Origin of the sequence: Gemmobacter sp. 24YEA27, from assembly GCF_030052995.1 — a bacterium.
GTDB lineage: Bacteria > Pseudomonadota > Alphaproteobacteria > Rhodobacterales > Rhodobacteraceae > Pseudogemmobacter.
Window position 1 is genome coordinate 1,113,122 of record NZ_JASJPW010000001.1, and the last position, 112,164, is coordinate 1,225,285.

A 112,164-nucleotide genomic window follows, 5' to 3' on the forward strand; every position below is an offset into this window, starting at 1 on the left:
ATCGCGGGCGGCGGCGCGGGCGAGATCGACAGGCGTCATGTCGGTCTCGAGCCAGTAGCGCATATTGCGGTATTGCGGGCTGATCCTGCAGGTGATTTCCGCGCGGGGCTCGGTCAGCGCGAGGGCCTCGCAGGCGCGGGTCAGCATCTCGCCTTTGGCCTTCAGCCCGTCCAGTTCGAAATCGCGCAGGATGAAATGGATCACCATTTCCGAGGAGCCACCGGTCATCCCGACCGCATGGATGAAGCCCTCGCGGCCTTCGGTCACCTCGGGCTGCATCGTGGCTTGCGGCAGGAAAGCGATCAGTTTCGCGGCAAGGTGGATCGCATTGACCATCTTGCCTTTGGCCCAGCCGGGATGGATCGAGACGCCCTTGATCGTGACTTCGGCGCCATCGGCCGAGAAGCTTTCATATTCGATCTCGCCGGGATTGGCGCCATCGAAGGTGAAGGCGAAATCGGCGCCGATGTCTTTCGGCAGGCGCGGATCGACGCCGCGGCCGATCTCTTCATCCGGGGTGAAGGCGAGGCGGATCTCGGGATGGGCGGGTTTATCTGCAATCAGGCGGCGGGCCGCGGCCATGATGATGGCGATGCCGGCCTTGTCATCGGCGCCAAGCAGCGTGGTGCCCGAGGCGGTGACGATGTCATGACCCTGGCGGAGGCCAAGGCCGGATGAGGTCTCGGGCGAGAGGATCAGCGCCGGATTGTCGGGAAAGGTGATCTCGCCGCCATTATAGTCCCGGATGACGCGCGGTTTTACCCCGGTCGCATTGAATTGGGGGGCGGTGTCCATATGGGCGAGGAAGGCAATCACCGGGCCGGGGGCTGTGGCTGGTATGGTCGCCAGCACGGCGCCGTAATCGGTGACGCGGATGTCGGTTGCGCCGATTTCGGCGAGCTCGGATTTCAGCAGCCGCGCCATATTCAGCTGGATCGCGGTCGAGGGCTGCGAGGGGCTTGCCGGGTCGCTCTGGCTGTCGATGGCGCAGTAGCGGGTCAGGCGGTGTTCGAGCTCGGTGATAAGGCTGGACATGGGCATGCCTGGGATCTGGCCGGGTGGGGGCGCTGCCCCCGTCTGCCTCTGGCAGCCTCCCCCGGGATATTTAGGGACAGATGAAATTTCAGGTTTTTTTGCGGGCGGCGGCGGCGGATTTCATCCGCTCAAGCAGGGCAGCCTTCTTTTCGGCGGCGGCCTTGTCTTTCGGGGCGCCGCGACGGGGCAGGTCGAGGGCGTGCTGGGTGTCTTTGGCGTTTTTGGGATTGCCGGATTTGGAATAGTCCATGGCGGGCTCCTTGTCGTTTTATGTGGCATGACGCAAAGGGGGCGGCGGGGCAAGAGGCGAGGTCTCAGCAGGTCAGGGCGCGCGCGGGATCCTGAGGCCGAGCCAAACCGAAAGGACACGGATGGCGAAGGTGGCGGTCAGGGCCAGGGCGGTGGTGATCAAAGGCGGCCAGCCGAGATGATCGCCGAGAATCACGAGGCCCGCGCCGATAATGGCGGCGACCGCGTAGATATCTTCGCGCAGCACGCGGGGGATCTCGGTCACCAGCAGGTCGCGTATTACGCCGCCTCCGACTGCGGTCAGCACGCCGATCATGCAGGCGCTTGCGGGGGGAGGCCGAAAATCAGGGCTTTCTGTGTGCCCGCTACTGTGAAGGTGCCAAGGCCAAGCGCGTCCAGCAGCATCACCGGTTTCGAGGCGCGTTCGATCAGGCGGTGGAAGAAGAAGGCGGTCAGCCCCGCGATAAGCGTTACCACGAGATAGGACGGGTCGCGCAGCACTGCTGCCGGCTGGTCGCCGATGGCCATATCGCGGATCGCGCCGCCCGCCGTGGCGGCGGCCGTGGCCAGCACGATCACCCCGAAAAGATCAAGCTGGCGGCGTACGGCCAGCATGCCTCCGGACAGGCCGAAGACATAAGTGCCGGTCATATCGAGCCACCACAGGAGCGAGGCGTAATCCGCCGCCATCCAGTTCATCGCTGTCTCCGCCTTTGCCTTGCCGATGATCCTGGCCTGATGCCCGCATAAAGAAAAGCGCGCGCCCCGATGAGGAGACGCGCGCGGGTGGAGTCACTGGTGAAGAACCTCAGTTCAGCGAGGGATCGATGCCCTTGCAGGCGGTCACGAGACCTTTGACCGCGTCGATGGATTTGTCGAGCATCGCCTGCTCATCCGCGTTCAGCTTGATTTCGACCACTTTCTCGATGCCGCCGGCACCGATCACGGTCGGCACGCCGACATAGATCCCGTCGAGACCATAGGCGCCTTTGACAAAGGCCGCGGCCGGCAGGACGCGCTTCTGGTCTTTCAGATAGGCTTCGGCCATTTCGATCGCCGAGGTGGCGGGCGCGTAGAAGGCCGAGCCGGTTTTCAGCAGGCCGACGATTTCGGCGCCGCCGTCACGGGTGCGCTGCACGATGGCGTCGAGCTTTTCCTGCGTGGTCCAGCCCATGGCGACCAGATCCGGCAGCGGGATGCCGGCCACGGTCGAATAGCGGGTCAGCGGCACCATCGTGTCGCCATGGCCGCCCAGCACGAAGGCCGAAACATCGCGCATGGAGACGTTGAATTCGAGCGAGAGGAAGTGGCGGAAGCGTGCCGAATCAAGGACGCCCGCCATGCCGACGACTTTCTCATGCGGCAGGCCCGAGAATTCGCGCAAAGCCCAGACCATCGCGTCAAGCGGATTGGTGATGCAGATCACGAAGGCGTTCGGGGCGTATTTGGCGATGCCTTCGCCGACCGATTTCATGACCTTGAGGTTGATGCCCAGCAGGTCATCGCGCGACATGCCGGGCTTGCGCGGCACGCCTGCGGTGACGATGCAGACATCGGCGCCGGCAATATCTTCGTAGGAATTCGCGCCCTTAAGCGCCACGTCAAAGCCTGCGACCGGGCCGCATTGGGCCAGATCAAGTGCTTTGCCCTGAGGGGTGCCTTCAGCGATGTCGAACAGGATAACGTCGCCGAGTTCCTTGGTGGCGACGAGATGGGCGAGCGTGCCGCCGATCTGGCCTGCACCGATAAGGGCAATCCTGGGTCGTGCCATTGGGATGGTCTCCGTTGCTGGGGTCGCGGGAGGCGTAGTCCCTTAAGGGGCATCTGTCCAGCGGCTCCGATTGGCAGTATGCCATCGTATGCCGAAAAATCTGCGCTTCCGTCTGCCACGTCGCGGGAGTAGCGGTCGGGTTAGCGGTAACGGGGTTTCAGGATGGAAGAACCAGGGTTCTGGCTGCTTGCGGTGATCGCCGCAGCGCTGGTCGGGCTGTCAAAGGGCGGGTTGCCGGCGATCGGGATTCTGGCGGTGCCGGTGATGGCGCTGCAGATCTCGCCGGTGCTGGCGGCGGGGATCCTGCTGCCGGTCTATGTGGTCTCGGACATGTTCGGGCTCTGGGCCTATCGCCATGCCTTTGACCGCAAGGTGCTGCTTTATCTGCTGCCCGGCGCGATTGCGGGGATCGCGGTTGGCGGGCTGACGGCCTCGCTGGTGCCGGAGGCGGCAGTGACAGCGCTGATCGGGGCGATCGGGCTTGTCTTCAGCCTTAATCTGCTGCTGCGCCGTCCGGCCGATGGCCCGCCGCGGGAGCCAAAGCCGGGGCCCGGGCTGTTCTGGGGTCTGATCACCGGCATCACCAGCTTTGTCAGCCATTCCGGCGCGCCGCCCTGGCAGGTCTATACCCTGCCCTTGCGGCTGGAAAAGGCGGTGTTTGCCGGCACCTCGACCATCGGGTTCGCGGTGATCAATGCGGTGAAGCTGATTCCCTACGGGCTGCTGGGCCAGCTGAACCCGGCCAATCTCAGGATTTCTGCGTTGCTGATGGCGCCGGCAGTGGCCTCGGTCTTTGTCGGGGTATGGCTGGTCAGGATATTGCCTGCAAAGGCCTTTTTCCGCATCGTGACCTGGTCGCTGCTGCTGATCTCGCTGAAACTGCTCTGGGACGGCGCGCGCGGGATCTTCTGAGGCGCAGAATGTGATGCCCGCAACGGAAACAGGGCCGCCAGACGGCGACCCTGTGTTTTTGCGCGTATCGGAGCCCGTATCAGATCGGAGCCCGTATCAGTCGGGGCCTGTCCGCCAGGTCAGGCCTTGTCGACCGCCTTCTTCACCGCGTCTTTCGTCTTGCCAAGCGCCTGCTGCGCTTCGCCTTTCAATTCCTGCGCCGCCCCATCGGCCCGCAGCCGGTCATTGCCGGTTGCCTTGCCCACGGCCTGTTTCACATTTCCCACCGCTTCATTGGTGAGACCTTTGATCTTGTCACCGGTGCTGCTCATAATGAACTCCTTTGACTGTGTAACCTGAGCGTATCAGTGCGGGGAAAACACGCGACGCTGCGTCTGGTTCCCCCGGGGCAGGATCACGATATGTCACCGCAGCGTGTTTTCGCCAGGGCATGAGGACAGATGTCGGGGGCAGAAACCGGGGCCGGAGATCTGACGGTGCAGAAATAGTTTCTGCAATGCGGCATTTCATGGCTTGCCGAATGTGCTAATTTTGTGCTTTGACACGCAAGATTATTGCCATGGAGGCCCGCCATGTCCCGCTCGCAGCCGGCTCAGCCCTGCCGTTCGGTTCTCTATATCCCTGCCTCGCGCGAGCGGGCGCTGGAAAAGGCGCGGGATCTGGCCTGTGATGCGATCATCTTCGATCTGGAGGATGCGGTCGCGCCCGAGGAAAAGCCCGCCGCGCGCGCGCTGCTGGCGCGGGTGCTGGCGCAGGCCGACTATGGGAGCCGGCTGAAACTGGTCCGGATCAACGGGTTCGACACGGAATGGGGGCGCGAGGATGCGGCGGCCATGGCGCGCGCGATCGCGGCCGGGGCGAAGATCGACGCGCTGCTGATCCCGAAAGTCAGCGCACCCACTGATCTCGATGCGATGACCGCTGTGGCGCCGGGGGTCAGCCTTTGGGCGATGATGGAGACCTGCGCCGGCATGCTGAACGCAGCGGCGATTGCGGCACATCCCGCGCTGCGCGGCATGGTGATGGGCACCAATGACCTTGCAAAAGAGCTCGGGAGCCGTTTCCGCCCCGACCGTCTGCCGATGCAGGCGGGGCTGGGGCTTTGTCTGCTGGCCGCGCGCGCCTATGGGCTGATCATCGTGGATGGCGTCTACAATGCGTTCAAAGACGAGGCGGGCTTGCGGGCGGAATGCGAGCAGGGCCGCGATATGGGCTTTGACGGCAAAACGCTGATCCATCCGGCACAGCTCGACATCGCCAATGCGGCTTTCGCGCCGTCAGAGGCCGAGCTTGATCTCGCCCGCCGCCAGATCGCGGCCTTTGACGAGGTCGCCTCCTCGGGCGGCGGTGTTGCGGTGGTCGACGGGCGCATCGTCGAGAACCTGCATATCGTGACCGCGCGGGCGCTTCTGGAGAAAGATGCCGCAATCAGGACTGCGGCGATCGGGGCGCTGGCGCCTGCCGGCTGATCGGGCGAAACCTGCCTGACCCTTTATTGCCAGCCGAATCGGAGCCCGCGCCATGACCATCCTTACCCTCGGAGTGCTTTTGTGGAGCCTCGCCCATCTTCTGGGCCGGGTCGCGCCGGGCCTGCGGGACCGGCTTGGCGGAAGGGCGGGGATGGGGCTGGTCTCATTGACCGCAACGGCCCTGATGGTCTTTGGCTACCGCGCGGCGGAGGGTGAGTTTTACTGGGGCCGTGACCCGATGACGACCGGGATCAATAACCTCCTGATGCTCGTCTCGGTCTATCTCTTCGCAGCGGCGGGGATGAAGACGAAGGTCGGGCGGATGATCCGGCATCCGATGCTCTGGGGCGTGGTGATCTGGACGCTTGCGCATATCCTCGTCAATGGTGACACCCCGTCTTTCGTGCTGTTTGGCGGCATCGGGATCTGGGCGCTGTTGCAGATGCTGGCGATCAACCGGATGGGGCCATGGCTGCGGCCGGAACCCCGCCCCGGCAAAAGCCCTGCGCGCATGGAGGTGATTGCCATTTTCGGCACTCTGGTGGTCTATGGCGCGATTGCCGCGGCGCATTACGCGCTCGGCTATGCTGTATTCGGGTGATCTGATGAGACTTTACCGCTTTCTGTCCGGCGATGACACTTCCGCCTTTTGCCACAAGGTTTCGGCCGCGCTGGCGAAAGGGTGGGAGCTTTATGGCGAGCCGAGCTATGCGTTTGACGCCTCGAACGGGGTGATGCGCTGTGGCCAGGCGGTGATCAAAGAGGTGCCGGGGGAATATTCGCCGGATCTGAAGCTCGGCGAGCAATAGAGACCGGGGAAGGGGGCACTGCCTCCGTCTGCCTCGGGCAGACTTCCCCGCAGTATTTTGGTCAGGAAGAAGGGCCTTTGCGCCTTTCCGGCTGCATTGGGGGAAGAGGAATGAAGACCAATCCGGGGCGGTTTTTCGAGGATTACCGTATGGGCGAGGTGATCCGCCATGCGGTGCCGCGCACGGTGTCGGGGGGCGAGCGGGCGCTGTATCATGCGCTGTATCCGGCGCGGGGCGCGCTTTATTCCTCGGATGAATTTGCGCGGGCCTCGGGGCTGGCGGCAAGCCCGATGGATGATCTGATCGCCTTTCATACGGTCTTCGGCAAGACGGTGCCGGATATCTCGCTGAATGCGGTGGCCAATCTGGGCTATGCCGAGGGGCGCTGGCTGGCGCCGGTCTGGCCGGGGGATACGCTGAGGTCGGAGTCCGAGGTGATCGGGCTGAAGGAAAATTCCAACGGCAAATCCGGCGTGGTCTATGTGCGCACGCGCGGGCTGAATCAGCGCGGCGAGGTGGTGCTGGATTATGTCCGTTGGGTGATGGTGAAAAAGGCGCGCGATGTGGCGACGCCGGAGCCGGTGGTGCCGGATTTGCGCAAGGTGGTGCCGGCCGCGGAGCTGGTGGTGCCGGCCGGGCTTGATTTCAGCCGCTACGATTTTGGTCTCGCCGGCGAGCCGCATCGCTGGGGAGATTACGCGGTCGGCGAGAAGATCGACCATGTCGATGGTGTCACCGTCGAGGAGGCCGAGCATATGCTCGCGACGCGGCTCTGGCAGAACACCGCGAAAGTGCATTTCGATGCGACCAATCGTGAAGACGGGCGGCGGCTGATCTATGGCGGGCATGTGATCAGCCTGGCGCGGGCGCTTTCGTTCAACGGGCTCGCCAATGCGCAGATGATCGTGGCGCTGAATGCCGGCGCCCATGCCAATCCTTGTTTCTCGGGCAATACGGTCCGGGCCTGGTCCGAGGTGCTCGACCGGGCGGAAACCTCTGCACCGGGGGTTGGAGCGCTGCGGTTGCGGCTGGTGGCGGTGAAACAGGGGGCCGCGCCTTTCGCGCTGAAAGGCGCGGATGGCAAATATCTGCCCGAGGTGTTGCTCGATCTGGATTACTGGGCGCTGGTGCCACTGTAAGGCGGCGGCCGAACTGCCTGGCGAGACCAGATGATGGGTGAGGGCACTGCGGCCGGGGGCTGTGTGGAGGGGCAGGTTTAGCCTTCAGCTGTGCTTTGTTATACACTCGTTCAATATCTTGTTGTACGTTTGTAAAACAGTGCTTGCGTGATGCGCATCGGTGATTCCAGGCTTGGCGGGCTACCTCAAGCCAGGAGTCATGACGATGTCTGAACACGTTCTTAATGGCCCGAAGAGATGCGCGACGAGATTCGTCACGAGACTCGCGGGGTCTGCTTTTTTCGGTTTGTTTGTTTTTTCTGGTTTGGCGCAAGCCGAGGATCTCAACCTCTACGGCGGCACCGCGCTGCAATATTATACGAAAAATGATGACGGCCCGTCGAAATCCGATCTGAACGGCTATCTCGAGCTTGACTATCGCGGGGCCTATATCGGGGCCTGGGCCGAAATCACCAATTGGGAAGATGCCAATGAGGTTGATCTCTATTTCGGCTATCGCGGCGAGGCGGGCCGGCTGAGCTACGATGTTAACTATTATTACTACGTTTATCCCGAGGTGAAGGGCGGCGATTACGGCGAGCTTGGTCTGGTGCTGGGCTATGGGCTGACCGATCAGTTCACCATCGGAACCGAGCTTTACACCCAGCCAAAAACCGGCAACGGAAGCGCCTATCTTACCGCAGCGATGCTGTTAGGGGACCGGTTTGGCCTTGATGCCACATGGGGGAAATATGACGAGGGCTATGGCAGCCTGTCGGAATGGGAGGTCGGTGGCTACTATATGTTGAGTGACGAGGTGAGCCTTGGCCTGCGCTATTACAATGGCGAGGATTATGACGATTATTTCCGGCTGGAACTGGCCTGGAACACGACTTTCCTGACGCGCTGAGAGGCGAAACTGCGGCGGCGGCCCAGGGAAAGGGCCGCTGTTTGCCTTCGCGAAAGGGTGTGTGATCACAGCCTCTGATATCGTGATCACAAAATTTGCAAAAACTTTGGTGGTTAGCGGGAACAGTTTGCGTTTGCGGCATTGCCCCTCGTGACTCGGGTGATAAAAGCGATATGACGATTGGCATATCGAAGCGCGCTCCATCGCATATCCACCCAGCCGACCCTTTCGGGGCGTGTGCGGGCAGGAGCAAGCCAGCGACGAAGGGACAAGCCATGTCTGCACAAAAGCGGGTCGAGCGACCCCTCTCCCCGTTTATGATCGGCCCCTATTACCGGCCGCAGATGACCTCGATCTCGTCGATCATGGTGCGGATCACCGGCATCGCGACTCTGGGCACGATTTTCCTGATCGTGGCCTGGCTGGTGGCGGCGGTGACCTCACCTGCGGCTTTTGACTGTGTCAACTGGCTGCTGACCTCGGTGATCGGCGATATCATCATGACGCTGGCGGCCTGGGCGATCTGGTATCACGCGCTTGGCCGCCTGCGCCATGTGATCTGGGATCTGGGCTATTTCATTGAAGTGAAGGCCAATGAGATCATGGGATGGGGCATGTTCCTCGGTGCCACGATCCTGACCGTCATCACCGTTCTTGTGGTCTGAGGGAGAGCAAGAGATGCGTTTCATCACCGACCGCAAAGCCGCAGATGGCCTTGGATCTGCCCGCGCCGGCACCCATCACCACTGGCATATGTTGATCAGCTCTGTGCTGCTGGTCGTGCTGGTGCCGCTGTTTGTGTTCACTTTCGGCTATGGTCTTGGCAGGACGCATGAAGGCGTTCTGGCCTGGTTCTCGCGGCCCTGGCCTGCGATCATCACCGGGCTGACGCTGATCGTCGTGACGCTGCATTGCAAGGCCGAGGCCGAAGAGGCGATCATTGACTATGTGCATGGCGCGAAGGCGAAACTGGCGCTGGTCGCAGTGACCGGCCTCGCCTGGGCGCTGATCGTGGTGGGGCTTTTCGCTCTGGTTAAACTGGCGCTGTAAGCGGCTGCCCGGACCGGGCGGCCCTGCAAGAGATGCGGTAAGGAAAGACGGAAATGACGGCTGCATACCAATACGAGACGCATGAATATGACGTCGTGGTTGTCGGTGCCGGTGGCGCGGGCCTGCGCGCAACGCTTGGCATGGCCGAGCAGGGGCTGCACACCGCCTGCGTGACCAAGGTTTTCCCGACGCGGTCTCACACCGTCGCGGCCCAGGGCGGGATCGCGGCGTCTTTGGCCAATATGGGCCCCGATAACTGGCAGTGGCATATGTATGACACCGTCAAGGGCTCTGACTGGCTGGGCGATACCGATGCGATGGAATATCTCGCGCGCGAAGCCCCCAAGGCGGTTTATGAGCTGGAACACTACGGCGTGCCGTTTTCGCGTACCGAAGAGGGCAAGATCTATCAGCGTCCCTTCGGTGGTCACACGACCGAATTCGGCGAAGGGCCGCCCGTGCAGCGCACCTGTGCCGCCGCTGACCGCACCGGCCACGCGATCCTGCACACGCTTTATGGCCGGTCACTGAAGGAACAGGCCGAGTTCTACATCGAATATTTCGCGCTGGATCTGATCATCACCGACGGTCGCTGCACGGGTGTTCTGTGCTGGAAGCTTGATGACGGCACGATGCATGTCTTCAACGCCAAGATGGTTGTGCTGGCCACGGGTGGTTACGGCCGCGCTTACTTTTCGGCCACTTCGGCCCATACCTGCACCGGCGATGGCGGTGGCATGGTGGCCCGCGCCGGCCTCGCCCTTCAGGATATGGAATTCGTACAATTCCACCCGACCGGGATCTATGGCTCGGGCTGTCTGATCACCGAAGGCGCGCGCGGCGAAGGCGGTTACCTGACCAATTCCAACGGCGAGCGGTTCATGGAGCGTTACGCGCCCCATTACAAAGACCTCGCGCCGCGCGACTATGTCTCGCGCTGTATGACGATGGAGATCCGCGAGGGCCGGGGTGTCGGCGCCGACAAGGATCACATCTTCCTCCACCTGAACCATCTGCCACCCGCGACTTTGCATGAGCGTCTGCCGGGGATTTCCGAATCCGCCAAGATCTTCGCCGGCGTCGATCTGAACAAAGAGCCGATCCCGGTTCTGCCGACCGTTCACTACAATATGGGTGGCATCCCGACGAATTACTGGGGCGAGGTGCTGAACCCGACCCCGGAAAACCCCGATGCGATCTTCCCCGGCCTGATGGCCGTGGGCGAGGCGGGCTGTGCAAGCGTTCATGGCGCGAACCGACTTGGCTCGAACTCGCTGATTGACCTTGTGGTCTTCGGGCGTGCCGCCGCGATCCGCGCCGGTCAGGTGGTCGACCCGAAATCGCCGGTGCCGCCCACGAACAAGGCCAGCGTCGACCAGGCGCTGGCGCGGTTCGACGGGCTGCGTCATGCGAATGGCCAGACCCCGACCGCCGATCTGCGTCTCGAGATGCAGAAAACCATGCAGCGTGACGCCGCCGTCTTCCGCACGGAAAAGACGCTGGCCGAGGGCGAGGTCGCGATGACCGAAATCGCCGGCAAGATGGCCGATATCAAGGTCACCGACCGTTCGATGATCTGGAACAGCGATCTGATGGAGACGCTGGAACTGACCAACCTGATGCCGAACGCGCTGGCGACGATCTATGGCGCGCATGCCCGGACCGAGAGCCGCGGCGCCCATGCGCATGAGGACCACCCGACCCGCGACGACGTGAACTGGCGCAAGCACAGCCTCGCCCATGTTGACGGCAACAAAGTTACGCTCTCCTATCGTCCCGTCCACCTGGACCCGCTGACCGCAGAGGCGGAGGGCGGAATCAGTCTCAAGAAGATTGCCCCGGCAGAACGGAAATTCTGATGCACGTCACCAGTGCTTTTTTTGTGTCTTCCGGCCTGTTTTTAGGTCTGGCTGCCTGCGCGCAGCGCGATACCTCTTCGCGCTACGAGGAGGCATGTTTCGCCGAGACAAATGTGCTGGAGCGGGAAAAGCGCGGCGATGCCCTGGCTGTGGGCCGCGATCTGGTTTCTTGTCTCAACCGAAACTATGAAGAAGAGGCCGCAAGGACCGGTCAGCCCGTGCGACAGGTCGTCACATTTAACGGCCAGCCACCGGCAGGGAGCACCCGTGCCCCGGCGGCGCCCGCTTCGAAGACGAAACAGGTCGCTTCGGGGGGAGCCATTCCGACGATTAACACACGCCCGGGAGCTCCGGTGCCTGCCCGCGCTGCTGTTCCGGCGGCTGCGGCACCGGCCCGGGTCGGCGCACACCCGGCCACACCTCTGGTCGGGCCGGATCAGACATGCCGGAAAACCATGACGGGAGGGACTGGCTATGCCTGTATCGCTGACTAAATCTCTGCTCGTTCTTACCTCGCTCGCGCTGACAGGCTGCGTTGCGGGTGAGACGGTGATGCAGGAGACCACCCGTTCGCTGGCGCGTACAGCTGTGAACGGGGCGGCAAACCACTATCTGCCGGGTGTCAATGTTTCGCCCTACACGGATTGCGTGATCAACAACGCGCAGACGGGGGAACTCATGCAGCTGGCGCAATATGCCTCGGCTGGTGCCAATGGCGCGACCCAGGCCTGGCCGGTGGTGCGCAGCATCGCGAGCCGGCCCGAGGCGACACAATGTCTGATGCAGTCGCTGACCGCGACGGATCTGCTAAAAGTCGGGGGGGCTTCGCTGTGATCTTCCGTTTCGCGCTGATCCCGGCCGCGATGCTGGTTGCGGCCTGCGACCCGCAGGCGCTGGCTGACAAGACCACCCGCAATATCGCGCATGGCGTGGTGATGCCGGTGGTGTCGCGGGATCTGCCGGCAGCCCCGGCGGGTCAGGCAACGGAGTGCATTCTCAATGCGGCCTCGATGCCTGAGATCCGGGCACTGGCACGCGATACCGGCGTCGAGGCCGGCTCGCTGACCCGCGAGAATGTCCGCAACATCGCGCTGCGCCCCGCTGCGCAAAGCTGTTTTGCCGCCCATAACATCCCGCAGGTGCGCTGATGCGGCACCTTGCCCCGCTTGTTCTGGTCTTCCTTGCCGCCTGTGGCCCGGTTTCTGTGCACCGTGCCGAAGAAATGTGCCTCAAATCTGCCCGCGAGGCGAAGGGGCCGACCGGGACGGCAGGGATCGGCATCGTCTCCGGCCCTTCGGGCACCAGACCGCGCGGCGATCTCGAACTCAATATCTCGTCAGACTGGCTGATGCGCCGGGATCCGGCGGTGGTCTATGAGACCTGTGTGATGTCCAAATCGGGGCAGGCGCCGAGCCGCCCCTATAATATGCTGGTGCGGGGATAGGCAGGATGCAGGCGCGTCCGGGGCCAGGCCCCGCAACCAGAAAATGCGCCGGCCTGCCCGGTACCTTCATCGCCCGGCGCCCTGTGGCGCCCTGCGGATTTCATTTTGGCGCCAAGCACAAAGCCAGAGCCTGAGGAACAGCCATGGTCCAGTTTTCGCTCCCCAAGAACTCCAAGGTCCGTACCGGCAAGACCTGGCCAAAGCCCGCCGGTGCGAAGAACACCCGCGCCTTCCGCATCTATCGCTGGGACCCTGATACGGGTGAGAACCCGCGGGTCGACACCTATTACCTCGACATGGACAAATGCGGGCCCATGGTTCTGGACGCGCTGATCAAGATCAAGAACGAGATCGATCCGACGCTGACCTTCCGCCGCTCCTGCCGGGAAGGGATCTGCGGATCCTGCGCGATGAATATCGATGGTGGCAACCATCTGGCCTGTATCTATGGGCTTGATGAGATCAGGGGCGATGTAAAGATTTACCCGCTGCCGCATATGTCGGTGATCAAGGATCTCATTCCCGATCTGACGCATTTCTACGCCCAGCATGCCTCGATCATGCCCTGGCTCGAGACGCGTTCGAACACGCCGGCGAAAGAATGGCGCCAGTCGATCGAAGACCGCAAAAAGCTCGACGGGCTTTATGAATGCGTGATGTGCGCCTCCTGCTCTACCTCCTGCCCGAGCTATTGGTGGAATTCCGATAAATATCTTGGCCCGGCGGCGCTGTTGCATGCCTATCGCTGGATCGTAGATTCCCGCGACGAGATCACCGGCGAGCGGCTGGACGGGCTGGAAGATCCGTTCAAACTCTATCGCTGCCATACAATCATGAACTGCGCCAAGACCTGCCCGAAGGGGCTGAACCCGGCGAAAGCGATTGCGGAAATCAAGAACCTGATGGTCGAGCGCGCCGTCTGAATCTGGCCGGGCAGAGGGGGCCAGCCCCCTCGCGCGCGGCGCGCTCACCCCCGGGATATTTAGAGACAGATGAAAGAGACCGTGTTTTTCATCTGTCCTTAAATATCCCCGCCGGAGGCGCAGGCTGGCCAGTGGCGCAGGTGCCGGAGTTGTTTCGCCATGATCCTGTTTCTCCCCATTGGCCTTGCTCTGCTTTTTTTCGGTCTTTGGTATTACAGGCGCGGGTCAACTCTGACCCGCGCCTGTCGATGGCGGCTTGAACGCCATATTGGCCCCGATCATTACCGCTGCGCGGCCTGTGGGGCTGTAACCGATACCGGGCCGGGGCGAACGCCGAATGCCTGTCTTCGGCCCGGGCGCGATCAGCAGTAGCGCTCGACGCCTGCCAGCTGGTGCTCGCCGTAGCGGTCGCCTTCGGCAAAGCCTGCGGGAAGCAACTGGTCTATCCGGGCCTGGTCTTCAGTCGTGAAGCTGATCTCGTCAGCTGCCAGCCAGTGCTGCAGATGCGCGGCGCTGCGGGTGCCAGGGATGGGCAGCATATGGTCGCCTTTTTGCAAGGTCCAGGCGAGGGCGGTGGCGGAGGTGGTCCAGCCTCTCTCGCGGCAAAAGGCGCGGAAGCTTTCAATCGTTGCTGTATTGCGTGAGAACGCAGGTTCAATAAAGCGCGGATTTCGCCCGCGGAATCCGTCGGTCGGCGGCGCCAGCGCCGTTTCGCCCAGCATGCCGCGCGCCAGCGGCGAGAAGGCCACGAAGGTTGTGCCAAGTTCAGCGCAGGCCTGGATCATGCCGAGCTCTGGCTGACGGCTCCAGAGCGAATATTCGTTCTGCACGGCCATGCAGGGATGGATCATATGGGCGCGGCGCAGGGTGGCGGGCGCGATCTCCGACAGGCCGTAGCCGCCGATCTTTCCCTCCTCAATCAGTCGCGAGAGGGTTCCGATCACCTCTTCCAGTGGGTGTTCGGCCTCGCGGCGGTGGATGTAGAAGAGCTCGACATGATCGCGGCGCAGCCGCTTCAGCGAGGCCTCCAGCTCGCTTCGCAGATAGGGTTCGGAATTATCGATCCGGCGCGGGGTGCCGTCGACGATCGCGGCTTTGGTGGCGATCACCGGGGAATGTCCGCGCGCCTGAAGCCATGTGCCGATCACGGATTCCGAGACGCCCATGCCATAGATATTGGCGGTGTCGAAATGGGTAATGCCGGCATCCCAGGCAGCATCCAGCGCCCTGAGGCTGGTCGCCTCATCGGTCGCGCCGAATATACCGCCCAGAGACATTGCACCAAAGCCAATGGTGCCGACATCGTGGCGGCCGAGTTTACGGGTCTTCATGAGGAGGCTCCTGTCACGAGAGGGTGGCCATACAACAGGAGCGAATCGCTTCATGCAAGAGCGGAACCGCGGCGAGCCACGTAAAAGGGGCGCAGCCTTGCAGCCACGCCCCTCGCTTTAAAACATCCGGTCAGGATCAGATGACGCCGAGCGCCCGCATCGCTTCGGCCACTTTCACGAATCCCGCGATATTCGCGCCCATCACGTAATCACCGGGCGCGCCGAATTCCTCGGCCGTGCCGGCGCAGGTGTCGTGGATGTTCTTCATGATGATGGCGAGACGCGCTTCTGTCTGGTCAAAGGTCCAGCTGTCGCGGCTGGCGTTTTGCTGCATCTCGAGCGCCGATGTGGCCACGCCGCCGGCATTTGCCGCCTTGCCGGGGGCGAAGAGGACGCCCGCATCCTGGAAAATCCGCACAGCATCCGGGGTCGAGGGCATATTCGCGCCTTCACCCACCGCCACCACGCCGTTTTTCACCAGGGCTTTCGCATCCTTGCCGGTCAGCTCGTTCTGCGTGGCCGAAGGCATCGCCACGTCGCAGGGCACATCCCAGATCGAGCCTTCGCCCGCCTTGACGAACCAGACGCCTTTGCCCTCGCCCTTGATGCGCAGATATTCTGAGATCCGGGCGCGACGCACCTCTTTGATCTCCTGGATCAGGTCGAGGTCGATGCCGTTCTCGTCAACGATATAGCCCGAGCTGTCGGACATAGCGATGACCTTGCCGCCGAAGGAGGTGACCTTCTCATGGCTGTAGATCGCGACATTCCCGGAGCCAGAGATCACCACTTTCTTGCCGTCGAACGAGGTGCCCTTGGTCCCCAGCATCGATTGCACGAAATAGGTATTGCCATAGCCGGTGGCTTCAGTGCGGGCGCGCGAGCCGCCGTAGAACAGCGCCTTACCGGTGAGTACGCCGGCCTCGTAGCGGTTCGTCAGGCGTTTATATTGGCCGAACATATAGCCGATCTCGCGGCCGCCGACGCCGATATCGCCTGCGGGAACGTCCGTGTATTCGCCGATATGGCGGTGGAGTTCGAGCATGAAGGACTGACAGAAACGCATGATTTCGCGGTCAGACTTGCCCTTCGGGTCGAAATCGGAGCCGCCTTTGCCGCCGCCGATCGGCAGGCCGGTCAGCGCGTTTTTGAAGGTCTGTTCAAAGCCGAGGAATTTGATGATCCCGACATTCACCGAAGGGTGGAACCGGATGCCGCCCTTATAGGGGCCAAGGGCCGAGTTGAACTGGACGCGGAAGGCGCGGTTGATGCGGACCTGGCCCGCGTCATCAATCCACGGCACGCGGAAGATGATCTGGCGTTCGGGTTCGCAAATGCGCTCGATCAGCGCGTCTTCGAGAAGGTCGGGGCGCTTGGCGACCACGCGACCGAGGCTTTCGAGAACCTCGCGTACCGCCTGGTGGAATTCAGGCTCGCCCTGATTGCGCCGCATCACCTCGGCAAGGATGGATTCAAGTCTCTCGTCCAGATGAGGCATTCTTGTTCCGCCGATTCGCCTGAAGATTATTCACATTGGCGCGAAATAAAGCAGTTTGAGGACAGGTATAAGGGCAATACGGCATTTTGCCTGAAAATTTGGCAAAATATCGTCACTCTGACTGACGATTGGTGCATATACCATAAAATATGCCGGATGGGTCGGTCATATTGACTGACCTGCCGGAGTAACCATCAAACCGCAAGGCGGCGCGACTGGGGTGGAAAATCGCTATGCCGCCCATGCAGACCGGGAAAACAGGTCGCGGCCCGGGGTGGCGCCTGCGGAAAACCTGACGCTCACGCGGCCTCCGGCTCCGGGTCCACCAGGGTCACGATATCCATCATGATCCGGTTCAGCTCGAAATCTTTCGGCGTATAGACGGCGGCCACCCCCATGGCGCGCAGCTTCACCGCGTCCTCCTCGGGGATGATGCCACCTACGACAACCGGGACGGTGAGGCCCGCCGCCCGCATCCGCTCCATCATATCGGAGATCAGCGGGATATGGCTGCCCGAAAGGATCGAGAGGCCGACGACATGCACGTCCTGGTCGGCGGCGGCGGCGACGATCTCGGCAGGCGTCAGGCGGATACCCTCGTAATGAATCTCCATGCCGCAATCGCGGGCGCGGGCGGCGATCTGTTCGGCGCCGTTCGAGTGGCCATCGAGGCCGGGTTTGCCCACCAGGAAGGACAATTGCCGGCCCAGCCGGGCCGAGACCGCCGAGACCGCCTCGCGGATCGGCTCCAGCCCTTCGGTGCGGTTCGAGGGGTTCTTTGACACACCTGTCGGCCCGCGATACTGGCCAAAGGCCTTGCGGACGGTTTCGCCCCATTCGCCGGTGGTGGCACCCGCTTTGGCGGCTTTGATCGAGGGCGGCATGATATTGCGGCCCTGGGCGGCTGCCTCGCGCAACTCTTCCAGCGCCTCGCGGACGCGGGCCTCGTCGCGGGCCTCGCGCCAGGCGCGCAGGCGGTCAAGCTGATCGGCCTCGGCCGCTTCATCGATGACCATGATCGCGCCATCACCGGTGGTCAGGGGCGAGGGTTCGGTTTCGCGCCAGCGGTTCACGCCAACGACGATGGTCTCCTGGGTCTCGATCCGGGCGATGCGCTCGGCATTGGCCTCGACCAGCCGCGATTTCATATATTCGATCGAGGCGACCGCGCCGCCCATGGCGTCGATCTGCGCCAGCTCGTCACGCGCGCCCTGCTTCAGCGCCTCGACCTTGCGGTCGATGGCGGGGTTCTCGTCAAAGAGGTCGTCATATTCCAGCAGGTCGGTTTCATAGGCGAGGATCTGCTGCATCCGGAGCGACCATTGCTGATCCCAGGGCCGCGGCAGGCCAAGCGCCTCATTCCAGGCGGGCAGCTGCACGGCGCGGGCGCGGGCGCGTTTCGACAGCGTCACGGCAAGCATCTCGATCAGGATGCGGTAGACATTGTTTTCCGGCTGCGGTTCGGTCAGGCCAAGCGAGTTGACCTGCACACCATAGCGGAAACGCGAGTATTTCTCGTCAGTTATGCCATAGCGGTCGCGACAGATCTCGGTCCAGAGATCGACGAAAGCGCGCATCTTGCACATCTCGGTGACAAACCGGATGCCGGCATTCACGAAGAAGGAAATCCGCCCGACCATCTTGGGGAAGTCCTTTTCCGCGACCTTCCCTTTCAGATCATCAAGCACCGCGCAGGCCGTGGCCAAAGCAAAGGCGAGCTCCTGTTCCGGCGTCGCGCCGGCCTCTTGCAGATGGTAGGAACAGACATTCATCGGGTTCCATTTCGGCAGATGCTGCCCGGTCCAGGCCGCGACATCGGTGATCAGCCGCAGGCTCGGTTTCGGCGGGCAGATATAGGTGCCGCGCGAGAGATATTCCTTGATGATGTCGTTTTGTACGGTGCCCTGAAGCTGGGTGATATCCGCGCCCTGTTCTTCGGCCACGGCAACATACAGCGCCAGCAGCCAGGGCGCCGTCGCATTGATCGTCATCGAGGTGTTCATCTGTTCCAGCGGGATATCTTTGAACAGAGACCGCATATCGCCCAGATGGCAGACCGGCACGCCGACCTTGCCGACCTCGCCGCGCGAAAGCTCATGATCGCTGTCGTAACCGGTTTGCGTCGGCAGATCGAAGGCAACCGAGAGCCCCGTCTGCCCCTTGGCGAGGTTGCCGCGATAGAGCTCGTTCGAGGCGCTGGCGGTCGAATGGCCGGCATAGGTGCGAAACAGCCAGGGCTTATCCTTCACCGGCTTTGCGCCTGCGATGGTCTCCGTGGGAGCTTTTGCTTCGGTCATGGTCGCCTCACCTGTCACGTGCCGTCAATTCTGCATGCGCAATAATCTTTCGCATTGATAGAGGTATCGATTATTTAATGACAATGTCAATCGCTGCAATGCGGCGCTCGCGATGCAGGTGCAAAAGAACTCTGGCGCGCTGGCTTTGGCCCCGGAAAGGGCGTAATTCCCGGGCTGAAACCCTGCCTGAGATCCCAGACGCGCCCGGAGGCCAGATGTTCGTCGCCACTTTGCTGACCAGCCCCGAGACCCCGATTCTGAACCGCGAAACGGTCGAGAGCCTGCGCAATGCCTGGGGGGGCGGTGATGCACGCTGGCTGGATCCTGGCGTGGCGGCCGAATTCCCTTTGGCCAATGTGCCGGACAACGTGGATCAGGTCTGGCGCGACCTCCAGTCGCTTCGGCTGGATCTGGCGATCCAGCCCGAAGCGGGGCGGAAGAAACAGCTGCTGATCGCCGATATGGACAGCACGATGATCCGCCAGGAATGTATCGACGAGCTGGCCGATGAGGCCGGTGTGGGGGCGCATGTCGCGGGGATCACTGCGCGGGCGATGAATGGCGAGCTGGATTTCGAGGCGGCTTTGCGCGAACGCGTGGGTCTGTTGAAAGGCCTGAAGGAAAGCGTGATTGCGGGCGTGATCCGGGACCGGATCACGCTGATGCCCGGCGGCGCGGTGCTGCTGAACACCATGAAAGCGCAGGGCGCCTATACGGCGCTGGTCTCGGGCGGGTTTACCGCCTTTACCGCCGCCATTGCGGCGCGGCTCGGCTTTGACGAGAACCGCGCCAATACGCTGCTGGTTGAGGAGGGGAAGCTGACCGGCAAGGTCGCCGATCCGATCCTCGGGAAAGAGGCCAAGGTGACGGCGCTGGAAGAGATCACAGCCAGGCTCGGGATCGGCGCGGATCCGGTGATCGCGGTGGGCGACGGTGCCAATGATCTGCCGATGTTGCATCGCGCGGGCACCGGGGTTGCGCTTCACGCCAAGCCGAAGGTCCAGGCCGAGGCGAAGATCCGGGTCAATCACGGGGATCTGACGGCGCTGCTTTACCTGCAGGGCTATACGCGCGAGGAGTTCGTGGCATGATTGTCCGCCGCGCTTTGCCAGCAGATGCACCCGCGATGACCGCGCTGCAAAACCTCATCATCCGCGAGGGCGGCACCACTGCCTATGAGGATGAGCGCGAGGAGGCCGATATCCTCGCGCGCTATATCGCGCCGGTCGATGGCATCTGCTGCCATGTTGCCGAGCTCGAGGGCCGGGTGATCGGCTTTCAGGTCGTCTCTCCCAATCCGGCGCTGCCCGCAGGCTGGGCGGAAATCGGGACATTCGTTGCGTCGGATGTCCAGGCACGCGGCATCGGCCAGGCGCTTTTCGCGGCCACAGGCGCTGCCGCCCGCGCGGCAGGTGTGGCAGTTCTGAACGCCACGATCCGCGCCGATAACCGCCCTGGCCTTGCCTATTATGCGCGGCTTGGCTTTGTGGATTACAGCGCCGATCCGGGCTGGGCGCTGAAAAGCGGCGCGGTTGTCGGGCGGGTGAGCCGGCGGCTCGACCTCTGACATGTTTGAAATCGCGACGGATCTGGCGCTTCTTCTGATGCTTGCGGCCTTTGTGGCGGGGATGATCGATTCCATCGCCGGCGGCGGCGGCCTGATCACGGTGCCCGCTTTGCTGCTTGCCGGCGTCTCGCCGATCGAGGCGCTGGCCACCAATAAGCTGCAAGGCAGCTTCGGCTCTGGCACCGCCGCACTGACCTATGCGAAAGCGGGGCATGTGCGCCTGTCCGAGCAACTGCCGATGGCGGTGATTTCGGCCCTGGCGGCAGCGGCGGGCGCGATGGTGGCACATCTGATTTCGGCGGATCTTTTGCGGATCATCATGCCGGTCGTGCTGATCGCGGTGGCGGGCTTTTTTGCCTTTCGCAAAGGGCTGAGCGATCAGGATCGGGTGCAGCGGATGAAGCCCGCGATTTTCGCCTTTACCATCGTGCCCGCCATCGCGGCCTATGACGGCTTTTTCGGCCCCGGGACAGGCAGCTTCTTCATGATGGGTTTCGTGCTGTTGGCCGGATATGGGGTGCTGCGGGCCACCGCCCATACCAAACTCCTGAATTTCGCGTCAAATCTTGGCTCGCTTGCGGTGTTCATACCTTCGGGAAATGTGCTCTGGCTGGTGGGGCTGGGCATGGCGCTGACCCAGACGCTCGGCGCCTGGATCGGGGCGAAGCTGGCCATGCGGATCGGGGCACAGCTGATCCGACCGCTGCTGGTCGTGACCTCGGGCGCTATGGCATTGCGTCTGATATGGCAGATATTCCACGGCTGACCCCCAGGGTCATACTGACGGACGGGGGACCGGGAGGCACCTTATTCTGCACCGGGATCCCTGTGATCGGATCCCCATGTCGCGTCCTGCATCTCGCGCAGCCGGCTCGCGGTGCGTTCAAATTCAAAGGCGCCGGTGCCTTCGAGGTATAACCGCTCCGGCTCATCCGCCGCCGATGCGATCAGCCGCACCTTTGCCTCGTAAAGCGCGTCGACCAGCGTCACAAAACGCTTTGCCTCATTATAGTTCGATGCCGAGAGCTGCGGGATATCTTCCAGAATCAGCACCCGGCAGGCGCTGGCAATCGCAAGAAAATCCGCGGCCCCCAGCGGGCGGGCGCAAAGATCGTAAAAGCCCGCGCGCCCGACGCCGCTGGCAAAGCGCGGCAGCTCGACCTCGCGGCCATTGACCGGCAGCCGCAACGCCGTGCCCGCAGCGCCGCCGGTAAGGTCGTTCCAGATCGCATCGATCCGGCCGTGATTGCTGCCGGCGGGCTGGAACCAGACCTGCGCCCCGGTCAGCCGGTGCTGGCGATAATCATTGGCGCTGACGATCTCATGGATCACCAGCTTTTCGCGCAGGATGTCGATGAACGGCAGGAAGAGCTGCCGGTTCAGCCCGTTCTTGTACAGATCCTCGGGAGGGCGGTTCGAGGTCACTACAACCACCAGGCCCGCCGCAAAGAATTTCTCGAACAGCCGCCCCATGATCATCGCATCGGTGATATCGGTGATCTGCATCTCGTCAAAGGCCAGCAACCGCAGCTCGCGCGTGATCTTTGCCGCCACCGGCGCCAGCGCATCCTCGACGCCGGTCTTGCGCGCCTCATGCATCCCGTGATGGATTTCCTGCATGAAAGCGTGGAAATGCACGCGGCGTTTCGCCTCGATCGCCGTCATTTCGGTGAAAAGATCCATCAGCATCGATTTGCCACGCCCGACGCCGCCCCAGAGATAAAGCCCCTTCGGCGCCGCCGGAGGCGCCTTGCCGAACAGGCCCGACAGAAAGCCGCCTTTGCGCGGCGGATGGCTCTCGAGCCAGTCGCGCAGGCTCTCGAGCAGGGGCATTACATCGCGCTGTGCCGGGTCGGGGCGCAGGCTGCCATCGGCCACCCGGGCCTCGTAAATCTCGGAAAGGGTCTGTCGCATCCGCGCTTTATAGCCGGGCGGCGCCGGGGCGGGAAGCACCAGACGCGGCAGCTGGCGGGGGAAAGTGGCGGGGTGAATGCGGACCGGTGGAGGCTGACGGGGGCATGCCGGTCCGGGAATAATAGCGACAAATCGAATTACCCCCATTTCCACTAACCGAATCTATACCTGCTTGTCCGATTCTGCCGGGGTAACATGTCTGACCCCGGGGGTTTATCTAATGAATCGGCTGCGTTCACTCGGCCTCGTCACCAAGCTGACCGGCCTTTCGCTTGTCATGTTCCTGCTTGTGGGGGGGCTCGGCGTCTGGCTCGCCAGTCACAAAGTTTCGCAGGTGGTTGAGGAAAGACTGCAGACGCTGATCCTGATGGCCACGCGTATGACCGCCGCGATCACGCAGGACACTTTCGCGGGGCTCAGCTATCAGATTGATGCAAGCGGCAACGTGACCGACGCCGTCTGGGACGGGATCCCGACCTTCAGCAACCACACTATGGTGGATGAGGCGAAAAAAACCGCCGGCACGCATTTCTCGATCCTCCGCTGGGATGATGCGCGCGGCGATTTTTTCCGGGTGACCACCAGCATCTTTGACGAGGCTGGGCGCCGCTGGGTGGACTCTCCGCTGGGCCTCGATCACCCGGCCAGGCCCTATATCCTGCGGGGCGAGCGCTATATGGGCCCGGCGGTGCTTTTCGGCGAAACCTATTCGGTCAACCTGATCCCGATCCGTGATCTGAGCGGAACGGTTATCGGGATCCTGTGTAATTTTGTGCCCGAGACCGTCTTGCGCGGAGATCTGCGTTCGGCCGAGATCCAGGGGATCATCGGGGTCGGCATCGCCTCGCTGATCGGTGCCCTTATACTATTCCTGGCCAATCGGGGGCTGCTGCGACCGCTTGGATCGCTTTCGCAGGTGCTGGAGCGGATTCGCAGCGGTGACGCCACGGTCGAGGTGCCCGCGCTGAGCCGTCAGGATGAGATCGGCACCTTTGCCCGCGGCTTTGAAGACTGGCGCCGGTCGGTGGTTGAGACCGAAGCGATGAGCGAAGAATCGACCCGTCGGGAGGCCGAGCAGAGCCGGGTAGTGCGGGACCTGTCGGATTCGCTGGCGCGGCTGTCCGGGCTGGATCTGACGGCGGCGATCTCGAACCCGGCAGAGGATCCTTTCCCGGTCCGTTACGAAGAGTTGCGACAGAATTTCAATGGTGTGGTCGATATGCTGGCGGAAACCATGGTGATGATCCGCCAGATCGCCGGCTCGATCGACAGCGGTGCGGCAGAATTCAATACGATCTCGCAGGATATGTCGAACCGTACAGAAACTCAGGCGGCGACGCTGGAAGAGACCGCCGCCGCGCTGGACGAGCTTACGGCAAGCGTGCAGTCGACTGCTGAGAATGCCGCCAATGCCGATACGCAAATGGCTGAAAACGGGCGTCAGGCCGAGGAAAGCGGCCAGGTTGTTCACCGCGCCATCACCGCAATGGAGCAGATCGAACAAAGCTCGCGCCAGATCACCCGCATCACCGATGTGATTGACGATATCGCGTTCCAGACCAATCTTCTGGCACTCAATGCCGGGGTCGAGGCCGCAAGGGCGGGTGAGGCAGGCAAAGGTTTCGCCGTTGTTGCGTCCGAAGTCAGGTCGCTGGCGCAACGGGCTTCCGAATCGGCGCGCGAGATCAAGCGGCTGATCAGCCAGTCGACCGAGCAGGTTGAGGCGGGTTCTGCCCTCGTGCATGAGACAGGATCTGCGCTGAACCGGATGATTGAACGCATCCATTCGGTGACCACGCTGATCGCGGATATCGCGGCTTCGGCGCGGGAACAGTCGCTTGGGCTTTCGGAAATCAATACCGGGGTGAAACAGCTGGACGAGGTCACGCAGCGCAATGCGGCGGTGGTGGTGCAGAGCACAACCTCTTCCGACGCTTTGCATAATGATGCGCAGAAACTGAGTGAAACGCTGCAGCGCTTTGTGGTGCCTGCAGCCAGAGAGGCAACGAAACGGGCGCCGGAGATCCGTCTGCCCACCCCGGCACGCACGCCCGAAGGGTTCCAGCCGATCCCGATCGCCCGTACCGGCACCCATGACGGCGCGCAGCAATGGGAAGACTTCTGATCAGATGTGGCCCCCGGTCAGTTCCCGGGGGGATGCCACAACATCTGCTCATGGGGATCCCGGGGGGCAGGCGGAGCGGCATCTGCCCTGCGGCGGCTGACTGTCCGTATCCGGGATCAGGTCGTCGGACAGTCTTTGCCCCAAGCGACACCCGTCGCAGAGAGACCCGGTAAAGCGACCTGCCATCGCAGAGGGCTCGCTTGCCGGATCGGGAGGGACAGTCAGCGCGCGGAGCGATCCCAGCCCGGCAGCCATTCTATCGTCGTGCAGCCGGCAAACCGCGCGAGCCGTTCCATTTCGGCCTGAAGTCTTGCCTGCCGCCCGCTTCCGGCCCGGATCCCGGTCTCAGGCCAGAACCCTGCGACCCGCAGGCACCCGCTGGAGCGATGGGCCTTCACATCCATCCGGCCGATGATCCGGTCACCCTCCAGGACCGGAAAGACGTAATAGCCATATTGCCGCTTTTCTTCCGGGACATAGATTTCAATGCGATAGAAGAAGCCAAAGAGGAACTCTGCGCGTTTGCGATCCCGCAGGGCAGGGTCAAAGGGCGACAGGATCCTGATCCGGCCCGGAGGTTCGGGCGGACTTTCGTTCAGGGTGTCTGGCCAGAGAAAGACGTCGCGACTTTGCCCCTGCCAACCCTCGATCTTCGCCCTTGCGACCTCGCCCCGGCGCAGTGCCGCCTCGCACCAGCCCTGTGCCTCTGCCGGGCTGATGGCCTTCCAATAGGCGGCAAGTTCGCCGCTGGTCGCAAAGCCAAGCCTGTCCAGCGCTGAACGGCAGGCCCAGTCCACCGTTTCTTCCCGGTGGGGCCTGTGATGATGGAGCGCGGCAGGTATGACCCGTTCCGCAAGATCATAGACTTTGCGAAAGGCATCGCGACGGGCAATCGCCAATGCGCCGGACTGCCAGAGATATTCGAGGGCCGCCTTGGACGGATGCCAGTCCCACCAGCCGCCCTTTTCGCGCGGCGTGTCTTTGGTGAAATCCGAAGAACTGACGGGCCCGTGGTCCGAGACATGTTGCAAGATGCGGTCGAATTCGGCTTCGAAACCGGGTTTTTGCCAGCCGGTCCAGCGCTTTACCAATGTCCGCCGGTTCTCGTCGAAACGGTGATGCCAATGCGGGAAGATCGAGACCGGCAGGATCGAGGCGTCATGGGTCCAGTGTTCCCACAAAAGCCGGTCACGCTCGATCAGGGGCTTCATCCCGTCCGGCCGGTAATTTTGCCGCCGCGCGTAAAGGATCATGTCATGCGCCCGCCCGACCGTGGCGATGCTGTCGATCTGGACAAAGCCGATGCGGTCGATCAGGGCCGCAAGGGCGGCGCCGGTGGCCGGGCCGGTTGGCGCCTCGGCAAGCGCATGTCGGTCGAGAAAAATCCGGCGGGCGGTCTGATTGGAAATCACGGGCTGCGACATGTGACAGGGGTAGCAGGCCGCAGCCAGAGGTCAAGCGGCGCGCATGGGAGACGGCCGGGCACGGGCCCGGCCTTTAGAAAGAATATATGGCGAAAGGCGCCCGGCCCCGTGGGTTGCACGCCCCGGGGCCGAAACGGTTTCAGCGTGCGGCAAGCAGTTCCGGCACCGAGAGCAGGATGAACTCGTTATCCGCCGCGCGACCGATCTCGCGCCCGCCCGAGAAGGGCAGGTTATTGTCATTGGCGACCAGGATATGGGTCTCATCCACCCGCGCCACATCCTCGATGGTGAAGAAGGGGAAGGTGAAAGGCCCCTCTGCCGGTTTCAGACCCGCCAGCGCCTTGCCATCCGGATCCTGGATATCCATCAGGTCGATATGGCCGATGCGTTTGATAAACCCATCAGCGTCAGTCGCGGCAGTGTCGACCAGCACGATATTCTTCACCCGCGCCGGCTGCGGGTAGCAGCTTACCATATCAGTGGCACCCTCGGCACAGGCCAGCGCGGCGTCGCCCTCGCCATTGTCGCGCTCGATCACCAAAGCGCGGGTCTCGTCGATAAAGTTGAAATCGCCGATCGCCTTCGCGCCTTCTGCCAGGCGGAATTTGAAACTGTCGCCGGTCCAGTCGGCCTTGGCCGTGTCAAAGGTGAAGACGCGCAGGAAATCGCCCTCGATCTCGCCGCCTTCGATCAGCAACGGTTTTTCCAGCATGCCCCACAGCAGATTGCTGCCGGGCTGCAGCCCCATACCTTCATAGCCGCCCGAGCGCTGGACGCGGTAATCGGTGCCGGGAACCGCAGGAACCACGGTGCCGGGCGTGTCGGGGCCGGTCAGCGCCACGCCGTCCATCATGGTCTGATGTACCGATTTCACCACGCCATCGAGGCCGACGCGCAGGATGAAGGGGCCGAATTCCTCACCGATCCAGATCTCGTCATTCAGGTACTGGATCGATTCCGGGTCGAAATCCGCGCCGGTCAGATAGCGGCCTTCAGTGCCCTCATTCGCGATGCGGAAGGGGACGACGTGGCCGGGATCCTTCAGGAACACCGTCTCCAGCCGTTCGACCTTGCCAGAGGTGAAATCGGGCGCCAGGCGGTGGAACATCAGCATCGCGTCGGGGGAATTCAGCTTTGTGCCGAAGCCGTTATCGGTCAGCGTGAACCAGCTGCCATCTTCCGCGCGGTTCATCGCAAAGCCCGACAAGCCCTGCACAGGCTGGCCGATAAAGGGCAGCGAAATGCCGGTCGGATGCGCGCCGTAGGCCTTGCCGACATCCCCCATCACGCTCATCGGCGCCTCATTGCGGGTCTTGCCGGTGAACTTCCCCGAGACCCAGAGGTCACGCGGTGCGTCGGCCGGTGGGGTTACCATGGTAAAGGCCGGCAGGAAGGCATGGCCGGCCAGTCTGACGGGGAATTTCTCTTCCGCGATGGCGGGCAGGGCGATGAGGCCGGTCAGGGCAGTGGTCAAAGCAAGGGTGAGGCCGGGGCGCATGGGCGAACTCCTGTCGTCGCGTTTCATGGCGGGACAGGTAGCGGCGCTTTCTGACAGTCAGGTCTCAGCCCTGCGACATTACGGTTGCAATATCGCAGACAGAGCGGATTTCTCAGGCGCCTGCGGTTTCCGCCGCGATCTGCGCGCGGGATTTGCGCGCGCGTTCGGTCGCGGATTTCAGCTGACCGCAGGCCGCCATGATATCCTCACCACGCGGGGTGCGGATCGGCGAGGCGTAACCGGCCTTATAGATGATATCGGCGAAAGCCTCGATGCGCTCCCAGTCCGAGCGCTCATAGGGCGAGCCGGGCCATTCATTGAACGGGATCAGGTTGATCTTGGCGGGGATGCCCTGGATCAACTTCACCAGCCGGCGCGCATCAGCGTCAGAGTCGTTCACGCCCTTGAGCATCACATATTCAAAGGTGATGCGTTCCGAATTCGACAGGCGCGGATAGTCGCGCAGCGCGCCCAGGAGCGTCGCGAGGTTCCATTTCTTGTTGATCGGCACCAGCTTGTCACGCACCTCATCCGTGGTGGCGTGGAAGCTGATCGCCAGCTGGCAGCCGATTTCCTCGGCGCAGCGCGCAATCTCGGGCACCACGCCCGAGGTTGAAAGCGTGATGCGGCGGCGCCCCAAAGCGATGCCTTCGTCGTCGCGCACGATCAGCATCGCGTCACGGACGGCGTCGAAATTATAGAGCGGCTCGCCCATGCCCATCAGGACGATATTCGACAAAAGGCGCTCGCCGGTCGAGCCCTGGCCCGGTTCCGGCCATTCGCCCAGGTCGTCACGTGCCAGCATGACCTGGCCGACGATCTCGCCCGCCGTCAGGTTGCGCACCAGTTTCTGCGTGCCGGTATGGCAGAAGGAACAGGTCAGCGTGCAGCCGACCTGGCTCGACACGCAAAGCGTGCCGCGGCCTTCCTCGGGGATATAGACCGCCTCGACCTCATGGCCACCGGCGATGCGCAGAAGGTATTTGCGGGTGCCATCGGCCGAGACCTGGCGCGTCACGATCTCGGGCAGTGCGATCTCGAATTTCGCAGACAACAGCGCGCGGTAGTCTTTGGCGAGATTGGTCATCAGTGCGAAATCGCGCACGCCCCAATAGTAAACCCATTGCCAGACCTGGCCGACCCGCATCTTCGCCTGTTTCTCGGGCGTGCCGGCAGCGATCAGCGCGTCTTTCAGCTGGGCGCGGGTCAGGCCGACGAGATTGACCTTGTCCGTCTCCGGCAGTTTGCGCGGAATCGTCATCACATCTTGTGTGATCGGGGCATCAACCGCGCGGGCGGGGGTGAGGTCGTTCATCTGGCAGATCCTTCAGGATAGAGCCTTGCTACAGGCGATCTGGCTATTGTCAGGCTGCGCTATACGCGATTGGCCCCAAATATGAAAGCGGCGAAAATGAAAGCGCCCCGCCGGAGGGCGGAGCGCGGAATATTTGCCGGTGATGCTGCTTATTTGCAGCGCGCCGCCGCGTCATCCATCGCGGCCGAGAAGCCGCGCAGGCTGAATTTGTCGCGGGTCTGGGTGCCACGGCCCGAACGCGCCGAGACCACCGCATCGGCACCGCCACGCAGCGCGCGGATCAGGGTGGCATCGTCTTCGGCTGAACCCGACCAGGCCCATTCGCCATCCGAGAACAGATTAAAGGTCGAACTGCCGACGGCAACCGTCACGGTCGAGCCGCTGGCAAAGGGGTAGCCACCGGTGAATGACACTTGCGGCGCGACGCCCGGACGGTAGGTCACGAAAAGCAGAACGTCACCACGCCGCACTGAAACCGGCTGGCCATCCTTGGTATTGACGGATTCCCGCGGTTTCGAGACGCCCCAGCATTCTTTCGGATTGCCGTCCACAAAGACGTTCCAGTCCGTCATTGATGTGACGAGATTGGTCGATTCCTGAGCCGATGCCGCGAAGGGGGCGGCCAGGATGATTGCGCAGACGCCAATGGCGCGACGAAGGGCGATAGTCATATGTCTGACGCAGCCTCCAAGCTGTCTCTTGCCTCTGTTTACGCCTTGCCTCAGTCTTGCGGCCGTTCTGATAGGGGCCATTCTGATCTGGCAGGCGCTTTCTGAACCCGATATTGCAGAAATACTTAAAAATGGCAGGGGGTAAAAGCCCTCTGCGCAGAAAATCGCACATCTGTGAGGGACGGAATGGCGCGGAAAACAGGAAGTGACGGTCGCAGGGTCGATAGCGGAGCCGCTCCGCTGGCGGAACTCTGGCGCGGTGGCGTGTTGGAAAGCACCCATCTGGGGCATGCGGTGATCTGCGATGCCAAGGGGATCATCGAGGCCTGGGGGAACCCGTCGGCGGTGATTTTTCCCCGCTCGTCGTGCAAGATGATCCAGGCGCTGCCTTTGATCGAGACCGGCGCGGCAGCGGATCGCAGGCTGGGGAGCGAGCATCTGGCACTTGCCTGCGCGAGCCATGAGGGCGCGCATCTGCATGTGTCAAAAACCGGGCGCTGGCTGGCGGATCTGGATCTTACCGAGCCGGATCTGCGCTGTGGCGCACATGAGCCCGCCGACCGCGAGGAGCGCAACCGGCTGATCCGCGAGGGAGAGGCGCCCTGCCAGCTGCACAATAACTGTTCGGGTAAACATTGTGGTTTCCTGACCGTGGTGCAGCATCAGGGCTGGGGGCCCGACTATCACGAGATCGACCATCCTTTGCAGCGTGCGATCCGCGATGCGACCTCTGAGGTTGCGGGCGAGGAGATCTCGGGCTGGGGGATTGATGGCTGCTCGGCACCGAATTTCGCGCTGAGCCTGGAAGGGCTTGGCCGCGCGATGGCCGGTTTTGCCAATGCAAAACCGGGGCAGGGCGCCAGGGCCGAAGCGATGGTTGCACTGCGCGAGGCGATGATGGCGCATCCGGAACTGGTCGCGGGCGAAGGCCGCGCCTGTACCGGGCTGATGCGGGCCGCGCGCGGCCGCGCTGCGGTGAAGACCGGCGCCGAAGGGGTGTTTATCGGCATCCTGCCGGAACGCGGTATCGGCATCGCGATCAAGGCCGTCGACGGCAATCACCGCGCCTCTGAAGCCGCGATTGCGGCGCTTCTGGTGCGGCTGGGCGTGGTCGAGGCAGGCGATCCGCAGGTGTCGCGCTGGCTTAACCCGGTGCAAAAGAACTGGCGTGGGCTGGTGACCGGTGAGGTTCGGGCGCCGCCGGATTGGCCTGACCCCGGCGTGAGGGGGCACGTCCTGAGATGCGGCCTGTGAAAGGGCCGTGACCCGGAGTGTAACGAAGCTGTGTCGCGCAGCGCTTGATTTGTGGCAAAGCGGCGGGCAGACTGGTTGCATGAACATGGAAGCGCCCCTTCCCTTTCCGGCGGGTGGTAAAGAGCCGGAGATCGTCGCGTTCCAGCGGCAGGAGCTCTCTGTAATCCTGCGGCTTTACGGGATGATGGTGGCCGCCGGCGAATGGCGGGATTACGGCATTTCGCATGGGCGGGAGGCGGCGGTTTTCTCGGTCTTCCGTCGCAGCGCCGAGACCCCGCTTTACCGCATCGAAAAGCGCCCGAAGCTGCGGCTGAAGCAGGGGATCTATGCCGTTCTCGGCGAGGGCGGCCAGGTTCTGCGGCGCGGGCATGAGCTGGAACAGGTGCTCAGAGTGCTGGAGCGCAAGCTGATCCGACCGGTTGGCTGAGAGCTGAGGGGAGCAATTTCAGCATAACTGCCGGAGGGATGCCGGCCCTGCAGAACCCCGGCATGTTGTCGCCATGATGAATTGCCGCTGCGCAGTTTTTTGACCGGTGTGCTGTCAGGGACGGCGGCGGGTGATGAGGTCGCCTCCGTAATGGGACCGAATTCTGGCAATGGCGGCCGCGAGGTCTTCATAGGCCACCGACATCGTATAGCCATTGGCGTGGATCAGCCGGGTCGGGCTGGTCATCAGCGCGACATGGCCTTTCCAGAACAACAGGTCTCCGCGGTGCAGGGGGGCGCTGTCGGGGATGGCCTGGCCGATGCTCTGCTGCAGATCGCTGTCGCCTGGGCAGGCGAGGCCGGCGGCATGGAAGGCAAGTTGCACAAGGCCCGAACAATCGACCCCGGCGGCGGAGTTCCCACCCCAGAGATAGGGGGCATCAAGAAGGGATTGTGCGACCGTGACCGGATCCCGCGCCGCCTGGTCCAGCGGCGCAAGATGGGATTTCGGGATAAAGCCATCGGGGGTTTCCGTCCAGGAGCCGGTTTCGCCGGTGACCGTGACGCGGGCGTTCAGCCAAAGGGGCATCAGCGGCGGAGCCTGGACGCGGGGTTCCGGATAAAGATGGGTTGCCGGGCTGTGCACACGATGCGAGGCCGCGCGGGGCGGGGCGAGGCTGGTTGCCGCCACCCAGCCACAATAGCCGTCTTTCGCGGCCATCAAGAAGATATGGCCCTCCCGCCGGTCGATCACCGTGACCTCGTCGCCAAAGATCAGCTGCCGGTCGATCGCCCCTGCCGGTGCGGCCAGCAGCGGCGCCAGTGGGGTTCCAATCTGCGCAGGCTCCCCCTCGGTCAGGGGGACATCCGCGATGCGCCCCCTCAGCGAGATATGGCCGATCCGGCCGGAAAACGGGGTCAGCCGGCGGTCCATGTCAGTGGCCCATCCTTATAGCCCCAGGATTTCGGGCAAGGCGTTCAGGATCGCCCGCGCCCCCTGGCCCGCGCCGCCTTTGGGCCGCGCTGGTGCGTCAGAGGGCGTATGGCCATAGATGTCGAAATGCATGTAGCGCGGGTGATCGGCAAAACGGCGCAGGAAAAGCGCCGCCGTGATCGCCCCGGCAAAGCCGAAGCCGGGCGCATTGTCGAGATCGGCGATACCGGGTTCGATCACCGGCTCATAAGCCTCGTGGAAGGGCAGCCGCCAGACCGGGTCGAAGCCGGATTTTGCCCCGCGTTCCAGAGCTGCGGCCATCGCATCATCCTGCGCCCAATAGGGGGCGAGATCGGGGCCGACCGCGATCCGCGCAGCGCCGGTCAGCGTCGCCATGGTGATCAGCGCATCCGTGTCTTCCTCGGTCGCAAAGGCCAGCGCATCGGCGAGCACGAGGCGGCCTTCGGCATCGGTATCATTGATCTCGACCGTCAGCCCCTTGCGGCTGGTCACGATGTCTTTCGGCTTTTGGGCATTGCCCGCGATCACGTTTTCCACCGCCGGCACCAGCAGCCGCAGCCGGATCGGCAGGTTCAGGGCCATGATCATCTTTGCAAGGCCCATGGTGGTGGCGGCACCCCCCATGTCCTTTTTCATCAGAAGCATGCCGTTTGGCGGTTTGATATCGAGGCCGCCCGTGTCGAAACAGACGCCCTTGCCGACCAGGGTGAGGCGCGGGCCCGTGCTGCCCCAGCGAAGGTCAAGCAGGCGCGGCGCGCGCGGGCTTGCCTGGCCAACCGCATGAATAAGCGGAAAATTCTGCGTGATCAGATCATCGCCCCGGATCACCTGTGTGGTGGCGCCATGTTCGGCCGCGAGCGCGAGGAAGGCGCTTTCCAGCTCGTCTGGGCCCATATCGCGGGCGGGGGTGTTGATCAGATCACGGGTGAGGAATTCGCCCGCCGCCATCGCCTCGATCTGCCGCGCATTGACGCCGGCGGGCACAACGAGTTGCGCAGGCTGCGCCGGGGTTTGCCGGGGCGGTAGCGGTCGAACCGGTAGGAGGCCAGGAGCCAGCCAAGCGCCGCCTCGGAGGCGAGATCGGCGGCGAGTTCGGTCGCGAAATGCCAGGTGGTGCCATCGGGCAGCGCGCTTGCGGCTTTGGCCAGCACAAAGCGCTGCCGGGCCCGGGCGCGGTCTGTGCCCAGCCCCGCCACCGCGCCCTGGATGCCATCGCCCCCGGGAGGAGGCGCAGCTCGCCCGCCGCCGCCTCAAAGCCGCTGGCCCGCAGCCAGGGTGCGAATTCGGCACCTTTTCCGGCCAGAAACTCCGGCAGGCCGGCAGGGGTGACGATATAGAGCGGCAGAGACCCCGCGCCTGGTTCGAGGAAGCGGGGCTCTGTTCTGGTCTGCTCTGCCATGATCGGGTCCGGTTCTATGTTGCCGCCAGGCCGGGGCCTGGTCGCGCGGTCAGTGATTGCGCGAGACTGGCCTGGCGGGCTTCCGGCTGCAAGGGGCGCTCGCGTGAGGGGAACACACAGGTGATCCCGAGAGCTTTCCCGGCCCGCAGCAGTGGCTACAGCGATCCATCGGCGAATTCCGGACCCGGGTTGAGCGAGCGCCGCGCGATCCGTAAAATCCGCGCCCAGACCGCGGCGAAAGCCGTGCCATCGCCCCGCCTCAGGCAAAGGCGTGCATCCGAAGCTGCGCGTTCCAGGCTCTGCATGCCGAGGTTATCCGCCATGGCGCGGAGCTTTTGCAGCTGCCGGTCCGCGCTCTGCAATTCATGATCGCGGATCTGACTGGCCAGACCTGCCAGCACCTGCGCCAGCTCTCCCAAAGCGCGGCTTACGACCTGATCGGCCGCAGCCGTGCCAAGGCTGCGATAGATAGATGCGATTACTTCGCCATCCTGCAAAATCCGCTCCTGCGGATGCAGTATTTGTATGGTCCCCATTGCCTTACCCCGTGGCCCCACCAGGCCAAACCCCCAAAACCACCACCAGAGCGATCGCAGCCCGGCCCGCCTGACGGCATTGAGCGCCGCAGGACGGGCCGGAAACGCGCGCCGCCCTGGCGGAAATTTCCCATTACCCACACAGATCTTTGCAGCGATTTGCTTTCGACTTCGCTAAACCTGCAGGGCTCGCATCGGTTTTGTGGCGATTTTGCCCCTCGCAATTTCTGCAAATGCGAAGTACTCAGAGCAACCAAGGAGCAAGCCCATGATCCAGGCCCGCATTCTTCCGCAATACCTTGTCCAGCGCTTTCACGGCTGGCGTGCAACCAGCTATCAGAACAACCGGGCGTGGTATCGCCGCCTTGCGGAAAGCGGTCAGCACCCGCGCGCCATGGTGATTTCCTGCTGCGACTCACGCGTGCATGTCACCTCGATTTTCGGCGCGGATGAGGGTGAGTTCTTCATTCACCGCAATATCGCGGGCCTCGTGCCGCCCTATACGCCGGACGGCAAGAATCACGGCACTTCGGCGGCGGTGGAATATGCGGTGACCGCGCTGAAGGTCGCGCATATCCTGGTGGTCGGGCATTCGAATTGCGGTGGCGTCAAGGGCTGCCATGACATGTGCACCGGCCATGCGCCTGAGCTGGAAGAAAAGACCAGTTTCGTCGGCCGCTGGATGGATATTCTGCGCCCCGGCTTCGAGAAAGTCGCCCATCTGCCCGAGGACGTGATCCTGCCCGCGCTTGAGAAAGAGGCGGTGCTGGTCAGCCTTGAAAACCTGATGACCTTCCCCTTCGTGAAAAACGCGGTCGAGAATGACATGCTGACGCTGCACGGCATGTGGAACAATACCGGCGAGGGCGAACTGGAACAGTTTGATCCCGAGAAAGGCGTTTTCGTTCCCGTCTGAGCCGCTTCAGACGGGCCGTTCAAAAGCGCTGTTCAGACGGGTCGGCCTGTCAGCAGTTTCGGAAGCTCGCCGCTCAACCCCGCCGCCTGGCGGATGAAACGGCGTCTGAGGCCAGGCGCTGCATTGACCGCGCCGAGGCCCAGATCGCGGCCCAGCCGCAGGATCGGATTGTCGTTCGAGAACAGCCGCGTCACCGCATCCATGCCAAGCGCCAGCAGCGTCGAATCAAACCGGCGCCAGCGCTGGTATTCCTCCAGCGCGACACCGCCGCCGATGTCTTCGCCACGGCGCTGCGCCATGATCAGCACCTCGGCCAGGGCTGCCACATCGCGCAGGCCAAGGTTCAGCCCCTGGCCCGCCACGGGATGAACGCCATGCGCGGCGTCGCCAACCAGGGCCACGCGGTCCGCCACGAAATGCTCGGCCAGCGACAGTGACAGCGGATAGGTGAACCGTGCCCCTGCCAGGCTGATCGCGCCAAGGAAATCGCCGAAACGGGGCTTCAGCGCAGTCAGGAAATCCACGTCATCCAGCGCGGCGATCCGGGCGGCAAGCCTGCTCTCCTCACTCCAGACAATCGAGGAATGATGACCGCCCACAAGCGGCAGGATCGCCAGCGGCCCGCCCGGCATGAAGAATTGCTGCGCGCAGCCCTGGTGATGCATCTCATGGCGCACCGCCGTTACCAGCGCGGTCTGACCGTAACCCGCGCCCAGACGTCGGATGCCCGCGCGCGCCGCCACGCCTGATCCGCGCCCGTCACAGCCCACGAGCAGCCGCGCCGCCAGCGCCTCGCCCGATGCGAGCGTCACTCCGACCCCGGCCGCGCCCGGCGCCTGACCGCTGACCGTCTCGCCCGAGATCAGCGTGACCCCCGGCGTCTCGCGCATCGCGTCAAGAAATGCGCCATAGAGGAAGCGGTCCTCAAGCATAAAGCCCATCGGGCCTTCTTCGATCTCATCCGCGTCGAAATTCAGGAAAAACGGCGCGGGGCCTTCGCCTTGTCGCCCGTCGCTGGCTTTGATGCGGTGGATTGGCTGCGATTTATCAGCCACCTGATCCCAGATCCCGATGGCACTCAGGAGCCGTTTCGAGGCGATGGAGAGCGCATAGGCGCGACCGTCAAACCCGACCTCGGCGCGCGCAGGCGCCGGGCGCTGATCGACCACCGTGACCGACAGCCCGCCTTGCGCCAAAGCCAGCGCCAGCGCCGGCCCGTTCAGCCCGCCGCCCGCAATCAGCACATCGCTGTGTTGGTTCCGCTTTGTCATAGGGCATCGCTAGACCCGGCGCGGCGGTTTGTCCATGCGCGGGATTGTCGCCCGCGCGACATGTCGCTAGCGTCGGCGCGAATGGTGGCGAGACTGGCGGAGAGACGGGCGACATGAGCGGCATCTGGTTCAATATGACGGCGGCGGATCTCGGGCGCAGCATCGGCGATGGCCGCATCCACCCGGTCGAACTGGCCGAGGCGTTCCTCGATCAGATCGCGAACCACCCGCTGTCTAAGCGCATCTATGCCCGCGCGACCGAGGCGCGGGCCCGGTCCGAGGCCACAGGTGCCGCCGACCGCGCGCGGACCGGATTTCGCAAGGGACCGCTTGACGGGGTGCCGGTCAGCTGGAAGGACAATTTCGACAGCGCCGGCACAGCGACCGAAGCCGGATCGGCGCTGCTGCGTGGCCGTGTGCCGGAGCGTGATGCGGAAACCCTTGAAATGGCAACGCTTTCCGGGCTGGTCTGTCTGGGCAAGACCCATATGTCGGAACTGGCTTTTTCCGGGCTGGGGCTGAACCCGGTCACCGCGACACCGCCCTGCCTGAATGACGAACGCGCCGTGCCGGGGGGCTCTTCTTCGGGGGCGGCGGCCTCGGTGGCTTTCGGGCTGGCGCCGGCGGCGATCGGTTCGGATACCGGCGGATCGGTGCGGATCCCGGCGGCCTGGAATGATCTGACGGGGCTGAAAACCAGCCCGGGGCGGCTCTCGGGTCGGGGCGTGGTGCCTTTATGCGAGCGGTTCGACACGGTCGGCCCGCTGGCCCATTCGGTCGAGGATTGCGCGCTGCTGCTTGCCGCGCTGGAAGGGCGGCGCGCCCCGGATCTGACCGGCAGCGCGGTCGCTGGTATGCGCTTTGCGGTGCTGGAGACGGTGGCGCTGGACGATCTGCGCGAGGCGCCCGCCAAAGGCTTCCAGGATGCCTGCGCGTCGCTGACCCGGGCGCGGGCCCGGGTCGAGCGGGTGGACCTGCCCGAGCTGAAAGAGGCGATGGCGCTTTCGGGGATATTGTTCACCGGCGAGGCCTGGGGGATCTGGCGCGAGACCATCGAGGCCGCCCCCGGCAAGATGTATGCGCCGATCCTGGAACGTTTCCGGTCGGGTGCGGCCATCACGGCGGCAGAATATGTCGCGGCCTGGCGGCGGCTGGAAGAGATCCGCGCGCTCTGGCGCGACCGGATGGCGGGCTATGACGCGATCCTGACGCCCACCGCGCCGATCCTGCCGCCCGATGCGGAACGGCTGCAATCTGACCGCGCTTATTACATCGGCGAGAACCTGCTTGCGCTGCGCAACACAAGGATCGGCAATCTGATGGGGCTTGCCGCGCTGACGCTGCCGACTTCGCAACCCTCTTGCGGCATTCAGTTTCTTGGCACCGCCATGGGCGAGGACCGGCTTCTCAGGGTAGGGTCGGCGGCAGAGCGCGCATTGGGCTGAACCGACCCGGCAGTTTCAGGGGCATAAAAGCCACAATCTATGCCCTTAACCCCCTGGGGATGGTTGATAAATTCTGGACCGCCGCAGGATAGGGCGTTATGCTGACCGTCAAACGGGGCGATCAACGACCCTGGGCAGAGGCAGTCTATGGCATTCCCTGAGCGGTTTTCGAACCTGCCGGATTACGCGTTTCCGCGCCTGCGGAAACTTCTCGATGCGCACGCTCCGGGCGGCGAACCGATTGCCATGTCCATCGGCGAGCCGAAGCATCCGATGCCCGATTTCGTCGCCGGGATCCTCGCAGCGAATGTCGGGGGATTTGCGGTCTATCCGCCGAATGACGGAACGCCTGGGCTGCTCGATGCGATTTCCGGCTGGATCCTGCGCCGCTACGGCGTTGAAATTACTGAAAACCGGCTGATGGCGCTGAACGGCACGCGCGAAGGGCTGTTCAACGCGGCCCTGGCGCTGGCGCCGGAAATGAAGCACGGCAAGCGCCCCGTGGTGTTGATGCCGAACCCGTTCTACCAGGTTTACGCCGTGGCCGCGCTGGCTGCGGGCGCCGAGCCGGTCTATGTTCCCGCCACCGCCGCTACGGGCTTTCTGCCTGATTATGCGGCACTTCCGGCCGAGGTTCTGGACCGCGCCGTTCTGGCCTGGATCTGTTCGCCCGCCAATCCGCAGGGCGCTGTGGCACCGCGTGACTATCTCGCGGATCTGCTCGACCTGGCCGAGAAACACGATTTCCGCCTCTTCGCCGATGAATGCTATTCCGAGATCTGGCGCGAGGCTCCGCCCCCGGGTCTCCTGGATGTGGCCGGTCAGAAGGGCGCCGATCCCGAGAAATACGCGGTCTTCCATTCGCTTTCCAAACGCTCGAACATGCCCGGGCTGCGCTCGGGTTTCGTTGCGACCGGGCCGGAGTCGATGGCGCGGATCCGCCGGTTGCGGTCTTTCGCCGGCGCGCCCTTGCCGCTGCCCCTGCAGATGGTGGCCGAGGCCTGCTGGCGTGACGAGGCGCATGTCGCTGCGAGCCTTGCGCTTTACCAGAATAAATACCGCATGGCTGCCGAGGTTTTCGCGGGTCATCAGGGCTTCCGGCTGCCCGATGGCGGTATGTTCCTTTGGCTGCCCGTGCAGGACGGCGAGGCGGCAACCTTGACGCTCTGGCAACAAACCGGGGTGCGGGTGCTGCCCGGGGAATATCTCTCGCGCGATGTCGCGGGCGAGAACCCGGGCAAGGGCTATGTAAGAGTGGCGCTTGTTGCGCCCGAAGAAGAAACGCGGCGCGGGCTGGTTCAGCTTCGTGACTGCCTGTTCGGTTGAGGGGACGGCTAAAGCATGGCGAGCTTTCAGATGAGACAGCGAGACCCCCTTCTCGATCAGGGCACCCAGGCAATGCTGGAGCGTCGTGGCCGCGAGCTGATCGGCATCGCGCTGGTCGTGACCGCTTTTCTGGTCATGCTGATGCTGTCGAGCTATTCGCCTGAGGATCCGGGCTGGATGGTTTCGACCCAGGAGCCGGCACGCAATATTCTGGGCCGTTTCGGGGCGGCTGTGGCGTCGACCCTGACGATCCTGATCGGGCAGGGCGCCTGGTCGATCCCGCTGATCCTTGGGTTGTGGGGTGGGCGCTTTATCCTGCATTGCGGCGCGGATCGGGTGATCGGCCGCATCGTCTTTGCGGTGGGCGGTGTGGCACTGGCCTCGGCCTGGGCCTCTACCCTGACCGTGCCGGCCGGCTGGCCGCATTCCTTTGGATATGGCGGGCTTTTCGGCGATACCGTGGTCGGCGCCCTGGTTGGCATCGTGCCCGGCTCGATTGAGTTTTCGCTGCGCGTGGTGTCTTTCCTCAGCTTTTTCGGCCTGATCGCGGCGCTTTTGTTCGTGACCGGTTTCAGCCGGGCCGAGCTGGTGACGATCCGCCTCGTGCTGATGCATGGCTCGGTCATGCTCTATTCGATGCTGATGCAGCTTATGGGCAAGGGGGCCTCGGGCGCGCTTGACCGGGCGCGCCATGTGGCGGGCGATATGATGGAACGCCGCCGGATGGCAAAAGAGGCGCCGGTAGCGCCGCGGCACGAGCCGCGCCACGAACCCCGGCACGAGCCGCGCCAGGCCGCACAAAGTTCGGCCTACGGTGCGCCGCAGCCGATGCAGAGCCGCAATTCCGTGGTGCGCCGCGCCGATGTTGCCCGTGCTGATATCCCCCGTGCGGAACCCGCGATGATCGCCGATCCGGAACCCGCGCCGCTGGCGGCGGGTGCGGCGTGGAACGCGCCTGCGACCCTGCGCGCGGATCAGCGTTATTCCGCGCCGGTTGCACCGGTCCAGGAAATGCCGAAGGAAAAGCTGGGCTTCCTTGCCCGGATGCGCCGCGTCGTCGATCCCGAGCCTGAACTTGTCGAACCGCATCCTCCAGCCGAGCAATATGACATCGCCGCCCCTGGCGATGACCGTATCCGCGCGCGGATTTCCGATGCGATCCGGGCGCGCGCCCGTGGTGCTGCCGGGGTTGCCGCGGCTGTCCCTGCCGGGCCGCCGATGACCCCGTTGCAGGCCGCGATTGCCGCGCGCCGTGCTGAGCCGCCGATGCTGCGCCCGCGTCGTCCGGCGCCGCTGATCGCCGACACGCGCCCGCGTGTCCTGCAAAACATGTCCGAGCCGCCGCTCACCGCCTCTCAGGCGCTGGCTCAGGCGGGTGAGATGGAAGAGACGGATGCTCTGGCCTGGGATGAGGCGGTTGCAAACGGCTACGACTATTCCGACGAATATCGCGCATATGGCCAGGACGAATTCAGCGATGATGAGGCCTGGAGCAATGAGGTCCGGAGCAGCGAGGCCCTCGGTGACGAGCCCTGGCAGGAAGAGGCGCGTGTTGTCGCGCCTGTTGTTCCCAATGCCGGCCGTGTCGAGCCGCCGCTGATGGCGCGCCGCGCTTCCGAACCTGTGGTCTACGAGGCCGCCGAAGATGACTGGCAGCCCGATGAGGATTATGAACCCGATTACGACCCGGCCCCGGTTGCCGCGCCGCGCCTTGCGCCGGTGCTGGATCGCCGCCCGATCGTGCAGGCGCCGGTGAAAAAAGCCGTGCTGCAGTCAAGCCGTGCCCAGGCCGAGGCGCAGCCCTCGCTGCGGTTCGACGAGACGCATCAGGATTTCGAACTGCCGCCGCTGGCCTTGCTGTCGGCGCCCTCGGGCACTTCCGGCCAGCAGCTTTCCGATGAGGCGCTGGAAGAAAACGCCCGCATGCTGGAATCGGTGCTGGATGATTACGGCGTCAAGGGCGAGATCGTTTCGGTCCGCCCGGGCCCGGTTGTGACGATGTATGAGCTCGAACCCGCGCCGGGCCTGAAGGCCAGCCGTGTGATCGGTCTGGCCGATGATATCGCGCGCTCGATGTCGGCTTTGTCGGCACGGGTTTCCACAGTGCCGGGCCGCTCGGTCATCGGGATCGAGCTTCCGAATGCCTACCGCGAAAAGGTTTTCCTGCGCGAGATCTTCGCCAGCCGCGAATTCGGCGACGGGCAGCAACGCCTGCCGCTGGCTTTGGGCAAAGACATTGGCGGCGCACCGATTGTGGCAAACCTTGCCAAGATGCCCCACCTCCTGATCGCCGGGACTACGGGTTCGGGGAAATCGGTCGCGATCAACACGATGATCCTGTCGCTCTTGTACAAGCTGACGCCGGATGAATGCCGGCTGATCATGATCGACCCGAAGATGCTGGAACTCTCGGTCTATGACGGCATCCCGCATCTGCTCAGCCCCGTTGTGACCGACCCGAAAAAGGCAGTCGTTGCGCTGAAATGGGTCGTGGGTGAGATGGAAGAGCGCTATCGCCGCATGTCGAAAATGGGCGTGCGCAATATCGAGGGCTATAATGGCCGCGTCCGCGAGGCGCTGGCCAAGGGCGAGATGTTCAAGCGCACGATCCAGACCGGCTTTGACGATGAAACCGGCGACCCGGTGTTCGAGACCGACGAATTCGCGCCGCAGCCCTTCCCCTATATCGTGGTCGTGGTCGATGAGATGGCCGATCTGATGATGGTCGCGGGCAAAGAGATCGAGGCCTGTATTCAGCGCCTGGCGCAGATGGCGCGGGCATCCGGCATCCACCTGATCATGGCGACGCAGCGGCCTTCGGTTGACGTCATCACCGGCACGATCAAGGCGAACTTCCCGACCCGGATCTCCTTCCAGGTGACGTCGAAAATCGACAGCCGCACGATCCTTGGTGAGATGGGGGCCGAACAGCTGCTGGGGCAGGGCGACATGCTTTACATGGGCAATGGCCAGCGCATCTCGCGGATCCACGGGCCTTTCGTCTCGGATGAGGAAGTCGAGGAAATCGTCAACCACCTCAAGAGCTTTGGCCCGCCGTCTTATATGTCGGGCGTGGTGGAAGGCCCGGATGAGGACAGCGCGTCTGACATCGACCAGGTGCTGGGCCTTGGCGGCAATACCGATGGCGAGGATGCGCTTTACGACCAGGCGGTGGCGATTGTTGCACGGGACCGCAAATGCTCGACCTCTTACATCCAGCGCAAACTGGGCATCGGCTATAACAAGGCGGCGCGACTGGTCGAGCAGATGGAAGAGAACAGCGTCGTGACGCCCGCAAACCATGTCGGCAAGCGCGAGATCCTGATCCCCGAAACGTGAGCTTCGGGCCAGCCAGACCAAAACGCCGCGCAATCCCGCGCGGCGTTTTCATTTTCCACACCCGCTCGCCTGTATCAGGATAAAACGTGCGGGATGTTACACCCCGTGGTCAGAGGCCTGAGCGCTGGTCGACAGCACCCGGTGTTCCTTGCCCCAGTCTGCCAGCATGAACACCACCTTTTCGAGCGCCTTGCCCGAGGGTGTCAGCTCATATCTGCCGCCCCTGCCTGGTTGCGCTACACCCTGTCTGGCCTGACCCTGTTGCGCCGGGTCTGGCCGCGTGATCGCGCCATTGACCTCAAGTTCGCGCAATTCGCGCGCGAGCATCCGCGGCGAGATCGTCGCCAGCAGCCTCTCGATATCGGCGAACCCTTTGGGGCCGCTCAGCAATGTGCAGATGATCGCCAGTTTCCACTTGCCGCTCACCACGTTCAGAGCGTCGCGGATCGCCATTACAAAGGCCTTCTTGCAGAGCTCGTTATCTTCCGGCTCCAGCTCCATCTGGTGGATCACCCTGTTCATCCCGAGGCTCCTCACATGCGCCGCACAGCACTATACAAGTTGATAGTTCTTTGACCTTTTGCGGCCCCTATACCGGCGGGGCAGCAAAGGGAGTGTGTCATGATCCTGATCGGTGGTTCAACCGGCCAGCTTGGTAAAGAAGTTGTAGCCCAGCTGCTGCGCCGCAAGGCGAAGGGGCAGTTCGCTGTTCTGGCACGCGACCCGGAAAAGGCAAAAATCTACGCCGATCAGGGCATAGAGGTGCGCCTGGGGGATTTCGATGCGCCCGATAGCCTCGGTCCGGCCTTTGCCGGGATCAGTCGCTTTCTGTTCATTTCGACCATGTCGCAGGATCGTGGCGCGCAGCAAAGCCGTGTCGTCGAGGCGGCAAGGGCCGCGGGGATCCGCCACATCGTCTATACCGGTCTTGCGATCCGCGACATCGCGACCTCGGCTGTGCGCGACCTGATGGCCAGCCATTTCGAGACTGAGGGCCGGATCTGCGCCTCGGGGATGCAATGGACCTTTCTGCGCAACGGCATGTATGCCGAGGCGATTGCGCAGATCGCCGGGCCAAAGGCGCTGACCGATGGGATTTCACTGCCGGGCGGCGCGGGGCGGGTGCCCTATGCTTTGCGTGCCGAGATGGGCGAGGCGGCGGCGAACCTTCTGCTGGGCGAGGGGCATGAGGGCAAGACCTGTAACATCACCGGCAGCGATGCCTGGAGCTATGCCGATATTGCAGCGGGTCTGTCGCGCCTGACTGGCCGTGCAGTCGGTTATCAGGACATCCCGGAAGAGGCGCTGGCTGCGGGGATGCGCGCCGCCGGCATTCCCGATTTCGTGATCTGGCTGACGCTGGGCACGATCAGGGATATCCGCGACGGCCAGTATGACATCGCGTCGCGCGATCTTGAGATCCTTTTGGGACGGGCGCCGAAATCGCTGGATCAGATGCTTGCATCGGTCTTTGCCTGACGCCCGCTCCGACCAGTCAGTGCCGTAACGAGTGACCAGTTTTCCGGATCGGGGGCCTGCTCCCGATCCACCCCCGTTTCCAGTTTGACAGGACAGAGGATGCCATGACCCAGACCACTGCACGCGCCGTCGTTGACCGGATGTTCACCGCCTTCAACGCCAAAGACCTGGACGGCGCCCTTGCCACCGTGTCGCAGGAGACGCTCTGGATCCATCACGGATCGCAGAAAATGCCCTCGGTCCGGTTCGAGGGAAAAGGCGGTGCTGCGAAATTCTTCGGCACCAGCTTTGCCGCGATGAAGATCGATTATTTCCGCCCGCTGACCTTTATCGAACAGGGCGACCAGGTCGTGGTTCTTGGCGAGGAAAGCTATGTCATGGATGGGATCGAGGGCAAATTGTCCAATAAATGGGTGCAGGTTTACACCGTCACCGATGGGCTGATCAGCAGGATGGAAGAATTCGCCACTTCGGCGGATCCGGCCGCTTACCTGGTCGTGAGCTGACGGCCCGGGCGGCCCCCCTTCTCCCCCGGGGGGCTGCCTCACACCCGCTCCAGCACCAGCCAGGTCATGACCCCCATAGGCGGCAGCGGGCGGCGTTCCACCATGCGCAGGCGCGGGTCGCCCAGCACCCGGGCAATCGGGAAATCTGCCTGCCAGCCTAGGTGATGCTGCAGCGGCTGGATCAGGCGTTCGGCGACTTTCAGCGCGCCTTTTTCGGCGGCAAAATGATTGGTGATCAGCACATGCGCGCCGGGACGGCAGACGCGCGCGATCTCTGACAAAGCGCGTTCGGGATCTGGCACGACCGAGAGCACATGCATCGCCGACACTGTGTCGAAACACGCATCCGGGAAGTCGAGCGCCTGGGCATCCATCTGCCGCAGCGTGACATTTTTAAGCCCGCGCTCTGCGACCTTGCTTTCGGCGCGGGCGAGCATTTCGGCGGAGAAATCAATGCCGGTGATTTTGACCCCCGGCCCGTAAAGCGGCAAGGCGAGGCCGGTGCCGACCCCCACCTCCAGCACGTCGCCGCCACGCGCTGTGGCATGGGCGGCGGCGCGGTTGCGGCCTTCATGCAGCAATTTCCCAAAGACGGAATCATAGACCGGCGCCCAGCGTTTATAGGAGGAGGTGACGGCGGCGGCTTTCATGCGGAGGACTCCTGGTTGGTCATGCCCGGTTTGTTATATGCGCTGACCGGTGCGATCTGTTGCGGCAAGCCCGATGCTGCCCCATCATCCGCGCCGGCCTGACGCCCGGTTTTCAGTCGCGATTTCTGTCAGAGACCTGAGCAAGGTCAAGTCTGGTTCTGCGCCAGATGTCGCATCAGGGCAAAGGATCGCCGGTTCTGGCAAAGCACTGCCTGACCGGAGGTTGCGCGGAAAATCCGGCAAGGTCCGGTTTCCGCCCTGTAACTGACACATGGCCGCAAGGCAGGGTTGCACTTTGCATCCGGAAAAGGGCGCGCCGCTCAGACCACCCCGCTCACAGCTCCGGCACAAAGCCGCGAGTATTGTTGCAGAGGGATTTCCGCAGGCGGGGCGGGCGGTTATACTGTTGTTATGGATCGTCGCACCGCGCTTCTCGCCCCGCTCGCCCTTGCTCTGCCTGTCGTGATGGCCGGCCGGCCCGCCCTTGCGGACAAGATCTCCCTCAACACGCTGTCGAAATACCTGAACGACCTGTCCACGGTTGAGACGGATTTCACCCAGATCAACGGCGACGGTTCCGTCTCGACGGGCAAGCTGTTTATTCGTCGCCCCGGTCGCGTGCGTTTTCAATATGCGCCGCCCGACAGGTCGCTGGTGCTCGCCAGCGGCGGCAATGTCGCGATCTTTGACGGCAAATCGAACTCCGCGCCCGAGCAATACCCGCTGCGCCGCACGCCGCTGAACCTGATCCTCGCGCAGAATATTGATCTGGGAAAGGCGCGGACCGTGATCGGCCATAAGGAGGACGGAACCTCGACCAGGGTGACCGCCCAGGATCCGGAACATCCGGAATATGGCACGATCGAGCTGGTCTTTACCGGCAGCCCAACCGAACTGCGGCAATGGGTGATTACCGATGATCTCGGGCAGCAGACCACCGTGATCCTTGGCGAGATGAAGAAGGGCGGCAGGCTTGGCGACAGCCTCTTCTCGATCCCGGTCGAAATGAGCAAGCGCAAGGGCTGATCCGCCCGCCCCGCTGAGCTGTCGGTTACAGAATGGAAAAAGGCGGGCAATGGCCCGCCTTTTCGCGTTTTTGCCATGCACCGGTCAGCTGTCCGACCCGGACACCGGGATCAGCGGCGGCAATCCGCCAGCTGGGAGCGATACATTTCCGCACGATTGCCAACCTTTCTGGCCACTTCAACCAGCCAGGGCTTGGCCAGATAGCTTTGCCGGGAAAAGCCGGCGCGGCCCTCGTGATAGGCGAGATACTGGTTCTCGGCATCGGTTTTGGGAATGCCAAGCCGGCGGGCCGAGCCGTCCATATACCAGCCCATGAAATCGGTCGCGTCGCGGATATCGTCGCGTTTGCGCCGTCCGCCCTGGTCCTTGAGATATTCCTCCCAGGTGCCATTGAGCGCCTGGCTGTAGCCATAGGCCGTGCTTTGCCGCCCCATCGGAATCACCCCGAGCGCCCAGCGATGCGGCGTCTGCGCATTGCCGATGAACTTCGATTCCTGGTGGATCGAGGCCATTTGCACATGGACGGGGATGCCCCATTTCCGTTCGGTAGCCTGCATCGCCCGCATATATTGCGGCCGCTCGCGGATGATCGCGCAAGCATTGTCGAGTTCGCGTGGCGCCGTAAAGCTCGCTTTTCCGCCCCCGCAGGAGGCAAGCAACAAAAGCAACAGCGCCGCACGGAGAAACCTGCTCATTTGCCCCTCGTGCATCTTGTTTTTTGCGACTATAGCGCAAGCCGCAACCGGTGGAAACCGGTTGGCAGGGGCCTCTGTTCAGTTCTGCGCGAGCAAAAGTCGTGCGGGTTTAAGGCGAACTGTGAGGATACATTCCACAGACTGTTTCCCTTTGATTCGGTCTCACTGGTGGACAAGGGCGCGCTCCCGGCGTTAGGAATTTTTTTGGGGGACTGTGACTGATGCTCAAGACGCACGCCAAATATCATATCGGACAGGTGCTGATGCACCGCAAACACACCTTCCGCGGTGTGGTCTTCGACGTGGATGCGATGTTCTCCAATACCGATGAATGGTATGAGAATATTCCCGAGGAAAGCCGGCCTGATAAGGACCAGCCGTTCTACCATCTTCTCGCCGAGAATGATCAGAGCTATTACGTCGCCTATGTCTCGGAACAGAACCTGATTCCGGATGATACCGGCGAGCCGGTGGGCCATCCTGATCTCTGCGATCTGTTTGGCGATTTCGAGGACGGGCGCTATCCGCTGCAGTTCCAGCTGAACTGAGGCGGATCAGAGCAGTCAGGGCCAGCCGTCTGTGAAGGCCAGCCGGGCTGTTCCTCAGAAATCGGACCGTTACAGAACCGGTGATCTGAGGATTTCTGGCCTTCAGGGGCGGGGAAATCAGAACAAGAATAGGAGCAGCTACGGTGGAGCGGCTCCTGGGCGCCGGAGGCTGTAATGCGCGTATGTGCAGTGTCGGATATGCCGTTCATCCGGGGCTGATCCATCCGGGGACGAAAGCCACCCGCCCTGGGCTGTCTCACCGAACCCGAAACCGACCTGCTGGCGCAATTGCTGGCCCAAATCAGCCGAAAATCAGTCAAGGGAACCGGCGGAAGCCCCGCCCTTGAAAGTGTCCTTCGCCTGTCTCTCATGGATTCGGTTTTCACCATTCATCCCGATCTGGCCAGAGGTCCTCGACATGATGGCTGAAGGCGGATTGCATCGGGCATGGGCTGTTTCACATCCGGAGGCGCGGGATTTGCCCTGGTCACGAGGCCATCCGATTCGGATTCAGGGCGAGCTGCGCTGGATCGGGTGCCAAAGCCGTCGCCGTTGCGCGGCCTTGGGGCCGGTCACCGTGACCGGTCTGAAATCCTGTTGGCCGAGGTGCTGAACACTATCGTCGAACAGGCGAATTGCGGCGGCGAAGGCGGGATCAGACTGCTTTTGCAGATGGAGAGCGGCCGGCTTTGTCTTGTGGTCGAGGATGCGCGGGGCGCGATGCCCGGTGGCGACTTACCCGCAGGCAATCTGCCCGATGCGGCAGCCTGCCGGAAAGGGCTTCGGCTGGTTCTTGATTCGCGCCATCATCAGCGACGTTGCTTATGCCAGGCGGGGCAGAACCAACCGACTGGATATCACCGGGACCTGCGAACAATAGGGATTTTGCCGGGGCATTGTTCTAGCCTGGGTTAAAATGACGCGGTTTGGCCGCAATTTCCCCCTAAAACTGCCAGGTCCTGCACCCATAGATTGAGGTGTAGCTGCATAAGGCTTCACCCTGGTGCCGGGATCAACAGCCCCCACCCAGTTCCGGCACCGGGGTTCAATCTTCTTATGACGCTCACCACATCCTCTGTTCGTCCGCCATCGCCGCTTGCCTCCCCCGCAATTCGGCCTTTTCAGCGGATTGGCTTTGCCGCAGCCCTCCCCTAAATTCGGCTCAGGGTGGCTCTGACCGCCCTCAGCTCTGGCCCAGGCGGGATCGCTGTGGCACCGTGCCGCCAGCCATAACTCCGGAAACAGGGCCCTAAAGCCCGGGAAGCCGGAGACACCAGGCTGACAGGAGGTTACGAGGGGGACTATGCGCGATTTTGAAACACCCGGCCGCTCGGAAGTTCTGGCTTTGAACGGCATGGCGGCGACGTCGCATCCGCTGGCCTCGCAGACCGCCATTGCAATCCTGCAGGCCGGCGGCAATGCGGTCGATGCTGCCATCGCGGCAGCCATGGTGCAAAATATCGCCGAGCCGCAGATGTGCGGCCTTGGCGGCGATGCTTTCATCCTGCTCAAGCCTGCCGGTCAGGAAGACGTGCTGGCATTGAACGGATCGGGCCGCGCGCCGGCGGGATATTCCGCCGAAAAGTTGCGCGCAGCAGGGCATGACACCGTCCCGACCCATGGAATCGAGCCGGTCACGCTGCCAGGAGGCGTCGATGCGCTTTGCCGGCTGCATGCCGCGCATGGCCGCCTGTCTCTGGAAGAAATCCTCGCCCCCGCAATCGGTTACGCAGAGGATGGTATCCCTGTCGCGGCCCGCGCCGCGTTTGACTGGGCCGATGATATCAAGATCCTCCAGGGCGATGCGCTGAAATTCTACAGCCTTGATGGCCGCGCCCCGCGCCCGGGCCAGATCTTCCGCGCCCCCGGCCAGGCCGAGGTCATGCGCCGCATCGCCCGCGAAGGCCGCGCCGGGTTCTATGAGGGCGAGGTCGCAGAGGATATGATCGCCTCGCTGAACGCGCTTGGCGGCAGCCATACCGAGGCAGACCTTGCCGCGACCAGCGCAACCTGGGGGGAGCCGGTCGCAGGCCAGTATTCCGGCATTGAATTGCTCGAACATCCGCCCAATGGCCAGGGCGCGACGGCGATATTGCTTCTGAAGATCCTGTCGCATTTCGATCTCGCCGCAATGGACCCGCTCGGGCCCGCGCGCGCGCATATCGAGGCCGAAGCAGCCAAGCTCGCTTATGATGCCAGGAACCGCTTTATCGCCGATCCCGCGCATATGGATCCGGCGCGGCTTGCCACCTTCCTCGGCGATGATGCTGGCGCGCGTCTGGCCGCGCTGATCGACCCGAACCGCGCCATGGCTGATCCTGTGCGCCTGTCCGAAGCAGTGCATCGCGATACAATCTGCCTCTCGGTGGTGGATCGTGACCGGATGGCGATCTCGCTGATCTACTCGATTTTCTGGGGTTTGGCTCGGGACTGGCCTCGCAGAAATTCGGGATCAACTTCCAGAACCGGGGCGCGGGTTTCAGCCTGACCCCTGGTCATCCGAACGAAGCCGGGCCGGGCAAGCGGCCGATGCATACGATCATCCCCGGCATGCTGCGCCGCGAGGGGCGTGTGACCATGCCTTTTGGTGTGATGGGCGGCGCCTATCAGCCGACCGGCCATGCCCGCCTCATCACAAATCTCAGCGACTATGGAATGGAGCTGCAGCAGGCGATCGACGCGCCGCGCCTTTTCGCAGGGCCGGGCGGGCTGGAGGTCGAGCGCGGCTATTCCGACGCCACCCGCGCGCGGCTGGCGGAACTGGGCCATAAGATCGTCGCGCCTGAACAACCACTGGGCGGCGCCCAGGCCATTGTGATTGGCCAGGATGGTGTGCTGACCGGCGGGTCGGATCCGCGCAAAGACGGCTGCGCTTTGGGGTATTGAGATGGATTACGAGACCGCGACGAAGGACATTCTTGCACTGACCCATGGTGAGACGGACAGCGTGGCACTGATGGCGACGCTGGCCTGCGAGATCCATGCCCGCCATCCGCTGTCAGATTGGACCGGTTTCTACCGCGTGACCGCGCCGGAGCTGTTGAAGATCGGCCCTTATCAGGGCGGCCATGGCTGCCTTGTGATCCCGTTCTCGCGCGGCGTTTGCGGGGCGGCGGCACGCACGGGCGAGGTGCAGAATGTTCCCGATGTCGATGCTTTCCCGGATCACATCGCCTGCGCCTCCTCGACCCGGTCGGAGCTTGTGATTCCGGTCCGCAACGGGGCAGGGCGGCTTCTTGGGGTGCTGGATCTCGACAGTAACACGCCAGCGGCCTTTATGCAGGCTGATGAAGACTGGCTGATCCCGCTTCTGGCGCAAGTCTTTGAAAGGGCGGAATAATGCGTGGATCCTGTCACTGCGGATCTGTGGTGTTCGAGGCCGATCCTCCGCTGCGCGAGGTTGTCGCCTGCCATTGCAGCCAGTGCCGCAAGACCTCGGGCCATTACTGGTCGGCAAGCTCGGTGCCGCTGGAACGTTTTCACCTGATCGAAGATCGCGGCCTGGACTGGTATCGCTCCTCGCCTTCGGCGGAACGCGGGTTTTGCCGAGATTGTGGCGCCAGTCTGTTCTGGAAACCCGAGGGCGAAGCGCGGATCTCTTTTGCTGCCGGGGCGCTTGACGGGCCGACCGGGCTGAAGACCATCGCCCATATTCATAAGGAAGATCGCGGCGATTATTACGAGCCGGAGGGCCCGCCCTGCGCGTCGCAACCGGCAGAGGAATTGCACGGATCCTGTCTTTGCGGCGCGAATGCGTTCAGTGTTGCGGGCCCGATGGGGGATGTCGGTGCCTGCCATTGCGGCCAGTGCCGCAAGCTCTCGGGCCATTACTCCGCCAGTTTCTGGGCCGCAGAAGACAGCGTGACCTGGACCGCGCGCGAGACCCGCGAATATGCGACCCGGGCGGCGGGCGGCGTGGTTTTTGTGCGAAATGTGGCTCTTCGCTGTGGTTTCGCGCCAAAGATGGCAGCTTTTCGATGGAGGCCGGCGCCTTTGACCGCCCCACCGGCGGCCGGTTGACCGGACATATTTTCATGGCCGAAGCGGGCGATTACTACACGCTCGATGACAACCTGCCACAATGGCAGGTCTGGGATGAAGGGGCCCGGGACGATGGCTGAGATCACGCTGCTGGATGGCGGTATGGGCCAGGAGCTGATCGCGCGGTCGGGGGACGAGCCGACGCCGCTCTGGGCAACACGGGTGATGATCGACCATCCGGGTCTCGTGAAAGAGATCCATGCCGATTACTTCGCGGCGGGGGCTTCGGTTGCGACCACCAATACCTATTCGGTGCTGCGCGACCGGCTGCAGGGCTTCGGGCTGGAGCCCTGGTTCCAGGCGCTGCATGCCCGCGCTTTGTCCGAAGCGCATGAGGCCCGCGCCGAGGCCGGGCGCGGCATGATCGCGGGGTCGATGGGGCCACTTGGCGCCAGTTACCGCCCCGATCTGACGCCGCCGGTGGCAGTGTCGCGCGCTGCCTATGCGGAAAAGGTGCGGCTGCTGGCGCCCTATTGTGATGTGATCCTGCTGGAGACGATTTCCTCGCTGGGCCTTGCCGAAGGCGCTTTGGCCGGGGCGGCAGAGGGCGGGATCCCGGTCTGGCTCGCGGTTTCTGTCGACGATCATGACGGGGCGAGGCTGCGCTCGGGCGAGGCGGTTGCGGATCTGGCGGCGCTGGTCGCGAAATACCGCCCGGCGGCGGTGCTGGCGAATTGCTCTGTCCCCGAGGCGATGGGGGCCGCGATGGATGTGATCCGGGGTTTCGGCCTGCCCTTTGGCGCCTATGCCAATGGCTTTACACATATTTCCGGGAATTTCCTGAAGAACGCGCCGACGGTGAAAGAACTCACCCACCGTCACGATCTGAGCCCGGAGAAATACACCGCTTTCGCGCTGGACTGGATCGGGCAGGGCGCCACCATCGTCGGCGGCTGCTGCGAGGTTGGCCCCGCCCATATCCGCCACCTGGCCGGGGCCCTGCGCGCGGCGGGGCACGAGATCCTGTGACCGCCTCCAGCCTTCCCGATTTCGTCTATGATCCGCCGGATGTGGCGCTGTCGGTTCTTTATGAGGACCGGCAGATTCTGGTCGTCGATAAGCCTGCGGGGCTTTTATCGGTGCCCGGCAAGCTTGCCGGGCGTGAGGATTGCCTCGTCTCGCGGCTGCAGGCGGAATATTGGGATGCCCTGCTGGTGCACCGTCTGGATTGCGATACATCGGGCGTGATGATTTTTGCGCGCACCAGGATCGCCCAGGGGTTTCTGGGCCAGGAATTCGAAAAGCGCCGTGCGAAGAAGTCATATATCGCAAGGGTATATGGCGAGGTTGACGGCGAGGCCGGCCATATCGACCTGCCGCTTTCAGCCGATTGGCCGAACCGGCCGCGCCAGATGGTCAATCACGCGGAGGGCCGCCCCGCCCAGACCGATTGGGAGGTGGTGGCCCGCGCCCCCGGCGAGACGCGGATGCGGCTCTGGCCCCGGACCGGGCGCAGCCATCAGCTCAGGGTACATATGATGGAGCTGGGCCATCCGATTCTCGGCGACCCGATCTATGCCGCGGGCCCCGCCCGCGAGGCGCCGCGCCTGATGCTGCATGCGGAAACGCTGGGTCTGCACCATCCGGCGACCGGCGTATGGATGGATTTCGCGGCCCCGGTGCCGTTCTGAACCGGTACCGCACGGTTGTTCTGTTAACCCTATGTCAAAATCCGTGGCTAATGCTGCGGCAGTTACGCTTTCGGAGCCAGCGATGAACGTCAGTCCCGCCCTGTTTCAGGTTCGCTATGCCCTGCTGACCTGGCCCGCGATCCTCTTCCTGCCGCTTATCGGGCTGTCATTGCTGATCCCATCCTGGCGCTGGATGTTTCTGGTGCTGGCAGGGGGGGCGCTGACCCTTGTCCTGCTCGGGCTGCGCGACATCACCCAAAAGCGCCATGCGGTATTGCGCAATTATCCGGTGGCGGCGCGGCTGCGTTTCCTGTTTGAGGGGATCCGCCCGGAGATCCGGCAGTATTTCTTCGAGGATGACAAGGACGGCACGCCCTTTGCCCGTGACAAACGCGCCATCGTCTATCAGCGCGCCAAGAAAGAGCTGGAGACCCGGCCTTTCGGCACGCAATACGATGTTTATAAAGAACAATATGAATGGCTGCATCATTCGGTGGCGCCAAAACCCCCTGTCACGCATGAGGAATTGCGGGTTCTGATCGGCGGCAGCTGTGCGAAACCATATTCGGCCAGCCTGCTGAACATCTCGGCGATGAGCTATGGCTCTTTGTCGTCAAACGCGATCCTCGCGCTGAACAAAGGCGCGAAGGCGGGCGGGTTTTATCATGATACCGGTGAGGGTGGCGTGTCGCCCTATCACCGCGAGAATGGCGGCGATCTCGTGTGGGAGCTCGGCTCGGGCTATTTCGGGGCGCGCGGCGGCGATGGCTCTTTCGACCCGGTGCGCTTTGCCGAAGGCGCCTCTGATCCGCAGATCCGGATGGTTGAGCTGAAGCTGAGCCAGGGCGCCAAGCCGGGTCATGGCGGTATGTTGCCAGCCGCGAAGATCACCCCCGAGATCGCCGCAATCCGTCATATTCCGATGGGCCAGGATTGTATCTCGCCGCCCTCGCATTCGGCCTTTTCGACACCGCTGGGGCTGTTGGAGTTCGTCGCCAGAATGCGGGAGCTGTCGGGGGGGAAACCGGCAGGTTTCAAGCTTTGTATCGGGCATCGCTGGGAATTCATGGCGATCTGCAAGGCGATGCTGGAGACCGGTATCACCCCTGATTTCATCGTGATCGACGGCAAAGAGGGCGGCACCGGTGCGGCACCGATGGAATTCATGGACCATATCGGGACGCCTTTGCGCGACGGGCTGAGTTTCGCCCATAATGCGCTTTTGGGGGTGGGGCTGAGGGATCGGGTCCGGCTCGGGGCGAGCGGCAAGATCGTCTCGGCCTTTGATATGGCGCGGGTGATGGCGCTTGGGGCCGACTGGTGCAATGCGGCGCGGGGCTTCATGTTCGCGGTGGGCTGTATCCAGGCCCAGAGCTGCCATACCGGCGCCTGCCCGACCGGAGTGGCCACCCAGGACCCGGCGCGGGCGCGGGCGATCGTGGTGCCGGATAAGGCGGCACGGGTGACCTCGTTCCAGCGCGGCACATTGCACGCGCTGGCCGAACTGGTCGGTGCGGCGGGGCTGTCGCATCCGTCGGAATTGCGGCCACATCATTTCCTGCGCCGCGCCGATGCGGATCGGGTGCGGTCCTTTGCCGAGCTTTATGATCAGCTGGAGCCGGGGCAATTGCTGGCGGATCCGGGATCGGTCCCGGCTTTTGCCGAGGCCTGGGCGCTGTCCAGGGCGGATACATTCGCGCGGATGGGCTGAGCCGGGATCTGGGGCTGCGGTCAGGCGGGGGGCTGTCTGCCCCCGGGAAGCGGCTTTGGCCGCTTCCTCCCCCCGAGGATATTTCGGGACAGATGAAATCAGCTGGCGGCGGCACGGAGTTTGGCCATCAGCTGGTCGAGGACCTTCCGGTAGCGCGGGTCTTTAAGATGGCCTTCTTCGTCGAAGGCGTTCGAGCTGTCTGCGACGAGAAGTTCGGGCCCGGTCAGGAGGCGCGGCTGGAACGGGGTCAGCATCAGGCGCAGCGCGAATTGCGACCTGTCGCCGCCGCCCCGGCCACCGGCGGCCGAAATGATGGCGACGGGCTTGTCTTCCCAGGGATTGCCTTTGATCCGGCTGACCCAGTCGAGGGCATTTTTCAGCAGGCCGGGCGGGGCTTTGTTATATTCCGGGGTCGAGATCACCACGGCATCCGCTTCAGCGATCTGGTCGTAAAGCCGGGTGACACCGGCGGGGTAGCCCTCAGTGCTTTCAAGATCGCCGTCATAAAGGGGCAGGTTCAGGTCGGCCTCGAGCTGGCGGGCCGGGCCGAAGGCTGCGCGGGCCTCGCGCAGGAGCTTCCGGTTGGTCGATCCCTGGCGGAGGGCTCCGGCAATGCCGAGAAGGGTGAGGCTGGTCATATCGGTCTCCGGAACAGGGATCAGACGAAAAGGCGCAAAAGGAGCGGGGCGAGGATCGCGGTCATCAGCGCGTTCAGCCCCATGCCGAGCCCGGCGAAGGCGCCGGCGGTCGGGTTGACATGGAAGGCGCGCGCCGTGCCGAACCCATGCGCCGCGAGGCCGGTGGCAAAGCCGCGGGCGCGCCAGTCGCGGATCCGCAGGGCATTCAGCAGCGGGGTCGCACAGGCCGCGCCGCAAAGCCCGGTCAGGAAGACCATCAGTGCCGCCTGGGTGGGGGAGCCGCCGCTTTGCTCGGCAATACCAAGCGCCACAGCGGCGGTCGCGGATTTCGGCGCCAGCGCCGCAAGAAGCTCTGGCCCGACCCCGAAAGCATGGGCAATCAGCAGTGCGGTCAGGATCGCCGTGACCGAGCCCGCCAGCAGCGCGGTCAGAATCGGCAGCGCGGCGCGACGGACCCGGGCGAGATTGTCATAGAGCGGCAGGGCAAGGCAGACCGTCGCCGGGCCCAGCAGGAAATGGACGAATTGCGCGCCCTCGAAATAGGTCTCGAAACTGGTGCCGGTCGTCAGCAGCACAAGCGACAGTGTCGCCATCGCGACAATGGCCGGGTTGAGGGCGGGCATCCGTCCGGTGTAATTGAACACCACGAGACCGAAAGCATAGGCCGCCACCGTCATCGACAGCCACAAAAGCGGATCGCGGGCGAGATAGGTCCAGATATCGGTCACAGGCTGCCCTCCTTGCTGTCTTCTTTGCCGCTGACATCTCCGGTCAGCCGTGCCACCAGCACGAAGGTCAATGCCGCCACCGCAATCGCCGCCAGCGCCGAGACCACGATGGCCAGCAAAAGCGGCAGCGTATTCCCTCCGAGGCTGCCGAGCTGCAACATCGCACCTACGCCTGCCGGCACGAAGAGCAAAAGCAGATTGCCGAGGATCGTCCCCGCCATGGGCCGGACGACGTCGCGCAGCCGCTCGGAGGTGATCAGCCCGGCCAGCATCAGCGCCATGCCAAGGACGGGGCCCGGGATTGGCAGATGGCTGGCCTGGGAGATGACTTCTCCGGTCAGCTGGCAGGCGAGGATGGCGAGGATGGCGAGGATGGTGGGCGGGACCATGGATCTTGTTTCCGGGGTGAGGGGCCTTTGCTATGCTGCGATTTTGCGGGGCCGGGAACCAGTGGCGAAATGGTCAGGGCCGCCATGTTTTCGCGCAGCGCCCCGATGCTTTGCCGCAGGGATGCGTCTTTTATGGGGATAACCCCGGGAAATCCGGCTTATCGCCGCGACATGCATTGACCTTGCCTGCTCAAATTCCGAGCATGTCCGGCCAAAACAGAACAACGACTCGTGAGGGCGCGGCTTGCGCTTCAGTAAACTCAGGCTCAACGGTTTCAAAAGCTTTGTCGACCCCACGGATCTGGTGATCCATGAGGGGCTGACAGGCGTGGTCGGGCCAAATGGCTGCGGCAAATCCAATCTGCTGGAAGCGCTTCGCTGGGTCATGGGCGAGAACCGTCCGACCGCGATGCGCGGGTCGGGCATGGATGACGTGATCTTCAACGGGGCGGCGACACGGGGCGCGCGCAACTTTGCCGAAGTCTCGCTGGTGCTCGACAATGCCGACCGGCTGGCGCCTTCGGGGTTCAATGACAGCGATACGATCGAGATCGTGCGGCGTATCACCCGGGATGCCGGTTCGGCCTACAAGGCGAATTCGAAAGACGTGCGGGCGCGTGATGTACAGATGCTGTTCGCCGATGCCTCGACCGGGTCGCACAGCCCGGCGCTGGTGCGGCAGGGCCAGATTTCCGAACTGATCAATGCGAAACCGAAGGCGCGGCGCCGGGTGCTGGAAGAGGCGGCCGGGATCTCGGGCCTTTATGCCCGCCGCCATGAGGCGGAGCTGAAGCTGACCGGCACCGAGACCAACCTGACCCGGGTCGATGACGTGCTGGAACAGCTGGCTCAACAGCTTTCGGTGCTGACCCGCCAGGCCCGCCAGGCCGCGCGCTACCGCGAGATTTCCGATGAGCTGCGGCAATCGGAAGGCATGCTTTTATACCGGCGCTGGCGCGAGGCGGATCTGGCGCGGGGCGAGGCGGAAGGCGCGCTGCGCGACCGGCTGATCGCGCAGGGCCGCGCCGAGATGGCGGCGCGTGACGGCACCAAAGCACGTGAGGCGGCGGAAGAGGGGCTGCCTGCGCGGCGCGAGGAAGAAGCGGTGGCGGCGGCGATCCTGCAGCGCCTCATGTTGCAACGCGACGCGCTTGGCGATCAGGAGAGACAGGCGCTTGCCCGGATCCAGACCCTGCAAGGCCGGATCGGCCAGCTCGGCAATGATATCGAACGCGAGGCGGGGCTGAACCGTGATGCGGGCGAGGTGATCCAGCGGCTGCAATGGGAAATCGACCAGATCGTAAAGGCGCATGAGGGCCATGACGAGCGCCTCGCCGAGGCAGTCGAGGCGGCGCGTGAGGCGGGGGCGATCCTGACGGACCGCGAGACTTTGATGTCCGAGGCGACCGAGGATTCGGCGCGGCTGGCGGCGCGGCATCAGTCGGCCACGCGGCTGGTGCAGGAAAGCCGGTCTGCGGTCGACCGCGCCGAGGCCGAGGCGCTGCGGGCCCGCGATGCAGTCGCGGGGGCCGAGAAAACCCTGGCCGGGGCCGGTGAGGCTTTCGAGGTCGCCGAAGAAGCGCGCGAGGCGGCGGCAGAGCTGACGGAACAGACCGAGGCCGCGCTGGAACTGGCCGAAGTGGCGCGCGCCGAGGCGCAGTCGCGCGAGGCCGAGGCCCGCACCGCGCGCTCGGGGGCCGAGGGCGAGGCCAATGCGCTGCGCGCCGAACGCGCGGCTCTGGCAAAGCTCGTTGATCGTGAGGCCCAGGCCGGACATCAGCTTCTGGACCGTCTGGTGGTCGAACCGGGATATGAAAAGGCACTTGGCGCGGCTTTGTCGGATGACCTGCGCGCGCCGGAAATTGCAGCGGGAGAGCGCACTGGCTGGGGCCTGCTTGATCCCTATATCACGCCGCAGCCGCTGCCGGCGGGGGCTGCGGCTCTGGGCACGCGCGTCGAGGCGCCGGCAGTGCTGGCGCGCCGTCTGGGCCAGATCGGCGTGGTCAGCCGCGAAGACGGGTTCCGGCTGCAGGCGGATCTGAAACCGGGCCAGCGTCTCGTCAGCCTTGAAGGGGATCTCTGGCGGTGGGACGGCTACCGTTCGGGCGCCGAGGATGCGCCTTCAGCCGCGGCGCTCAGGTTGCAGCAACTGAACCGGCTGCAACGGCTGAAGCAGGATCTTGAGGAGGCGAGCGCCCGGGCCGAGGGCGCAGCCCAGGCGCATGAGGTGCTGCAAACCCGGCTCCAGGACCTCGCCCGCGCCGATCAGATGGCGCGGGAGGCCCGCCGTTCCGCCGATCAGCGCCTTGCCGAGGCCGACCGCGCGCTGTCGAAATCCGAGGCCGAGCGCACGCTTGCCACCGGCCGGCTTGAGGCTGCGCGGATCTCGGTTGCGCGCTATGAGGATGACGCTATGGCCGCCCGCGCCCGGCTGCGCGAGGCCGAGACCGGCATGGCGGATCTGCCCGATCTCGACCAGGCGCGCGAGGCGGTCGAGACCACGCGGATGACGGTCGAGGCGGCGCGTATCACCATGATGACCCGGCGCTCGGGCCATGATGAGCTGCGCCGCGAGGGCGAGGCGCGGGTGCGTCGCCGCCAGGAGGCGCAGAAGGAATTGTCCGGCTGGAATCACCGGCTTGAGACCGCCGGCAAGCGCAGCCAGGAGCTGACCGAGCGCCGCGCCGAGGCCGAGGAGGAGCTGGCCGAGGCCAGTGAGGTTCCCGAGGAAATCGCTGCCAGGCGCGAAGAGCTCAGCGATGCGATCCTTGAGGCCGAAGCCCGCCGCAGCGAGGCCGCGACCGCGCTGATAGCCGCGGAAACCACACTGCGCGAAGCGCAGATCACCGAACGAGATGCCGAGCGCCTTGCCGGTGAGGCCCGCGAAACCCGCGCCCGCGCCGAGGCGCGTCTCGATGCCGCCCGCGAAGGCGTGGCCCATGCCGCCGAGCGTATCGCCGAAGAAGAAGACCGCACGCCGCAGGAATTGCTGGCCTCGCTGAAAACCGATCCCGAGAAGATGCCGGATGCGGACAGCCTTGACCAGGACGTGCAGCGCCTGAAACGCCAGCGCGAGGCGCTTGGCGCCGTCAATCTGCGCGCCGAAGAGGATGCGAAAACGATTGACGCCGAATATCAACAGCTTGCGACCGAGAAAACCGATCTCGAAGAAGCTGTCCGCAAGCTCCGCGCCGGGATCCAGGGGCTGAACAAGGAAGGCCGCGAACGCCTGCTGACGGCGTTCGAACAGGTCAACAGCAATTTCTCTATGCTTTTCACCCATCTTTTCGGCGGTGGCGAGGCCCGTCTCGTGCTGGTCGAATCCGATGATCCGCTGGAAGCCGGGCTGGAGATCATGTGCCAGCCGCCCGGCAAGCGCCTTGCGACGCTGTCGCTTCTTTCCGGGGGTGAACAGACGCTGACCGCGCTGGCGCTGATCTTCGGGGTCTTTCTGGCCAATCCGGCGCCGATCTGCGTGCTCGACGAGGTCGATGCGCCGCTTGATGATGCGAACGTCACCCGCTTCTGCGACCTGATGGATGAGATGACCCGCCGCACCGAGACCCGCTTCCTCGTCATCACCCACCATGCGGTGACCATGGCGCGGATGGACCGGCTTTTCGGGGTCACCATGCAGGAACAGGGCGTCAGCCAGCTGGTCTCGGTCGATCTGCGCAAAGCCGAGGCGCTTGTCGCCTGATGCAGTCTCTTCTCGAAAAAGCAGGCTTTCCCGGCATCGAGCCCGATGGCGATACGATCTGGGCGCGGCTTTCCGCCTCTGGCCCCGAATTTCGCGCCGATCCGGAAGGCGGGGCCTGGATCCTGACACTCCTCTGGCCGGTGCGGCTCGACCCGAACACGATGGCCCGCTGGAACAGTCAGAACCCCGGCGCCTTTCTAGACCTTGCCGGCGGCGAGACACGGCTGCGCATGGGGGCGGAGACCACCGCCGATCTCGACATCTGGGCCAAAGCCGCTGACGATATGGTCCAGACCTGCCTCAGCTTCCGCCGCGCCCAACGCGCGCGGGGCGAGGGGATGTAGGCCCCCCCACCTGAACAGCCCCGGTCAGCCCCGGGAGATCACACGGATCGCGTCACCCTGGCGCAAAACCCCGTCGCGCTCGATCGAACACAGGATGCCGCGCAGCCTGAGCGCGCGATGCTCGGGCAGGTTCACCCAGGTCTTGGCATCTGCGCCGTAGCGCACTTTCCATTTCACGCAGCCATCATTGAACACGTCCGACACCCGAAGCACCGCCGTTCCTGCCTCAAGCAGGGAGCCGACCGGCAGATTGGCCTCGGATGTGTCGAGATCGGCGATCACCGGATCGCCCGGATGGACGACCGCTTCCGGATCGGGCCGCACCAGATCATGCACCCGCGCCGGCAGGATCGAGACCTGGATCGCGGGGTTGGGCGCGCCATTTTCCAGCCGGAGCCAGGGCTCTTTCGACCAGCGCTCGCCGGGAATGCCGCCCGCGACGGTCAGGGTCAGGTTGTCCGGATGTTCGCGCAGATTGCGCCCCGGGCGGAAGGTCAGCTGCCGCGCAACCGTCACCTCTTTCGGTGCAGCGGTCACATGGCCGAGCGCTGCCATCAGGCTTTCCATCGGGGTCATGTCCCGCTCCCTTCCGATCCGCTTTCGGGCAGTTTCGCGACCCGGGTGCGCAGGTCAAGCCGAGCCTCCACCAGCCGCCCGGCCTCGCGCAAAAGATCTGTCCCCCGACCCGGCATCTGGGTCACCTGGTAGAAATCCGCGATCTGACCGGGGCTGGCCGCCATCAGCCAGGCCTGCATTTCGGGCCGGTATTGATAGGCGCCGCGCGTCAGGCGGAAGGGCAGGGCCGAAAGCCAGCCCTCGCGGTCCTGGGCGTGGAAATGCAAAAACTTGAGCCCGGGGTGAAAGCCCGGCCCCGGCAGCCGCTCGCCGCCGATAAACGCGCCATGGAGGCGCGGTGACAGCCCTGGCACGCCTGAGCGGAAAAACACCTTGCCGGCGGAATGGGACAGCATCGCTTCGGGCAGGATATCGGCATAATCGCCTAAGGTCGGCCCGCGCAGGCCCTCATGCCGCGGCTTCAGCGCGCCGCGAAAGACGCGGGCGGTATAGATGTCATCGGAAAGATCCGGTTCATGCAGCGCCTCGAAAGGTTCGATCCGGCACAAAATCTCTTTGGCGGGCAGGCTGCCCAGCACTTCGGCCACCGGCCGCACCGGCCAGATGAACTCATCGACATCAATATGGCCAAGCCAGTCACTGCCGCCCGCGCGGTAGACCATCCCGGCATTCTTCGCCTGGCGATTCTGATGCCGGTCGGGCCGGCCGCCAAGCGCCTGCCAGTGCCCTGCTTCACAGGCGATCAGCCGCACCCGCGAAAGGCGCCGCGCCGCAATCGCCGCCAGCGCCGGGTCATCAGGATCATCAAAGCACAGCGTGATCCGATCCGCGCCAAGATCCAGATGCCATGCAAGAAAGGCGAGGATCTTCTCCTCGGGCGCTTTCACCGTGGCAACCAGCGCCCAGCTGGCAGCCTGTTTCACAAGAGATCCAGAAGTTCCCGCGTCGGCCAGGCATCCGCCGGCAGGCCGAGGCGTTGTTGTTCCGCCTGGATCGCGCGCCGCGTGCCCGCGCCCAGAACTCCGTCAATCTTGCCGACATCATATCCAAGCGCCTGCAGCTTTTCCTGCAAGGCCCTCATATCCTCATCGGGCAGCAGCGGGTCGGGCGAGGTGTTCAGCGCCGGCTCCGCCCCTTCGATCAGGGTGGCGAAATAGGCGGCGGTGGTCACATAGGTCAGGCTTTTGTTCCATTCCAGCAGGACCTGGAAGTTCGGAAAGACCAGGAAAGCCGGCCCCTTGCGGCCCTGCGGCAGCAAAAGCGAGGCCTCGAGCTCTGCCGGCAGCGTATTGCCGCGCCGGGGCGCCACGCCAAGCGCTGCCCATTGCGCGACCGGCAGGTCCTTGTCGAGCCCGCTCAGCGCCCAGTCGAAGGTCTCGGGCAGCACAACCTCGGTCAGCCAGGGCTCGCCCGCGCGCCAGCCGTGATGTTTCAGCATATTCGCGCCCGACAGCAGCGCATCCGGGACCGAGGATTTCAGCCGCACATGCCCGTCGCCATCGCCGTCAATGCCGCGTTCCAGAATGTCCTTCGGCAGCATCTGCACCATGCCAATCTCGCCCGCCCAGGCCCCTGTCGTGTCGAGCGGCAGATCGCCATTCGCGAAAAGCCGCATCGCGGCAAAGGCCTGGGGGCGGAACATTTCGGGTCGCCGGCAATCCCAGGCGAGGGTGAGGATCGCGGCGCGGGTGTTGTAATCGCCCTGGAAGCGGCCGAAATCGGTTTCAAACCCCCAGATCGCCAGCATCACCCCGGGCGGAATGCCATAGGTGCTTTCTGCTTTCGCAAAAAGCGGCTGATGGGCGTCCCAGGCGAGCATGGCATCGGGCAGGCGCTTGTCGCCGATCAGGCTCTGCGCGAATTCGAGGAAAGGTTTGCGAAACACCCCCTGACGCTGATCGGCCCTGAGAATCTCGGGCTCGGCGCGGGCCCCTGCAAGCCAGCCCTCCACCGCCGCCTCAGGAAGGCCCTCGGCCAGGGCCTCATCGTGCAGCCCCGCAAGGAACCCGGGAAAGCTGCCACCGCAGGGCACCTGGACTGCTGCCTCAGATGTGGGGGCCTCAGGGAGGGGCGGCGGAGTTTCTGCCCGGGCAGAAAAGGGGGCCAGCATTGTGGCTATGATCAGGGGTCTCAGCATGGGCGCGAAGCTAGACGAGCGCGGCCATGAGGGCAATTGCCAGCATCAGTGCCCAGGCCCGCCAAAGCGCGCGGCAGGCGGCGTCAATATCTTCGGGCCCGGCATCGCGGCGCCCTTCGGGCCAGACCCAGGGGTACCAGCGCATTTCACCATTATAACTGCGCGGGCCGGAAAGCGCGACATTCAGAATGGGCGCGAGGGTGGATTCCGGCCAGCCGGCATTCGGACTGCGATGCTGCGGCGCATCGCGCAGCACCGGGCGCGGGTCGAGCCAGCCATGTGACAGCGCGAGCAACAAAGACGTCAGCCGCGCGGGGATCAGGTTCAGCAGATCATCAAACCGCGCAGCGGCCCAGCCGAATTCACGATGGCGCGGTGTCATATGGCCGATCATCGAATCGGCGGTATTTGTGATCTTGTAGATCAGAATGCCCGGCAGACCGGCGATAAGGAACCAGAAAACCGGCGCAATCACCCCATCCGAGAGATTTTCTGCTGCCGATTCAATCGCGGCGCGGGCGACATCAGGCTCGCGCATGTCCCTGGTGTCGCGCCCGACGATCATCGCGACCGCCCGCTTGCCCTCGTCCAGCGAGCGGCGCAGCCCATCGGCCACCGCCCGCACATGATCAACCAGCGAGCGCTGCGCGATCAGAATGGCGGCGATCACGGTCTCGATCACGCCGTGATATGGCAGCCTGCCGATGAGCCAGCCCGTAAGACCCGCGCCAAGGACCAGGGCTGCCATCACCGCAGCCCCCTTGAGCCGCCGCGCCGCACCCTCGTTGAACCGCCGGTCCGCAAGGCCGATCAGCCGGCCCATCAGCACCGCCGGATGCGGCAGGTGGCGCCAGATCCAGGCGGGCTCGCCAAAGGCGGCGTCGAGAATCATGGCAAGAACCAAAACCATGCCGGACCCCGTGCTGGTGGTTGCGAATCATCTGACAGGGAAGTGAACCGGATCGGCCCCGCGGGCAAGCGGGCATTGAGCGGCCCCCGCCTGCGGCATTGTCGCCACGAAGGCTTCATCTTTTTGTGGTAAAGTGCTGGCATGGTGAGAGGGGCTTGATTTCACGGGCTTTCGGGTTTGTGCTGGGCTCAGGAGGGGACGGACATGCTGGAATATCTGCCCAAGGAGTTGCGCGATCATCTCGATGCCGCCCGCAAGCGTCAGCAAAGGCGCAAATCGCGGATGCGGGTCGAACTTGGCGATCTGCTGGTCTATCCGGTGCTGCGGTTCTGGCAGGGCGGTTTTTCGCTTGATGCCGATCTGGTGCCGGCGCGCCTGCGGGGGCTGGTCGATATCTACGATGGCCCGCGCCATGTGTTTCAGTGCCTGATCGTTGCCACGGAAATCGTCGATGGCGAACTGGTCTGCGACTTCAAACGCCTGACCCCGGTGACAAATCGCCCAGCACTTGATTACTGGCGCGAGGATGAGGGGCCGGCGGGGTATTTGCCATCCGCGTAAGGGGGCACCGCCCCTCCACCCCCGGGAGGCTTCCTCACCTGGCCAGAGGCGCCGTCACGGTCGGATCTCGACCATTGTTCCAACAGGCGTCGCCGCCCAGATTTCGCGCATTTCCGCATTGCTTATGGCGATGCAGCCTGCGGTCCAGTCAGTTGCGATAAGTGTTTCATCGGGAAGCATATTCGGCTGGCCATGGATCATGATATCGCCCCCGGGCGAATAGCCGCCGGCCCGGGCGCGCGCGCGATCTGCGGGCTTTGGATAATCGAGCCCCAGTGAGAGGTGATAGGCAGACTGGTCATTGCGGCGGTCGATGCGGAATTCGCCTTCCGGGGTACGGCCATCGCCCTCACGGTTCTTGTCGCCTGTCGGTGAAAAGCCAAGCGCGATTCGGTAGACGCGGACCTCGCGCCCCTCCTGGATCAGTGCCATCCGCCTTGCGGCTTTTTCGATCACGATACGCTCGATCTGGCCGGTGAGCGGTGGCAGCGGCGCAGGCGGCATGACGGGCGGCGGCGCGGGTTGCCAGAGCATCCAGGCCGCCAGCGCCAATGCGCCGAGGCTGAGGAGTGTGAAACCCCGCGCCAGCCGTCTCATTGCAGATCGGCAAAGACGCTTTGCAGCCGGGTGATCGCTTCTTCGATCTGCGCCCGGGGTGCGGCGATATTAAAGCGGATGAAACTCTCGCCGCCCTTGCCGAAACTGTCGCCGTGATTGGTTGCAATGGCGGCCTGGGTCTCGACCCGCGCCAGCATCTCGGCTTTGCTCAGCCCGGTGCCGGAGAAGTCGACCCAGGAGAGATAGGTGGCCTCGAGGGCCATGGATTTCAGCCCGGGGATCGCATTGACCGCTGCGTCAAACAGCTGCCGGTTGCCGTCGAGATAGGTCATCAGCGCATCGACCCAGGCGGCCCCCTCGGGTGAGCAGGCGGCGGTGACCATATGCATCCCGAAACTATTGGGCGAAATGCCGATGGCGCTCATGACCGCCGCGAATTTCTGCCGCAGCCCCTCATCCGCGATGATCACATTGCCGATATGGGCGCCCGCGATGTTGAAGGTCTTGGTTGTCGCGGTCAGCATCACCAGCCGGTCGGCGATCTCGGGCGCGGCCTTCGGCATGACGATATGGCGCTGGCCGGGATAGGTCAGATCGAAATGGATCTCATCCGAGACGAGGATCAGATCGTGGCGTTTCGCGAAATCCGCGATCTCGCGCAGCTCAGGCCCGGTCCAGACCCTTCCGCCGGGGTTATGCGGCGAGCACAGGATCAGCATGGTCTCGCGCCCTGTCAGCTGCGCATCCCAGGCGGCGATGTCCAGCTCATAGCGGCCGGAGGTGTTTTTCAGCGCGCATTCCACCACCTCACGCCCCGAGGCGCGGATGGTGCGGGCGAAGGCGTGATAGACCGGCGTCATCAGGACAACGCCGTCCCCGGGTTGCGTAAAGGCCTGCAGGCAGAGCCCCACCGCATTCACCAGCCCATGGGTGGTGAAGATATGCGAAGGATCGGGCTTCCAGCCGTGGCGGGTTTTCATCCACCAGACCAGGGCTTCGAGATAGGGGCGCTCATCGCCGAAATAGCCGTAAACCCCATGATCGAGCATCTTTTGCAGCGCAGCCTGCACCGCTGCTGGCGGGGGGAATTCCATATCCGCGACCCACATCGCAAGGCCCCGGTCATGCGGGATGCCGTAAAGCGTCTCCATCATGTCCCATTTCACGCAATGGGAGCCGAAACGGTTGATGGGCGTATCGAAATCGGGGCGGGTCATGGGGCGTCTTTCTGCACAATACCCGGAATGGCTAGCCCGTGACGTTCAGGCGATCAAGGCGGCTGTCTGCGGGCCTCACGCAGATATGCGCAAATCCCTTGCAGGGAAGGGGGGGGATGACCTAAATCCCCCTCCATGTTGCGCTCCATCCTGATCCATCCCGATCCCCGCCTGAAAAAGCTCTGCGATCCCGTGACCGAGGTCTCGGACGAAATCCGCAGGCTGGCCGATGATATGCTGGAAACCATGTATGACGCACCGGGCGTTGGCCTCGCGGCACCGCAGATCGGTGTGATGAAGCGGCTTCTGGTGATGGATTGCATCAAGGAGGGCACGCCGGAGCCGATGGCGCTGATCAACCCCGAGGTCATCTGGTCATCGGAAGATCTGAACATCTATGAGGAAGGCTGTCTTTCCATCCCGGATCAATATGCCGAGGTGAAGCGCCCCGCGCTGGTCACTGTGCGCTGGACCGGGCTCGATGGCAAAACCGATGAGCGGACGTTTGAAGGCCTCTGGGCCACCTGCGTCCAGCATGAGATCGACCATCTGAACGGCAGGCTCTTCATTGACTATCTCGGGCCGCTGAAGCGCCAGATGATTACCCGCAAGATGGAAAAGCTGAAGCGCGAACGCGCGCGTTCGGAAGGCATGTGATGGCTGTACGTGTCTGCGTGCCTTACCCAAATCCGGTGCTGAAGGCGCCGGCGGCGGATGTGGCAGAGATCACCGATGAGGTGCGCGCGATCTGGCGCGACATGGTTGATACGATGGAGGCGATGCCGGGCTACGGTCTTGCCGCCGTGCAGATCGGGGTGCCTTTGCGGCTTGCCGTGGTGGATTGTTCCGAGGCGCGCGGCCAGGCGGTGCTGATGGCGAACCCCGAGGTGATCCATGCTTCGGTGCAGCCGCGCGACCATGAAGAGGCCTCGCCCAATCTGCCGGGCGTCTCAGCCAGGGTGACGCGGCCGCGTGCGGTGACGGTAAGGTTCCTGAATGCAGAGGGACAGATCGAAGAGCGCGATTTCGTGCATCTCTGGGCGACATCGGCGCAGCACCAGATCGACCATCTGGCGGGTAAGATGTATTTCGACCATCTCTCGCCCCTGAAACGGAAAATGCTGATCGCGAAGGCGGAGAAGATCCGCAAACGCGGCTGAGGAGACGCGGATGCGGGTGATCTTCATGGGCACGCCGGAGTTTTCGGTGCCGGTGCTCGAAGCGCTTCATGCGAGCCATGAGATTGTCGGCGTCTGGTCGCAGCCGCCCCGGCCCGCCGGGCGCGGCAAAGAGCTGCGCAAAACCCCGGTCCATGCCCGGGCCGAGGCGCTTGGGTTGATGGTTCACACCCCCGAAAAGCTGCGTGCGCCCGAAGATCAGGCCGTGTTCGCGGCACTTCAGGCCGATGTGGCGGTGGTGGTGGCTTACGGGCTGATCCTGCCCCAGGCGGTGCTGGACATGCCGGCGCGGGGCTGTCTGAACATCCATGCCTCGCTTTTGCCGCGCTGGCGGGGTGCTGCGCCGATTCAGCGGGCGATCATGGCGGGGGATGCGGCGACCGGCATTTGCATCATGCAGATGGAGGCGGGGCTTGATACCGGCCCGGTTCTGTTGCGCGAGGAAACCCGGATCGGTGCGGAGGAGACGGCCTCCGATCTGCATGACCGGCTGTCCGCGTTGGGCGCCGCTGCGATGATCGCGGCGCTTGACCAGCTGGACGGGCTCGTGCCGGCGCGCCAACATGAAGAGGGCGTAAGTTACGCCGCGAAGATCGACAAGGCCGAGGCAAAGATCGACTGGACACGCCCCTGCGATGCGATCGACCGCCAGATCCGCGGTCTCTCGCCCTTTCCGGGGGCCTGGACACAGGTGGGAGCGGAACGGGTTAAGCTGCTGCGTTCCCGGATCGAAGCCGGTGCGGGAGCCCCCGGCGAGGTGCTGACCGGCTTCACCATTGCCTGTGGTGAGGGGGCGGTGACGGTGACCGAGGCGCAGCGCGAGGGCAAGAAACCGATGCCTGCCGCCGAGGTGCTCAAAGGCCTCACTTTGCCCCCCCGTCTTTAAGACCGGAGGCCAGCCACCTTTTGCAGGAAGCTGGCTCGCGGCTGACCAGGGGCCCGGTTTTCGCAGCGAAAACCGGACAAATTTCTTTTAAGAAATTTGATCCGCACCGCCGCGAGAGGGGCGTTCCACTCCCAGCCGCGGATGGAGTGCGCCTGCGATCCACCAGCAGCCGAGAAAGCCAAGGCCCGCCACGACAAAGATCCCGGGAACTGGCGCGAAGAACAGGATGAGCCAGGCGATCCCGGGGGTCAGAATGCCCGATACATCGCGGAAACTGGCATAGACGGCTGCCATTTCAGTACGCTCAGAGGGTTTGACCGACATCAGGAAGGGCAGCCCGCCGACGACATCCAGTGTCACGAAGCAAAAGCTTGCCGCGAGGCAAAGTGCAACCGCGATCCAGGGCAGGACCGACAGCATCGCCGCCGCCAGCATGAGGCCGCCGCCCGCCAGAAAAGCCAGCCGCACCGAGCGGCGCACCGAGAACCGGCGCGCGGCGCGGTTGATGGCCGGCGCGAGGAACAGGAACGTGTTCGAGACCGATAATACGATGCCGCCGGTCTTGTCGCTCAGACCCGACTGGACGCAATAGATCGGCAGATAGACGATATAGACCCACCAGCCGCAGGACCGCATCACCGCGAAGGTCCAGCCCGCGATCAGCCTTGGCTGGCGCAGAAAGCGCGACAGAAACCCCAGCGGGTTGACCGCCGGCCGGCGCGCCCGCGAGATCTGGCGGCCATTACCCAGCCTCAGCCACCAGAAGACCCCGATCAGCACCAGCGCAAAAAAGCCCGAGAGCAGGAAGGGCGCCGGCGCCCATTGGTGATGAAGCCAGACCCCCAGCACCGGCCCCACCGCCCAGGGGATAGCGGCATAGGCCATCTGCACCCCCTGACTGTGACCCAGCCGGGTGCGTTCGACATAATCCAGCACATAGGCGTTGAGACAGATGAACACCGTCGCCGTCGCCATCGCATTGCAGATCAGCGCGAGCGAGATCGTCAGCGGCGTGCCGCAGACCGCCAGCGCGGTGCCGACAAGATACAGCACCGCCCCCCCGGTATAAGTCCAGCGGCGCGGCAGGAAACGGGTCACCCCCGGCACCATCAGCCCACAAAACAGCGCGACAAACCCCGCCGCCAGATAGGCGACCGAGGTCTTCTGCGCGTCGCCAAGGCTCTGATAGACCGCCAGGGGCATGGCCGAGACCAGCATACCGCGGACAGCGGCCTCAAGCCCGGCAAGCAGTGCGAAATGCTCAACCTTCGGCACCGGACTGTGTTTGAGAGCAAGGGGGAGATCGTAATGGCCCATGCCGCCGACCACACTCCGAAAGAGAAGCCCGGTCTGCACCATTTGCGACAGAGCGTGTCGCGGGCATCAGGTGGCCGGTGGTGCCCCCGCCTCCGGGCGCGCCGTCCCGGCGCGGGCCAGAAGGTCGATAAGCCGGCCCCGCGCGGCGGGCAGGGCCGCCGGCATAGGCGACGCTTTGTCATCGGCGGGTCGGGGCCTGTCGTTCAGAAGCTCACGCGTCAGGAAATGCCCGGTCAGCGCGAGGCCTGGCAGGATGTCGTCCTCGCCCGGCATCCCGCCTGCTGCAAGCGAGGCGGGCAGCGGCAGGAGACGCGCCGCCCAGTCCCCCGCGCCCCGGGCCGAAACCGCCCGGCCCGTCCTGGGACTGACATAGGCCAGCCCTTCCGTTTCGCCGGTCACCGCACAGGAACTCAGATCAAGGCCATAGCCGGTCTCGGTCAGCAATCGGAGCTCCCACAAAAGATAATATGCGGGCCAGCTGGCGTTGACCGGGCCGGTCCGCGTCATCTGATCCAGAAGATCCTGGGTCTCCTGCCACAAAGTGCCATAGGCCTCGCGTTCGGGCAGGCAGAGCTGCAGCAGCGCCGTCACCGCGCCGAGGCCCTCCAGCGCGAGGCGGTCCGCCAGCACCGCCGCACGCGAGCGCAGCGGTTCGACACGAAAACTGCCCAGCTGGTCCTCAAGCCTTGCCGTCCAGGTCAGGTCGAGCTCGTTGCCGGGTTGCAAATGCGCCGCGAGGCGCCGGGATGCGCCGCCCCTGACCAGCCCGGAACACCGGCCATGTTCACGCGCGAAGACGGTGAGAATGGCGGATGTTTCGCCATGCGGTCGTGCCGCCAGAACCAGGGCCTGATCATGCCATTCCATCATCGCCAGAGTTTCGCCTGTGGCCGGTCCGGGGACAAGAGGGAGCGACGCCCCTGTCCGCTGATGCAGACTGACCCGGTACAGTCAACGGCAGACAAAGAGACGCTCCTGTGATGTTTCCGGTCTCTGAGCATTTCCGGTGGAAGGCAGGTCCAGAGGCACTGTAGTGAACCTGCGGCGCAGCTCCGCCTCAGCGTTTACGGGGAGCCCTGCCGGAGGCTTTCCCCGGAAAACAGGGGCGCAGTCTTTCGTCAGGCGCGCGGCGCCCCCATATGTTTACGGACAGCAGGGGAGGGAAGCGTGCCGTTCATCGGACTTTTGATCATCGGGGTTGCGGCCGGGTTTCTGGCCACACGGGTCATGCGGTTGCAGACAGATGTGCCGACCACAATCGCGATCGGCGTATTCGGTGCCCTGATCGGTGGTTTTGCGCTGCGGTTCCTTGTCTGGTCACTGGGCGCTGCTGCGGGATTTGTGGGTGCATTTCTGGGGGCACTGGCGCTGATCTGGGCCTGGAAGACCTGGATGCGGTAATGGGCGGGCGCCGGATCTCATCCGAGCCGTTTCACCAGATCTTTCAGTCGCAGATCCCCGATCCCCCAGATGAGTTTGCCCTGCCAGGCGGCAAACAGGATCTGTGCCGCCTGACGCGCTTTCTCGCCCTGGCCGATCCGCAAAGCCAGCTGCATCTCTACCTGGCAGCGCCAGGCTGTGGCGGCCTCCAGGGCCGCAGTGTCGCGCTGGCTCAGCAGGATGAGGCCGGCGATATGGACGGAACCACCCTCAGATCCATCCTCCAGCGCTTTCAGAAGCGCCTGTGGCCCTTTGCCCTGGCTGGCCTGATCTGCCGCCCCGAGCCGGGCACCTATTTCCTCCCAGCCATTTCGCGCCGCCGCGCCTGCAGACCCTCGACCGAGCCAAAGCGCTGCGCCAGTGTTGATGCTGCTAGACCTGTCGCGCGCGACAGATTGCCAAAACTGATCGCCTTTTCGCCCCCCGTGGCAAAGAGCTGGCGGTCGCTTTCAGGACTTCGGCGTCAGAGAGGATCTTGCGGCGTGGCATGGGCCCAGCCTGCGCGAGGCAGAGGCCGCATTCAAGCCTTTTCCTGTGACCCTTTTGCGGCGGTTTTGTAAGGTGCCATACCTGCACGGGCCAGTTCATCCGCGCGCTCATTCCGGGATGGCCGGCATGGCCCTTGATCCATTGCCAGGTCACCTGATGCCGGTCTGCGCCTGTTCCAGCCTTTGCCAGAGATCGGCATTCTTCACCGGCTTTTTATCGGCGGTCTTCCAGCCATTCCGTTTCCAGCCATGGATCCAGCTGGTCACACCGTTTTTCACATAGGCGCTGTCGGTGACCACGGTCAGCGTCGAGGGCCGGGTCAGGCTTTCCAGCGCGTGGATCGCCGCCAGCAGTTCCATCCGGTTATTGGTGGTATCCGCTTCGCCGCCAGACAGCGTGCGCTCTTTCAGCACGGTGTCACCATCGCGTGCGATCAGCAAAGCACCCCAGCCGCCGGGGCCAGGATTTCCGGAGCAGGCTCCGTCGGTATAGGCGAAAAGATCAGGCATGGCCGGGTGATGTCATGGCGCGCGCTCCAGCGCAAGCCGGGCGCCGAGCGCAGCGAAAGATGCCGCAAAGACGCGCCTGACCCAGGTCATCAGGCGCGCGGAAGACAGAAGGCGCGAGCGACCGGTCGCACCCAGGATCACGTAGAGAAGGAAGGTGGCGAAGGTCATGGCCGTGAAACCAGAGCCGAGTATGACCAGATCCGCCAGCCCGGCCTCTTTCGGCAGGAATTGCGGAATGAAGGCGAGGAAGAACAAAGGCAGTTTCGGGTTCAGCAGATTGAGCAGGATCCCGCGCCAGACGAGTCGCGCGGGCGTGATCGCCATCCCGCCGCCCGATTGCAGCACCGCCCAGGCCATCCACAGCAGATAGGCGACGCCGGCATATTTGAGCGCCTGAAACAGCAGGGCCGAGCTGTGCAGCACCGCCGCCAGCCCCGCCATCGCGACGATCATATGGAAGACCGTTGCAAGCGTGCAGCCCACCGTCGCCCAGATCCCGGCCCGCGCGCCGCCGCCCAGCGTCACCGACAGCGTATAGACCACCCCGATCCCCGGCGTGATGCAGACGATAAACGCGGTCAGCAGGAATTCCGGGCTCAGGATCGCCATGGCCAGCCTTTAAGCTGCGGGCACACGCAGGATGCGCGGCACCTTGAACTCGATATTCTCGACGGCGGTTTCGACCAGCTCGACGGTGACCTCAAAGCGGTCACGGACGGCGTCGATCACCTCATTGATCAGAACTTCGGGCGCGGAGGCGCCGGCAGTGACGCCGAGCGCGGTGATCCCCTCCAGCGCGCGCCAGTCGATATCCCCGGCGCGCTGTACCAGTTGCGCATAGGAACAGCCGGCGGCGCGGCCAACCTCGACGAGGCGTTTCGAGTTTGACGAATTCGGCGCGCCAACGACCAGCAAAGCGTCGATCTTTGGCGCGATCGCCTTCACCGCCGCCTGACGGTTGGTGGTGGCGTAGCAGATATCCTCATGGCCGGGGCCGGTGATGGCGGGGAAACGGGCGCGCAACGCCTCGACAATCTCTGCCGTGTCATCGACGGAAAGCGTGGTCTGGGTGGCGAAGGCGAGCTTCGTCTCGTCACGCACGCTCAGGCCCGCCACGTCTTCGGGTGTCTCGACCAGCAGCACCTCGCCCTGGGGCAGCTGGCCCATGGTGCCGACGGTTTCAGGGTGGCCCTCATGGCCGATATAGATCAGCTGGAGGCCGTTGGTGTGGTGGCGCGCGGCCTCGCTATGGACCTTTGTGACCAGCGGGCAGGTGGCATCCACCGCGATCATCTGGCGGCTCGTCGCCTCGGCCGGCACCGATTTCGGCACGCCATGCGCGGAAAACACCACCGGCCGGTCATCGGGGCATTCGCTCAGCTCTTCGACAAAAACCGCGCCTTTCGCGCGCAGCCCGTCGACCACATAGCGGTTATGGACGATCTCATGGCGGACATAGACCGGCGCGCCCCATTTCTGCAGCGCCATCTCGACGATCTGGATCGCCCGGTCGACACCGGCGCAGAAACCGCGCGGCGCGGCAAGATAGAGCATCAGAGGCGGGCGCGTGGTCATGGGCATTTCCGGATATGGCACAGCGGACTGGTCTGCGGACTGGCTTGGTTGAGAGGTAATGTCAAAGCGTCCCCGGGTCCAGTGCCGCAAGCCCCCGCAGGCGCTCAGTTGCCCGAATAAACCTCAGAGGAAAACGCCGGAAAATCTGTCGAACACCCCGGCCCCAATCAGCGCGAGCACCGCATAGCGGGCGGTTTTTGCGATGGTCACCAAAGCGAGGAACAGCAGCGGATGGACCCGCATCAGCCCGGCAAGCGCCACGATCAGATCACCGCCCGGCGCCCAGCTGAGCAGCAGGGACCACAATCCCCAGCGGGAGAACCAGGCGCGGGCGCGGATCAGCCCCTGATCGCTGAAGGGGAACCAGCGGCTGCCGCGCAGGCGCTCGCCCTGCAGGCCACACCAATAGGTGACGCAGGAGCCGAGGATATTTGCAACAGAGGCCACCAGCACCAGGAGAACCGGCCCATGCCCCGCACCTTGCAGGGCAATGAAGACCAGTTCGGAATTCATCGGCAGCGGCGTGGCCGCGATAAAGGCCGCCAGCGCGAGGCCGACCAGACCCAGGGTCATCAGAAAATCCATAGGGCGCGCTTCTGGAGAGAAGCGCGCCCTATGGCAAGTGTCAAACGCCCGGTATGGCGGCGCTTTTCTTGCATTCCCCCGAGGGCTCAGGTCGGGGAAAAGCAGAACAGGGCCGGATGCGGGCCAGGTCAGTGTGGCGGTTCAGCGCGCGCCGACAGTGACCTCTTCGCCATCAGCGGGGCGCGGTTCGCGCGGCGGACGACCGATCACATCGCGCAGCTCGTCGAGCTCGATGAAATTGTCCGCCTGACGGCGCAATTCATCCGAGATCATCGGCGGCTGGCTGCGAATGGTCGAGACGACCGAGACGCGGACGCCCTGGCGCTGGAGGCTTTCGACCAGCGGCCGGAAATCCCCGTCCCCCGAGAAGAGCACGATATGATCCAGTCGCGCCGCGAGTTCCATCGCGTCGACGGCCAGTTCGATATCCATATTGCCCTTCACCTTTCGGCGGCCCTGGCTGTCCGTATATTCCCGCGCCGGTTTGGTCCGCATGGTAAAGCCGTTATAGTGCAGCCAGTCCACCAGCGGACGTATCGGCGAGTATTCCTCGTTTTCCAGAAGTGCCGTGTAGTAAAATGCTCGCAGCAGCTTGCCCCGACGCATGAATTCCATACGCAGAAGCTTGTAGTCGATGTCGAACCCAAGCGCCTTTGCAGCCGCGTAAAGGTTCGATCCGTCGATGAACAGCGCGAGCCGTTCGTCTTTGTAAAACATTCTCATTCCCCTCGAACAGTCACAGCAGTATCGAAAACGCCGACAGCCGACCCCGATGAATCAATGGATCCGGCGCGGACTGAAAAGTGTTTTCGAGACGTGATGCGACTGGTAAACGATACGGTATGAAATTGATCGGCGACAAACCTGCAACCCCTGTTGTTATAGCGCTCGGCGCAAACCTGCCATTCGCAGACATGTTTCCGGTGGAAACACTCCGGTCTGCCCTGACCGCAATCAGCGAGGATGCGTTAACGATTTCAGGGGCAAGCAGCTTCTGGAGTACCCCCTGTTTCCCCCGGGGTGCGGGCCCTGATTATGTTAACGCAATCATTTTGGCTCACGTGGATGTGCGGACCAATCCGGCCCAGGTTTTGACGATTTTGCACCGAATTGAGGCGAAATTCGGGCGCGAACGGCAGGAGAGGTGGGGTGGAAGGACGCTTGATCTCGACCTGATCGCCTGGGGTGATTCGGTTTTGCCCGACGCGGAAACCCAGGGGCTCTGGCGCACCCTTTCTGCCGCCGAACAGGCGCAGCGGGCGCCGGATCAGCTGATCCTGCCGCATCCGCGGATGCAGGATCGCGCCTTTGTTCTGGTGCCCATGGCCGAGATCTTGCCCGACTGGCGCCATCCTCTGCTGGGGCTGAGCGTGCGCGAGATGCTGGCCGCCTTGCCGGAAGAAGACCGGGAGGAGGTGAAGCGGATCGATGTGACGTGAGAAGTGATCGGGATTTCCTGTTGACAGCGCTTGTCAGCAAGGCGAAATCCGCCTAAATGTTCCTTTTCCGAGAGCCTGGCCCGTTCAGGTGTCTGTCCTTGTCTGGACAAACATCCGAAGACCGCCGGCGCTGCGCCCGGGTTTTGCCGGGCCCGAACCCTGGAGTGACTGACCCATGGCCCGTGTGACGGTCGAAGATTGCGTTGACAAGGTTCCGAACCGCTTTGAACTGGTGCTGCTGGCGGCGCATCGTGCGCGTGAGATCAACACCGGCGCGCCGCTGACTGTTGACCGCGACAATGACAAGAACCCGGTCGTGTCGCTGCGCGAGATCGCGGATGAGACCCAGTCGGCCGAAGTTCTGCGCGAGCGGATGATCGAATCGTTCCAGACCCAGATCGAGGTTGACGAGCCGGAAGAAGACCAGATGGCGCTTCTCATGGCGGGCGAGATCGACCGTCCGCAGCAAGACGACATGTCGGAAGAAAAACTGCTCCGCGCCCTCATGGAAGCCCAGGGCGAAAACTGAGTCTGAAAAGCGGTGGCTGAGCAGCTAACCTGAGCTGTCCTGATGCAGCAGGCGGGGCCTTGGCCCCGCAGGCCTTCTGCGACGGATGCGCGAGGCGGTAATGATTGACGTAGAAGACCTTATCGCCCTTGTCCGTAACTACAATCCGCGCTCTGATGCTGATCTGATCCGTCGCGCCTATGCTTACGGCATCCGGATGCATGAGGGGCAGTATCGCAAATCCGGCGAACCCTATTTCACCCACCCCGTCGCCGTCGCCGCCATTCTCACCGAGATGCGGCTGGATGATGACACGATTGTCACTGCGCTGCTGCATGACACGATCGAAGACACCCGCTCCACCTGGACCGAGATCGCCGAGCAGTTCGGGCCCGATGTCGCCGAACTGGTTGATGGTGTCACCAAGCTGACGAACCTGCAGCTTTCCTCCGCCGAGAGCAAACAGGCCGAGAATTTCCGCAAGCTGTTCATGGCTATGTCCAAGGATCTGCGGGTGATCCTGGTCAAGCTTGCCGACCGTCTGCACAATATGCGCACGATCAAGTCGATGAAGCCGGAAAAGCAGGTGCAAAAAGCCCGCGAGACCATGGAAATCTTCGCGCCGCTGGCGGGCCGCATGGGCATGCAATGGATGCGCGAAGAGCTGGAGGACCTTTCCTTCCGCGTCATCAACCCCGATGCGCGCAACTCGATCATCCGCCGCTATGTGACCTTGCAAAAGAAAACCGGTGATGTGGTCCATAAGATCACCGCCGATATCCGGACCGAGCTTGACCGCGAGGGGCTTGAGGCCATGGTCTACGGGCGCGCCAAAAAGCCCTATTCGATCTGGCGCAAGATGCAGGAGAAGGATCTCGCCTTCTCGCAACTCTCGGATATCTATGGCTTCCGGGTGATCTGTGGCTCGGTCACCGATTGCTACCGGATCCTCGGCGTGATCCATCAGCGCTGGCGCGCGGTGCCGGGGCGGTTCAAGGATTACATCAGCCAGCCGAAATCCAACGGCTACCGCTCGATCCATACCACGGTCTCGGGCCGCGCGGCCTCGAAAGTCGAAGTGCAGATCCGCACCCGCGAGATGCATGAAGTCGCCGAATCCGGTGTGGCCGCGCATTGGTCCTATCGCGAGGGCGTGCTGGGCCGGAACCCCTTTGCCGTCGATCCCGCGAGCTGGATCAGCCAGATGACCGAGCGTCTGGACGAGGAAGACCACGACGAATTCCTCGAAAACGTCAAGCTCGAGATGTATTCCGATCAGGTCTTCTGCTTCACACCCAAGGGCGATGTGATTCAGCTGCCGCGCGGGGCGACGCCGCTGGATTATGCCTATGCGATCCATACCAGGATCGGCAATTCCACCGTTTCGGCCAAGGTTGATGGCATTCGCGTCCCACTCTGGACCCGGCTGAAAAACGGACAATCGGTCGAGATCATCACCGCCGAAGGTCAGCGCCCGCAACCGACCTGGGTGGATATCGTGACCACGGGTCGCGCCAAGGCCGCGATCCGGCGGTCCCTGCGCGAAGAAGACCGTGGCCGCTTTGTCAAACTCGGCCAGGAGCTGGCGCGGGCGGCCTTTGAACATGTCGGAAAGAAGGCCAGCGAAAAAGCGATCCGCACCGCGGCCAAGCTGCTTGGCTACCCCGATGACAGCGAACTGCTGTCGCGCGTCGGATCGGCAGAAATCACCGCGCGCCGTCTTGTCGAAGTGCTCTATCCTGAACTCGTGACCAATCGCGAGCCGCAGGTCGACAGCCAGCGCCCTGTGGTCGGGCTGGAAGATGACCAGGCCTTCCGTCGCGCCCCCTGCTGCCAGCCTTTGCCCGGAGAGCGCATCGTCGGCATCACCTATCGCGGCAAGGGCGTTGTGGCCCATGCCATCGACTGCCCGGCGCTGGAGGAATTCGAAAGTCAGACCGAACGCTGGGTCGATCTGCAATGGATGACCGGCCGCCACGCGCCGATCCATTCGGTGACGCTGGAGCTGACGATTTCCAATGATGCGGGCGTGCTCGGACGGGTCTGTACTCTGATCGGCGAACAGCGGGCCAATATTTCGGATCTGAAATTCACCGACCGCAAACCGGATTTCTTCCGGCTGCTGGCCGAGGTCGATCTGCGCGATGTCGAGCATCTGCATATGGTGATGACCGCGCTGGAGGCCGATACCGATGTGGCGCAGATCTCGCGCCACCGCGATCTGTCACGCAAACCCTGACTCCATCGCGCCGCATTGCAGGCAGGCGAAAAAGTTCTTAACGTCCCGGGGATTGCCAGCCGGGCCTTGGGGCCGGCGCTGCTGGCCCGTGGCCAGGGTAACAGACCACAGGCGGCCGGGGCGCATATGCCCGGCAGGGTTCAGGAGGGGTAATGGCAGCGCGCGACAGGCTGAGGCTTTGCATCAGTGTCGATCAGGTGGCGGTGCTGCGCAATGCGCGCGGCAATGACTGGCCCGATCCCCTGAGGGCCGCGCTGCTCGCCGAAGCCTCCGGTGCAGATGGCATATCGGCGCGGTTGCGCGCGAAGCGCGGCGATCTCTCGGAGAGCGATATCGAAGCGCTGGCCGCCGGGCTCGGTATCCCGCTGCATCTGAATGCCGCGCCGGTGCCCACGATGCTCGGGCTGCTGACGCGTTTGCGGCCCGCCTCCTGCTGCCTTGTTGCCGGGGCGCCGGACGGGAGCCGGGCCGATATCTGCCTCGACATTCTGGCCGATGAGCCGGGGCTGCGCGCTGCCATAAGCACCTTGCGCGCGGCCGGGATCCGGACCGCGCTTCTGATCGGCCAGACGCGCGCAGAGATCGAAGCCGCCGCGCGCAGTGGCGCGCAGATCGTGGTGTTCCATACCGGAGCCTATTCCATCGCCCATGCCGAGGGCCGCCAGCAGGAGGCAGAGCGACACATCTGCGCGCTGCACGCGGCGGCAGTGCTTGCGACCGGGCTCGGGCTCGAAGCCCATGCGGCCCATGGTCTGACTTATGAGAATATCGACCCCGTGGCGGCGATCCCCGAACTGCGCGAAGTGCATATCGGCCATTTCCTGATCGGCGAGGCGGTTTATATCGGCCTCGGCCCCGCGATCGAGGAGATGCGCCGCCGCATCGATGCCGCATGTCAGTGGTGACAGCGCGGGCCTGAACGGCTGAAACCGAATGGTCCCGGCATTGAGGATTGCTCTCGCCGCAGGGCGCTGACCATGGGATACTGGCTTCATCGGCGAACGGCGCCCGAAACCCGTGACGTCACAATAATGCTGAAATGAGACAATGATGATCCTTGGCATCGGCACAGATCTCGCCAATATCGAGCGCATCGGCCAGGTGCTTGACCGCCATGGCGACCGTTTCCGCAACCGGGTCTTTACCGCCGGGGAACAGCAAAAAGCCGAGGCACGACGCGAGACTGTGGCCACTTATGCCAAACGCTGGGCCGCGAAAGAGGCTTGTTCCAAGGCGCTCGGCACCGGGCTCAGGATGGGGATTTCCTGGAAGGACATGGCGGTCTCGAACCTTGCCACCGGGCAGCCGGTGATGGCGGTGACCGGCTGGGCGGCTGAGCGGCTCGCGCAGATGACGCCACCGGGCCATGAGGCGCTGATCCATGTGACCCTGACCGATGACCATCCCTGGGCTCAGGCCTTTGTGGTGATCGAGGCGCGACCGCTGCGCTGAGAGGCCATGGCGCAAGTAATGGGTATTTAACTCAGGAGGAAGTCGCAGGTCCTTCCGCCTGATCCGGATACTCCCGCCGGAGGTGCAGGCCGCGCGCGCGCCCGTTTCCGGCTTCTACACCGGCAATTGACCCCGGCAAACCCGGGCGCGGCTTGACAGGTCCGCCCCCCCGGCGCAAGAAGCGGCCCGATACAGCGCGGAAGGCTTGTGAAGATGGCGAAGGCAAAAGGCGAGAGCGGCGGCATCGTCGAGACGATCAAAACCGTCTTCTGGGCATTGGTGATCGCAGGACTGTTCCGGACGCTTTTCTTCCAGCCCTTCTGGATCCCGTCGGAATCGATGAAAAGCTCGCTCCTCGTGGGTGACTTCCTCTTCGTCAACAAAATGGCCTACGGCTATTCCAAATATTCCTGCCCCTTCGGTCTTTGCCCCTTCGAGGGCCGTATTCTCGGCTCTGATCCGCTGCGCGGCGATGTGGTCGTGTTCCGCAACCCCTATACCGGCGATGATTATATCAAACGCCTGATCGGTCTGCCGGGCGACAGGGTCCAGATGAAGGATGGCCGCGTCTTCCTCAATGACACCGAAGTGCCGCAGGTGCCGGACGGGATCTTCACCGAAATCTATGGCCCCCAGGGCCCGATGAAGAACTACCCGCAATGCGAAAACGGCGCGGTCGGCCTGAATGGCACCTGCGAAAAGTCGCGCTCGATCGAGACATTGCCGACCGGCGACGGGGATGCGACCCGGTCCTATCCGGTGCTCAACATCAAGGATACCGCAGGCCTGCCCGATAACAGCAATGTCTATACCGTTCCCGACGGGCATTATTTCTTCATGGGCGACAACCGCGACAACAGCCAGGATTCGCGCTTCCAGCCCGGCCTTCAGGGCGGTATCGGCATGGTGCCTGCAGAATATCTGATCGGCCGTGCGGATCGCATCGTCTTCTCTTCTGCCGGCGCCAGCCTGTGGTATTTCTGGACATGGCGGGCTGACCGCTTCTTCCTCGGGATCAACTGAGCCCATGCGGCTCTCTGCCGATCTCAAGGCTTTTCAGACCCGCATCGGGCATGAGTTTGCGCGTGGCGAGCTGCTTGTGCGGGCGGTGACGCATCCCTCGATTGCCACGCCGACGCGGCCAGACAATCAGCGGCTGGAATTCCTGGGCGACCGGGTGCTGGGTCTTGTGATGTCCGAGGCGCTGCTTGCGGCCGATAAGGCTGCCAGCGAAGGCCAGCTTGCGCCGCGTTTCAATGCGCTGGTGCGCAAGGAAACCTGCGCCGAGGTGGCGCGCGAGATCGGGCTTGGCGAAGTGCTGCGGCTTGGCCGGTCCGAGATGCTTTCGGGCGGGCGCCGCAAAGAGGCTTTGCTGGGCGACGCCACCGAGGCGCTGATCGCCGCCGTCTATCTGGATGCGGGGTTCGACGCGGCGCGCGATCTCGTGCTCCGGCTCTGGGGCGGGCGCGTCGGCGCGGTTGAACCTGATGCACGCGATCCGAAATCGGCGCTGCAGGAATGGGCCCAGGCGCGCGGCATGGCGCCGCCGAAATATACCGAGACCGGCCGCTCTGGCCCTGATCATCAGCCGCTGTTCACGGTCAGCGTTTTGCTGGACAATGGTGCGGGAGAGGTGGCGAAGGCCGGCTCGAAACGCGCGGCGGAACAAATTGCAGCAGCAGCGCTGCTGAAACGGCTGGAGGCCGGAAATGACTGAGATACCGGCAATGACCGAACCCCAATCCGATGGCACCCGTGCCGGCTTTGTCGCGCTGATCGGCGAGCCGAATGCCGGTAAATCGACTTTGCTCAACCGCATGGTTGGCGCGAAAGTCTCCATTGTGACGCATAAGGTCCAGACCACGCGTACCCGCATTCGCGGCGTCTGCATGGAAGGCCAGACCCAGATCGTCTTTGTCGACACGCCGGGCCTCTTCCGCCCGCGCCGCCGGCTTGACCGCGCCATGGTAAAAGCCGCCTGGGGTGGCGCTGCCGATGCCGATATCGTCGTTCTGCTGATCGAGGCACATCGCGGGCTGACCGAGGGCGCGAAGGCGATCATCGAGCGGCTGGCGGGCGAACTTCCGAAGGACCGTCCCGTGGCGCTGGCGATCAACAAGATCGACAAGGGCAGCTCGGAAAAGCTGCTGGCGCTTGCGGCCAGGATGAATGAGGCCTTTCCTTTCGCGAAGACCTTCATGATCTCGGCCGAAAAAGGCTATGGCGTCGATGATCTGCGCGAATGGCTGGCGGCAGAGCTGCCCGAAGGTGCCTGGTTCTACCCCGAGGATCAGCTGGCCGATCTGCCGCTGCGGATGATCGCGGCTGAGATGACGCGTGAAAAACTGACTCTGCGGCTGCATGAGGAACTCCCCTATCAGCTGACGGTCGAGACCGAGAAATGGGAAGACCGCAAGGACGGCTCCACCCGCATCGACCAGATCGTCTATGTGGCGCGGGATGGCCATAAGGGCATCGTGCTGGGAAATCGCGGAGAGACGATCAAGTCGATCGGCCAGGCGGCGCGGGCCGAGATCAAGGAATTCCTCGACCGCGAGGTGCATCTGTTCCTGCAGGTCAAGGTGCGCCCGAACTGGCTGGAAGAGAAAGAGCGCTATTCCGAAATGGGGCTTGAATTCAAAGACGGCGACGCCTGAGCGGTTTCAGGCGCCGCGCCTGAACCCGCGTTTCAAGGCCGACCAGGCCAGCCAGATCACGCCACCGATGCCGATGGCCTTCGATGAGCTGTCGAGGAGCCGGTCCTGCCCCAGCCCCTTTGGGTCGCGCTTCATGGCGAATGCGGCGATTGCTGCGGTGATCAGAGCGAACACGGCCCCACCCGGTGCGCGGTATTTCATTGTCTCGCCTCCCTCCTCATGGCCTGTTATCAGGGATATAGGGCAGGAGAGGTATCCTGCCAGGAGGGGTTTGCGAAAGGCCCGCGAAATGACCAGGCTCACCGCCGAATTCTGGGTCCAGGCCTATCTGCGCCGGCTTAACCTTGCGGATATCCCGGCCTATGTGACGGCCAGAGGGGATGCGACGGCGGGGGCGGTGATGGTGAAGCTCGCCACGCTGAACGGAGAGGCTCAGGCCTTTGAACGCCGCACCGATCTGATGAGCGGCGGACGGCAGTGGATGACCTATGCCAGCGGTCCTGAGCGTGAGGTCGATGAGGCGCTGACCCGCGCCCGCGCCCGCGACCCCGACCTCTGGATCATCGAGATCGAGGACCGCACCGGACGGACATTGCTGGATGAGCCAGGCCTTGCCGGCGACTGACCCTCGGAACTGCCCCATGTTTTGTGCACGCCTTCTTCGGTGATTTTGAGGCAAGGAGGCCATGATGGGCACAGGCAATTCCACTGACGGGGCGCGACGCGGTGGCGCAGATCCCCATCCCGTCGGCGATGTTTCGGACCGGCCTGCGGTGAGCAAGCCCTCGCTCTTTGTCTGGAAACACAGATTCGCGAAAGCGGCGGCGGGAGGCACGGAGAATGATGCGGCATTCGTCGCTGAGCATCCGGGACGGTTTTCTGTCCGGGCCAGGTGTCGGTTCCTGCACCTGCAGCCGAGCGGGTTCTAGGCCTGGCCACATGTTGCGATGATGGCGCGGGCATGAGGCAAGGCAGGCGCCAGGCTGAGAGACTGCAGAACGCCTGCGCGGAGAGCGGCCAGGTCTTCTGATATCGCTTGCTGCATGATGATCTGCTTGAACAGGGCGAAAGCATCAGCCCGGGACCTGCGTCGCCAGATTGGCCCGGGCTTGCAGGGATCAGCGCGCGGATCGGCTACAGGCGCCGCCCTTTCACTTACAGCGCCAATCTTTCAGGCGGTGCCGACATCGGGCCGGCGAACGCCATCGGTTCAGGTCAACAGGAGAGGTCTCGACCGGCAGTTCGACCACGAGGCCCCGGACAATGTCCGGGAGGCCGACATCACTGGCATCCGGACCCGTGGAAGGCTTTGCCTCTCGCGCACCTCACCATGGTCTCCCGGACCAAGGGCGTTCCCATGGCCAGATCATCGACCTCAGTACACGGCGCGTGATCGGCTGGTCCATTCGGAGCGGAGGCGCCAGTTCACCAGCATGGAGCGGGCGGCGTTGTCTCACGCGCCCACAATCCCGCGCCTTCGATGAGCCGCCCAGGCAATCTGGGACGCCCGCTATTCTGACATCCCTCGATGGGCCATCAGATGCGCGCCAGCCTCGCGCTTCATGAAGGGCGTCATCGCGGCCAGCAACCGCCTGGCCTGTGACACCGTCTGTCCGGGGTACCTCATCTTCCATGCACAGAATTTGCCTTGCGACATCCCGTGCTTGCGGCAGAAATCAGCACACCCTTCCACGGCTCGGCTCGCAGATCGAGAGAGTATCCCGTGGCCGGCCACAGTCACAGGTCTGGGATTCGAGGTCTTCGACCTGACATGCAGAGCTTTCGGCGGTGCCGGGTCAGCATTCCTCCGGAGGAAAGGAACGATTCGGACGGATCGGAATAACCAGTCAGCACCTGCGGGCAATCCGGCTCAGGACACAGATATGAACCCGCCTCGCTGATCAGCACCGCGGCCCGCAGATTCTGAAAACTGCCGCAGAAACAAGGCCTGACAGATGACCGCCCCGAACACCTGCCCCAAGAGAAGAGGTCATGCACAGAGGGCGGCAACCACAGAGGACTTCTAGTCCAGAAGGCGCCGCGCGATGACCTGGGCCTGGATCTCCGCAGCCCCTTCAAAAATGTTCAGGATCCGCGCGTCACACAGGATCCGCGAGATGCGGTATTCCAGCGCAAAGCCATTGCCGCCATGGATCTGCAGCGCGTTGTCCGCCGCCGACCAGGCCACGCGCGCGCCCAGCAGTTTCGCCATCCCTGCCTCAAGGTCACAGCGCTTGTCGTGATCTTTTTGCCATGCCGCAAAATAGGTCAGCTGCCGCGCGATCATCACCTCGACTGCCATCATCGCAAGCTTGCCGCCGACACGCGGAAATTCAACCAGCGATTTGCCGAATTGCTTGCGGTCCTCGGCATATTGAAGCCCGGTTTCCAGCGCCGACTGCGCCACGCCGATGGCCCGTGCCCCGGTCTGGATCCGCGCCGATTCAAAGGTCTGCATCAGCTGCTTGAACCCCTGTCCGGGCTGACCACCCAGCAGGTTTTCCGCCTTTACTTTGAACCCGTCAAAGCCCAGCTCATATTCCTTCATGCCGCGATAGCCGAGCACCTCGATCTCGCCGCCGGTCATGCCGGGCGTCGGGAAGGGGGCCTCATCGGTGCCCGGCGTCTTCTCGGCCAGAAACATCGACAGCCCGCGCCAGTCGGTGGTGTCGGGGTCGGTGCGCGCCAGCAGCGTCATCACATGGGTGCGCGCGGCATGGGTGATCCAGGTCTTGTTGCCGGTGATCTCCCAGCCCTCATCCGTGCGGGTCGCGCGGGTGCGCAGGGATCCGAGATCCGAGCCGGTATTCGGTTCGGTGAACACTGCCGTCGGCAGGATTTCTCCGCTTGCAAGCTTCGGCAGCCATTGCGCTTTTTGCTCCGGCGTGCCGCCGCACAGGATCAGCTCTGCCGCGATCTCTGACCGCGTTCCCAGCGATCCGACCCCGATATAGCCGCGCGACAACTCTTCTGACACCACCACCATCGAGGCTTTCGACAGGCCGAAGCCGCCGAATTCCTCGGGGATCGTCAACCCGAACACGCCCATTTCGGCCAGTTCCGCGATCACCTCCATCGGGATCAGCTCGTCCTTCAGGTGCCAGTCATGCGCGCGTGGGATTACCTTTTCATCGGCATAGCGGCGGAACTGGTCGCGGATCATCTCGAGTTCGTCATCAAGACCCGAGGCGCCAAAGGTCGCCCGTGCCTTGTCTTCACGCATCAAAGTGACCAGCCGCGCCCGCGCCGCCGGGGTATTGCCCTGCGCGGCGAGCATCAGCGCCTCGGCCCCCGGCTCATAGTCCAGCCCCAGATCTGCAAGCCGGGCGATCTCGGTCTGGCTCATCGGGATGCCGCCCCGGATCTGCGCAAGGTATTCGCCAAACCCGATCTGCAGGATCAGGGCCTCAATCTCGCCAAAGCGGCCCTGGTCGGTCAGCCGCCCGGCCCAGGCATCCAGCTGGCGCAGCGCCTCGACATAGGTGGCCAGCCAGGACAGCGCATGCGCGGCATATTGATGGGTCTCAAGCGCGGCCGCGCTGATCTTGCCGCCGATGCTAACCTTATCCCGCAGGGCCTCGCGCGCCTCGACGAAAAGCCGGTCAAGCCCGGGCAGGCTCGCGGCGGTCAGCGCCTTCAGATCGGGAAGCAGGATCGCGGCAGAGGTCTGGGTGGCGGGCTGACCATCATGGGGCATGACTGGCTCCGATACTGGCTGGGATGAGGTCCGGTTTCGCCCGAATCCCTAGCGCCTTCGCAGTCGCAGCGCAATATCATTTCGCCGCGAAGCTGTAGCAGGTTCTAAAATGTCGCGATGAAATCTGTCATGAAGTTGCACCGCAGGCATTCGCGATATCCGGGCGCGCCTCGGCGGGGACGACCTCAAATTCGACGCGGTAGAGCCGCGTGCCCTGATCCCAGGCTTCGAAAGCCCAGATGCCGGGGATCAGCTCGTCCTCTTCGTCAAAGCGGAAAAAGCTGTTCACTTCGCCCGAATCAGTGATCGATGTGGCCCAGGTCTCGGGCCTCGCGCGGCCGGGGCGATAAATGCGGGCCTCGGCATTGGCGGTCACCTCGCCCGGGGCAGCGATTACGCGGATGCCGAAGGCAAGCCCGATGCTTGCGGGGACCACATTCTCATCGGGCCAGTGAAATTCGATCCGGTCGCGCGGTACATGCAGCCAGCCGGCAATCGTGTCGGGGGCAGGGGCGCGGTCCATCGCTTTCAGGGCGCAGAAAATGCCCCATTCCACCGCAGCAACCCTGCCAGACAGCTGCGGCGCCGCAACGGTCTCGGCCCGCAGCCCCGACGGGAGGCTGAGCAACGCGGAAAGCAAAAGGGCGGAGAGGCGCGGAAAACGGATCATGGCGGCAAAGGAACCTCGCATACAGAACCGGCGCAAGCCCCATCACTGCGGCGCGCGCCCGGCCACAGATGACGGAAATGGCCGCTTCTAACCGCCGGGGCAGCCGCGCAGCTCGACCGCGCCGCTGTCGGAGATGACGGTGACGGTGACGCCCGAGCGGTCAAGCGCGAAGGGCTGACCGGTGGGCGGCACCAGATCGGCCACGGCCGTCAACACCTTGCCCTGGCGCGAGCTGACCGCCTGAGACACCCAGATTGTCCGGTCTGCGGTCTCGATGGCGACGGTCTCGGCCTTGCCCTGCACGGGCACGGCGATTGTGGCAGTCAGGCGCAGCCCGTCCGAGATCGGCTCCACCGCACAGGTGATGGAGGAGAGCCCGGCCTCTTTGCCGGTCTTCGGCTGTCGCGCCAGCGCCGCGTCGATCAGCGGGTCGCGCGTGCCGGGCATCATCAGCCCGGCATTCAGCTCGACTTCGGCGGGCAGGCAGATGTCACGGCAGATGCCCATATCAAGGGACACCTCAAGCCGGATCGGGCGGGTCGGGTCTTTTGGAATAAGCTCGACCGGCAGGACCAGCTGCTCTTTATAGCCAATGGATTGCATGCCGTTGGTATGGAACACGCTTGGCGCGGGCCAGTGGATGCGAACCGATTTCAGATTCTCTGACCCGGACCAGTCGAATTGCGGCGGGATGCCAGCCGAGCCGGGGCTGCGCCAATAGGTCTTCCATCCAGGCGCGAGATCAAGCCGCAGCGCCGCCATGCGGGTGCCCTGGGCCGTGGTCCAGCCATCAAGAACCGAGGCCTTCAGAACCTGGTCCTGCGATGTATCGCGCGCCAGAGCCGCAATGGGCATAGCCGCAAAGGGCAGGGCTGCGAGGCAGGCGGCGGCAAGCGCGAAAGGGAGTTTCCTGGTCATGGCGCCCAAAATAGGCTGCGGTCGGGCGGTGTGAAATCACAACCTGGCGACGAGCCCGTGTCTGTGGCCAAAGCGCCGCAGTCAGCGACCGGGATGCCACAAGTGCGGGGTATCCTGACCGCCGCTGCCCTGCTCCTGCGGAATTTACAGCCCTTATCCGTGCTTTCCCTTGAGCGGCGGCGTTTTGCACCCCATCCTTAAGGCTGGAGGTGTGCCATGGAACTTGCAGGCAAGGTTCTGATCGCCATGCCGGGGATGCAAGACCCCGGCTTCGCTCATTCGGTCGTGCTGATCTGCGCCCATGGGCCAGAGAGCGCGATGGGGCTGATCATCAACAAGCCCTCGGCAGATCTGGATTTCCATAACCTGCTGAAACATCTGGGCATTGCGCCCACGGCATCGGCCCGGCCCATCTCGGTCCGTCAGGGCGGGCCGGTCGAGCGCGGACGCGGCTTCGTGCTGCATTCGCCCGACTGGCAGGGCGGCGAGACCCCGGTGATGGAGCTGCCGGGCGGCCTGCGCCTGTCGGTGTCGCTCGACATCCTCGAGGCACTGGCGCGGGGCGCGGGGCCGGAACAGGCGCTGCTGGCGCTTGGCTATGCGGGCTGGGGCGCAGGTCAGCTGGAAAGCGAGATCCTCCGGAATGACTGGCTGATTGCCGATGCCGGGCCAGAGCTGATCTTCGACCCGGTCGATGGCGGCAAATGGGGGCGGGCGATGCGGATTAACGGAATCGATCCGCTGACGCTTTCGCCGGTTGCGGGGCGCGCGTGACTGGTGTCGATCATGACTGTGGCCGGGCATGAAGCCTGCCGCAGGTGAGGCCGGCTCCAGCTGAAGCGCGCCTGATCGGATTTGCGGCGACCTTTCTTGCCCAAAACTGACCGTCAGATTTCTGTAGCGTGACGATTCGCGCACTGCTATCCTGTTACCATAAAACAAAAGAACGAGCAGGCAGACAGGCATGACAACGGGCTCACGGGCTACGTTCGTCATTTCCTGGGCACAGACGGAAGCAGATGGCGATCAACCGGCCTTGCCGGTGCTGATGACGACCGGGGTCTCATGGCGCTGGTCGGGGGATGCGATGCGTGTGGACGCTCCGCGCGACATCCTGCTTTTGGAAGACGCCCTGGGGATGGCCGAAATCAGACAGCGCGCCTCCCGCATTATCGGGCGGCTCACGGGAATGCCGGCGGTGCCCGGACCGGTCCGGGCGCTGCGCGCCGCCCTGCACGGGGCCGAGGCTTCAGGCGAGCCCGGTCTTGCGGGGCAGTGCTTCGTCGTTACCGATGGCGTCAGGTGCTGGACGGCCACCGTGCTGCAAGGTCAGAGCGATCTGTCGCCGGCCGATCCGGCGGGCTGGCTCCTGGCCTTCGCGGGCGCGATGCCGCCGAAGGATCGTGACCTCTGGCTGGTGCGCAGCCGTGTCTCGCTGGAAACCACCCGCGCAAGGGCGGGCGTGATCTGTTTTACGCGCGGCACGCGTATCCTGACGCCCTCGGGCCAGGTCGCGGTTGAGACCCTGCGTCCCGGCGATCTGGTGATCACCCGCGACAATGGCGCGCAGGAGGTGATCTGGATCGGGCAGCGCCATATGTCGGGCGCACGGTTGCATGCCATGCCGCATCTGCGACCGATCCGGATCTGCGATGGCGCCCTCGGAGAGGGGGGCTTTGGCGAAGGCCGGCCTGACGGCGATCTGCTTGTCTCTCCGTCGCACCGGATCCTGATGCAGGGAAAGGTGGCGCGGGCGCTGTTTAATTGCGACGAGGTACTGGTCAGGGCCGGCGACCTGGTCGATGATCACCGCATCCGCGCAGATCTCGCGTTGCGCGAGGTGACCTACCACCATATCTTGCTTGGCCGGCATGAGGTCCTCTTTGCCAATGGTCTGGGCGCTGACAGTTTCCATCCCGGTGAGGCTGAACCGGCGGAGCTCGATCACTGTGACTATCGCAGCCTTTGTGCACGGCTGCCGGGGGTTGCAGAGGATCCGATGAGCTATGGCGGCTTTGCCCGCCGCGGCCTGACGCCGGCCGAAGCAGCGCTGTTTCTCCATGAGGCGCGCGGCTGAGAGACGGGATGCTGAAAACGCGGCAGCCGCGCGCTTGACTCCCCCATCACGGGATGTATAAGCCCGCCACGCTCCCGGGTTAACGCCCGGGGCTTTTCATTGGTGTTGGTGGCTTTTGCAAGAAAGACCCTGTCGCCCCCGCCGCAAGGCATCCGCAAGGAAAAGGGGGAAAGGACAACGCCCTTCACAGGCCCGGCTACGGGCGATAACCGAAGGAGATCAGCGTGACCAAACGGACCGCTGCCAAGCATAAAATCGACCGCCGTATGGGCGAGAATATCTGGGGCCGCGCCAAGTCGCCGCTCAACAAGCGTGAATACGGTCCCGGCCAGCACGGCCAGCGCCGCAAGGGCAAGCTGTCGGACTTCGGGACCCAGCTGCGCGCCAAGCAGAAGCTGAAAGGCTACTATGGCGATCTGACCGAAAAGCAATTCCGCCGCATCTATGGTGAAGCCGAGCGCGTCACCGGTGATACCGGTGAGAACCTTGTGGGCCTGCTCGAGCGCCGCCTCGACGCGCTGGTCTACCGCGCAAAATTCGTTGCGACCATCTTCGCAGCCCGTCAGTTCGTGAACCACGGCCATGTGCTGGTGAACGGCAAGGCAGTGAACATCGCGTCCTACCGCCTGCGTGAAGGCGATGTGGTCTCGGTGCGTGAAAAATCGCGCCAGCTCGCGATCATTGCCGAAGCTATCGCTCTGAGCGAGCGTGACGTTCCGGACTATGTCGAAGTCGACAATCAGAAGCTGACCGCGAAACTGGTCCGCACCCCCGGCCTGTCGGACGTGCCCTATCCGGTCGTCATGGAGCCGAACCTGGTCGTCGAATATTACGCGAAAAACTGATCCCACCAGGATCGAAGATTTCGGAAAGGCCGCGCTTTTGTGCGGCCTTTCTTTTTGCCCGGTCTCCGGTCTTTGCCCGGATGCGCAAGCCGCCGGGTCGGCAGGCGGGGCAGCACCCCCGGGCGCTTGCGACAGTTCGCTCAGCCGGTTTCTTTGTGCTTCTCTTTACGCAAAGCCCCGCTAAGAACCCCGGATGCAAACAGGAGTTTCCGCCCAATGACCGCCCCGAATCCCATCGAGAAGGCTTTCGAGAAGACGCTTTTCGGCAGCCGGTGGCTGATGGCGCCGATGTATCTGGGCCTGGTGGTCAGCCTGATCATGCTGGTCTTCATCTTCGGCCGCGACATTGTCTATTATTTCCCCAAACTGATGACGATGAACTCAGAAGACGTCATCCTCGTCGCGCTGACCCTGATCGACCTCACCCTCGCCGCCAATCTGGTGCTGATCGTGATGTTCTCCGGCTATGAGAATTTCGTCTCGCGCCTTGATGTCGACAGTGAGGACCGGCCCGGCTGGATGGGAAAGGTCGATTTCGGCGGGCTCAAGATGAAGCTGATCGCCTCGATCGTCGCGATCTCGGGCATCTCGCTGCTCAAGCGCTTTATGGAAATCGGCGATGCCAAGCCGCTCAACCCGACCGATCTCTACTGGATGGTCGTCATCCATGTGACTTTCGTGATCTCGGGTGTGCTCATGGCGCTGATGGACTGGTTCCAGGCCAAATCCTATTCCAGCCGGAAATAAGCATCTCGCCTCTGGCTTTGCGTCCGGCCTGAGGCTAGAACCCGGACGACAGCAGGAGGGACAGATGTCCGAAGCGATCATTCCGCAACCGGGAATCCTCGATATCGCCCTTTACGAGGGCGGTAAGGCTTCGGTTGCGGGTGTGGCAAATGCCGTGAAGCTCTCGTCGAACGAGAACCCCTTCGGCGCGCCCGACCGGGCCAAAGACGCATTCCAGCGGGCGGTGCATACGCTGAACCGCTATCCCTCGACCGATCATGCGGCGCTGCGGACCGCGATTGCCGAAGTCCATGGCCTTGATGCCGCCCGGGTGATCTGCGGCGCGGGGTCGGATGAGATCATCAATCTGCTGGTTCAGGCCTATGCCGGCCCGCGCGATGAGGTGATCTTTACCGAACATGGTTTCCTCATGTATCGCATCTGCGCGCTTGCGGCCGGGGCGACCCCGGTCGAAGTGCCGGAACGCGAGCGTATGACCGATGTGGATGCGATCCTGCGGGAATGCGGGCCGCGCACCAGGCTGGTTTTTATCGCGAATCCAAACAATCCGACCGGCACGATGATCGCGCCCGCCGAGGTCGCACGGCTGGCAGCCGGCCTTCCGGCAAGGGCGATCCTGGTGCTTGACGGCGCCTATGCCGAATATGTCGAGGAATTTGACGGCGGCCGCGCGCTGATCGAAGCGCGCTCGAATGTGGTGATGACCCGTACCTTCTCGAAGATCTACGGCCTTGGTGGCCTGCGGGTTGGCTGGGGCTATGGGCCGAAACATATCATCGATGTGCTCAACCGCATCCGTCAGCCTTTCAACCTCTCGACCGCGCAGCTTGAGGCCGCTGAGGCCGCTGTCCGCGATCAGGACTGGGTGGCAAAGTCGCGCAGCGAAAACACCCGGATGCGGGCCTGGCTTGCCGGTGCCCTGGCCGAGGCGGGGGTTCCATCCGATGTTTCCGCCGCGAATTTCATCCTTGCGCGATTCGCCAGCGCCGATGAGGCCGAGGCCTGTGACGCCTGGCTGCAAAAGGAAGGCCTGATCGTGCGTCGGGTCTCGGGCTATAAGCTGCCCAATTGCCTGCGCATCACCGTGGGCGATGAGGCCAGCTGCCGCCGGGTGGCCCATGCGGTGAACCAGTTCAAGGCGCAGAAATGAGCGCAGCCGCGCCGGTCGGGTCTTCGCGCGCGGCTTTTCCGCGCATCGCATTGATCGGGCTGGGGCTGATCGCCTCTTCCATGGCACATGCGCTGCGGGCCAAAGGGCTTTGCGACGAGATCATCGGCTATGCCCGTTCCGCCGAAACCCGCGCCATCGCGCTGGAGCTGTTTTGCGACCGGGTGACGGACAGCGCGGCCGAGGCTGTCGCAGGCGCCGATCTGGTGGTGCTTGCGGTCCCGGTTGGTGTCATGGGCGTGATCGCGGCCGAGATCGCGCCGCATCTGAAGCCGGGCGCGGTGGTTACCGATGTCGGCTCGGTCAAAGAGGCGGTGATCGAGGCGGTTCAGCCGCATATCCCTGCGGGCGTGCATTTCATCCCAGGCCATCCGCTGGCGGGAACCGAATATTCCGGGCCGCGATCCGGTTTCGCGACGCTTTTTGAAAACCGCTGGTGGTTGCTCACGCCGCTGGAAGGCCAGGCGCCCGGCCCGCTGGCACGGCTGCGCGCGCTGCTTGAGGCCATCGGCGCCAATGTCGATGAGATGGAGCCGAAGCGCCATGATCTGGTTCTGGCCGTCGTCTCTCATACGCCGCATCTGATCGCCTTTACCATGGTGGGCGTGGCGGACCATCTCAGCCGTGTCACCCAGGAAGAGGTGATCAAATATTCCGCCTCCGGTTTCCGCGACTTTACCCGGATCGCGGCCTCGGACCCGACCATGTGGCGCGATGTCTTCCTGACCAATAAGGAAGCGGTGCTCGATATCCTCGGGCGCTTCACCGAAGAGCTGTTCATGCTTCAACGCCAGATCCGCATGGGCGAGGGTGAGCAGCTTCATGCCTATTTCTCCCGCACCCGTGAAATCCGGCGTGGCATCATCGAGGCAGGTCAGGATACTTCGGCACCGGATTTCGGACGGGCCGCGCGCCATAAGGGCGATGAGACCGGTTCGGCGGATGCCAGTCTGACAGAGGCTGGCCCGGTGGAGAGTGACGCGCCGGACAGGGCCGTAACCTGAGCGCCATCCTGCGGGGGCGCGGACGGTTCCGTTCGGAGGGGAGATTGCGATGAAGCCCAGGTTCGCGGCCCTTTTGCTGCTTTTCCCGCTGGCGATGACACCGGCCTTCGCCGAGCCGATGAAGCGCTCGCCGCGCCCGCTGGCCAATCCTGTGCTTGCCGTCTCCACAGCTGCGGCGGGCCCCGCGAATCTATCCCCCCCTGTCCCCGCGCTGATTGGTCCGGGCCTGCCCGCGCCCGCCGTGGCCACGGCAAAACCGTCGATCCCGGCGCCGCCGGCCAATCCCCGGCTGGATGTGATCCGGCTCAGCTCCTCCAATAAGGTTTCCAGTTCGGTCGCTGAGCCGCTCATGGGGCCGGTCGCTGGGCCGGTCGCTGGGCCGGTTCTGGCCGAGGCCGCGTCGCATCTGCCCTTGATCGGAGAGATGTTGCCGGCGTCGATGCCGCTGCCGCAACCGACTGCAAGTCCAGGCCCGGCGAGCGTCGCCCCCGTGGCAAAAGCAGCGCCGTCACCGGCCCCCGGGACGACTGCGGTGGTCGCAACTGCGGCGGCTCCGCCCCCCGGCCCCCGCCCCAAAGCCCGCCCGAAGGCGGTGGAGAAGCTGGCACAGACGCAATCCGCCCCTGCCCCTGAAACTGCTGCCGCCCCTCCGGTGGCAGAGGCGAGTGCAGCAGGGCTTGCGACCTCGCTGCGGCCAAAGCAGCGCCCGGCCAAAATCATCGGCCTGGCCTCGGCGGCAATCCCCGTATCGGCCACCGTGCCAAAGGTGGTGCCGGAAAAAGACACCAGCAGGGGCAAGAAGAAATCGAAAGAGCCGGCCTCCGTCAAAGGCTCGGTCTGTGGCGTCGCCGCAATCAAGGGCGAGAAAATCGCACCGATCACCTCGAAAGTTCAGGGCTGCGGCCTGCCGGACGGGGTGCGGGTCACTTCGGTTTCAGGCGTCCGGCTGTCGATGGCGGTGACCATCGACTGCGGCACCGCCAGGGCGCTGAACACCTGGGTCGAGCGTGTCGCACAACCGGCCTATGGCAATCAGATCGCCGAATTGCAGATTGCCGGTCACTATGTATGCCGCCCCCGGAACAACAAAAAGGGCGCCAAGGTCTCTGAACATGGGCGCGGCAAGGCGGTTGATATCTCGGGCATCCGGCTTGCTTCAGGCAAAGTGCTGCGGGTGCTGGGCGGGTTTGACCAGACCATGCGCAAGGCCCATAAGGGCGCCTGCGGCATCTTTGGCACCACGCTTGGCCCGGGCTCGGACGGCTATCACGAAGACCATATGCATTTCGATACCGCCAGCCATCGCAACGGCGCCTATTGCCGCTGAGGCGCCCGCAATTTTCAGGCGCCCCAAGTCTCAGGCGGGACCGGGTCTCAGCCCTGCGGTGCAGGCAGGGCCCCAAGTTTCGGCGCCGGACCCAGCGGCAGAGGCCCGAAATTCATCAGCCCGTCTTTCAGCACCAGATCCATCCTGACCTCCTGGGTGTCCGCATTCTGCTGGGCCATGCCCCGCAACATGCTGGACAGGTAACCGGCCATATTCGGCGCGATCACGCCTGCCGCAACCAGCAAGCGCGGCAGCTGCTCCCATCCCCGGACCGTCAGCGTGACGGTCCCGGCCGCAAAACCCTCGCTGTCGGGCGCGATATTGCCAGAGGTCACCAGTTCCATCTCGCCCCAGGTCAGCGAGATATCGGTGATCCCGACCGACACCACCTGCGGATTTGTCGCGCCGGCATGACGGTCAAGCGGTGCGGTCAGAGTGACAATGGTGTTAAAGTGGAACCGGTCGATCTGGGCGGGAAGCGCGGTTTCGGGCGCCTGGGGCAGCTCGACCGCCGCCAGCGTGGCAAGGAATGCCGGATCCGGCCGGATCTCCGTCAGGGTCGCCCCGAGATGATAGCTGTTCGGCGCGTCTGCCGCCTCGATCCGCAGGCTCGAAGGGCCAAAGCCCAGCGACAGGCCCGAGGCCTGGGTCACGCGCAGCGTCTCGGCCGAAAAGGCCGCCAGCGCCAGCGGCAGATCCAGCGCGGGCGCCGCGCGCAGGCTGGCATGAAGTTTGCTGCCGTCGAGCTGAAACACCTGATCTCCCAGGGTGATCACCTGGCTGTCGGGCAGCCAGAAAACCAGATGCCAGGGCTTCCAGGTCATCGCATAGGCATAGGCGGCGCCACCCTGATAGCGGACCCTTCCCGAAGGATCGCTGTAAGCGATGCTCTCGGTGGAAAGGTCAAAGCGGCTCGGGAACCCGGTCAGGCCAAAGCCCGGCAGATCCAGCATCGCCCCCGAAGCGCGCTGATCCGCGATCAGCTGTTCGGTCTGGCTGAGGATCACATAGCGCCCGGCAAACCACCAGCCGCACCAGAGTGTAAGGAATACCGCACCAATTCCGATCAGCCAGCGCATTGCTTGCCCCTTTTCCTGACAGCCCGTTTCAGTGTTTACAGGCTGAGACACAGGAGAGCCAGCCTTGCCCGAAGCCGATCCCGCCCTCACTGCCGGCCCGCTCTGGATCTTTGGCTATGGCTCGCTGATCTGGAATCCGGAATTCCCGGTGGCAGAACGCCGCCTCGCGCGTGCCCGGGGCTGGCGCCGCAGTTTCTGCATGTGGTCGATCCATCACCGCGGCAGCGAGGCAAATCCGGGCCTCGTGCTGGCCCTGGATGCGGATGCGGCGGGCCATTGCGACGGCCTCGCTTTTCGCGTCGAGCCGGGCGAGGAAGCCACGACGCTTGCCGCTTTGCGCGAACGCGAGCTGGTCTCTTCCGCCTATATCGAGGTCTCGGTGCAGCTCGAGACTGCGGCGGGCGGGATCGGGGCGCTGACCTATGTCGTCGACCGCCACCACGCGCAGTATACCGGAGCCCTCGGGCTGGAAGAGCAGGCCGGGATCATCGCCCAGGCCCATGGCGGGCGCGGTCCGAACCGCGATTATCTGTGGTCCACAACGCAGCACCTGGCCGAATTGGGTATTGCAGATCCTGAACTTGACTGGCTGTCGGAAAGGGTGCGCCGGATCGCGGGCTGAAGGCCGGGCAGGGGACTCTGCCCCCGTCTCCTGGCGGAGACCCCCGGGATATTTAGAGACAGAAAATGACGCAGGTGCTGCGAGGCATTATTTTCTGTCCTTAAATATCCCCGCCGGAGGCTCCGGCGCTTACATCTGCTGGCTGACATCAGGATTTCATTTGGCAGCGCGGCGCAACCTGCTAAGGTTGACAAAAGCAGTCAACCTGGCAGGCAGTTCTTCATGCAAAGACCCGAGGCAACGCCGGGTTCCCGGTCGCGCGAGGCGGTCGGCACGACCTTCAGCCAGCCGATCCGCGCCATTGTGACCATGTTGATCGTCTGCGCCCTGGTGGCAGTGGGCGTCTGGTTCATGCATAAACGTCTTGAAGACATCATGCTGATCAATCCCTGGCTTAACGGGATGATTGCTTTCGTCTTCATCCTGGGGGTGATCACCTGTTTCTGGCAGGTCTGGATCCTTGCGCAATCGGTCAGCTGGATCGAGAATTTTGTCCGCGAGACGCCTGGGGTTGATGAGACCCAGGCGCCGTTGCTGCTGGCGCCGCTGGCCTCGCTTCTGAAATCACGGACCGGGCGGGGGCTCGCCATTTCGTCCAGCTCGGGCCGGTCGATCCTTGATTCTGTTGCGCAAAGGGTGGACGAGGCGCGTGATATCACCAGATATCTGATCAACCTTCTGGTCTTCCTTGGGCTTCTTGGCACCTTCTGGGGGCTGGCCACCACGGTGCCTTCGGTGGTCGAGACCATTCGCAGCCTTTCGCCCAAAGAAGGCGAAAGCGGCATCGCGATCTTCGGCAAACTGATGCAGGGGCTTGAGGGCCAGCTGGGCGGCATGGGGACCGCGTTTTCCTCGTCACTGCTGGGTCTTGGCGGCTCGCTTGTGCTGGGCCTGCTCGAACTCTTCGCCGGCCATGGCCAGAACCGGTTTTACCGAGAGCTGGAAGAATGGCTGTCCTCGATCACGCGGATCGGCCTTGCGGAAGGCGATGCGGGTGGTGGCGATCAGTCGGCGGCAGTGATGGTGCTCGACCAGCTGGCCACGCAGATGGAGGGAATGCAGGCGCATTACCTCCAGGCCGATCAGGCGCGGGCGGGGCTGCAGCAGCGGCTGGAGGGATTGTCTTTGGCCGTGGCGCAGCTTGCGGCGGCGCAACAGGCGGCGGCGCAGCAAGCGGAAGATCAGGCTGCGAAACGGGCCGCCGAACGGGCCGCCGAGCGCGCAGCCGATCGGGCCCGGCATGTCCCGGATGAAGAGACGCTGACCCTCCTGCGCCGGATGGCGGAGGGGCAGGAGCGGCTTCTCGCGGCGCTGTCAAAGACCGGCCCCTCCGGCGAGGATCCCGAAAGCCGGATGCGGCTGCGCTCGATCGATGTGCAGATGCTGCGGGTGCTCGAGGAAGTCAGCGCCGGCCGGCAGGAGACCCTTGCCGATCTGCGCCATGATCTCGCACAGCTGACGCTGGCGGTACGGCAGCTTGCCCGTCAGCCTCAGCCTCAGCCTCAGCCCCCGGCGCGGGGCTGAGCCATGGCGCTCTCCCGCAATCGTCGCGATTCCAGTCTGATCTGGCCGGGTTTCGTCGATGCTGTGACGACGCTTCTGATGGTGCTGATGTTCGTTCTTACCATTTTCACCGTCATGCAATCGGTGCTCCAGGAGCAGATCACCGTCCGCGACAGCGAACTTTCCTCGCTGAACCAGCAGGTTTCGGCGCTGTCTGAGGCGCTCGGGATGGAGCGGCGCCGTGTCGGCGAATTGCAGGGCGAGGTCGGCGGTCTCCAGGCCTCACTGACCTCGGCCCTGGCGCAGGGTGAGCGGCAGGCAGGCGTGATCGCCGGTCTGCGCACCGATCTCGCGGCCCGCGAGGGCGAGCTGGCCTCGGCTGCTTCGCGGATCACCGATTTCGAGGCCCAGGTCGCGGCGCTGATGGTGGCCCGGGCGGCGGCAGAGGCAAAGGCCACCGCCAGCGCGGCGGAAGCTGCGGCGCTGAAGGAAGACCATGCTGATCTGGCGACCGAGGCGGAGGCGATGCGCCTCGCTCTGGCGACGGCCCGCAGTGAGGTTGACGCTGCGAGCGAGGCCGCGCGTCTCGATGCGGCGCGGCGTGAGGCGCTGGAGGCACTTCTGGCCGAGATGAAGGCGTCGGATACGGCGGATAAGGCTGCGCTGGACGCCGCAAAGGTTGAACTTGACGAGAAGGAAGCGGCGGCGCTGGCCGATGCCGCGGCGCTCGCGGCCCTGCGCCAGCGTCTGGAAGGATCGCAGACGGAACTCACCGCGATGACGCTGGCGTTGGAAGCGGAACGCAAGCGGGCGGAAGAGACGCTGACCCTGCTCGCCGCCGCCCGGACTGCGGCTGCCAGCGGTGCGGCAGCGCAAAGCGAAAAGGAGGCGGTTCTGTCGGCAGCGCAGACGGCTTTGCTGGCGGAACAGGAAAAGGTTCTGAAGGCCGCGCAGGAAATGGAGCTGTTGAACCAGCAGCTTGCAGAGTTGCGCAGCCAGCTCGGCGCGCTTCGGGCCGTGTTGGATGATGCCGAAATCGCGCGCGAGGCGTCACAGCTGCAGCTGGAATCGCTCGGCCAGGATCTGAATGCGGCGCTGGCCCAGGTCGCGGTCGAGCAGCGCGCCCGGGCCGAGCTGGAAGCGGCAGAGCGTCTCCGGCTCGAAGCGGCGAACCAGGATCTGGAGCGCTTCCGCTCGGAATTCTTCGGCCAGCTTTCCACGCTGCTCTCGGACCGCGAGGGCGTCCGGGTGGTCGGGGACCGTTTTGTGTTCTCATCCGAAGTGCTGTTCCGCCCCGGATCGGCCGACCTGTCCCCGGAAGGCCGCAGCCAGATCGCCGGCGTGGTCGCGATCCTGAACGAGATTCGCCAGCAGATCCCCGACGGGATCGACTGGATCATCCGCGTCGACGGCCATACCGACAATGTGCCGCTTTCGGGCGGCGGCGCGTTTCGCGACAACTGGGAGCTCAGCCAGGCACGCGCGCTGTCGGTGGTGCGTTTCATGCAGACCGATCTTGGATTTCCGCCGGACCATCTGGCGGCGGCCGGATTTGGCGAATTCCGCCCGGTGGATCCCGGCGACAGCGAACAGGCGCGGGCGCAAAACCGCCGTATCGAGCTGAAACTGACAGAACGCTGAACGCGGCGCTGCAAAGGCGCAGACCCGTGGCCCTGGCCTGACCTCGCTTCTGTATGCCCGGGGCCCGAGGCGTTCGGCCATGGCATCGAGGCGCATCCGAAGCTTTGTTGCGATTTTGCGGCCGGCGGGAGACAGCAGGCAGAACGGATCTTTCCGCCCTGACCCAGTGGGGCAGGATCGACAGGAGGTACTCGTCTTTCAGCTCCTCGCCGTTAAGGAAAAGCAGCAGGCAGGCGATGCCAGGGCCGCGCCGCGCGAGCGCCCCGGCGGCTCAACTCCTTTCATGCGTATGCATTCGGGCAGGACAGCTTACCCGCCCCCCCGGGCCCGCGCGAGGGGCCAGGTCCGGATCCTGGCGGTATTGCGCGAGTGGTGGTACAGCCAGTGACGCGCCGCCAGATCCTCGGGCTTGAGCGGCCTGCAACTGACCTGGGAAGCGTCTGGTGCGGCGACGGTCTTCCGTTAAATCCACCCGGGATTGCGGCTCATCAAACGGCTGACCGGGGGCTGCCCGATGCCGTTCGTGACCCTGGGCCTCGTGCTGGCGCATGGCATCCTAGGCGCCTCTATCCCGCTGTTTAAGCGTGCAGGGGCCTTTGGCGGGCGGGTAAATGCGGTGAATGCTGTGTTTCGGCGTGCAACTTTCACCCCCTAACGGGGGGCATCGGCGCCCAGTTTTGACCCCCCTGATATTTCGTCAGACCGTTCGCTGCGGGTCAGCGGACGGAGGGGGAGATGAAGCAGGTGGATACGATTGCGCGGGTCCGGCGGGCCTTCTACGTGCAGCGCTGGTCGATGAAGAAGATCGTGCGAGAGCTGCACGTCTCCCGGAACACCGTCCGCAAGATCCTGCGGTCGGATGAGACGGACTTCAGCTACGAGCGGACGCATCAGCCGATGCCGCGGATCGGGCCGTGGCAGGACCAGCTTGACCGGCTGCTCGCGGCGAATGCGGGCAAGCCGTCCCGAGAGCGGCTGACGCTGATCCGGATCTTCGAGGAGTTGCGCGCCCTTGGCTATGAAGGCGGCTACGACGCCATCCGTCGCTTTGCCCGCACCTGGTCGCAAAGCCGCGGGACAGCGGCGGCCGAGGCCTATGTGCCGCTTTCTTATGATCCTGGAGAGGCTTACCAGTTCGACCGGAGCCACGAGGTGGTGCTGGTCTCAGGCGTGACCGTCACGATCAAGGTGGCCCATGTCCGCCTCTGCCACAGCCGGATGATGTTCGTTCGGGCCTACCCGCGCGCGAGCCAGGAGCCTCGCCATGCGGCTCGGACCGATGGCGCCCAATGGCTCGATCTTCGACACGCATGATCGCGCCTTCGCCTTCTTCCGCGGCACCTGCACGCGCGGCATCTGCGACATCGAGCCATGAGCCGCCACTGGTTCAAGGCCATGGCGAGGGAAGACGGCTGTGGAGGCGGTGTTTACCGGCAAAGAACGGCTCTACAACCGCCGCTTTCTCCAGATGTGCGGCCACTATCTGGTTCAGCCGGTCGCCTGCACTCCTGCCTCTGGCCGGGAGAAGGGTCAGGTCGAGAACCAGGTCGGTCTGGTGCGCGAGCGGTTCTTCACGCCTCGCCTGCGGGTGAAGAGCTTCGAAGAGCTGAACGCCTGGCTGCTGGATAAATGCGTGGCCTATGCCAAGGCACACCGCCACCCGAGCAGGCGGATCGGACTGTATGGGAAGTGTTCGAGGAGGAGCGCCCGCGCCTCGTGCCCTACGCAGGACCTTTCGATGGCTTCCACAGCGTTCCGGCCCGCTCGACCATTGTTCTCGAACCAATGGCGAACAAGGTCTCGCATGGCGAAGACCTGCACGGTGCGTTTCGATAACAACAAATACTCGGTCATCTCGACCGCGGTGGGCCGACCGGTCGATGTGCATGCCTATGCGGATCGGATCGTCATTCGCCAGGACGGGAATGTCGTCGCGGAGCATGCGCGCATCTTCGGTCGCGGCCAGACAGCCTATGACCCATGGCATTATGTTCCTGTTCTCGCGCGCAAACCGGGCGCGCTGCGCAATGGCGCCCCATTCAAGGACTGGGTGCTGCCCCGGCGATGGCCGCGATCCGGCGCAAGCTGAAGGGCAGCGATGATAGCGATCGGCAGATGGTCCAGATCCTCAGCTGCGTCCGCGACGACGGCCTGCTGGCTGTCGAGGCTGCCTGCAGGGAAGCCCTCGATCAGGGCGTCCATTCTGCCCCGGTGGTCATCAATATCCTGGCGCGCAGCCGTGACCCGGCGCCCGCCGTTCTGCTTCCCGCCCCCGCAACCCTGCGCCTGACCCACGAACCCGTGGCCGACTGCGCGCGCTATGACAGCCTCAGGAGGACCAGCCGACATGGAACGCACCCAACTCCTCGACCTGATGGGGACGCTGAAGTTCTACGGAATGCGCAGCGCCCCCGCCCGAATTGCGGGCATACGCCCGCGGGGACGAGGTCATGGCCAGCGGCATTAAGCGCCAGCACGAACCCCCGCGCATCGTGGGCGATCTGCTGCAGTCGGAGATCGCCGAGATCGAGCCGGTGGTTCGCCATCGGTTCGAGAACCACAGGCGAGGGGCGCGTTCAATTCGTTACCAGATGACCGTCGCCAAGCTGCCCCTGGCCAAGGACATCGGCGAGTGACATCGGCGAGTTCGACTTCACCGGCACACCTGTGAACGAAGGTCTCGTCAGAGAGCTGGCAACGGGCAGCTTCGTGGCCGACCAGCGCAATGTGGTCCTGATCGGCGGCACCGGCACCGGAAAGACCCACCTCGCCATCGCCATAGCCCGCGCTCTCATCCGCACCGGCACCAGAGGGCGCTTCTACAATGTCGTCGAGCTCGTGAACCACCTCGAGACAGAGACCCGAGCCGGAAAGCAGGGGCGCCTGGCCGATTACATGACCCGGCTGGACTTCATCATCCTCGACGAGCTGGGCTATCTGCCCTTCGCCCAATCCGGCGGCCAGCTGTGTCGTCGGGAAAACAGTCCACCGGACTGTTTTCTAATCCTCCTCCATCCATCTGATCAGCCGCCTTTACGAACGCACCTCGATCAGCGTCACCACCAACCTCGCCTTCGGGGAATGGCCAGCCGTGTTCAGCGATCCGAAGATGACGACCGCGTTGCTCGATCGCCTGACCCACCACTGTGAGATCGTCGAGACCGGAAACGAGTCCTGGCGCTTCAAGAACCGCGCCTGACGATCAGGGCATGACCCGCCTTCACAACATGATCAGTTCCGTCGGCTCAGGCCCTGATCGCCGACCGCCGGGTGGGGGCAATATTGCGCGCCGATAGGGGGGCAGTTTTCCACACCGATTGACAAAATGGATGAATGGATGCCTTCGGCCTCACATCCCTCGACGGGATCTGGCTTGCAGGCGGCTGGTGGACAGGCACAAGCATGGAGAGCCCATGCGTAACTTTGCGCTCTGCGCCCTTGCCAGGGCAACTTTCGGGATCCGGGGCGAAGCGCAACTGGAGATCGTTCTTTGTGCCACTATCCGGGGTCGCGCCTGAGGCGGCGCGCACGCTGTTCTCTGTCACCATGCGGCCGGGACTGCGCCGGCTACGTTTAAGACAAGGTCAACAGCGCCGGATGTATGCGCCCGGTCCCACGCATCCCACAGCGAAAAGAGTGTTCGCCTCGCCCTCTAAATGCGCGCAATCCCGCGGATGGGTGGCAACTGCCCCATAGCTGCGCCCGCCGCTCGCTCCTTCGATCCGGCCAGCCTGTCTCACCCTGCGTCTGGCGTTTGCTGACGTGCATGTCAGAAACGCCGGCCTGGAATGTCGCGGGGGGGAGGAGCGGATCAGGAAATGCAGGCCGGATGTCGGGTGTGCCGGTGAACCGGTGGTTCGCATTTTGCCCTTTGTGACGATCTGGCGGGCCACCCGCCGCGCATCTGACAGGTGATCGGCCCTGGCGGACAATCTGCCCTGCGGCGGCTCCGACATGGCGAAAGCCGGCGAGGATCTCGCTAGACGGCGCGATGTCGTTTCCATACGCTTTCACCATGGTCACAATCTGCCCGCGCCAGGCCTGTCGCCGTTGCAACGCAGGCCTTTTCAGGCCGGCAAGCTGAAAGCCCGACCGGGTTCATGCAACCTTTGCAATGAAAACCGACCTGGTTCCAATTTGCCTGCCATGCGATCCTCTCTCGATCTGCGCCCCGCGCCGGGCCGGGGGAAGGGATGGGCAACGATGCAAAGAATTCGAACCGAGGCGCAGATCATCGGGATCTTGCATGAACATCAGGCAGGCGCGGACTGTGCTGATCTCTGCCGCAAGCTAAATTCTTCGCATGGAAGACGAAGCAATCCGGACAGACGGTGTCGGAGTCCAGGCGGTTGCTGGCCGAGCACATGCCCGACTTAGCCGCGATGAATGAGCTGTTGTTAAATAATGGTGACGCCCGTCGTGAAGCGTGAGGCTGGCGCGCATCTGACGGTCCATACGGGGACGTCAGAATGGTGGATGTGCCAGATTGCCGGGGCGAACCGGAAGGATGGTGAGATATCAGTCGCAGCATGCGCCTGACATGCCGTTGCGTGGCTGGCTGAGGGACCTGGCCAATGAACGGCGCAGCTTCGGCTGCCGGCTTTGCAGCCAGGCAGGGTTAAAGGTTCGCTAACGCAAAGCGCGCCGCAAGGTGCCTGGCATTCGGGCGCGGGTCCTGGTAATGACCGGTTCGCCTGCGGGCGGCAGGTCCGGGTGTTGAACGTGATGGACGAGGCCACACAGGGCTGCCTTGCCGAAATCGCTTACAGCGCTGATCGAACGCCGCGGCAAGTCTGGCATGATTGTCAGTCAAAACGGGACAGAACTGACGTCGAACGCGATCCTGAAGTGGCGTCCGGACACAGGATCGAATGACACCATATCGCGCCGGGCAGGCCGATGCGGAACTGCTTCGTCGCAACCTTACCCATCCCCGTAACCTGATTGCGGCCTGGAGGACCAGCTACAATACCAAATGCCCTTACCCGACCCTCGGATACCAGACCTCTGCAGCATTCGCCCTGCACCTGACCGCCGCAATCGGCGCGAGTGATCACCGGGTTCCGGGCTGAGCCGGATGAAAGACCCACGGCAGATCACAATGCCCTCGTTTGGGTTGACCGGCAGATCCGGCGCCAGGTGTTTCGCCTTCAAGCCCCGTGAAAGGACAGAAATAACCGACGGCAGTCAATGCGGGGGCAATGCAGGTTTCTCCTCGACCGTCACTGCCTGAGCGCCCGCCCCTCGTCGTTTTAGGTGACGGGTGCGGAACTGCGGCTGGTATGTGGATCTCAGACCGCACGAGCCTGGTGCGGGTTTCTGGCCGGGATCTGAAATGCAGTTACGGAGATTTCAGAGGCGCTTGCCCGACCGCAACATCCCGGCCGGGGCGTCGTGCCGACTGCGGCAGGCCAGGCAGTCGCTTCGTCCTGGGTTTCGGACAATAAGAAGGAAGGCGCCGCGCGGCAGAGAGGCTGCCTGGTGAGAATGCAGGGGATCGGCCCCGCATCGAATAGCAGGTTTTCTCGCATCAATACGGCTGGCTGCTCCGGCTGAAGCGTTCCACGTCATCAGCTCTCTCGGAGAGTGCCGCCCGCAGTGAAAACTGCCGGTGAGAGAACAGATGCGCAGGGATCCCGAAGAGGCGGCGCGCCCCGTTTCGCGAAGCCTGCCTCCGGGCCAGCGCACCAGATGAAAACCCCCGCCAGTGGCGGGGGTTTTGCTTTATTCGGCCGTCAGGAGCGGCGGTTTCGATCCGGTGATCCGGGGTTTGACCGGCTCCTGGATCTGCAGCTCAATGGCGCCGTCTTTCACCACCACTTTCACCACACCGCCTTTTTGCAGATCACCAAACAGCAGCTCTTCCGCCAGCGGCTTCTTGATATGCTCCTGGATCACGCGGCCCAGCGGGCGGGCGCCCATCTTGTCGTCATAGCCCTTTTCGGCAAGCCATGCGGCAGCCTCGGAGGACAGTTCGATATGGACGCCGCGGTCGATAAGCTGCGCTTCCAGCTGGAGGACGAATTTCTCGACCACCTGCAGGATCACCTCTTTCGGCAACGCGCCGAAGGCCACGACCGCATCGAGACGGTTGCGGAATTCGGGGGTGAAGGTGCGCTCCACCGCCGCCGTATCTTCGCCGGTGCGCTTTTCGCGGCCAAAGCCGATGGCGGCCTTAGCCATGTCCGAGGCGCCGGCATTCGAGGTCATGATCAGGATCACATTGCGGAAATCGACTGCACGCCCGTTATGGTCGGTCAGCTTGCCGTGATCCATCACCTGCAACAGGATGTTGAAGACATCCGGATGCGCCTTTTCGATCTCATCAAGCAGCAGCACGCAATGCGGGTGCTGGTCGACGCCATCGGTCAGCATGCCGCCCTGGTCAAAGCCGACATATCCCGGAGGCGCGCCGATCAGACGGGAGACCGCGTGTTTCTCCATATATTCCGACATGTCGAAGCGCAGGAGTTCGACCCCCAGCGTATTCGCCAGCTGCTTTGCCACTTCGGTTTTGCCAACGCCGGTCGGACCGGTGAAGAGGTAATTGCCGATGGGCTTTTCAGGCTCGCGCAGACCGGCGCGGGCCAGTTTGATCGAAGCAGACAGCGCCTCAATCGCCTTGTCCTGGCCGAAGACCAGCCGCTTCAGCGTCTTTTCCATATCGCGCAGCACTTCTGCATCGTCTTTCGAGACGTTCTTCGGCGGGATGCGGGCGATCTTGGCCACCACGGCTTCGATCTCTTTCGTCCCGATCTGCTTGCGGCGTTTCGATTCCGACACGAGATGCTGCGCCGCCCCGGCCTCGTCGATCACGTCGATCGCCGAATCCGGCAGTTTGCGGTCGTTGATATAGCGATGCGCCAGCTCGACAGCGGTTTTGATCGCGTCATTGGTATAGCGCAGGTCGTGATGCTCTTCGAAATGCGGCTTCAGCCCCATCAGGATCTTGATCGTGTCGGGCACCGAGGGCTCGTTCACGTCGATCTTCTGGAAGCGCCGGCTCAGTGCGCGGTCTTTCTCGAAATGCTGACGGAACTCCTTATAGGTGGTGGAGCCCATCGTGCGCAGTTTGCCGCCCTGCAATGCAGGTTTCAGCAGGTTCGAGGCATCCATCGCGCCGCCCGAGGTCGCACCGGCACCGATCACCGTATGGATCTCGTCGATAAACAGGATCCCGTCGGGGTGATCCTCCATCTCTTTGACGACCGCCTTCAGACGTTCCTCGAAATCGCCGCGATAGCGGGTTCCAGCCAGCAACGCGCCCATATCGAGCGAGAAGATGGTCGCACCCGACAGAACCTCGGGCACTTCACCGCGCACGATCTTCCAGGCGAGGCCTTCGGCAATCGCGGTTTTGCCCACCCCCGGATCACCCACCAGCAGCGGGTTGTTCTTGCGGCGGCGGCACAGGACCTGGATCGCGCGCTCGACCTCGGCTTCACGGCCGATCAGCGGATCGACCTCGCCCTTGCGCGCTTTGACGTTCAGATCGACGCAATATTTCGACAGCGCCGACTCTTTCGCCTCACCAGCCTCGGCTTTCGGGGTTTCCTGCGGCTCGTCTGCGCCCTGGATCGGGCGGGCCTCGCCAAAGGCGGGGTTCTTGGCCACGCCATGCGCGATGAAATTCACCGCATCATAGCGGGTCATATCCTGTTCCTGCAGGAAATATGCCGCGTTCGATTCACGTTCGGCAAAGATCGCGACCAGCACATTGGCGCCGGTCACTTCGGTGCGGCCCGAAGACTGCACATGGATCGCCGCGCGCTGGATCACGCGCTGGAAGGCGGCGGTCGGCACGGCTTCCGACCCTTCGACACTGGTGACCAGCGTCGAAAGATCCTCATCGACGAAATCGGTCAGCGTCTTGCGCAATTCATCCAGATCGACCGAGCAGGCTTTCATCACCCGCGCGGCGTCGGGTTCATCAATCAGGGCCAGCAAAAGATGTTCAAGGGTTGCCAGTTCATGACGGCGGGCATTGGCCAGAGCCAGCGCACCATGAATGGCTTGTTCGAGCGTGGACGAGAATGACGGCACTTGCCTGCTCCTGTTCCTCGGGGGCGGGGGGATTAGCAGTTCCTCTCCGACCGTGGCCTCATATAGTTAAAGATCGGTTTTATTCAGCGTACTTCAAGCGCAATCTGATCCCCCCCGCGAATTCTGTCTTTGGATTGCAGGAATGTGATACTTCCCGCTGCAATCGGATCAGAACCTGTCCTTACGCGCCCGGATTTCGGCGAAAACCACGTCATCGGGGGCATCGGGCAGGCCCACCGCCTGTTTCAGCTGCGGCAGATGCGCGCGCAGAAACGGATTGGTTGCCAGCTCGTCGGAAAGGGTGGAGGGCATCGGCAGGCGGCCTTCGCGGCGCAGCCCGGCCAGAGCTTCGATACGGGAGATAAGTGCGGAATTTTCTGGTTCAAGGGTCAGGGCAAAGCGCAGATTGCTGTCGAGGTAATCATGCCCCGATCCTACCAGCGTCCCGGGCGGCAAAGCGGCAAGTTTCGACAGGCTTTGCCACATCATGGGCGCGGTGCCCTCGAAAATGCGGCCGCAGCCCGCAGCCATCAGCGTGTCGGCGGTGAAAACAAATCCCGAAACCGGGAAATGATAGCTGACATGTCCCAGAGTATGGCCGGGGGTTTCGATCACGACCGCTTCTTCGCCGCCCACGCGGATATGGTCGCCTTCGGTCAGGGCGCGGTCGAGCGGCGGCAGGCGATGCACATCCTTTGCCGCGCCCAGCACCTTTGCGCCGGTGGCTGCGACAATGCCGGGCACGCCGTCAATGTGGTCCCAGTCGTGATGGGTGAGAAGGATCTGGCCAAGGGTCCAGCCGCGTTCCGCCAGCGCGGCCAGAACGGGGCCGGGTTCGGGCGCGTCGATCAAGGCGGTGTCTCCGCTTGCGGCATCATGCAGCAGGAAGGCAAAGTTGTCCTTGAGGCAGGGGATCGTTACCAGTTCGAGAGCCATAGCTTTTCCTTTTCCTGCCGCTAAGATGGGCGGTCTGTATCGCCGCTGGGCCAATATCTGCTTCAGTTCACCTTTATCCGCTGCAGTTCACCAGAGGGAGCCAGCAACCGCAATGCACCTCGACGTGCAGGATCTGAGAGATTTCTACTACCGCACCCAGCTTGGCCGGGTGGCGCAGCGTGCGATCCGTGATCAGCTGATCCGGATGTGGCCGGCTGGCGCCGGGCAGATGGCGGGACAGACGGTTGCAGGCTTTGGCTTTGCGGTGCCACTGTTGCGCCCCTGGCTGGAGGAGGCGCGTCGGGTGATCGGGCTGATGCCGGGCCAGCAGGGCGTGATGCCCTGGCCTTCGGGAATGCCCAATGTCTCGGTCCTGTGCGAGGAATCCGCCTGGCCCATATCGACCGGATTTGTCGACCGCCTGGTGCTGATGCATGGGCTGGAGACATCGGACCAGCCGCCATCGGTGCTGGAAGAGGCGCATCGCGTGCTTGGCCCTGGCGGGCGCGCGGTGTTTGTGGTGCCGAACCGTTCCGGTCTCTGGGCGCGGCGCGACGGAACGCCCTTTGGCTATGGCCGCCCCTATTCCGGCGCGCAGCTCGAGGCGCAGCTGCGGTTACATGGCTTCACCCCCGAACGCAGCGCGACCGTGCTGCATGCGCCGCCAAGCCAGGCGCCCTTCTGGCTCAGGACCGCTGATCTGTGGGAACGGATGGGCCGCCGCCTGCCCTGGCTTTCCGGGGGATCCTGATCGTCGAGGCGACCAAGCAGGTCTATGCGCCGACACGAGGCGGGCTGAAAGCAGTGGTGACGCGGCCCCTGAAGGTGCTGGAAGGGGTGCGGGGTGGCCCGCCGCCGGAACCTGCGCTGAACAATATCACCACCGGAAGGATCACAACCGGAAGGATAAAGACCGGCAGGACTCCGGCTGCTTCGACCGCCGCGACGGGCGTGACGCCGCCTTGCCGCGACTGAATTTGGCGCTGCAGCCGAGTGCTTTGCCAGCCAAGAGAAACCCCGCCTGAGGCCGCTGTCGGGCGCTGATGTGATTCTGCCCGAACGGGTGGGCGAATGGGCGGGGCCGCGTCAATCAGGCGCAGTGACCCGCTACAAAGAGTCGCAGCCCCGCGCCCCGCGCCCGGCTGGCGCAATATCGGGGTCGAAACCCTCACGAAAGCGCGACTGACAAGGTTGCGGGGTTGGTCATGCTCTGTTAATGACGCCCGCGACAGCGGATACAAAGGTCTCCCTTTGTCCATGGCGCACGCACGATGGCGACGCCGGTGGTCGGGCAGGGTGAGACCGGATAGATGGGAAGGACGACCGTGGCGGAATCAGCTTCGATCTCTCAGGGCATTGCCGCGCGATATGCCACCGCGCTTTTCGATCTGGCGAAAGAAGGGGGCGCGCTGAAAGCCGTTGAGGCCGATGCCGCAGCGCTGACCGACGCCCTTGCCGTGTCGCCCGATCTGGGCGCCATGATCGCCTCGCCGGTTGTGTCTCGCGAAGAGCAGGCCAACGCCATTGCCGCAGTGGCAAAGGCGATGAAACTCGACGCGCTGACCGCGAACACGCTGGGCCTGATGGCCGACAAGCGCCGTCTCTTCGTGCTGCCGCAATTCCTGACGGTGCTGCGCACTCAGATCGCGAAAGAAAAAGGCGAAGTGACCGCCGAGGTGACCTCGGCTGTGGCTCTGACCACCGAGCAGGTCACAAAGCTGACCGCCACGCTGAAAGCTAAGGTCGGCAAGACCGTCAAACTGAACGCAACCGTCGATGAAAGCCTCATCGGCGGTCTTATCGTCAAGCTGGGCTCGACCATGATCGACACGTCGGTCAAGTCGAAGCTCGCTTCCCTGCAGAATGCTATGAAAGAGGTTGGGTGATGGGAATTCAGGCTGCTGAGATCTCTGCGATCCTGAAAGAGCAGATCAAGAACTTTGGCAAAGACGCTGAAGTGACCGAAATCGGTCGTGTGCTTTCCGTCGGTGACGGTATTGCGCGCGTTCACGGGCTGGACAATATCCAGGCCGGCGAGATGGTCGAATTCCCCGGCGGCATCCGTGGCATGGCGCTGAACCTTGAAGTCGACAACGTTGGTGTCGTTATCTTCGGTTCCGACCAGGACATCAAAGAAGGCGATACCGTAAAGCGCACCAAGTCCATCGTGGACGTGCCGGCTGGTAATGCTCTGCTGGGCCGCGTTGTTGACGGCCTTGGCAACCCGATCGACGGCAAAGGCCCGATCGCAGCAACCGAGCGCCGCGTGGCCGACGTCAAAGCCCCGGGCATCATCCCGCGTAAATCGGTGCATGAGCCGATGGCGACCGGCCTTAAGGCCATCGACGCGATGATCCCGGTTGGCCGTGGCCAGCGCGAGCTGATCATCGGCGACCGTCAGACCGGCAAGACCGCTGTGGCGCTCGACACCATCCTGAACCAGAAGTCCTATAATGAGGCTGCTGGCGACGACGAGTCGAAGAAGCTCTACTGTATCTATGTCGCTATCGGGCAAAAGCGCTCGACCGTGGCTCAGCTGGTGAAAAAACTCGAAGAGACCGGCGCGCTGGCTTACACCATCGTTGTGGCCGCGACGGCTTCGGACCCGGCACCGCTGCAATACCTGGCGCCTTATTCGGCGACCGCTATGGCAGAATTCTTCCGCGACAATGGCCGTCATGCCCTCATCATTTATGATGACCTTTCCAAACAGGCTGTGGCTTACCGTCAGATGTCGCTGCTGCTCCGCCGCCCGCCGGGCCGCGAAGCTTATCCGGGCGACGTGTTCTACCTGCACTCCCGCCTGCTGGAGCGTTCGTCGAAGCTGAACGAAGATTTCGGTTCGGGCTCGCTGACCGCGCTGCCGGTGATCGAGACCCAGGGCGGCGACGTGTCGGCCTTTATCCCGACGAACGTGATCTCGATCACCGACGGTCAGATCTTCCTTGAGACCGAACTGTTCTACCAGGGCATCCGCCCGGCTGTGAACACCGGTCTGTCGGTGTCGCGTGTGGGCTCTTCGGCTCAGACCAATTCGATGAAAACCGTGGCTGGCCCGGTGAAACTGTCGCTCGCCCAGTATCGCGAGATGGCGGCTTTCGCACAGTTCGGCTCCGACCTCGACGCTTCGACCCAGCAGCTCCTGGCCCGCGGTGCGCGCCTGACCGAGCTGATGAAACAGCCGCAATATTCGCCGCTGACCAATGCTGAAATCGTCGCCGTGATCTATGCGGGCACCGCCGGTTTCCTCGACAAGGTCGCCGTGAAAGACGTCGGTCGTTTCGAGGCTGGTCTGCTGGCTTATCTGCGCGGCCCGAAAAAAGAGATCCTCGACTGGCTGACCACCGCCGATCCGAAGATCAAAGGCGCAGACGAGACCAAGCTGAAAGACGCTATCGCGGCATTCGCCAAAGACTTCGCATAAGAGCCCTGAAGGAGAAGGCAGATGCCCAGCCTTAAGGACCTTAAAAACCGGATCAACAGCGTTAAGAATACGCGGAAGATCACCAAGG

105 protein-coding genes and 8 pseudogenes (2 of these 113 only partly in view) are annotated in these 112,164 nt (G+C 63.7%); 67 read left to right on the forward strand and 46 right to left on the reverse strand.

Going from position 1 to position 112,164, the window contains the following annotated elements; genetic code table 11:
* The 5 genes from pepT to mdh all read right to left on the reverse strand — a co-directional run.
* A protein-coding gene (gene pepT / locus QNO18_RS05500; RefSeq protein ID WP_283176879.1) for a peptidase T crosses the window boundary here: on the reverse strand, positions 1–1,035 show its 5' portion. The gene continues 201 nt to the left of window position 1, outside the view; only the first 1,035 of its 1,236 coding nucleotides appear in the window; it begins with the start codon at positions 1,033–1,035; its stop codon lies off the left edge, out of view.
* A gap of 88 nt (positions 1,036–1,123) precedes the next feature.
* Positions 1,124–1,285 carry a hypothetical protein gene (locus QNO18_RS05505; RefSeq protein WP_171909590.1) on the reverse strand — a complete coding sequence of 54 codons (162 nt, stop codon included), beginning with the start codon at positions 1,283–1,285 and terminating at the stop codon, positions 1,124–1,126.
* Positions 1,286–1,357: 72 nt separating this feature from the next.
* Complete coding sequence (locus QNO18_RS05510; protein WP_283176880.1) at positions 1,358–1,600, reverse strand: TRIC cation channel family protein; 243 nt, start codon at positions 1,598–1,600, stop codon at positions 1,358–1,360.
* Complete coding sequence (locus tag QNO18_RS05515; protein WP_283176881.1) at positions 1,597–1,983, reverse strand: TRIC cation channel family protein; 387 nt, start codon at positions 1,981–1,983, stop codon at positions 1,597–1,599. Before QNO18_RS05515 ends, QNO18_RS05510 begins: the two co-directional genes overlap by 4 nt.
* Positions 1,984–2,092: 109 nt before the next feature.
* Positions 2,093–3,055 carry a malate dehydrogenase gene (mdh, locus tag QNO18_RS05520; RefSeq protein ID WP_198836073.1) on the reverse strand — a complete coding sequence of 321 codons (963 nt, stop codon included), beginning with the start codon at positions 3,053–3,055 and terminating at the stop codon, positions 2,093–2,095.
* 162 nt (positions 3,056–3,217) lie between these two features.
* Here mdh and QNO18_RS05525 point away from each other — a divergent pair, with 162 nt between their 5' ends.
* Positions 3,218–3,967: a sulfite exporter TauE/SafE family protein gene (locus QNO18_RS05525; RefSeq protein WP_283176882.1), complete on the forward strand. Its 750-nt coding sequence runs from the start codon at positions 3,218–3,220 to the stop codon at positions 3,965–3,967.
* 119 nt (positions 3,968–4,086) lie between these two features.
* On the opposite strand, the gene QNO18_RS05530 is transcribed toward QNO18_RS05525, so the two are convergent.
* Positions 4,087–4,278 (reverse strand): CsbD family protein, encoded by a 192-nt coding sequence (locus tag QNO18_RS05530; RefSeq protein ID WP_283176883.1) that lies wholly within the window; start codon positions 4,276–4,278, stop codon positions 4,087–4,089.
* Between the two features lie 261 nt (positions 4,279–4,539).
* Here QNO18_RS05530 and QNO18_RS05535 point away from each other — a divergent pair, with 261 nt between their 5' ends.
* The 12 genes from QNO18_RS05535 (at position 4,540) to QNO18_RS05590 (ending at position 13,549) form a co-directional block, all read left to right on the forward strand.
* Positions 4,540–5,436, forward strand: a complete 897-nt coding sequence (locus QNO18_RS05535) for a CoA ester lyase (RefSeq protein WP_283176884.1) — start codon at positions 4,540–4,542, stop codon at positions 5,434–5,436.
* Positions 5,437–5,488: 52 nt separating this feature from the next.
* Entirely contained in the window at positions 5,489–6,037 is a 549-nt protein-coding gene (locus tag QNO18_RS05540) for an NnrU family protein (RefSeq protein ID WP_283176885.1), read from the forward strand.
* 4 nt (positions 6,038–6,041) lie between these two features.
* Complete coding sequence (locus QNO18_RS05545; RefSeq protein WP_283176886.1) at positions 6,042–6,245, forward strand: DUF1737 domain-containing protein; 204 nt, start codon at positions 6,042–6,044, stop codon at positions 6,243–6,245.
* Between the two features lie 110 nt (positions 6,246–6,355).
* Positions 6,356–7,384, forward strand: a complete 1,029-nt coding sequence (locus QNO18_RS05550) for a MaoC family dehydratase (protein ID WP_283176887.1) — start codon at positions 6,356–6,358, stop codon at positions 7,382–7,384.
* A 304-nt stretch (positions 7,385–7,688) separates the two neighbouring features.
* Positions 7,689–8,273, forward strand: a complete 585-nt coding sequence (locus QNO18_RS05555) for a hypothetical protein (protein WP_283176888.1) — start codon at positions 7,689–7,691, stop codon at positions 8,271–8,273.
* Between the two features lie 275 nt (positions 8,274–8,548).
* Positions 8,549–8,938 carry a succinate dehydrogenase, cytochrome b556 subunit gene (sdhC, locus tag QNO18_RS05560; RefSeq protein ID WP_283176889.1) on the forward strand — a complete coding sequence of 130 codons (390 nt, stop codon included), beginning with the start codon at positions 8,549–8,551 and terminating at the stop codon, positions 8,936–8,938.
* A 13-nt stretch (positions 8,939–8,951) separates the two neighbouring features.
* On the forward strand, positions 8,952–9,323 hold the full coding sequence (sdhD, locus tag QNO18_RS05565) for a succinate dehydrogenase, hydrophobic membrane anchor protein (protein ID WP_198836064.1): 372 nt from the start codon (positions 8,952–8,954) through the stop codon (positions 9,321–9,323).
* A gap of 53 nt (positions 9,324–9,376) precedes the next feature.
* Complete coding sequence (sdhA, locus tag QNO18_RS05570; protein WP_283176890.1) at positions 9,377–11,182, forward strand: succinate dehydrogenase flavoprotein subunit; 1,806 nt, start codon at positions 9,377–9,379, stop codon at positions 11,180–11,182.
* A 474-nt stretch (positions 11,183–11,656) separates the two neighbouring features.
* Positions 11,657–12,016, forward strand: coding sequence for a succinate dehydrogenase (locus QNO18_RS05575; protein WP_283176891.1), 360 nt, complete (start codon positions 11,657–11,659; stop codon positions 12,014–12,016).
* The gene (locus tag QNO18_RS05580; protein WP_283176892.1) at positions 12,013–12,330 is read left to right on the forward strand and encodes a hypothetical protein; all 318 of its coding nucleotides are present in this window, start codon (positions 12,013–12,015) and stop codon (positions 12,328–12,330) included. Before QNO18_RS05575 ends, QNO18_RS05580 begins: the two co-directional genes overlap by 4 nt.
* Positions 12,330–12,626, forward strand: coding sequence for a hypothetical protein (locus QNO18_RS05585; RefSeq protein ID WP_283176893.1), 297 nt, complete (start codon positions 12,330–12,332; stop codon positions 12,624–12,626). The genes QNO18_RS05580 and QNO18_RS05585 overlap by 1 nt, the downstream gene beginning before the upstream one ends.
* A gap of 143 nt (positions 12,627–12,769) precedes the next feature.
* Positions 12,770–13,549 carry a succinate dehydrogenase iron-sulfur subunit gene (locus tag QNO18_RS05590; protein WP_283176894.1) on the forward strand — a complete coding sequence of 260 codons (780 nt, stop codon included), beginning with the start codon at positions 12,770–12,772 and terminating at the stop codon, positions 13,547–13,549.
* A 362-nt stretch (positions 13,550–13,911) separates the two neighbouring features.
* Here the strand turns inward: QNO18_RS05590 and QNO18_RS05595 are convergent, their stop codons facing one another.
* The 3 genes from QNO18_RS05595 to QNO18_RS05605 form a co-directional block, all read right to left on the reverse strand.
* On the reverse strand, positions 13,912–14,880 hold the full coding sequence (locus QNO18_RS05595) for an aldo/keto reductase (RefSeq protein WP_283176895.1): 969 nt from the start codon (positions 14,878–14,880) through the stop codon (positions 13,912–13,914).
* A 136-nt stretch (positions 14,881–15,016) separates the two neighbouring features.
* Complete coding sequence (gene gdhA / locus QNO18_RS05600) at positions 15,017–16,378, reverse strand: NADP-specific glutamate dehydrogenase (protein ID WP_283176896.1); 1,362 nt, start codon at positions 16,376–16,378, stop codon at positions 15,017–15,019.
* A gap of 299 nt (positions 16,379–16,677) precedes the next feature.
* Positions 16,678–18,675: a protein meaA gene (locus QNO18_RS05605; RefSeq protein ID WP_283176897.1), complete on the reverse strand. Its 1,998-nt coding sequence runs from the start codon at positions 18,673–18,675 to the stop codon at positions 16,678–16,680.
* A 215-nt stretch (positions 18,676–18,890) separates the two neighbouring features.
* On the opposite strand from QNO18_RS05605, the gene serB reads away from it, so the two are divergent.
* The 3 genes from serB to QNO18_RS05620 are packed head-to-tail and all read left to right on the forward strand — an operon-like array spanning position 18,891 to position 21,008.
* Entirely contained in the window at positions 18,891–19,766 is an 876-nt protein-coding gene (gene serB, locus QNO18_RS05610) for a phosphoserine phosphatase SerB (RefSeq protein WP_283176898.1), read from the forward strand.
* Positions 19,763–20,242 (forward strand): GNAT family N-acetyltransferase, encoded by a 480-nt coding sequence (locus QNO18_RS05615; RefSeq protein ID WP_283176899.1) that lies wholly within the window; start codon positions 19,763–19,765, stop codon positions 20,240–20,242. The genes serB and QNO18_RS05615 overlap by 4 nt, the downstream gene beginning before the upstream one ends.
* 1 nt (position 20,243) lies before the next feature.
* The gene (locus tag QNO18_RS05620; RefSeq protein WP_283176900.1) at positions 20,244–21,008 is read left to right on the forward strand and encodes a TSUP family transporter; all 765 of its coding nucleotides are present in this window, start codon (positions 20,244–20,246) and stop codon (positions 21,006–21,008) included.
* Positions 21,009–21,049: 41 nt separating this feature from the next.
* Here the strand turns inward: QNO18_RS05620 and zapE are convergent, their stop codons facing one another.
* Positions 21,050–22,156 carry a cell division protein ZapE gene (gene zapE / locus QNO18_RS05625; protein ID WP_283176901.1) on the reverse strand — a complete coding sequence of 369 codons (1,107 nt, stop codon included), beginning with the start codon at positions 22,154–22,156 and terminating at the stop codon, positions 21,050–21,052.
* A 220-nt stretch (positions 22,157–22,376) separates the two neighbouring features.
* Between zapE and QNO18_RS05630 the strand changes: the two genes are divergently transcribed.
* Complete coding sequence (locus QNO18_RS05630) at positions 22,377–24,281, forward strand: methyl-accepting chemotaxis protein (protein WP_283176902.1); 1,905 nt, start codon at positions 22,377–22,379, stop codon at positions 24,279–24,281.
* Between the two features lie 221 nt (positions 24,282–24,502).
* Here QNO18_RS05630 and QNO18_RS05635 read toward each other — a convergent pair whose 3' ends face one another.
* From QNO18_RS05635 to QNO18_RS05650, 4 genes are all read right to left on the reverse strand, one after another.
* Positions 24,503–25,705, reverse strand: a complete 1,203-nt coding sequence (locus QNO18_RS05635; RefSeq protein WP_283176903.1) for a crosslink repair DNA glycosylase YcaQ family protein — start codon at positions 25,703–25,705, stop codon at positions 24,503–24,505.
* Positions 25,706–25,844: 139 nt separating this feature from the next.
* The gene (locus QNO18_RS05640) at positions 25,845–27,203 is read right to left on the reverse strand and encodes an esterase-like activity of phytase family protein (RefSeq protein ID WP_283176904.1); all 1,359 of its coding nucleotides are present in this window, start codon (positions 27,201–27,203) and stop codon (positions 25,845–25,847) included.
* A gap of 112 nt (positions 27,204–27,315) precedes the next feature.
* Positions 27,316–28,518 carry a 23S rRNA (adenine(2503)-C(2))-methyltransferase RlmN gene (gene rlmN, locus QNO18_RS05645; RefSeq protein WP_198836048.1) on the reverse strand — a complete coding sequence of 401 codons (1,203 nt, stop codon included), beginning with the start codon at positions 28,516–28,518 and terminating at the stop codon, positions 27,316–27,318.
* A gap of 149 nt (positions 28,519–28,667) precedes the next feature.
* Positions 28,668–29,189, reverse strand: coding sequence for an invasion associated locus B family protein (locus QNO18_RS05650; RefSeq protein ID WP_283176905.1), 522 nt, complete (start codon positions 29,187–29,189; stop codon positions 28,668–28,670).
* Between the two features lie 186 nt (positions 29,190–29,375).
* Here QNO18_RS05650 and QNO18_RS05655 point away from each other — a divergent pair, with 186 nt between their 5' ends.
* The gene (locus QNO18_RS05655; protein ID WP_283176906.1) at positions 29,376–30,443 is read left to right on the forward strand and encodes an asparaginase; all 1,068 of its coding nucleotides are present in this window, start codon (positions 29,376–29,378) and stop codon (positions 30,441–30,443) included.
* Between the two features lie 79 nt (positions 30,444–30,522).
* Entirely contained in the window at positions 30,523–30,870 is a 348-nt protein-coding gene (locus tag QNO18_RS05660) for a DUF2794 domain-containing protein (protein WP_092901145.1), read from the forward strand.
* A gap of 114 nt (positions 30,871–30,984) precedes the next feature.
* Here QNO18_RS05660 and QNO18_RS05665 read toward each other — a convergent pair whose 3' ends face one another.
* From QNO18_RS05665 to QNO18_RS05675, 3 genes and pseudogenes are all read right to left on the reverse strand, one after another.
* Positions 30,985–31,803 (reverse strand): NlpC/P60 family protein, encoded by an 819-nt coding sequence (locus QNO18_RS05665; protein WP_283176907.1) that lies wholly within the window; start codon positions 31,801–31,803, stop codon positions 30,985–30,987.
* A 15-nt stretch (positions 31,804–31,818) separates the two neighbouring features.
* Positions 31,819–33,223, reverse strand: a pseudogene (locus tag QNO18_RS05670) (leucyl aminopeptidase family protein).
* A 155-nt stretch (positions 33,224–33,378) separates the two neighbouring features.
* A complete protein-coding gene (locus tag QNO18_RS05675; RefSeq protein ID WP_283176908.1) occupies positions 33,379–33,720 on the reverse strand; it encodes a hypothetical protein in 342 nt (113 codons plus the stop codon).
* 307 nt (positions 33,721–34,027) lie between these two features.
* On the opposite strand from QNO18_RS05675, the gene QNO18_RS05680 reads away from it, so the two are divergent.
* Positions 34,028–34,675 carry a carbonic anhydrase gene (locus tag QNO18_RS05680; RefSeq protein WP_092901157.1) on the forward strand — a complete coding sequence of 216 codons (648 nt, stop codon included), beginning with the start codon at positions 34,028–34,030 and terminating at the stop codon, positions 34,673–34,675.
* A 32-nt stretch (positions 34,676–34,707) separates the two neighbouring features.
* Here QNO18_RS05680 and QNO18_RS05685 read toward each other — a convergent pair whose 3' ends face one another.
* On the reverse strand, positions 34,708–35,946 hold the full coding sequence (locus QNO18_RS05685) for an FAD-dependent monooxygenase (RefSeq protein ID WP_283176909.1): 1,239 nt from the start codon (positions 35,944–35,946) through the stop codon (positions 34,708–34,710).
* Positions 35,947–36,059: 113 nt separating this feature from the next.
* Here QNO18_RS05685 and QNO18_RS05690 point away from each other — a divergent pair, with 113 nt between their 5' ends.
* From QNO18_RS05690 to QNO18_RS05700, 3 genes are all read left to right on the forward strand, one after another.
* Positions 36,060–37,391 (forward strand): amidase family protein, encoded by a 1,332-nt coding sequence (locus QNO18_RS05690; protein WP_283176910.1) that lies wholly within the window; start codon positions 36,060–36,062, stop codon positions 37,389–37,391.
* Between the two features lie 147 nt (positions 37,392–37,538).
* Positions 37,539–38,717 (forward strand): aminotransferase class I/II-fold pyridoxal phosphate-dependent enzyme, encoded by a 1,179-nt coding sequence (locus QNO18_RS05695; protein WP_283176911.1) that lies wholly within the window; start codon positions 37,539–37,541, stop codon positions 38,715–38,717.
* Between the two features lie 15 nt (positions 38,718–38,732).
* The gene (locus QNO18_RS05700) at positions 38,733–42,056 is read left to right on the forward strand and encodes a DNA translocase FtsK (protein ID WP_283176912.1); all 3,324 of its coding nucleotides are present in this window, start codon (positions 38,733–38,735) and stop codon (positions 42,054–42,056) included.
* Positions 42,057–42,152: 96 nt separating this feature from the next.
* On the opposite strand, the gene QNO18_RS05705 is transcribed toward QNO18_RS05700, so the two are convergent.
* Positions 42,153–42,578 carry a helix-turn-helix domain-containing protein gene (locus QNO18_RS05705; protein ID WP_283176913.1) on the reverse strand — a complete coding sequence of 142 codons (426 nt, stop codon included), beginning with the start codon at positions 42,576–42,578 and terminating at the stop codon, positions 42,153–42,155.
* Positions 42,579–42,677: 99 nt separating this feature from the next.
* Here QNO18_RS05705 and QNO18_RS05710 point away from each other — a divergent pair, with 99 nt between their 5' ends.
* Both QNO18_RS05710 and QNO18_RS05715 read left to right on the forward strand, forming a co-directional pair.
* Positions 42,678–43,535, forward strand: a complete 858-nt coding sequence (locus QNO18_RS05710) for an SDR family oxidoreductase (protein ID WP_283176914.1) — start codon at positions 42,678–42,680, stop codon at positions 43,533–43,535.
* Between the two features lie 104 nt (positions 43,536–43,639).
* Positions 43,640–44,041, forward strand: a complete 402-nt coding sequence (locus QNO18_RS05715; RefSeq protein ID WP_249496420.1) for a nuclear transport factor 2 family protein — start codon at positions 43,640–43,642, stop codon at positions 44,039–44,041.
* A gap of 38 nt (positions 44,042–44,079) precedes the next feature.
* On the opposite strand, the gene QNO18_RS05720 is transcribed toward QNO18_RS05715, so the two are convergent.
* The gene (locus tag QNO18_RS05720; RefSeq protein WP_283176915.1) at positions 44,080–44,691 is read right to left on the reverse strand and encodes a class I SAM-dependent methyltransferase; all 612 of its coding nucleotides are present in this window, start codon (positions 44,689–44,691) and stop codon (positions 44,080–44,082) included.
* Between the two features lie 411 nt (positions 44,692–45,102).
* Between QNO18_RS05720 and QNO18_RS05725 the strand changes: the two genes are divergently transcribed.
* A complete protein-coding gene (locus QNO18_RS05725) occupies positions 45,103–45,717 on the forward strand; it encodes an outer membrane lipoprotein carrier protein LolA (RefSeq protein WP_283176916.1) in 615 nt (204 codons plus the stop codon).
* Positions 45,718–45,827: 110 nt separating this feature from the next.
* On the opposite strand, the gene QNO18_RS05730 is transcribed toward QNO18_RS05725, so the two are convergent.
* Entirely contained in the window at positions 45,828–46,412 is a 585-nt protein-coding gene (locus QNO18_RS05730; RefSeq protein ID WP_283176917.1) for a lytic transglycosylase, read from the reverse strand.
* Between the two features lie 221 nt (positions 46,413–46,633).
* On the opposite strand from QNO18_RS05730, the gene hspQ reads away from it, so the two are divergent.
* The 7 genes and pseudogenes from hspQ to QNO18_RS05770 all read left to right on the forward strand — a co-directional run bounded on the left by hspQ (position 46,634) and on the right by QNO18_RS05770 (position 54,343).
* Positions 46,634–46,960, forward strand: a complete 327-nt coding sequence (gene hspQ / locus QNO18_RS05735; protein WP_092895227.1) for a heat shock protein HspQ — start codon at positions 46,634–46,636, stop codon at positions 46,958–46,960.
* Positions 46,961–48,263: 1,303 nt separating this feature from the next.
* Positions 48,264–49,846: pseudogene (locus tag QNO18_RS05740) on the forward strand (gamma-glutamyltransferase family protein).
* Between the two features lies 1 nt (position 49,847).
* Positions 49,848–50,300, forward strand: a complete 453-nt coding sequence (locus QNO18_RS05745) for a GAF domain-containing protein (protein ID WP_283176918.1) — start codon at positions 49,848–49,850, stop codon at positions 50,298–50,300.
* 29 nt (positions 50,301–50,329) lie between these two features.
* Positions 50,330–50,980 carry a GFA family protein gene (locus QNO18_RS25610; protein ID WP_349293836.1) on the forward strand — a complete coding sequence of 217 codons (651 nt, stop codon included), beginning with the start codon at positions 50,330–50,332 and terminating at the stop codon, positions 50,978–50,980.
* 93 nt (positions 50,981–51,073) lie between these two features.
* Positions 51,074–51,970 carry a homocysteine S-methyltransferase family protein gene (locus QNO18_RS05760; protein WP_283176919.1) on the forward strand — a complete coding sequence of 299 codons (897 nt, stop codon included), beginning with the start codon at positions 51,074–51,076 and terminating at the stop codon, positions 51,968–51,970.
* Entirely contained in the window at positions 51,967–52,632 is a 666-nt protein-coding gene (locus QNO18_RS05765) for a pseudouridine synthase (protein WP_283176920.1), read from the forward strand. The genes QNO18_RS05760 and QNO18_RS05765 overlap by 4 nt, the downstream gene beginning before the upstream one ends.
* An 82-nt stretch (positions 52,633–52,714) precedes the next feature.
* Positions 52,715–54,343: an FMN-binding glutamate synthase family protein gene (locus QNO18_RS05770; RefSeq protein ID WP_283176921.1), complete on the forward strand. Its 1,629-nt coding sequence runs from the start codon at positions 52,715–52,717 to the stop codon at positions 54,341–54,343.
* Positions 54,344–54,441: 98 nt separating this feature from the next.
* Here the strand turns inward: QNO18_RS05770 and QNO18_RS05775 are convergent, their stop codons facing one another.
* Genes QNO18_RS05775 through QNO18_RS05785 form a run of 3 tightly spaced genes read right to left on the reverse strand, consistent with a single transcriptional unit; the run spans position 54,442 to position 56,098 of the window.
* Positions 54,442–54,981, reverse strand: coding sequence for an NAD(P)H-dependent oxidoreductase (locus QNO18_RS05775; protein WP_283176922.1), 540 nt, complete (start codon positions 54,979–54,981; stop codon positions 54,442–54,444).
* A gap of 20 nt (positions 54,982–55,001) precedes the next feature.
* Positions 55,002–55,709, reverse strand: a complete 708-nt coding sequence (locus QNO18_RS05780) for an LrgB family protein (protein ID WP_283176923.1) — start codon at positions 55,707–55,709, stop codon at positions 55,002–55,004.
* The gene (locus tag QNO18_RS05785; protein WP_283176924.1) at positions 55,706–56,098 is read right to left on the reverse strand and encodes a CidA/LrgA family protein; all 393 of its coding nucleotides are present in this window, start codon (positions 56,096–56,098) and stop codon (positions 55,706–55,708) included. The genes QNO18_RS05780 and QNO18_RS05785 overlap by 4 nt, the downstream gene beginning before the upstream one ends.
* Positions 56,099–56,342: 244 nt before the next feature.
* On the opposite strand from QNO18_RS05785, the gene QNO18_RS05790 reads away from it, so the two are divergent.
* Both QNO18_RS05790 and QNO18_RS05795 read left to right on the forward strand, forming a co-directional pair.
* Positions 56,343–59,798, forward strand: a complete 3,456-nt coding sequence (locus QNO18_RS05790) for an AAA family ATPase (RefSeq protein WP_283176925.1) — start codon at positions 56,343–56,345, stop codon at positions 59,796–59,798.
* Positions 59,798–60,142: a hypothetical protein gene (locus QNO18_RS05795; RefSeq protein WP_283176926.1), complete on the forward strand. Its 345-nt coding sequence runs from the start codon at positions 59,798–59,800 to the stop codon at positions 60,140–60,142. The genes QNO18_RS05790 and QNO18_RS05795 overlap by 1 nt, the downstream gene beginning before the upstream one ends.
* A gap of 24 nt (positions 60,143–60,166) precedes the next feature.
* Here QNO18_RS05795 and QNO18_RS05800 read toward each other — a convergent pair whose 3' ends face one another.
* The 4 genes from QNO18_RS05800 to cbiB all read right to left on the reverse strand — a co-directional run bounded on the left by QNO18_RS05800 (position 60,167) and on the right by cbiB (position 63,765).
* Positions 60,167–60,718 (reverse strand): hypothetical protein, encoded by a 552-nt coding sequence (locus tag QNO18_RS05800; protein WP_283176927.1) that lies wholly within the window; start codon positions 60,716–60,718, stop codon positions 60,167–60,169.
* Entirely contained in the window at positions 60,715–61,641 is a 927-nt protein-coding gene (locus QNO18_RS05805) for a glycosyltransferase family 2 protein (protein ID WP_283176928.1), read from the reverse strand. The genes QNO18_RS05800 and QNO18_RS05805 overlap by 4 nt, the downstream gene beginning before the upstream one ends.
* Positions 61,638–62,750, reverse strand: coding sequence for a lytic murein transglycosylase (locus QNO18_RS05810; protein ID WP_283176929.1), 1,113 nt, complete (start codon positions 62,748–62,750; stop codon positions 61,638–61,640). The genes QNO18_RS05805 and QNO18_RS05810 overlap by 4 nt, the downstream gene beginning before the upstream one ends.
* 115 nt (positions 62,751–62,865) lie before the next feature.
* A complete protein-coding gene (cbiB, locus tag QNO18_RS05815; RefSeq protein WP_283176930.1) occupies positions 62,866–63,765 on the reverse strand; it encodes an adenosylcobinamide-phosphate synthase CbiB in 900 nt (299 codons plus the stop codon).
* Positions 63,766–63,969: 204 nt separating this feature from the next.
* Between cbiB and QNO18_RS05820 the strand changes: the two genes are divergently transcribed.
* Positions 63,970–64,326 carry a hypothetical protein gene (locus QNO18_RS05820; RefSeq protein ID WP_092895255.1) on the forward strand — a complete coding sequence of 119 codons (357 nt, stop codon included), beginning with the start codon at positions 63,970–63,972 and terminating at the stop codon, positions 64,324–64,326.
* Between the two features lie 54 nt (positions 64,327–64,380).
* Here QNO18_RS05820 and QNO18_RS05825 read toward each other — a convergent pair whose 3' ends face one another.
* A complete protein-coding gene (locus QNO18_RS05825) occupies positions 64,381–64,923 on the reverse strand; it encodes a L,D-transpeptidase family protein (protein WP_283176931.1) in 543 nt (180 codons plus the stop codon).
* Complete coding sequence (locus QNO18_RS05830; RefSeq protein WP_283176932.1) at positions 64,920–66,101, reverse strand: MalY/PatB family protein; 1,182 nt, start codon at positions 66,099–66,101, stop codon at positions 64,920–64,922. Before QNO18_RS05830 ends, QNO18_RS05825 begins: the two co-directional genes overlap by 4 nt.
* A gap of 135 nt (positions 66,102–66,236) precedes the next feature.
* Here QNO18_RS05830 and def (QNO18_RS05835) point away from each other — a divergent pair, with 135 nt between their 5' ends.
* Genes def (QNO18_RS05835) through fmt form a run of 3 tightly spaced genes read left to right on the forward strand, consistent with a single transcriptional unit; the run spans position 66,237 to position 68,165 of the window.
* Positions 66,237–66,758 (forward strand): peptide deformylase, encoded by a 522-nt coding sequence (gene def, locus QNO18_RS05835; RefSeq protein WP_283176933.1) that lies wholly within the window; start codon positions 66,237–66,239, stop codon positions 66,756–66,758.
* Complete coding sequence (gene def / locus QNO18_RS05840; RefSeq protein ID WP_283176934.1) at positions 66,758–67,261, forward strand: peptide deformylase; 504 nt, start codon at positions 66,758–66,760, stop codon at positions 67,259–67,261. Before def (QNO18_RS05835) ends, def (QNO18_RS05840) begins: the two co-directional genes overlap by 1 nt.
* A gap of 10 nt (positions 67,262–67,271) precedes the next feature.
* Positions 67,272–68,165 (forward strand): methionyl-tRNA formyltransferase, encoded by an 894-nt coding sequence (fmt, locus tag QNO18_RS05845; RefSeq protein WP_283176935.1) that lies wholly within the window; start codon positions 67,272–67,274, stop codon positions 68,163–68,165.
* 87 nt (positions 68,166–68,252) lie between these two features.
* Here the strand turns inward: fmt and QNO18_RS05850 are convergent, their stop codons facing one another.
* Positions 68,253–69,440 (reverse strand): MFS transporter, encoded by a 1,188-nt coding sequence (locus QNO18_RS05850; RefSeq protein WP_283176936.1) that lies wholly within the window; start codon positions 69,438–69,440, stop codon positions 68,253–68,255.
* A gap of 108 nt (positions 69,441–69,548) precedes the next feature.
* Positions 69,549–70,352 carry a DNA repair protein RecO gene (gene recO / locus QNO18_RS05855; protein ID WP_283176937.1) on the reverse strand — a complete coding sequence of 268 codons (804 nt, stop codon included), beginning with the start codon at positions 70,350–70,352 and terminating at the stop codon, positions 69,549–69,551.
* A 297-nt stretch (positions 70,353–70,649) separates the two neighbouring features.
* On the opposite strand from recO, the gene QNO18_RS05860 reads away from it, so the two are divergent.
* A complete protein-coding gene (locus QNO18_RS05860; RefSeq protein WP_198836008.1) occupies positions 70,650–70,883 on the forward strand; it encodes a GlsB/YeaQ/YmgE family stress response membrane protein in 234 nt (77 codons plus the stop codon).
* Positions 70,884–70,900: 17 nt separating this feature from the next.
* Here the strand turns inward: QNO18_RS05860 and QNO18_RS05865 are convergent, their stop codons facing one another.
* From QNO18_RS05865 to QNO18_RS05890, 6 genes and pseudogenes are all read right to left on the reverse strand, one after another.
* Complete coding sequence (locus tag QNO18_RS05865) at positions 70,901–71,038, reverse strand: hypothetical protein (protein WP_283176938.1); 138 nt, start codon at positions 71,036–71,038, stop codon at positions 70,901–70,903.
* 404 nt (positions 71,039–71,442) lie between these two features.
* A pseudogene (rnhA, locus tag QNO18_RS05870) lies at positions 71,443–71,920 on the reverse strand (ribonuclease HI).
* A gap of 12 nt (positions 71,921–71,932) precedes the next feature.
* Positions 71,933–72,520 carry a LysE family translocator gene (locus QNO18_RS05875; protein WP_283178751.1) on the reverse strand — a complete coding sequence of 196 codons (588 nt, stop codon included), beginning with the start codon at positions 72,518–72,520 and terminating at the stop codon, positions 71,933–71,935.
* Positions 72,521–72,538: 18 nt separating this feature from the next.
* Positions 72,539–73,501 (reverse strand): 4-hydroxy-3-methylbut-2-enyl diphosphate reductase, encoded by a 963-nt coding sequence (gene ispH, locus QNO18_RS05880; RefSeq protein ID WP_283176939.1) that lies wholly within the window; start codon positions 73,499–73,501, stop codon positions 72,539–72,541.
* 117 nt (positions 73,502–73,618) lie between these two features.
* The gene (locus QNO18_RS05885; RefSeq protein ID WP_283176940.1) at positions 73,619–74,068 is read right to left on the reverse strand and encodes a YqaA family protein; all 450 of its coding nucleotides are present in this window, start codon (positions 74,066–74,068) and stop codon (positions 73,619–73,621) included.
* Between the two features lie 153 nt (positions 74,069–74,221).
* Positions 74,222–74,797 carry an NYN domain-containing protein gene (locus tag QNO18_RS05890; protein WP_198836003.1) on the reverse strand — a complete coding sequence of 192 codons (576 nt, stop codon included), beginning with the start codon at positions 74,795–74,797 and terminating at the stop codon, positions 74,222–74,224.
* A gap of 125 nt (positions 74,798–74,922) precedes the next feature.
* Here QNO18_RS05890 and folK point away from each other — a divergent pair, with 125 nt between their 5' ends.
* The 8 genes from folK (at position 74,923) to era (ending at position 82,375) form a co-directional block, all read left to right on the forward strand.
* Entirely contained in the window at positions 74,923–75,519 is a 597-nt protein-coding gene (gene folK, locus QNO18_RS05895; RefSeq protein WP_283176941.1) for a 2-amino-4-hydroxy-6-hydroxymethyldihydropteridine diphosphokinase, read from the forward strand.
* 175 nt (positions 75,520–75,694) lie between these two features.
* The gene (gene rpoZ, locus QNO18_RS05900) at positions 75,695–76,048 is read left to right on the forward strand and encodes a DNA-directed RNA polymerase subunit omega (RefSeq protein ID WP_198836001.1); all 354 of its coding nucleotides are present in this window, start codon (positions 75,695–75,697) and stop codon (positions 76,046–76,048) included.
* 100 nt (positions 76,049–76,148) lie between these two features.
* Positions 76,149–78,266, forward strand: a complete 2,118-nt coding sequence (locus QNO18_RS05905; protein ID WP_283176942.1) for a bifunctional (p)ppGpp synthetase/guanosine-3',5'-bis(diphosphate) 3'-pyrophosphohydrolase — start codon at positions 76,149–76,151, stop codon at positions 78,264–78,266.
* A gap of 152 nt (positions 78,267–78,418) precedes the next feature.
* Positions 78,419–79,171 (forward strand): pyridoxine 5'-phosphate synthase, encoded by a 753-nt coding sequence (locus tag QNO18_RS05910; protein ID WP_283176943.1) that lies wholly within the window; start codon positions 78,419–78,421, stop codon positions 79,169–79,171.
* 145 nt (positions 79,172–79,316) lie between these two features.
* Positions 79,317–79,718 (forward strand): holo-ACP synthase, encoded by a 402-nt coding sequence (gene acpS / locus QNO18_RS05915; protein WP_198835998.1) that lies wholly within the window; start codon positions 79,317–79,319, stop codon positions 79,716–79,718.
* Between the two features lie 213 nt (positions 79,719–79,931).
* Positions 79,932–80,741, forward strand: a complete 810-nt coding sequence (gene lepB, locus QNO18_RS05920) for a signal peptidase I (RefSeq protein WP_283176944.1) — start codon at positions 79,932–79,934, stop codon at positions 80,739–80,741.
* Positions 80,742–80,745: 4 nt separating this feature from the next.
* Positions 80,746–81,435 (forward strand): ribonuclease III, encoded by a 690-nt coding sequence (gene rnc, locus QNO18_RS05925; RefSeq protein ID WP_198835996.1) that lies wholly within the window; start codon positions 80,746–80,748, stop codon positions 81,433–81,435.
* Complete coding sequence (gene era / locus QNO18_RS05930; protein WP_283176945.1) at positions 81,428–82,375, forward strand: GTPase Era; 948 nt, start codon at positions 81,428–81,430, stop codon at positions 82,373–82,375. Before rnc ends, era begins: the two co-directional genes overlap by 8 nt.
* A 6-nt stretch (positions 82,376–82,381) precedes the next feature.
* Here the strand turns inward: era and QNO18_RS05935 are convergent, their stop codons facing one another.
* A complete protein-coding gene (locus tag QNO18_RS05935; protein WP_283176946.1) occupies positions 82,382–82,576 on the reverse strand; it encodes a hypothetical protein in 195 nt (64 codons plus the stop codon).
* Between the two features lie 88 nt (positions 82,577–82,664).
* Between QNO18_RS05935 and QNO18_RS05940 the strand changes: the two genes are divergently transcribed.
* A complete protein-coding gene (locus QNO18_RS05940; RefSeq protein ID WP_283176947.1) occupies positions 82,665–83,000 on the forward strand; it encodes a DUF1491 family protein in 336 nt (111 codons plus the stop codon).
* Positions 83,001–83,888: 888 nt separating this feature from the next.
* Here QNO18_RS05940 and QNO18_RS05945 read toward each other — a convergent pair.
* The 4 genes and pseudogenes from QNO18_RS05945 to QNO18_RS05960 all read right to left on the reverse strand — a co-directional run.
* Positions 83,889–84,059: pseudogene (locus QNO18_RS05945) on the reverse strand (IS3 family transposase); the annotation flags it as partial.
* A 339-nt stretch (positions 84,060–84,398) separates the two neighbouring features.
* A complete protein-coding gene (locus QNO18_RS05950) occupies positions 84,399–86,072 on the reverse strand; it encodes an acyl-CoA dehydrogenase family protein (RefSeq protein ID WP_283176948.1) in 1,674 nt (557 codons plus the stop codon).
* Positions 86,073–86,199: 127 nt separating this feature from the next.
* On the reverse strand, positions 86,200–86,742 hold the full coding sequence (locus QNO18_RS05955; protein WP_283176949.1) for a DUF3859 domain-containing protein: 543 nt from the start codon (positions 86,740–86,742) through the stop codon (positions 86,200–86,202).
* A gap of 87 nt (positions 86,743–86,829) precedes the next feature.
* Positions 86,830–87,660 (reverse strand): protein-disulfide reductase DsbD domain-containing protein, encoded by an 831-nt coding sequence (locus tag QNO18_RS05960; RefSeq protein ID WP_283176950.1) that lies wholly within the window; start codon positions 87,658–87,660, stop codon positions 86,830–86,832.
* A gap of 216 nt (positions 87,661–87,876) precedes the next feature.
* On the opposite strand from QNO18_RS05960, the gene QNO18_RS05965 reads away from it, so the two are divergent.
* The 7 genes from QNO18_RS05965 to QNO18_RS05995 all read left to right on the forward strand — a co-directional run bounded on the left by QNO18_RS05965 (position 87,877) and on the right by QNO18_RS05995 (position 94,828).
* A complete protein-coding gene (locus tag QNO18_RS05965) occupies positions 87,877–88,434 on the forward strand; it encodes a YqgE/AlgH family protein (protein ID WP_283176951.1) in 558 nt (185 codons plus the stop codon).
* Between the two features lie 190 nt (positions 88,435–88,624).
* The gene (locus QNO18_RS05970) at positions 88,625–89,737 is read left to right on the forward strand and encodes a Hint domain-containing protein (protein ID WP_283176952.1); all 1,113 of its coding nucleotides are present in this window, start codon (positions 88,625–88,627) and stop codon (positions 89,735–89,737) included.
* 224 nt (positions 89,738–89,961) lie between these two features.
* Entirely contained in the window at positions 89,962–90,582 is a 621-nt protein-coding gene (rpsD, locus tag QNO18_RS05975; RefSeq protein ID WP_283176953.1) for a 30S ribosomal protein S4, read from the forward strand.
* Positions 90,583–90,798: 216 nt separating this feature from the next.
* Positions 90,799–91,329, forward strand: coding sequence for a TIGR00645 family protein (locus QNO18_RS05980; protein WP_283176954.1), 531 nt, complete (start codon positions 90,799–90,801; stop codon positions 91,327–91,329).
* Positions 91,330–91,393: 64 nt separating this feature from the next.
* Positions 91,394–92,479: a histidinol-phosphate transaminase gene (hisC, locus tag QNO18_RS05985; protein ID WP_283176955.1), complete on the forward strand. Its 1,086-nt coding sequence runs from the start codon at positions 91,394–91,396 to the stop codon at positions 92,477–92,479.
* Entirely contained in the window at positions 92,476–93,501 is a 1,026-nt protein-coding gene (locus QNO18_RS05990; RefSeq protein WP_283176956.1) for a prephenate/arogenate dehydrogenase family protein, read from the forward strand. Before hisC ends, QNO18_RS05990 begins: the two co-directional genes overlap by 4 nt.
* A 49-nt stretch (positions 93,502–93,550) precedes the next feature.
* Complete coding sequence (locus QNO18_RS05995) at positions 93,551–94,828, forward strand: extensin family protein (RefSeq protein WP_283176957.1); 1,278 nt, start codon at positions 93,551–93,553, stop codon at positions 94,826–94,828.
* 47 nt (positions 94,829–94,875) lie between these two features.
* On the opposite strand, the gene QNO18_RS06000 is transcribed toward QNO18_RS05995, so the two are convergent.
* On the reverse strand, positions 94,876–95,907 hold the full coding sequence (locus tag QNO18_RS06000) for a DUF2125 domain-containing protein (RefSeq protein ID WP_283176958.1): 1,032 nt from the start codon (positions 95,905–95,907) through the stop codon (positions 94,876–94,878).
* A 64-nt stretch (positions 95,908–95,971) separates the two neighbouring features.
* Between QNO18_RS06000 and QNO18_RS06005 the strand changes: the two genes are divergently transcribed.
* The 7 genes and pseudogenes from QNO18_RS06005 to QNO18_RS06035 all read left to right on the forward strand — a co-directional run.
* Positions 95,972–96,529, forward strand: a complete 558-nt coding sequence (locus tag QNO18_RS06005; RefSeq protein WP_283176959.1) for a gamma-glutamylcyclotransferase — start codon at positions 95,972–95,974, stop codon at positions 96,527–96,529.
* A gap of 222 nt (positions 96,530–96,751) precedes the next feature.
* Positions 96,752–98,053: a biopolymer transporter ExbB gene (locus QNO18_RS06010; RefSeq protein WP_283176960.1), complete on the forward strand. Its 1,302-nt coding sequence runs from the start codon at positions 96,752–96,754 to the stop codon at positions 98,051–98,053.
* A 3-nt stretch (positions 98,054–98,056) separates the two neighbouring features.
* Positions 98,057–99,673 (forward strand): peptidoglycan -binding protein, encoded by a 1,617-nt coding sequence (locus QNO18_RS06015; RefSeq protein ID WP_283176961.1) that lies wholly within the window; start codon positions 98,057–98,059, stop codon positions 99,671–99,673.
* A 514-nt stretch (positions 99,674–100,187) separates the two neighbouring features.
* Entirely contained in the window at positions 100,188–100,328 is a 141-nt protein-coding gene (locus tag QNO18_RS06020) for a hypothetical protein (RefSeq protein WP_283176962.1), read from the forward strand.
* Positions 100,329–100,408: 80 nt separating this feature from the next.
* Positions 100,409–102,010, forward strand: a pseudogene (gene istA / locus QNO18_RS06025) (IS21 family transposase); the annotation flags it as partial.
* Between the two features lie 10 nt (positions 102,011–102,020).
* A pseudogene (gene istB, locus QNO18_RS06030) lies at positions 102,021–102,872 on the forward strand (IS21-like element helper ATPase IstB).
* Between the two features lie 1,004 nt (positions 102,873–103,876).
* A pseudogene (locus QNO18_RS06035) lies at positions 103,877–104,712 on the forward strand (IS3 family transposase); the annotation flags it as partial.
* A 685-nt stretch (positions 104,713–105,397) separates the two neighbouring features.
* Here QNO18_RS06035 and clpA read toward each other — a convergent pair.
* Both clpA and gloB read right to left on the reverse strand, forming a co-directional pair.
* Positions 105,398–107,716: an ATP-dependent Clp protease ATP-binding subunit ClpA gene (clpA, locus tag QNO18_RS06040; protein WP_198835977.1), complete on the reverse strand. Its 2,319-nt coding sequence runs from the start codon at positions 107,714–107,716 to the stop codon at positions 105,398–105,400.
* A 168-nt stretch (positions 107,717–107,884) separates the two neighbouring features.
* Positions 107,885–108,652 (reverse strand): hydroxyacylglutathione hydrolase, encoded by a 768-nt coding sequence (gloB, locus tag QNO18_RS06045; RefSeq protein WP_283176963.1) that lies wholly within the window; start codon positions 108,650–108,652, stop codon positions 107,885–107,887.
* Positions 108,653–108,764: 112 nt separating this feature from the next.
* Here gloB and QNO18_RS06050 point away from each other — a divergent pair.
* From QNO18_RS06050 to QNO18_RS06065, 4 genes and pseudogenes are all read left to right on the forward strand, one after another.
* A pseudogene (locus tag QNO18_RS06050) lies at positions 108,765–109,492 on the forward strand (methyltransferase domain-containing protein); the annotation flags it as partial.
* Positions 109,493–109,977: 485 nt separating this feature from the next.
* Positions 109,978–110,538, forward strand: coding sequence for a F0F1 ATP synthase subunit delta (locus QNO18_RS06055; RefSeq protein WP_283178752.1), 561 nt, complete (start codon positions 109,978–109,980; stop codon positions 110,536–110,538).
* On the forward strand, positions 110,538–112,076 hold the full coding sequence (gene atpA / locus QNO18_RS06060; protein ID WP_283176964.1) for a F0F1 ATP synthase subunit alpha: 1,539 nt from the start codon (positions 110,538–110,540) through the stop codon (positions 112,074–112,076). Before QNO18_RS06055 ends, atpA begins: the two co-directional genes overlap by 1 nt.
* Before the next feature lie 21 nt (positions 112,077–112,097).
* Positions 112,098–112,164: the start of a F0F1 ATP synthase subunit gamma gene (locus QNO18_RS06065; protein ID WP_283176965.1), read on the forward strand. 806 nt of this gene lie beyond the right edge of the window; only the first 67 of its 873 coding nucleotides appear in the window; its start codon is at positions 112,098–112,100; its stop codon lies off the right edge, out of view.

Bases quoted from the DNA above. Each gene is read 5' to 3' on its own strand.
- QNO18_RS05505 (WP_171909590.1), bottom strand. From the start codon at position 1,285: ATGGACTATTCCAAATCCGGCAATCCCAAAAACGCCAAAGACACCCAG.
- QNO18_RS05510 (WP_283176880.1), bottom strand. From the start codon at position 1,600: ATGATCGGCGTGCTGACCGCAGTCGGAGGCGGCGTAATACGCGACCTG.
- QNO18_RS05515 (WP_283176881.1), bottom strand. From the start codon at position 1,983: ATGAACTGGATGGCGGCGGATTACGCCTCGCTCCTGTGGTGGCTCGAT.
- mdh (WP_198836073.1), bottom strand. From the start codon at position 3,055: ATGGCACGACCCAGGATTGCCCTTATCGGTGCAGGCCAGATCGGCGGC.
- QNO18_RS05525 (WP_283176882.1), top strand. From the start codon at position 3,218: ATGGAAGAACCAGGGTTCTGGCTGCTTGCGGTGATCGCCGCAGCGCTG.
- QNO18_RS05530 (WP_283176883.1), bottom strand. From the start codon at position 4,278: ATGAGCAGCACCGGTGACAAGATCAAAGGTCTCACCAATGAAGCGGTG.
- QNO18_RS05535 (WP_283176884.1), top strand. From the start codon at position 4,540: ATGTCCCGCTCGCAGCCGGCTCAGCCCTGCCGTTCGGTTCTCTATATC.
- QNO18_RS05540 (WP_283176885.1), top strand. From the start codon at position 5,489: ATGACCATCCTTACCCTCGGAGTGCTTTTGTGGAGCCTCGCCCATCTT.
- QNO18_RS05545 (WP_283176886.1), top strand. From the start codon at position 6,042: ATGAGACTTTACCGCTTTCTGTCCGGCGATGACACTTCCGCCTTTTGC.
- QNO18_RS05550 (WP_283176887.1), top strand. From the start codon at position 6,356: ATGAAGACCAATCCGGGGCGGTTTTTCGAGGATTACCGTATGGGCGAG.
- sdhC (WP_283176889.1), top strand. From the start codon at position 8,549: ATGTCTGCACAAAAGCGGGTCGAGCGACCCCTCTCCCCGTTTATGATC.
- sdhD (WP_198836064.1), top strand. From the start codon at position 8,952: ATGCGTTTCATCACCGACCGCAAAGCCGCAGATGGCCTTGGATCTGCC.
- sdhA (WP_283176890.1), top strand. From the start codon at position 9,377: ATGACGGCTGCATACCAATACGAGACGCATGAATATGACGTCGTGGTT.
- QNO18_RS05575 (WP_283176891.1), top strand. From the start codon at position 11,657: ATGCCTGTATCGCTGACTAAATCTCTGCTCGTTCTTACCTCGCTCGCG.
- QNO18_RS05585 (WP_283176893.1), top strand. From the start codon at position 12,330: ATGCGGCACCTTGCCCCGCTTGTTCTGGTCTTCCTTGCCGCCTGTGGC.
- QNO18_RS05590 (WP_283176894.1), top strand. From the start codon at position 12,770: ATGGTCCAGTTTTCGCTCCCCAAGAACTCCAAGGTCCGTACCGGCAAG.
- QNO18_RS05595 (WP_283176895.1), bottom strand. From the start codon at position 14,880: ATGAAGACCCGTAAACTCGGCCGCCACGATGTCGGCACCATTGGCTTT.
- gdhA (WP_283176896.1), bottom strand. From the start codon at position 16,378: ATGCCTCATCTGGACGAGAGACTTGAATCCATCCTTGCCGAGGTGATG.
- QNO18_RS05605 (WP_283176897.1), bottom strand. From the start codon at position 18,675: ATGACCGAAGCAAAAGCTCCCACGGAGACCATCGCAGGCGCAAAGCCG.
- serB (WP_283176898.1), top strand. From the start codon at position 18,891: ATGTTCGTCGCCACTTTGCTGACCAGCCCCGAGACCCCGATTCTGAAC.
- QNO18_RS05615 (WP_283176899.1), top strand. From the start codon at position 19,763: ATGATTGTCCGCCGCGCTTTGCCAGCAGATGCACCCGCGATGACCGCG.
- QNO18_RS05620 (WP_283176900.1), top strand. From the start codon at position 20,244: ATGTTTGAAATCGCGACGGATCTGGCGCTTCTTCTGATGCTTGCGGCC.
- zapE (WP_283176901.1), bottom strand. From the start codon at position 22,156: ATGCGACAGACCCTTTCCGAGATTTACGAGGCCCGGGTGGCCGATGGC.
- QNO18_RS05630 (WP_283176902.1), top strand. From the start codon at position 22,377: ATGAATCGGCTGCGTTCACTCGGCCTCGTCACCAAGCTGACCGGCCTT.
- QNO18_RS05635 (WP_283176903.1), bottom strand. From the start codon at position 25,705: ATGTCGCAGCCCGTGATTTCCAATCAGACCGCCCGCCGGATTTTTCTC.
- QNO18_RS05640 (WP_283176904.1), bottom strand. From the start codon at position 27,203: ATGCGCCCCGGCCTCACCCTTGCTTTGACCACTGCCCTGACCGGCCTC.
- rlmN (WP_198836048.1), bottom strand. From the start codon at position 28,518: ATGAACGACCTCACCCCCGCCCGCGCGGTTGATGCCCCGATCACACAA.
- QNO18_RS05650 (WP_283176905.1), bottom strand. From the start codon at position 29,189: ATGACTATCGCCCTTCGTCGCGCCATTGGCGTCTGCGCAATCATCCTG.
- QNO18_RS05655 (WP_283176906.1), top strand. From the start codon at position 29,376: ATGGCGCGGAAAACAGGAAGTGACGGTCGCAGGGTCGATAGCGGAGCC.
- QNO18_RS05660 (WP_092901145.1), top strand. From the start codon at position 30,523: ATGAACATGGAAGCGCCCCTTCCCTTTCCGGCGGGTGGTAAAGAGCCG.
- QNO18_RS05665 (WP_283176907.1), bottom strand. From the start codon at position 31,803: ATGGACCGCCGGCTGACCCCGTTTTCCGGCCGGATCGGCCATATCTCG.
- QNO18_RS05680 (WP_092901157.1), top strand. From the start codon at position 34,028: ATGATCCAGGCCCGCATTCTTCCGCAATACCTTGTCCAGCGCTTTCAC.
- QNO18_RS05685 (WP_283176909.1), bottom strand. From the start codon at position 35,946: ATGACAAAGCGGAACCAACACAGCGATGTGCTGATTGCGGGCGGCGGG.
- QNO18_RS05690 (WP_283176910.1), top strand. From the start codon at position 36,060: ATGAGCGGCATCTGGTTCAATATGACGGCGGCGGATCTCGGGCGCAGC.
- QNO18_RS05695 (WP_283176911.1), top strand. From the start codon at position 37,539: ATGGCATTCCCTGAGCGGTTTTCGAACCTGCCGGATTACGCGTTTCCG.
- QNO18_RS05700 (WP_283176912.1), top strand. From the start codon at position 38,733: ATGGCGAGCTTTCAGATGAGACAGCGAGACCCCCTTCTCGATCAGGGC.
- QNO18_RS05705 (WP_283176913.1), bottom strand. From the start codon at position 42,578: ATGAACAGGGTGATCCACCAGATGGAGCTGGAGCCGGAAGATAACGAG.
- QNO18_RS05710 (WP_283176914.1), top strand. From the start codon at position 42,678: ATGATCCTGATCGGTGGTTCAACCGGCCAGCTTGGTAAAGAAGTTGTA.
- QNO18_RS05715 (WP_249496420.1), top strand. From the start codon at position 43,640: ATGACCCAGACCACTGCACGCGCCGTCGTTGACCGGATGTTCACCGCC.
- QNO18_RS05720 (WP_283176915.1), bottom strand. From the start codon at position 44,691: ATGAAAGCCGCCGCCGTCACCTCCTCCTATAAACGCTGGGCGCCGGTC.
- QNO18_RS05725 (WP_283176916.1), top strand. From the start codon at position 45,103: ATGGATCGTCGCACCGCGCTTCTCGCCCCGCTCGCCCTTGCTCTGCCT.
- QNO18_RS05730 (WP_283176917.1), bottom strand. From the start codon at position 46,412: ATGAGCAGGTTTCTCCGTGCGGCGCTGTTGCTTTTGTTGCTTGCCTCC.
- hspQ (WP_092895227.1), top strand. From the start codon at position 46,634: ATGCTCAAGACGCACGCCAAATATCATATCGGACAGGTGCTGATGCAC.
- QNO18_RS05745 (WP_283176918.1), top strand. From the start codon at position 49,848: ATGGATTACGAGACCGCGACGAAGGACATTCTTGCACTGACCCATGGT.
- QNO18_RS05760 (WP_283176919.1), top strand. From the start codon at position 51,074: ATGGCTGAGATCACGCTGCTGGATGGCGGTATGGGCCAGGAGCTGATC.
- QNO18_RS05770 (WP_283176921.1), top strand. From the start codon at position 52,715: ATGAACGTCAGTCCCGCCCTGTTTCAGGTTCGCTATGCCCTGCTGACC.
- QNO18_RS05775 (WP_283176922.1), bottom strand. From the start codon at position 54,981: ATGACCAGCCTCACCCTTCTCGGCATTGCCGGAGCCCTCCGCCAGGGA.
- QNO18_RS05785 (WP_283176924.1), bottom strand. From the start codon at position 56,098: ATGGTCCCGCCCACCATCCTCGCCATCCTCGCCATCCTCGCCTGCCAG.
- QNO18_RS05795 (WP_283176926.1), top strand. From the start codon at position 59,798: ATGCAGTCTCTTCTCGAAAAAGCAGGCTTTCCCGGCATCGAGCCCGAT.
- QNO18_RS05800 (WP_283176927.1), bottom strand. From the start codon at position 60,718: ATGACCCCGATGGAAAGCCTGATGGCAGCGCTCGGCCATGTGACCGCT.
- cbiB (WP_283176930.1), bottom strand. From the start codon at position 63,765: ATGGTTTTGGTTCTTGCCATGATTCTCGACGCCGCCTTTGGCGAGCCC.
- QNO18_RS05820 (WP_092895255.1), top strand. From the start codon at position 63,970: ATGCTGGAATATCTGCCCAAGGAGTTGCGCGATCATCTCGATGCCGCC.
- QNO18_RS05825 (WP_283176931.1), bottom strand. From the start codon at position 64,923: ATGAGACGGCTGGCGCGGGGTTTCACACTCCTCAGCCTCGGCGCATTG.
- QNO18_RS05830 (WP_283176932.1), bottom strand. From the start codon at position 66,101: ATGACCCGCCCCGATTTCGATACGCCCATCAACCGTTTCGGCTCCCAT.
- def (WP_283176933.1), top strand. From the start codon at position 66,237: ATGTTGCGCTCCATCCTGATCCATCCCGATCCCCGCCTGAAAAAGCTC.
- def (WP_283176934.1), top strand. From the start codon at position 66,758: ATGGCTGTACGTGTCTGCGTGCCTTACCCAAATCCGGTGCTGAAGGCG.
- fmt (WP_283176935.1), top strand. From the start codon at position 67,272: ATGCGGGTGATCTTCATGGGCACGCCGGAGTTTTCGGTGCCGGTGCTC.
- recO (WP_283176937.1), bottom strand. From the start codon at position 70,352: ATGATGGAATGGCATGATCAGGCCCTGGTTCTGGCGGCACGACCGCAT.
- QNO18_RS05865 (WP_283176938.1), bottom strand. From the start codon at position 71,038: ATGCAGCTGGCTTTGCGGATCGGCCAGGGCGAGAAAGCGCGTCAGGCG.
- ispH (WP_283176939.1), bottom strand. From the start codon at position 73,501: ATGCCCATGACCACGCGCCCGCCTCTGATGCTCTATCTTGCCGCGCCG.
- QNO18_RS05885 (WP_283176940.1), bottom strand. From the start codon at position 74,068: ATGACCCTGGGTCTGGTCGGCCTCGCGCTGGCGGCCTTTATCGCGGCC.
- QNO18_RS05890 (WP_198836003.1), bottom strand. From the start codon at position 74,797: ATGTTTTACAAAGACGAACGGCTCGCGCTGTTCATCGACGGATCGAAC.
- folK (WP_283176941.1), top strand. From the start codon at position 74,923: ATGAAATTGATCGGCGACAAACCTGCAACCCCTGTTGTTATAGCGCTC.
- rpoZ (WP_198836001.1), top strand. From the start codon at position 75,695: ATGGCCCGTGTGACGGTCGAAGATTGCGTTGACAAGGTTCCGAACCGC.
- QNO18_RS05905 (WP_283176942.1), top strand. From the start codon at position 76,149: ATGATTGACGTAGAAGACCTTATCGCCCTTGTCCGTAACTACAATCCG.
- QNO18_RS05910 (WP_283176943.1), top strand. From the start codon at position 78,419: ATGGCAGCGCGCGACAGGCTGAGGCTTTGCATCAGTGTCGATCAGGTG.
- acpS (WP_198835998.1), top strand. From the start codon at position 79,317: ATGATCCTTGGCATCGGCACAGATCTCGCCAATATCGAGCGCATCGGC.
- lepB (WP_283176944.1), top strand. From the start codon at position 79,932: ATGGCGAAGGCAAAAGGCGAGAGCGGCGGCATCGTCGAGACGATCAAA.
- rnc (WP_198835996.1), top strand. From the start codon at position 80,746: ATGCGGCTCTCTGCCGATCTCAAGGCTTTTCAGACCCGCATCGGGCAT.
- era (WP_283176945.1), top strand. From the start codon at position 81,428: ATGACTGAGATACCGGCAATGACCGAACCCCAATCCGATGGCACCCGT.
- QNO18_RS05935 (WP_283176946.1), bottom strand. From the start codon at position 82,576: ATGAAATACCGCGCACCGGGTGGGGCCGTGTTCGCTCTGATCACCGCA.
- QNO18_RS05940 (WP_283176947.1), top strand. From the start codon at position 82,665: ATGACCAGGCTCACCGCCGAATTCTGGGTCCAGGCCTATCTGCGCCGG.
- QNO18_RS05950 (WP_283176948.1), bottom strand. From the start codon at position 86,072: ATGCCCCATGATGGTCAGCCCGCCACCCAGACCTCTGCCGCGATCCTG.
- QNO18_RS05955 (WP_283176949.1), bottom strand. From the start codon at position 86,742: ATGATCCGTTTTCCGCGCCTCTCCGCCCTTTTGCTTTCCGCGTTGCTC.
- QNO18_RS05960 (WP_283176950.1), bottom strand. From the start codon at position 87,660: ATGACCAGGAAACTCCCTTTCGCGCTTGCCGCCGCCTGCCTCGCAGCC.
- QNO18_RS05965 (WP_283176951.1), top strand. From the start codon at position 87,877: ATGGAACTTGCAGGCAAGGTTCTGATCGCCATGCCGGGGATGCAAGAC.
- QNO18_RS05970 (WP_283176952.1), top strand. From the start codon at position 88,625: ATGACAACGGGCTCACGGGCTACGTTCGTCATTTCCTGGGCACAGACG.
- QNO18_RS05980 (WP_283176954.1), top strand. From the start codon at position 90,799: ATGACCGCCCCGAATCCCATCGAGAAGGCTTTCGAGAAGACGCTTTTC.
- hisC (WP_283176955.1), top strand. From the start codon at position 91,394: ATGTCCGAAGCGATCATTCCGCAACCGGGAATCCTCGATATCGCCCTT.
- QNO18_RS05990 (WP_283176956.1), top strand. From the start codon at position 92,476: ATGAGCGCAGCCGCGCCGGTCGGGTCTTCGCGCGCGGCTTTTCCGCGC.
- QNO18_RS05995 (WP_283176957.1), top strand. From the start codon at position 93,551: ATGAAGCCCAGGTTCGCGGCCCTTTTGCTGCTTTTCCCGCTGGCGATG.
- QNO18_RS06000 (WP_283176958.1), bottom strand. From the start codon at position 95,907: ATGCGCTGGCTGATCGGAATTGGTGCGGTATTCCTTACACTCTGGTGC.
- QNO18_RS06010 (WP_283176960.1), top strand. From the start codon at position 96,752: ATGCAAAGACCCGAGGCAACGCCGGGTTCCCGGTCGCGCGAGGCGGTC.
- QNO18_RS06015 (WP_283176961.1), top strand. From the start codon at position 98,057: ATGGCGCTCTCCCGCAATCGTCGCGATTCCAGTCTGATCTGGCCGGGT.
- QNO18_RS06020 (WP_283176962.1), top strand. From the start codon at position 100,188: ATGCCGTTCGTGACCCTGGGCCTCGTGCTGGCGCATGGCATCCTAGGC.
- gloB (WP_283176963.1), bottom strand. From the start codon at position 108,652: ATGGCTCTCGAACTGGTAACGATCCCCTGCCTCAAGGACAACTTTGCC.
- atpA (WP_283176964.1), top strand. From the start codon at position 110,538: ATGGGAATTCAGGCTGCTGAGATCTCTGCGATCCTGAAAGAGCAGATC.